The organism is Paenibacillus sp. BIHB 4019 (assembly GCF_002741035.1).
In the GTDB taxonomy this organism is placed as follows: Bacteria; Bacillota; Bacilli; order Paenibacillales; family Paenibacillaceae; genus Pristimantibacillus.
On record NZ_CP016808.1, the window covers coordinates 4,966,617 to 5,079,553 of the forward strand.

Annotated in this window: 128 protein-coding genes, 1 pseudogene and 1 riboswitch (2 of these 130 cut by a window edge); of the genes and pseudogenes, 106 read left to right on the forward strand and 23 right to left on the reverse strand. The window is 46.3% G+C overall.

The window, feature by feature from the left end; translation table 11 throughout:
- Window positions 1-468: the 5' portion of a hypothetical protein gene (locus BBD42_RS21480; protein WP_099519811.1), read on the reverse strand. 276 nt of this gene lie to the left of the window's left edge; the window shows 468 of its 744 coding nt (coding positions 1-468); its start codon is at window positions 466-468; its stop codon lies beyond the left edge, outside the window.
- A gap of 221 nt (window positions 469-689) precedes the next feature.
- Complete coding sequence (locus BBD42_RS21485; RefSeq protein ID WP_099519812.1) at window positions 690-1,604, reverse strand: arginase family protein; 915 nt, start codon at window positions 1,602-1,604, stop codon at window positions 690-692.
- A 105-nt stretch (window positions 1,605-1,709) separates the two neighbouring features.
- On the opposite strand from BBD42_RS21485, the gene BBD42_RS21490 reads away from it, so the two are divergent.
- A complete protein-coding gene (locus BBD42_RS21490) occupies window positions 1,710-2,051 on the forward strand; it encodes a winged helix-turn-helix transcriptional regulator (protein ID WP_099519813.1) in 342 nt (113 codons plus the stop codon).
- Window positions 2,052-2,818: 767 nt separating this feature from the next.
- On the opposite strand, the gene BBD42_RS21495 is transcribed toward BBD42_RS21490, so the two are convergent.
- A complete protein-coding gene (locus BBD42_RS21495; RefSeq protein ID WP_099519814.1) occupies window positions 2,819-4,228 on the reverse strand; it encodes a HAMP domain-containing sensor histidine kinase in 1,410 nt (469 codons plus the stop codon).
- Window positions 4,212-4,898, reverse strand: coding sequence for a response regulator transcription factor (locus tag BBD42_RS21500; protein ID WP_099519815.1), 687 nt, complete (start codon window positions 4,896-4,898; stop codon window positions 4,212-4,214). The genes BBD42_RS21495 and BBD42_RS21500 overlap by 17 nt, the downstream gene beginning before the upstream one ends.
- A 271-nt stretch (window positions 4,899-5,169) precedes the next feature.
- Between BBD42_RS21500 and BBD42_RS21505 the strand changes: the two genes are divergently transcribed.
- Window positions 5,170-5,751 carry a class I SAM-dependent methyltransferase gene (locus tag BBD42_RS21505; RefSeq protein ID WP_481855894.1) on the forward strand — a complete coding sequence of 194 codons (582 nt, stop codon included), beginning with the start codon at window positions 5,170-5,172 and terminating at the stop codon, window positions 5,749-5,751.
- A 33-nt stretch (window positions 5,752-5,784) separates the two neighbouring features.
- Here the strand turns inward: BBD42_RS21505 and BBD42_RS21510 are convergent, their stop codons facing one another.
- Window positions 5,785-6,861 (reverse strand): HAMP domain-containing sensor histidine kinase, encoded by a 1,077-nt coding sequence (locus tag BBD42_RS21510; protein ID WP_237163190.1) that lies wholly within the window; start codon window positions 6,859-6,861, stop codon window positions 5,785-5,787.
- Entirely contained in the window at window positions 6,851-7,546 is a 696-nt protein-coding gene (locus BBD42_RS21515) for a response regulator transcription factor (RefSeq protein WP_099519816.1), read from the reverse strand. Before BBD42_RS21515 ends, BBD42_RS21510 begins: the two co-directional genes overlap by 11 nt.
- A 276-nt stretch (window positions 7,547-7,822) precedes the next feature.
- On the opposite strand from BBD42_RS21515, the gene BBD42_RS21520 reads away from it, so the two are divergent.
- The 9 genes from BBD42_RS21520 (at window position 7,823) to BBD42_RS21565 (ending at window position 15,399) form a co-directional block, all read left to right on the forward strand.
- The gene (locus BBD42_RS21520) at window positions 7,823-8,023 is read left to right on the forward strand and encodes a hypothetical protein (protein ID WP_046231914.1); all 201 of its coding nucleotides are present in this window, start codon (window positions 7,823-7,825) and stop codon (window positions 8,021-8,023) included.
- A gap of 33 nt (window positions 8,024-8,056) precedes the next feature.
- Window positions 8,057-8,281 (forward strand): hypothetical protein, encoded by a 225-nt coding sequence (locus BBD42_RS21525; protein ID WP_099519817.1) that lies wholly within the window; start codon window positions 8,057-8,059, stop codon window positions 8,279-8,281.
- A 90-nt stretch (window positions 8,282-8,371) separates the two neighbouring features.
- On the forward strand, window positions 8,372-8,824 hold the full coding sequence (locus tag BBD42_RS21530; RefSeq protein ID WP_099519818.1) for a Fur family transcriptional regulator: 453 nt from the start codon (window positions 8,372-8,374) through the stop codon (window positions 8,822-8,824).
- Entirely contained in the window at window positions 8,824-9,093 is a 270-nt protein-coding gene (yidD, locus tag BBD42_RS21535; RefSeq protein WP_099519819.1) for a membrane protein insertion efficiency factor YidD, read from the forward strand. Before BBD42_RS21530 ends, yidD begins: the two co-directional genes overlap by 1 nt.
- A 396-nt stretch (window positions 9,094-9,489) precedes the next feature.
- A complete protein-coding gene (metG, locus tag BBD42_RS21540) occupies window positions 9,490-11,505 on the forward strand; it encodes a methionine--tRNA ligase (protein WP_099521744.1) in 2,016 nt (671 codons plus the stop codon).
- Between the two features lie 356 nt (window positions 11,506-11,861).
- A complete protein-coding gene (locus tag BBD42_RS21550) occupies window positions 11,862-12,899 on the forward strand; it encodes a metal ABC transporter solute-binding protein, Zn/Mn family (RefSeq protein ID WP_099519821.1) in 1,038 nt (345 codons plus the stop codon).
- Window positions 12,900-13,019: 120 nt separating this feature from the next.
- Window positions 13,020-13,865 (forward strand): metal ABC transporter ATP-binding protein, encoded by an 846-nt coding sequence (locus BBD42_RS21555; protein ID WP_099519822.1) that lies wholly within the window; start codon window positions 13,020-13,022, stop codon window positions 13,863-13,865.
- On the forward strand, window positions 13,849-14,658 hold the full coding sequence (locus BBD42_RS21560; RefSeq protein WP_099519823.1) for a metal ABC transporter permease: 810 nt from the start codon (window positions 13,849-13,851) through the stop codon (window positions 14,656-14,658). The genes BBD42_RS21555 and BBD42_RS21560 overlap by 17 nt, the downstream gene beginning before the upstream one ends.
- 21 nt (window positions 14,659-14,679) lie before the next feature.
- Entirely contained in the window at window positions 14,680-15,399 is a 720-nt protein-coding gene (locus BBD42_RS21565) for a cytochrome c biogenesis CcdA family protein (RefSeq protein ID WP_099519824.1), read from the forward strand.
- On the opposite strand, the gene splB is transcribed toward BBD42_RS21565, so the two are convergent.
- On the reverse strand, window positions 15,396-16,466 hold the full coding sequence (splB, locus tag BBD42_RS21570) for a spore photoproduct lyase (protein ID WP_099519825.1): 1,071 nt from the start codon (window positions 16,464-16,466) through the stop codon (window positions 15,396-15,398). The genes BBD42_RS21565 and splB overlap by 4 nt on opposite strands.
- A 334-nt stretch (window positions 16,467-16,800) precedes the next feature.
- Between splB and mntR the strand changes: the two genes are divergently transcribed.
- Entirely contained in the window at window positions 16,801-17,223 is a 423-nt protein-coding gene (mntR, locus tag BBD42_RS21575) for a transcriptional regulator MntR (RefSeq protein WP_056029020.1), read from the forward strand.
- A gap of 128 nt (window positions 17,224-17,351) precedes the next feature.
- On the opposite strand, the gene BBD42_RS21580 is transcribed toward mntR, so the two are convergent.
- Window positions 17,352-17,657, reverse strand: coding sequence for a hypothetical protein (locus tag BBD42_RS21580; RefSeq protein WP_099519826.1), 306 nt, complete (start codon window positions 17,655-17,657; stop codon window positions 17,352-17,354).
- Between the two features lie 13 nt (window positions 17,658-17,670).
- Entirely contained in the window at window positions 17,671-18,588 is a 918-nt protein-coding gene (locus BBD42_RS21585; protein ID WP_099521745.1) for a DUF1385 domain-containing protein, read from the reverse strand.
- Between the two features lie 299 nt (window positions 18,589-18,887).
- On the opposite strand from BBD42_RS21585, the gene BBD42_RS21590 reads away from it, so the two are divergent.
- The 8 genes from BBD42_RS21590 (at window position 18,888) to BBD42_RS21625 (ending at window position 26,246) form a co-directional block, all read left to right on the forward strand.
- On the forward strand, window positions 18,888-19,415 hold the full coding sequence (locus BBD42_RS21590) for a YqhR family membrane protein (RefSeq protein WP_099519827.1): 528 nt from the start codon (window positions 18,888-18,890) through the stop codon (window positions 19,413-19,415).
- A 93-nt stretch (window positions 19,416-19,508) separates the two neighbouring features.
- Window positions 19,509-19,949, forward strand: a complete 441-nt coding sequence (gene aroQ, locus BBD42_RS21595; RefSeq protein WP_099519828.1) for a type II 3-dehydroquinate dehydratase — start codon at window positions 19,509-19,511, stop codon at window positions 19,947-19,949.
- Window positions 19,950-19,973: 24 nt separating this feature from the next.
- The gene (locus BBD42_RS21600) at window positions 19,974-21,047 is read left to right on the forward strand and encodes a M24 family metallopeptidase (RefSeq protein ID WP_099519829.1); all 1,074 of its coding nucleotides are present in this window, start codon (window positions 19,974-19,976) and stop codon (window positions 21,045-21,047) included.
- A 69-nt stretch (window positions 21,048-21,116) separates the two neighbouring features.
- The gene (gene efp / locus BBD42_RS21605; protein ID WP_099519830.1) at window positions 21,117-21,674 is read left to right on the forward strand and encodes an elongation factor P; all 558 of its coding nucleotides are present in this window, start codon (window positions 21,117-21,119) and stop codon (window positions 21,672-21,674) included.
- Window positions 21,675-21,820: 146 nt separating this feature from the next.
- Complete coding sequence (locus BBD42_RS21610; RefSeq protein ID WP_099519831.1) at window positions 21,821-22,912, forward strand: DUF2920 family protein; 1,092 nt, start codon at window positions 21,821-21,823, stop codon at window positions 22,910-22,912.
- Between the two features lie 121 nt (window positions 22,913-23,033).
- The gene (locus BBD42_RS21615; RefSeq protein WP_099519832.1) at window positions 23,034-23,867 is read left to right on the forward strand and encodes an amino acid ABC transporter substrate-binding protein; all 834 of its coding nucleotides are present in this window, start codon (window positions 23,034-23,036) and stop codon (window positions 23,865-23,867) included.
- Between the two features lie 116 nt (window positions 23,868-23,983).
- On the forward strand, window positions 23,984-25,237 hold the full coding sequence (locus tag BBD42_RS21620) for an aspartate kinase (protein ID WP_099519833.1): 1,254 nt from the start codon (window positions 23,984-23,986) through the stop codon (window positions 25,235-25,237).
- A 121-nt stretch (window positions 25,238-25,358) separates the two neighbouring features.
- Window positions 25,359-26,246 carry an aminoglycoside phosphotransferase family protein gene (locus BBD42_RS21625; RefSeq protein WP_099519834.1) on the forward strand — a complete coding sequence of 296 codons (888 nt, stop codon included), beginning with the start codon at window positions 25,359-25,361 and terminating at the stop codon, window positions 26,244-26,246.
- A gap of 77 nt (window positions 26,247-26,323) precedes the next feature.
- Here the strand turns inward: BBD42_RS21625 and BBD42_RS21630 are convergent, their stop codons facing one another.
- Window positions 26,324-27,040: a 2-phosphosulfolactate phosphatase gene (locus tag BBD42_RS21630; RefSeq protein ID WP_099519835.1), complete on the reverse strand. Its 717-nt coding sequence runs from the start codon at window positions 27,038-27,040 to the stop codon at window positions 26,324-26,326.
- Between the two features lie 161 nt (window positions 27,041-27,201).
- Here BBD42_RS21630 and BBD42_RS21635 point away from each other — a divergent pair, with 161 nt between their 5' ends.
- The 34 genes from BBD42_RS21635 (at window position 27,202) to BBD42_RS21800 (ending at window position 57,164) form a co-directional block, all read left to right on the forward strand.
- Window positions 27,202-27,468: a YqhV family protein gene (locus BBD42_RS21635; RefSeq protein ID WP_056029004.1), complete on the forward strand. Its 267-nt coding sequence runs from the start codon at window positions 27,202-27,204 to the stop codon at window positions 27,466-27,468.
- 164 nt (window positions 27,469-27,632) lie between these two features.
- Window positions 27,633-28,688: a stage III sporulation protein AA gene (spoIIIAA, locus tag BBD42_RS21640; protein WP_099519836.1), complete on the forward strand. Its 1,056-nt coding sequence runs from the start codon at window positions 27,633-27,635 to the stop codon at window positions 28,686-28,688.
- Window positions 28,682-29,200, forward strand: coding sequence for a stage III sporulation protein SpoIIIAB (gene spoIIIAB, locus BBD42_RS21645; RefSeq protein ID WP_056029000.1), 519 nt, complete (start codon window positions 28,682-28,684; stop codon window positions 29,198-29,200). Before spoIIIAA ends, spoIIIAB begins: the two co-directional genes overlap by 7 nt.
- A gap of 15 nt (window positions 29,201-29,215) precedes the next feature.
- Window positions 29,216-29,419, forward strand: coding sequence for a stage III sporulation protein AC (gene spoIIIAC / locus BBD42_RS21650; RefSeq protein WP_046231940.1), 204 nt, complete (start codon window positions 29,216-29,218; stop codon window positions 29,417-29,419).
- Window positions 29,420-29,455: 36 nt separating this feature from the next.
- Entirely contained in the window at window positions 29,456-29,860 is a 405-nt protein-coding gene (spoIIIAD, locus tag BBD42_RS21655) for a stage III sporulation protein AD (RefSeq protein ID WP_056028998.1), read from the forward strand.
- A complete protein-coding gene (gene spoIIIAE, locus BBD42_RS21660; protein ID WP_237163192.1) occupies window positions 29,857-31,224 on the forward strand; it encodes a stage III sporulation protein AE in 1,368 nt (455 codons plus the stop codon). Before spoIIIAD ends, spoIIIAE begins: the two co-directional genes overlap by 4 nt.
- A 32-nt stretch (window positions 31,225-31,256) precedes the next feature.
- A complete protein-coding gene (gene spoIIIAF / locus BBD42_RS21665) occupies window positions 31,257-32,024 on the forward strand; it encodes a stage III sporulation protein AF (RefSeq protein WP_099519837.1) in 768 nt (255 codons plus the stop codon).
- A gap of 23 nt (window positions 32,025-32,047) precedes the next feature.
- Entirely contained in the window at window positions 32,048-32,686 is a 639-nt protein-coding gene (spoIIIAG, locus tag BBD42_RS21670) for a stage III sporulation protein AG (protein WP_099519838.1), read from the forward strand.
- Between the two features lie 43 nt (window positions 32,687-32,729).
- A complete protein-coding gene (locus tag BBD42_RS21675; RefSeq protein WP_150131580.1) occupies window positions 32,730-33,338 on the forward strand; it encodes a SpoIIIAH-like family protein in 609 nt (202 codons plus the stop codon).
- A gap of 137 nt (window positions 33,339-33,475) precedes the next feature.
- Complete coding sequence (locus BBD42_RS21680; protein ID WP_099519840.1) at window positions 33,476-34,081, forward strand: acetylglutamate kinase; 606 nt, start codon at window positions 33,476-33,478, stop codon at window positions 34,079-34,081.
- 403 nt (window positions 34,082-34,484) lie between these two features.
- Window positions 34,485-34,985: an acetyl-CoA carboxylase biotin carboxyl carrier protein gene (accB, locus tag BBD42_RS21685; protein ID WP_046231943.1), complete on the forward strand. Its 501-nt coding sequence runs from the start codon at window positions 34,485-34,487 to the stop codon at window positions 34,983-34,985.
- A 48-nt stretch (window positions 34,986-35,033) separates the two neighbouring features.
- Entirely contained in the window at window positions 35,034-36,419 is a 1,386-nt protein-coding gene (accC, locus tag BBD42_RS21690) for an acetyl-CoA carboxylase biotin carboxylase subunit (protein WP_099519841.1), read from the forward strand.
- Window positions 36,420-36,528: 109 nt separating this feature from the next.
- A complete protein-coding gene (locus BBD42_RS21695; protein WP_046231945.1) occupies window positions 36,529-36,936 on the forward strand; it encodes an Asp23/Gls24 family envelope stress response protein in 408 nt (135 codons plus the stop codon).
- Between the two features lie 99 nt (window positions 36,937-37,035).
- A complete protein-coding gene (gene amaP / locus BBD42_RS21700) occupies window positions 37,036-37,593 on the forward strand; it encodes an alkaline shock response membrane anchor protein AmaP (RefSeq protein ID WP_099519842.1) in 558 nt (185 codons plus the stop codon).
- A 14-nt stretch (window positions 37,594-37,607) separates the two neighbouring features.
- Window positions 37,608-37,838 (forward strand): DUF2273 domain-containing protein, encoded by a 231-nt coding sequence (locus BBD42_RS21705; RefSeq protein ID WP_099519843.1) that lies wholly within the window; start codon window positions 37,608-37,610, stop codon window positions 37,836-37,838.
- Between the two features lie 221 nt (window positions 37,839-38,059).
- Window positions 38,060-38,524 (forward strand): transcription antitermination factor NusB, encoded by a 465-nt coding sequence (gene nusB, locus BBD42_RS21710; protein WP_046231948.1) that lies wholly within the window; start codon window positions 38,060-38,062, stop codon window positions 38,522-38,524.
- Window positions 38,525-38,573: 49 nt separating this feature from the next.
- Window positions 38,574-39,434, forward strand: coding sequence for a bifunctional methylenetetrahydrofolate dehydrogenase/methenyltetrahydrofolate cyclohydrolase FolD (gene folD, locus BBD42_RS21715; RefSeq protein WP_099519844.1), 861 nt, complete (start codon window positions 38,574-38,576; stop codon window positions 39,432-39,434).
- Window positions 39,435-39,438: 4 nt separating this feature from the next.
- A complete protein-coding gene (gene xseA / locus BBD42_RS21720) occupies window positions 39,439-40,821 on the forward strand; it encodes an exodeoxyribonuclease VII large subunit (RefSeq protein ID WP_099519845.1) in 1,383 nt (460 codons plus the stop codon).
- A gap of 13 nt (window positions 40,822-40,834) precedes the next feature.
- Window positions 40,835-41,047, forward strand: a complete 213-nt coding sequence (xseB, locus tag BBD42_RS21725; RefSeq protein WP_046232112.1) for an exodeoxyribonuclease VII small subunit — start codon at window positions 40,835-40,837, stop codon at window positions 41,045-41,047.
- Between the two features lie 3 nt (window positions 41,048-41,050).
- Complete coding sequence (locus BBD42_RS21730) at window positions 41,051-41,965, forward strand: polyprenyl synthetase family protein (RefSeq protein WP_099519846.1); 915 nt, start codon at window positions 41,051-41,053, stop codon at window positions 41,963-41,965.
- 115 nt (window positions 41,966-42,080) lie between these two features.
- Entirely contained in the window at window positions 42,081-43,979 is a 1,899-nt protein-coding gene (gene dxs / locus BBD42_RS21735) for a 1-deoxy-D-xylulose-5-phosphate synthase (protein WP_099519847.1), read from the forward strand.
- Between the two features lie 16 nt (window positions 43,980-43,995).
- Window positions 43,996-44,826 carry a TlyA family RNA methyltransferase gene (locus BBD42_RS21740; RefSeq protein WP_099519848.1) on the forward strand — a complete coding sequence of 277 codons (831 nt, stop codon included), beginning with the start codon at window positions 43,996-43,998 and terminating at the stop codon, window positions 44,824-44,826.
- Window positions 44,827-45,017: 191 nt separating this feature from the next.
- Window positions 45,018-45,470, forward strand: coding sequence for a hypothetical protein (locus BBD42_RS21745; protein ID WP_056028973.1), 453 nt, complete (start codon window positions 45,018-45,020; stop codon window positions 45,468-45,470).
- A 28-nt stretch (window positions 45,471-45,498) separates the two neighbouring features.
- A complete protein-coding gene (gene ahrC / locus BBD42_RS21750; protein WP_046231955.1) occupies window positions 45,499-45,951 on the forward strand; it encodes a transcriptional regulator AhrC/ArgR in 453 nt (150 codons plus the stop codon).
- Between the two features lie 27 nt (window positions 45,952-45,978).
- Entirely contained in the window at window positions 45,979-47,691 is a 1,713-nt protein-coding gene (recN, locus tag BBD42_RS21755; RefSeq protein WP_099519849.1) for a DNA repair protein RecN, read from the forward strand.
- Window positions 47,692-47,814: 123 nt separating this feature from the next.
- Window positions 47,815-49,146 (forward strand): SpoIVB peptidase, encoded by a 1,332-nt coding sequence (gene spoIVB, locus BBD42_RS21760; protein WP_172455730.1) that lies wholly within the window; start codon window positions 47,815-47,817, stop codon window positions 49,144-49,146.
- 260 nt (window positions 49,147-49,406) lie between these two features.
- Complete coding sequence (gene spo0A / locus BBD42_RS21765) at window positions 49,407-50,219, forward strand: sporulation transcription factor Spo0A (RefSeq protein WP_056028967.1); 813 nt, start codon at window positions 49,407-49,409, stop codon at window positions 50,217-50,219.
- Window positions 50,220-50,380: 161 nt separating this feature from the next.
- The gene (locus BBD42_RS21770) at window positions 50,381-51,355 is read left to right on the forward strand and encodes a tyrosine-type recombinase/integrase (protein WP_099519850.1); all 975 of its coding nucleotides are present in this window, start codon (window positions 50,381-50,383) and stop codon (window positions 51,353-51,355) included.
- 3 nt (window positions 51,356-51,358) lie between these two features.
- Window positions 51,359-51,826, forward strand: a complete 468-nt coding sequence (locus BBD42_RS21775; RefSeq protein WP_099519851.1) for a hypothetical protein — start codon at window positions 51,359-51,361, stop codon at window positions 51,824-51,826.
- 840 nt (window positions 51,827-52,666) lie between these two features.
- Window positions 52,667-53,491, forward strand: a complete 825-nt coding sequence (locus BBD42_RS21785) for a hypothetical protein (protein ID WP_099519853.1) — start codon at window positions 52,667-52,669, stop codon at window positions 53,489-53,491.
- An 8-nt stretch (window positions 53,492-53,499) separates the two neighbouring features.
- Window positions 53,500-54,261: a hypothetical protein gene (locus tag BBD42_RS21790; RefSeq protein WP_150131582.1), complete on the forward strand. Its 762-nt coding sequence runs from the start codon at window positions 53,500-53,502 to the stop codon at window positions 54,259-54,261.
- A gap of 373 nt (window positions 54,262-54,634) precedes the next feature.
- Window positions 54,635-55,717: a hypothetical protein gene (locus BBD42_RS21795; RefSeq protein WP_099519855.1), complete on the forward strand. Its 1,083-nt coding sequence runs from the start codon at window positions 54,635-54,637 to the stop codon at window positions 55,715-55,717.
- On the forward strand, window positions 55,717-55,854 hold the full coding sequence (locus tag BBD42_RS31850; RefSeq protein WP_172455582.1) for a hypothetical protein: 138 nt from the start codon (window positions 55,717-55,719) through the stop codon (window positions 55,852-55,854). The genes BBD42_RS21795 and BBD42_RS31850 overlap by 1 nt, the downstream gene beginning before the upstream one ends.
- Window positions 55,855-56,894: 1,040 nt before the next feature.
- On the forward strand, window positions 56,895-57,164 hold the full coding sequence (locus BBD42_RS21800) for a hypothetical protein (RefSeq protein WP_150131583.1): 270 nt from the start codon (window positions 56,895-56,897) through the stop codon (window positions 57,162-57,164).
- 59 nt (window positions 57,165-57,223) lie between these two features.
- Here the strand turns inward: BBD42_RS21800 and BBD42_RS21805 are convergent, their stop codons facing one another.
- The gene (locus BBD42_RS21805; RefSeq protein ID WP_099519857.1) at window positions 57,224-57,799 is read right to left on the reverse strand and encodes a hypothetical protein; all 576 of its coding nucleotides are present in this window, start codon (window positions 57,797-57,799) and stop codon (window positions 57,224-57,226) included.
- 78 nt (window positions 57,800-57,877) lie between these two features.
- Here BBD42_RS21805 and BBD42_RS21810 point away from each other — a divergent pair, with 78 nt between their 5' ends.
- Window positions 57,878-58,204 (forward strand): hypothetical protein, encoded by a 327-nt coding sequence (locus tag BBD42_RS21810; protein WP_099519858.1) that lies wholly within the window; start codon window positions 57,878-57,880, stop codon window positions 58,202-58,204.
- 440 nt (window positions 58,205-58,644) lie between these two features.
- On the opposite strand, the gene BBD42_RS21815 is transcribed toward BBD42_RS21810, so the two are convergent.
- From BBD42_RS21815 to BBD42_RS32905, 3 genes are read right to left on the reverse strand one after another with little or no spacing between them, the layout of a single operon-like run.
- Window positions 58,645-59,040 carry a hypothetical protein gene (locus BBD42_RS21815; protein WP_099519859.1) on the reverse strand — a complete coding sequence of 132 codons (396 nt, stop codon included), beginning with the start codon at window positions 59,038-59,040 and terminating at the stop codon, window positions 58,645-58,647.
- A 17-nt stretch (window positions 59,041-59,057) separates the two neighbouring features.
- A complete protein-coding gene (locus BBD42_RS21820; protein ID WP_099519860.1) occupies window positions 59,058-59,807 on the reverse strand; it encodes an abortive infection family protein in 750 nt (249 codons plus the stop codon).
- 12 nt (window positions 59,808-59,819) lie between these two features.
- Complete coding sequence (locus BBD42_RS32905; protein WP_099519861.1) at window positions 59,820-60,188, reverse strand: PDDEXK family nuclease; 369 nt, start codon at window positions 60,186-60,188, stop codon at window positions 59,820-59,822.
- Window positions 60,189-60,702: 514 nt separating this feature from the next.
- Here BBD42_RS32905 and BBD42_RS21830 point away from each other — a divergent pair.
- From BBD42_RS21830 to BBD42_RS21855, 6 genes are all read left to right on the forward strand, one after another.
- Window positions 60,703-61,113, forward strand: coding sequence for a DUF6979 family protein (locus BBD42_RS21830; protein ID WP_099519862.1), 411 nt, complete (start codon window positions 60,703-60,705; stop codon window positions 61,111-61,113).
- Window positions 61,114-61,133: 20 nt separating this feature from the next.
- Complete coding sequence (locus BBD42_RS21835; protein WP_099519863.1) at window positions 61,134-61,544, forward strand: hypothetical protein; 411 nt, start codon at window positions 61,134-61,136, stop codon at window positions 61,542-61,544.
- 167 nt (window positions 61,545-61,711) lie between these two features.
- Window positions 61,712-61,768: a hypothetical protein gene (locus BBD42_RS32335; protein ID WP_237163548.1), complete on the forward strand. Its 57-nt coding sequence runs from the start codon at window positions 61,712-61,714 to the stop codon at window positions 61,766-61,768.
- 345 nt (window positions 61,769-62,113) lie between these two features.
- Entirely contained in the window at window positions 62,114-62,266 is a 153-nt protein-coding gene (locus BBD42_RS32340; protein ID WP_237163549.1) for a nucleoside triphosphate pyrophosphohydrolase family protein, read from the forward strand.
- Between the two features lie 43 nt (window positions 62,267-62,309).
- The gene (locus BBD42_RS21850; RefSeq protein WP_099519865.1) at window positions 62,310-63,689 is read left to right on the forward strand and encodes a YecA family protein; all 1,380 of its coding nucleotides are present in this window, start codon (window positions 62,310-62,312) and stop codon (window positions 63,687-63,689) included.
- Window positions 63,690-63,981: 292 nt separating this feature from the next.
- Window positions 63,982-64,614, forward strand: a complete 633-nt coding sequence (locus tag BBD42_RS21855; protein WP_099519866.1) for a hypothetical protein — start codon at window positions 63,982-63,984, stop codon at window positions 64,612-64,614.
- A gap of 622 nt (window positions 64,615-65,236) precedes the next feature.
- On the opposite strand, the gene BBD42_RS21860 is transcribed toward BBD42_RS21855, so the two are convergent.
- The 3 genes from BBD42_RS21860 to BBD42_RS21870 all read right to left on the reverse strand — a co-directional run bounded on the left by BBD42_RS21860 (window position 65,237) and on the right by BBD42_RS21870 (window position 67,055).
- On the reverse strand, window positions 65,237-66,031 hold the full coding sequence (locus BBD42_RS21860; RefSeq protein ID WP_099519867.1) for a hypothetical protein: 795 nt from the start codon (window positions 66,029-66,031) through the stop codon (window positions 65,237-65,239).
- Entirely contained in the window at window positions 66,028-66,222 is a 195-nt protein-coding gene (locus BBD42_RS21865; RefSeq protein ID WP_150131584.1) for a 4-alpha-glucanotransferase, read from the reverse strand. Before BBD42_RS21865 ends, BBD42_RS21860 begins: the two co-directional genes overlap by 4 nt.
- 497 nt (window positions 66,223-66,719) lie before the next feature.
- Window positions 66,720-67,055, reverse strand: coding sequence for a helix-turn-helix domain-containing protein (locus BBD42_RS21870; RefSeq protein ID WP_099519869.1), 336 nt, complete (start codon window positions 67,053-67,055; stop codon window positions 66,720-66,722).
- 156 nt (window positions 67,056-67,211) lie between these two features.
- Here BBD42_RS21870 and BBD42_RS21875 point away from each other — a divergent pair, with 156 nt between their 5' ends.
- The 8 genes and pseudogenes from BBD42_RS21875 to BBD42_RS21910 all read left to right on the forward strand — a co-directional run bounded on the left by BBD42_RS21875 (window position 67,212) and on the right by BBD42_RS21910 (window position 74,235).
- A complete protein-coding gene (locus tag BBD42_RS21875; protein ID WP_099519870.1) occupies window positions 67,212-67,835 on the forward strand; it encodes a DUF4236 domain-containing protein in 624 nt (207 codons plus the stop codon).
- Window positions 67,836-68,016: 181 nt separating this feature from the next.
- On the forward strand, window positions 68,017-68,703 hold the full coding sequence (locus tag BBD42_RS21880; RefSeq protein ID WP_099519871.1) for a zinc ribbon domain-containing protein: 687 nt from the start codon (window positions 68,017-68,019) through the stop codon (window positions 68,701-68,703).
- 70 nt (window positions 68,704-68,773) lie between these two features.
- The gene (locus BBD42_RS21885) at window positions 68,774-69,505 is read left to right on the forward strand and encodes a hypothetical protein (protein ID WP_099519872.1); all 732 of its coding nucleotides are present in this window, start codon (window positions 68,774-68,776) and stop codon (window positions 69,503-69,505) included.
- Window positions 69,506-69,907: 402 nt separating this feature from the next.
- A complete protein-coding gene (locus BBD42_RS21890; protein ID WP_099521748.1) occupies window positions 69,908-70,279 on the forward strand; it encodes a restriction endonuclease in 372 nt (123 codons plus the stop codon).
- 212 nt (window positions 70,280-70,491) lie between these two features.
- On the forward strand, window positions 70,492-71,985 hold the full coding sequence (locus BBD42_RS21895; protein ID WP_099519873.1) for a hypothetical protein: 1,494 nt from the start codon (window positions 70,492-70,494) through the stop codon (window positions 71,983-71,985).
- Between the two features lie 240 nt (window positions 71,986-72,225).
- Window positions 72,226-72,456: pseudogene (locus BBD42_RS21900) on the forward strand (sporulation initiation factor Spo0A C-terminal domain-containing protein); the annotation flags it as partial.
- Window positions 72,457-72,750: 294 nt separating this feature from the next.
- Entirely contained in the window at window positions 72,751-73,413 is a 663-nt protein-coding gene (locus BBD42_RS21905) for a hypothetical protein (protein WP_099519874.1), read from the forward strand.
- Window positions 73,414-73,617: 204 nt separating this feature from the next.
- Window positions 73,618-74,235 (forward strand): immunity protein Imm33 domain-containing protein, encoded by a 618-nt coding sequence (locus tag BBD42_RS21910; RefSeq protein ID WP_099519875.1) that lies wholly within the window; start codon window positions 73,618-73,620, stop codon window positions 74,233-74,235.
- 78 nt (window positions 74,236-74,313) lie between these two features.
- Here the strand turns inward: BBD42_RS21910 and BBD42_RS21915 are convergent, their stop codons facing one another.
- Window positions 74,314-74,982 carry a hypothetical protein gene (locus BBD42_RS21915; protein WP_099519876.1) on the reverse strand — a complete coding sequence of 223 codons (669 nt, stop codon included), beginning with the start codon at window positions 74,980-74,982 and terminating at the stop codon, window positions 74,314-74,316.
- A gap of 176 nt (window positions 74,983-75,158) precedes the next feature.
- Between BBD42_RS21915 and BBD42_RS21920 the strand changes: the two genes are divergently transcribed.
- Window positions 75,159-75,488, forward strand: a complete 330-nt coding sequence (locus BBD42_RS21920) for an ArsR/SmtB family transcription factor (RefSeq protein ID WP_056028951.1) — start codon at window positions 75,159-75,161, stop codon at window positions 75,486-75,488.
- Window positions 75,489-75,663: 175 nt separating this feature from the next.
- Window positions 75,664-77,430: a SulP family inorganic anion transporter gene (locus BBD42_RS21925; RefSeq protein ID WP_099519877.1), complete on the forward strand. Its 1,767-nt coding sequence runs from the start codon at window positions 75,664-75,666 to the stop codon at window positions 77,428-77,430.
- 101 nt (window positions 77,431-77,531) lie between these two features.
- Here BBD42_RS21925 and BBD42_RS21930 read toward each other — a convergent pair whose 3' ends face one another.
- Together BBD42_RS21930 and BBD42_RS21940 are read right to left on the reverse strand one after the other, a co-directional pair.
- Window positions 77,532-78,230 carry a FlxA-like family protein gene (locus BBD42_RS21930; protein WP_099519878.1) on the reverse strand — a complete coding sequence of 233 codons (699 nt, stop codon included), beginning with the start codon at window positions 78,228-78,230 and terminating at the stop codon, window positions 77,532-77,534.
- A gap of 378 nt (window positions 78,231-78,608) precedes the next feature.
- Window positions 78,609-78,902: a DUF2627 domain-containing protein gene (locus tag BBD42_RS21940; protein ID WP_099519880.1), complete on the reverse strand. Its 294-nt coding sequence runs from the start codon at window positions 78,900-78,902 to the stop codon at window positions 78,609-78,611.
- Window positions 78,903-79,128: 226 nt separating this feature from the next.
- On the opposite strand from BBD42_RS21940, the gene lpdA reads away from it, so the two are divergent.
- The 5 genes from lpdA to lipB all read left to right on the forward strand — a co-directional run bounded on the left by lpdA (window position 79,129) and on the right by lipB (window position 84,993).
- The gene (lpdA, locus tag BBD42_RS21945) at window positions 79,129-80,556 is read left to right on the forward strand and encodes a dihydrolipoyl dehydrogenase (protein WP_099519881.1); all 1,428 of its coding nucleotides are present in this window, start codon (window positions 79,129-79,131) and stop codon (window positions 80,554-80,556) included.
- 217 nt (window positions 80,557-80,773) lie between these two features.
- Window positions 80,774-81,808, forward strand: a complete 1,035-nt coding sequence (locus BBD42_RS21950) for a thiamine pyrophosphate-dependent dehydrogenase E1 component subunit alpha (RefSeq protein WP_099519882.1) — start codon at window positions 80,774-80,776, stop codon at window positions 81,806-81,808.
- On the forward strand, window positions 81,808-82,791 hold the full coding sequence (locus tag BBD42_RS21955; RefSeq protein WP_099519883.1) for an alpha-ketoacid dehydrogenase subunit beta: 984 nt from the start codon (window positions 81,808-81,810) through the stop codon (window positions 82,789-82,791). The genes BBD42_RS21950 and BBD42_RS21955 overlap by 1 nt, the downstream gene beginning before the upstream one ends.
- A 91-nt stretch (window positions 82,792-82,882) precedes the next feature.
- Window positions 82,883-84,229, forward strand: coding sequence for a dihydrolipoamide acetyltransferase family protein (locus BBD42_RS21960; protein ID WP_099519884.1), 1,347 nt, complete (start codon window positions 82,883-82,885; stop codon window positions 84,227-84,229).
- Window positions 84,230-84,246: 17 nt separating this feature from the next.
- Window positions 84,247-84,993, forward strand: a complete 747-nt coding sequence (gene lipB, locus BBD42_RS21965; RefSeq protein WP_099519885.1) for a lipoyl(octanoyl) transferase LipB — start codon at window positions 84,247-84,249, stop codon at window positions 84,991-84,993.
- On the opposite strand, the gene prli42 is transcribed toward lipB, so the two are convergent.
- Window positions 84,949-85,074, reverse strand: a complete 126-nt coding sequence (prli42, locus tag BBD42_RS32755; protein WP_150131586.1) for a stressosome-associated protein Prli42 — start codon at window positions 85,072-85,074, stop codon at window positions 84,949-84,951. The genes lipB and prli42 overlap by 45 nt on opposite strands.
- A gap of 48 nt (window positions 85,075-85,122) precedes the next feature.
- Here prli42 and BBD42_RS21970 point away from each other — a divergent pair, with 48 nt between their 5' ends.
- On the forward strand, window positions 85,123-86,250 hold the full coding sequence (locus BBD42_RS21970) for a M20/M25/M40 family metallo-hydrolase (protein WP_099519886.1): 1,128 nt from the start codon (window positions 85,123-85,125) through the stop codon (window positions 86,248-86,250).
- A 136-nt stretch (window positions 86,251-86,386) separates the two neighbouring features.
- On the opposite strand, the gene mciZ is transcribed toward BBD42_RS21970, so the two are convergent.
- Complete coding sequence (gene mciZ / locus BBD42_RS21975) at window positions 86,387-86,530, reverse strand: Z-ring formation inhibitor MciZ (protein WP_082110875.1); 144 nt, start codon at window positions 86,528-86,530, stop codon at window positions 86,387-86,389.
- 111 nt (window positions 86,531-86,641) lie between these two features.
- Between mciZ and BBD42_RS21980 the strand changes: the two genes are divergently transcribed.
- The 3 genes from BBD42_RS21980 (at window position 86,642) to fur (ending at window position 88,513) form a co-directional block, all read left to right on the forward strand.
- Window positions 86,642-87,205 carry an NUDIX domain-containing protein gene (locus BBD42_RS21980; RefSeq protein ID WP_099519887.1) on the forward strand — a complete coding sequence of 188 codons (564 nt, stop codon included), beginning with the start codon at window positions 86,642-86,644 and terminating at the stop codon, window positions 87,203-87,205.
- A gap of 90 nt (window positions 87,206-87,295) precedes the next feature.
- Window positions 87,296-87,940 (forward strand): stage II sporulation protein M, encoded by a 645-nt coding sequence (spoIIM, locus tag BBD42_RS21985; RefSeq protein ID WP_099519888.1) that lies wholly within the window; start codon window positions 87,296-87,298, stop codon window positions 87,938-87,940.
- Between the two features lie 105 nt (window positions 87,941-88,045).
- Window positions 88,046-88,513 (forward strand): ferric iron uptake transcriptional regulator, encoded by a 468-nt coding sequence (gene fur / locus BBD42_RS21990; RefSeq protein ID WP_056028925.1) that lies wholly within the window; start codon window positions 88,046-88,048, stop codon window positions 88,511-88,513.
- Window positions 88,514-88,609: 96 nt separating this feature from the next.
- On the opposite strand, the gene BBD42_RS21995 is transcribed toward fur, so the two are convergent.
- Window positions 88,610-89,770 (reverse strand): S8 family peptidase, encoded by a 1,161-nt coding sequence (locus BBD42_RS21995; protein ID WP_172455583.1) that lies wholly within the window; start codon window positions 89,768-89,770, stop codon window positions 88,610-88,612.
- A gap of 192 nt (window positions 89,771-89,962) precedes the next feature.
- Here BBD42_RS21995 and ald point away from each other — a divergent pair, with 192 nt between their 5' ends.
- The 26 genes from ald to BBD42_RS22125 form a co-directional block, all read left to right on the forward strand.
- On the forward strand, window positions 89,963-91,078 hold the full coding sequence (gene ald / locus BBD42_RS22000) for an alanine dehydrogenase (protein ID WP_099519890.1): 1,116 nt from the start codon (window positions 89,963-89,965) through the stop codon (window positions 91,076-91,078).
- A gap of 80 nt (window positions 91,079-91,158) precedes the next feature.
- Window positions 91,159-91,392 (forward strand): DUF4227 family protein, encoded by a 234-nt coding sequence (locus BBD42_RS22005; protein ID WP_099519891.1) that lies wholly within the window; start codon window positions 91,159-91,161, stop codon window positions 91,390-91,392.
- A 107-nt stretch (window positions 91,393-91,499) separates the two neighbouring features.
- Complete coding sequence (gene xerD / locus BBD42_RS22010) at window positions 91,500-92,390, forward strand: site-specific tyrosine recombinase XerD (RefSeq protein WP_099519892.1); 891 nt, start codon at window positions 91,500-91,502, stop codon at window positions 92,388-92,390.
- A 135-nt stretch (window positions 92,391-92,525) separates the two neighbouring features.
- Window positions 92,526-93,710 carry a phosphopentomutase gene (gene deoB, locus BBD42_RS22015; RefSeq protein WP_099519893.1) on the forward strand — a complete coding sequence of 395 codons (1,185 nt, stop codon included), beginning with the start codon at window positions 92,526-92,528 and terminating at the stop codon, window positions 93,708-93,710.
- Between the two features lie 97 nt (window positions 93,711-93,807).
- Window positions 93,808-94,632, forward strand: a complete 825-nt coding sequence (locus BBD42_RS22020) for a purine-nucleoside phosphorylase (RefSeq protein ID WP_099519894.1) — start codon at window positions 93,808-93,810, stop codon at window positions 94,630-94,632.
- A gap of 165 nt (window positions 94,633-94,797) precedes the next feature.
- Window positions 94,798-94,968, forward strand: a complete 171-nt coding sequence (locus BBD42_RS22025; RefSeq protein WP_081418563.1) for an aspartyl-phosphate phosphatase Spo0E family protein — start codon at window positions 94,798-94,800, stop codon at window positions 94,966-94,968.
- A 421-nt stretch (window positions 94,969-95,389) separates the two neighbouring features.
- The gene (locus BBD42_RS22030; protein ID WP_099519895.1) at window positions 95,390-96,604 is read left to right on the forward strand and encodes a D-alanyl-D-alanine carboxypeptidase family protein; all 1,215 of its coding nucleotides are present in this window, start codon (window positions 95,390-95,392) and stop codon (window positions 96,602-96,604) included.
- Between the two features lie 199 nt (window positions 96,605-96,803).
- Entirely contained in the window at window positions 96,804-97,157 is a 354-nt protein-coding gene (gene spoIIAA, locus BBD42_RS22035) for an anti-sigma F factor antagonist (protein ID WP_056028909.1), read from the forward strand.
- 14 nt (window positions 97,158-97,171) lie between these two features.
- Window positions 97,172-97,600: an anti-sigma F factor gene (spoIIAB, locus tag BBD42_RS22040; RefSeq protein ID WP_056032668.1), complete on the forward strand. Its 429-nt coding sequence runs from the start codon at window positions 97,172-97,174 to the stop codon at window positions 97,598-97,600.
- A gap of 19 nt (window positions 97,601-97,619) precedes the next feature.
- Window positions 97,620-98,375 carry an RNA polymerase sporulation sigma factor SigF gene (sigF, locus tag BBD42_RS22045; protein WP_046231980.1) on the forward strand — a complete coding sequence of 252 codons (756 nt, stop codon included), beginning with the start codon at window positions 97,620-97,622 and terminating at the stop codon, window positions 98,373-98,375.
- A 115-nt stretch (window positions 98,376-98,490) separates the two neighbouring features.
- Complete coding sequence (locus BBD42_RS22050) at window positions 98,491-99,141, forward strand: stage V sporulation protein AA (RefSeq protein WP_099519897.1); 651 nt, start codon at window positions 98,491-98,493, stop codon at window positions 99,139-99,141.
- Window positions 99,134-99,562 carry a stage V sporulation protein AB gene (locus tag BBD42_RS22055; protein WP_056028907.1) on the forward strand — a complete coding sequence of 143 codons (429 nt, stop codon included), beginning with the start codon at window positions 99,134-99,136 and terminating at the stop codon, window positions 99,560-99,562. Before BBD42_RS22050 ends, BBD42_RS22055 begins: the two co-directional genes overlap by 8 nt.
- Window positions 99,563-99,621: 59 nt before the next feature.
- Window positions 99,622-101,433, forward strand: a complete 1,812-nt coding sequence (locus BBD42_RS22060; protein ID WP_237163193.1) for a spore germination protein — start codon at window positions 99,622-99,624, stop codon at window positions 101,431-101,433.
- A 116-nt stretch (window positions 101,434-101,549) separates the two neighbouring features.
- On the forward strand, window positions 101,550-102,881 hold the full coding sequence (lysA, locus tag BBD42_RS22065) for a diaminopimelate decarboxylase (protein ID WP_099519898.1): 1,332 nt from the start codon (window positions 101,550-101,552) through the stop codon (window positions 102,879-102,881).
- Between the two features lie 56 nt (window positions 102,882-102,937).
- Entirely contained in the window at window positions 102,938-103,369 is a 432-nt protein-coding gene (locus tag BBD42_RS22070) for a peptidylprolyl isomerase (RefSeq protein WP_056028903.1), read from the forward strand.
- Between the two features lie 194 nt (window positions 103,370-103,563).
- Window positions 103,564-103,774: riboswitch (FMN riboswitch) on the forward strand.
- Between the two features lie 154 nt (window positions 103,775-103,928).
- The gene (ribD, locus tag BBD42_RS22075; protein WP_099519899.1) at window positions 103,929-105,035 is read left to right on the forward strand and encodes a bifunctional diaminohydroxyphosphoribosylaminopyrimidine deaminase/5-amino-6-(5-phosphoribosylamino)uracil reductase RibD; all 1,107 of its coding nucleotides are present in this window, start codon (window positions 103,929-103,931) and stop codon (window positions 105,033-105,035) included.
- 15 nt (window positions 105,036-105,050) lie between these two features.
- Window positions 105,051-105,740 carry a riboflavin synthase gene (ribE, locus tag BBD42_RS22080; protein WP_099519900.1) on the forward strand — a complete coding sequence of 230 codons (690 nt, stop codon included), beginning with the start codon at window positions 105,051-105,053 and terminating at the stop codon, window positions 105,738-105,740.
- 50 nt (window positions 105,741-105,790) lie between these two features.
- On the forward strand, window positions 105,791-107,041 hold the full coding sequence (locus tag BBD42_RS22085; RefSeq protein ID WP_099519901.1) for a bifunctional 3,4-dihydroxy-2-butanone-4-phosphate synthase/GTP cyclohydrolase II: 1,251 nt from the start codon (window positions 105,791-105,793) through the stop codon (window positions 107,039-107,041).
- A gap of 40 nt (window positions 107,042-107,081) precedes the next feature.
- The gene (ribH, locus tag BBD42_RS22090) at window positions 107,082-107,552 is read left to right on the forward strand and encodes a 6,7-dimethyl-8-ribityllumazine synthase (protein WP_056028895.1); all 471 of its coding nucleotides are present in this window, start codon (window positions 107,082-107,084) and stop codon (window positions 107,550-107,552) included.
- A gap of 258 nt (window positions 107,553-107,810) precedes the next feature.
- Entirely contained in the window at window positions 107,811-108,590 is a 780-nt protein-coding gene (locus tag BBD42_RS22095; RefSeq protein ID WP_099519902.1) for a segregation and condensation protein A, read from the forward strand.
- Window positions 108,559-109,164: an SMC-Scp complex subunit ScpB gene (gene scpB / locus BBD42_RS22100; RefSeq protein ID WP_046231988.1), complete on the forward strand. Its 606-nt coding sequence runs from the start codon at window positions 108,559-108,561 to the stop codon at window positions 109,162-109,164. Before BBD42_RS22095 ends, scpB begins: the two co-directional genes overlap by 32 nt.
- A 77-nt stretch (window positions 109,165-109,241) precedes the next feature.
- Window positions 109,242-109,928, forward strand: coding sequence for a DUF2953 domain-containing protein (locus BBD42_RS22105; protein WP_099519903.1), 687 nt, complete (start codon window positions 109,242-109,244; stop codon window positions 109,926-109,928).
- 158 nt (window positions 109,929-110,086) lie between these two features.
- A complete protein-coding gene (gene ytfJ, locus BBD42_RS22110; RefSeq protein ID WP_099519904.1) occupies window positions 110,087-110,575 on the forward strand; it encodes a GerW family sporulation protein in 489 nt (162 codons plus the stop codon).
- 243 nt (window positions 110,576-110,818) lie between these two features.
- Window positions 110,819-111,997: a D-alanyl-D-alanine carboxypeptidase family protein gene (locus tag BBD42_RS22115; RefSeq protein WP_099519905.1), complete on the forward strand. Its 1,179-nt coding sequence runs from the start codon at window positions 110,819-110,821 to the stop codon at window positions 111,995-111,997.
- Window positions 111,998-112,100: 103 nt separating this feature from the next.
- A complete protein-coding gene (locus BBD42_RS22120) occupies window positions 112,101-112,769 on the forward strand; it encodes a nucleoside recognition domain-containing protein (protein WP_099519906.1) in 669 nt (222 codons plus the stop codon).
- A protein-coding gene (locus BBD42_RS22125; RefSeq protein ID WP_056028883.1) for a spore maturation protein crosses the window boundary here: on the forward strand, window positions 112,762-112,937 show its beginning. 358 nt of this gene lie beyond the right edge of the window; 176 of the gene's 534 nt are visible here — the first part of the coding sequence; its start codon is at window positions 112,762-112,764; its stop codon lies off the right edge, out of view. Before BBD42_RS22120 ends, BBD42_RS22125 begins: the two co-directional genes overlap by 8 nt.

Genomic DNA, 112,937 nt, shown 5'->3' on the forward strand with positions numbered 1-112,937 from the left:
ATAGGGAGCAAGCACCTTGAGCAGAGCGGCTTTATTGGATTGTGCCTGCTCAGAGGTAGGGCCGCCGCTTTCGGTGCCCGCAGGTGTTACACCGCTGAAAGCTTCACGGAATACTTCGGTAGATACGCCAAGCGCGGCAGCTATGAGTACAACGGGTCGGCCATGATCCACAGAATCGGTGTCAAAACCGCCTTCGATCGAGATGGTATAACCGTTCTGATCGGTTGTGCTGATGCCCGTTCCCGATCCAGACCCGGCATGAGCGGATGGCTTAGCTTTTTCAGAAACCGGGGAGGAGGGGGGATGTTTGTCCGGTTTTTTCTGCTTATGGACTTGGGCTGGAGTTGTTGCCTCATTCGTCTTATTGTCGGGGTTGGCATTACTGCCGTTGGCCGTGGTCAATTGAACGGCACCTGCACTCACCGCAAGCAGGATCAGCAGGGTGACGATCGTTTTTTTGGCTTTCATAGGGGGAAGCTCCTCTCAAATGGGGGGATGTTGTTCTGGACTTAGATTAATATAGCTATGTGTCAGGAAGATGTTGAGAGAGAATGGGGGATGGAAACGCCAACCAATCATGATTTTTGCATGTGCGGCCACATAAAAATACACCCTCGCAAACTTAAAGCGCGAAAGTGTATTTTATGATTAAGCAGAATAGTGTTCTATTATAATTACCGATGAAGACTCTACTGATTAAAAATAGGAATCTCTCCGAGCAGATTTTTCAAGTTAATCGCATCCCACGGCAAATGTTCCGTTATGCCTAATCCAACTACATCTGTTTCTTCAGATAGTTGTTTAATTAGCTGTAGAAGTTGAGGCATTTGCATCGTTCCCGCAGGAGAATAAGGATAAGGGGCTTCTGGATTCGCGAACAATAAAGAACGAAATGCTTTGGGATCAAGCACATCTAAATCGAGATGTATCGCTAAGTGCTTAATGCCGCTTTCTTTAATCCACTTCTTTATAGATTCCGTGCTGCTTAATAGCTCAGCGGTGCCTGCGGTTTTAATACCTAGTCTTTGAATCATTTCGGTGTCTGATTCGACAGGGGCTATTCCTAGTCTTTGAAATGCTTCTGAAATTACTTCAAACTCCTGCTCTGTTGGAGCTGCTAATCCCGCAATAAAGACATTTTCAGGCTTTAGAGGGATTTTCACATGTTTGGCGAACTCCTCATCCCCTTCTCCCAACAAATTCCCAAGCGGCAAAGTATGTCCGTTATCATAGCCCACATATCTAACTAGATCACTATGAGCATCGATCCAAATTAAGCCTAATTCCCCGCCGTAGCGTTCGTTCAAATAGGCAAATGGGGCTTGTTCGACTAAGCAGTCGCCACCAAACATGATAATGCGATCTGGCTTATGAGCATTAATGATATGCTGAGCAGCCTCTAATTGTTCAAGCAGCTGTTGTCTCCCTTTTATACCGTTCTCGTTTTCAAGCGGAGTGCCATTATATGCCTGCACGGGCACATGAATAAGGGGTTGATCATTGTCCGGAGCTAGCCAAGCGAGCAGTTCGGCTCCAAAAGAATAGTTAGGGTTGTCGCCGCCTTGCCATTGTGGCATTAACAGGCGTATTGTTTTATTAGTCATGTTTTGTTCTCCTTTACGTCAAAGTAAGGCTAGTATAAACTGAACGTAAATTAAAACGTAGTACGCACTTTATGGATAGGTACTACCCGAAAGGATAGTGTGAATATGAGTATGGCTGAATATAGAGGGAAAGTTAAAAATATTCAAGATACACCTTTTGGTTATACAGTGTCAGTTATTGGTGGTAAATGGAAAATGGTTATCATTTATCTTCTGGCAGAAAACCAGCCGGTTCGCTTTAATGATCTGAAAAGACAGATAGGAACGATTACTTATAAAACATTGAGTTCACACCTTAAAGAATTGGAAGCGGACGGTTTGGTGAATCGGAAAGAGTATCCTCAGGTTCCGCCTAAAGTCGAATACAGTCTTACCGATAAAGCGGAAACGCTATTACCCGTTTTGGAACAGCTATGTGAATGGGGAGAAAAAAACCAAAATAATTAAATCCATTTCAGTTGCCAGATAGGCGTATTTGCAAACCGGAGCCGTGTTGCAGCGCCTTGTGTAGCGCTTATTCGAGGACACTCTCATCTGACTCATCTGACGATTAAAGATTTACGGAAGCGAAGCATGCCATTGTGGTTTAAACATTATTGCGGAGTACACTAATGCTGAAAAACTAATGCTGAAAACACTAAAGTGTAGAAAACGCAGCCTGGGGACGCTCAACTCTTTTCTGAAGGACTGAGGTTCCGCTATTGTGGCTTTTAATCCGGTTTCGGACCTTTTGCGGACAGGAAATCCGCTATTGCCCACATCATCCCCTCAAAATGGCTTCTGGCAGCACATTAGCGTCTCCTGAGTCCGAATCCTGTGCCAAAACCCGTGATTCTATTGAAATAGCCGCCTCTGTGTCCGCCAAGTCGATCATTGTGCAGCGAGGGGGTAAACCCCTGAAAAGCAGCGCATAAGAAATGAAGTACCTAAAGCACATAAAGCTACCTTTCGGTCCTTATGTTTTAATACATATCCATGAGGGATGGCATTTCCCGCAGTAGAGGCAATACGTTTGAGACTAAATTCGGCTTGGATTTAGCTCGTTCATGTTTGCATACACGCCCTAGGCGTGGGCTATTTAATACTTACTTAAGTAGCCATACGATTGCAAAGAAAAGTGCCAGCCAGATGCTGGCTGACCCTAATTAATTGGCAGACGCTAAGATGGCTAGTCTCCTAAATGGCTGGACGCCCCGAAACGGCCTAACGAATGGCTACGGCTGCTTAGGGAGTAGTAGCTGAAACGTCGTTCCCTGCGGTGTGCTGTGCTTCAAATTCAGCTGGCCGCCCATGGCAATGGCAAGCATTCGGCTGTAGGTCAGACCGAGGCCGAGGCCGCCGACAGCAAGCTTTTTACGCTCACCGCGAAAGTATCGCTCGAAAATATTTTTTTGCTCCTCTTCCGATATGCCTGGACCGTTATCCTGCACGATTATTTCATAGCTGCCAGCTGGAAATTGCGAAAGGGAGACATGAATGAAGCCTTGGCCTTGCAGCGCTTGCCTGCTATTGTTCAGCAAATTCACAATAATTTGCTGAATGCGGCTGGCATCTCCGACAGCCAGGAAAGCACCGTTTGGAATATCGGCTGATAGCTCGAGCCCCTCTACAGGATCCAGCAGTCCCCATTGGTATACAATTTCGCCAACTAGCTTGCCGAGATCAAGCGTGTCCTGGCGGACGCTGATTTTGCCGGAAGCGAAGGCATTGAAATCAAGCAGATCAGTGACCATATGCTGAAGCCTGCGTGTCTGCTGCAAGGAAATTTCCAGAAATTCCTCTGCTTCCTCCTCCGCAACCACTTGATCGCGAACGGCATGAATCAGGCCATGAATGGAGGAAATCGGTGTTTTCAGCTCATGGGTCACGCCGGCAAGCAGCTCCGTCCGCAGCTCTTCCAATGTGCCCAGGCGCGCAGCCATCGTCTGGAACGACACCAGCAGGTCGTGTATTTCCTTTTCCTTCACAGGGTTAGGTACGACTACCTGATAATTGCCAGCCTCCATCTGATTCAGCGCTTCAGCAAGCTGCTTAATCGGCCTTCTTAAATTTCGCGACAGAAAGTAGATGATAAGCCAGCCCAGCAAGCCTGAGCCAAGCAGCAGTGAACCGATGAGGCCGTAATTCTGATTAACATGGACTAACTCCTTGTAGTCGTAAGAAATGGCAACCGATCCGATGGGCTCCTCTTTGTTTTTGCCCCATATTGGCGTGGTCAGCGTATATTGATCATCTGATAGGGTGACATTCAACTCACCCGAAAGTGGAGGGAGCGGTGGAGCAGCATCTCTGTCTCTGGGACCCTGTTTAATAAAAATAGCGGTCCCGTTATGATCAAATACGCGCAATGAAAATTGTCCCGGCAGCGAGTAGCGGCGCTGGGTGCGGTCGATCCATTCATAGAAATGGCCCGGAATGACGATTTGTCCACTTTCTTGGCTGACATACTGCGAGGCGACCTGTGCAAAGGCTTTGAGATTTTGCTTCCGCTCATGCAGCGTCTCCTGGCGAATCCAGAAAATCGATACCAAACCAATGATAAGCAGCCCTATGAATAAGGTGAGCACATAGCGAAAAGTCCAGCGGCTGAGCAGCGTTTGGCGGCGATTATTGGGTGTTGGCATACAGCATATACCCCGTCCCCCGCAGGGTGCGGATTTCTCCTTCTTCTGGCGGCCAATGCAGCAGCAGCTTGCGCAAACGCTTGATGGCCAGATCTACCGCACGATCACTGCCCTCATAATCCATGCCCCATACTTTATCGATTAACTGCTCGCGGTAAAAAATCTGGTTCGGATGCTCAGCAAGGAACATGAGCAGCGACAGATCACGGGGAGTAATCGAAAGGCTGGCGCCGTTCAAATAAACGGTGTGTGATTTAAAATCGATGCGAATGCTCCCAAACGTAACCTGCTCCGAGCTGACAAGTGATCGGGGCGGCCGTCTGAGCACCGCATGAATGCGGGCAACAACCTCTTCTGGCTCAAACGGCTTCGTCATATAATCATCCGCCCCTTCGTTAAGCCCAAGAATCCGGTCGCTAACATCGCTTCTAGCTGTCAGCATAATGACGGGACAAGCGCTTTTGTAGCGAATATGGTTCAACACTTCCCAGCCATTCATGCCCGGCAGCATAACATCGAGAATAACGAGCGTAGGAGCTGCCGCATCAAAAGCTTCAATGGCTTCCCGTCCGTTGCGATAGATGCGGCAATCAAATCCCGCCTTGCGTATATAGGCTGCGAGCACCCGGGAGATGGCGTCCTCGTCTTCGACAATCATAATTGTATTCATAAGTCATCCTCCGATGTGGCGGTCTAACATACAGTCACCTCTGAAAAAAAGTATACCGCCTTAGCTAGGGAATGACTATACGCTGCGCTTCATGCTGACACATATTTTAAACGTCCATTGAGTCAGGGGCATGTCGGGGGAGGGATTCCGCCATAATCTTCGCTGCCACCGTATTCATTCAGAATCTTCAGAATTCCTTTAGTTTCCCCCTCACTTTATATTCAGATTTTTTGGATAGCATAAGGACAGTGAAATAAAGGGGGATACGATAGTGATAAATGTAAACAGTTGGAAACAGGAAAAACTGCTTTTTCTAACTAAATTTTTGCGTTCGCCCAGACAAATCGGCAGCGTAACGCCAAGCTCCAAATTTCTCGCGAAAAAAATGCTGGAGTCAGTTCCCTGGAACAAAGCAACGAGTATTGCGGAGTTGGGAGCTGGTACTGGTGCGATAACCAAATACATTCAGGCAGCCAAAAAGAAAGCGACTAAGGTTATCCTTTTTGAAAAAGATCCTTATATGCGTGAACAATTGCAGGAGCATTATCCCGAATTTTCAAGCTATGAAGACAGCAGCTATCTCCAAGCCTCGCTGCATATGGAAGCGGTCAAGCAGTTGGACTGCATTATTAGCGGACTGCCATTTACCAATTTCCCGCAAATGCTGCGAGACAAGCTGATAGAGCAAATTCTCGTATCCCTTAAAGATGACGGTCTATTCATTGCTTTTCAATATTCCTTGCAGATGAGATCGCAGCTTAAAAAGCACTTTGAAATTGAGAAAATTACATTCGTGCCCTTAAACATGCCTCCCGCATTTGTATATGTTTGCCGTAAAAAGGAGGTGCAGTAATAGAAGAGACATCATGAAGAGCAAGCTGGGAGCTTAAAGCTGCTGCTGCGGGTGCTTAAACTCGGCGCAAAACGCATAATGCCCCTGATCATGGTTAAGCCAGATCCGTCCATTGTGCAGCTCGACGATATGTTTAGCAATCGATAGGCCAAGGCCAAAGCCGGCAGGCATCTGGGCATGGTTGCGGGAGGGCTGCATTTTATAAAATCGTTCAAACAACTGCTCCTCCTGCTCCTTCGTTATCGGTTGGCCCATATTTTCAATACTTAAAGTAATTCGTCCTTCTTGAACAAAAAGCTGTACGGTGATTTCTCCGGGCTTCACGGAAAATTTCAAGGCATTCATTAATAAATTGTCGATCGCTCTGACCATTTTTCCAGTATCCATAAGAGCTATGACAGGTACAGCAGGCAACGCTTTTTTTATGATAATGTTCTGTTCCTGAGCTACAGGCTCAAATTCAGTAACAAGCTGCGCCAATAATCTGTTGAAATCGATTTCCTGAAAAGATAAATGGACATCCGGGTCGCTCAGCCGCGTATATTCGAATAAATCGTCAATGAGCTTTTTCAACTGCTGGGTTTTGTTATACGCATTGTCGATATACCTTTCTTGCTCCTGAACATCTTGGAAGGAGTGGGTTTTCAATAAATCCAGATAGCCGATAATGCTGGTCAGCGGTGTTCGCAAATCATGCGAAACGGAGGTGATCAGTTCCATTTTCGATTTTTCCAGCTGTCGCTCCCGCTCCAGCTTGCTTTGCAGTTGTTCCGCCATATCATTGATATTTTGTGCTACATGCCCTAATTCATCTTGGCTGGATAACGGAATCCGGTAGTTTAAATTCCCGAAGGACATTGCTTTGAGGCCATCGGTAATGGTCTTGAAATAACGGATCGTACGGCGGGTCATTAATATGAAGCTGAACCAAAAAGAGAGCACGAAAATGCCTAAAGGCAAAAATTTATAAATAAAACCTGATTGGGGTCGCTGCATGGAATAGATCGTGCTGAATAAAGTAGCTAGTATCAGGCTGAAAATAAAAGCCCAAAGCATCTGGACGCGAATGCTTTTTTTACCGAATAAATAAGCCCATAGCTTATTTTTCAATTTTGTATCCCACTCCCCAGACCGTCTTAATATATTGCGGCTCTCTAGGATTGACCTCGATTTTCTCGCGGATGTTGCGTATATGAACCATCACTGTATTTTCCGAATAAAACGCGGTATGCTCCTTCCAGACGCTTTGATAGATTTTATCGACGTTAAAAACGTGCCCCCGGTGCATCGCTAGCAATTCCAGAATAGAAAATTCAATAGGGGTTAACGATTTTTCATCGCCGCGCACGACAACGCTATGCTGGTCGCGATTAATGACCAAATCATCCATAGCTATTTCAGAGTCATTAATGGCGGGGTTGCTGGAAGAGAAATGCTGCCGCCTGATTTGGGCTTTTACCCGGGCGATCAGCTCAAGAGGGTTAAATGGTTTCGTTACATAATCATCTGCGCCTGTGGAAAGACCCATAATTTTATCTAAATCCTCCCCTTTAGCAGAGAGCATAATGATAGGAACATTCGATATTTCGCGGATTTTGAGGCAAGCCTGAATGCCATCCAAATGAGGCATCATAATATCGAGAATAATCAGATCAATGTTTTCCTGCTGAACCATTTTTAAAGCCTGCGTCCCGTCCGTTGCTTCCCGCACAAGATAGCCTTCGTTCCGCAAATAAATGTGAAGGACGTCGCGAATTTCCTGTTCATCCTCAGCTACTAAAATGGTCATTTTCATGCATCTATCTCCTTTAGCTTTCATATTTGTAGACGCTGCTTCTAGCTTACTTTATAAAGCTTTAGATTTTAATAAGGTAATTCTGAAGTTATTCTGAAGATTAACTGCAGTCAAGTCCCGCCATTTGCAATGGCATTCAGTCAACAAGTTCAAGCAATCGTGACAAATTCGTTACTTATGGCAGGAAAGTGGCGGCACACCTATCGTTAGCACTGGCTTTATGCAGGGCAAATCCCTTATAATGCTAGATAGAAATATTATGGGGGAGTGTATCGCGTGAGTTTAGTAGATGTCAGCAATGTATCGCCAGCGTTATTTATTTTGGGCGTCGTTTTTTTGCTGCTCATTTTCGGATTGCTGAGCTTTGGCATTTTACGTATGTTCGGGCAGCGGTTCCGTTCCGGTTGGATATGCATCGGTGGGGCAGTTGTCAGCTTCGTTGTATTTATGTGGATATTAAATCGATGGTTCCTGTAGCTGAGGGAATTTGCGGTTAGAGGAGGCGTCGATATGTTTTGGACAGCGGTATGGTTTATCATCAATATGTTTTTTGTCACTTCATTAATTTTATTTCTTTTTATGCAGCGCTCTTATACGCTTGCCAAGCTGGAAACAGGCAACGAGGACAAGCTTCGCAAGGCGCACAAAATACGACTGACGTTTGGGATTATCAGCCTGATTTTGTTTGTGGCCATGGTCGCGAGCTTCCTTATTAATATGCGGTTGAACGGTTAAAAAAGCAGCGGCAGGAAGGCTCTCATTGACGAGAGTCTTTTTTTTCGGCATTATGGGAGAAAGAGATTTCAAAGGCAGGAGGTTTGTCGCATGAGTACACATGCACATACGCATACCATTGAAGATATTGTGAGAATCATGTCGAGCCAAGGACTGCGCATTACCGACCAGCGCAAGACGCTGGCCAAGCTATTCGCAGAATCGCCAGGCTACTTGGCCCCTAAGGACGTTTATGAATACATGGGAAAGTCTTATTCCGGGCTTAGCTTTGATACCGTATACCGCAACTTGCGTGTCATGGAGGAGCTGGGCGTGCTGGAGCAGGTAGTGTTCGAGGAGGGCGTCAAGTTCAAGCTGCATTGCCGCGAGCATGACCACCACCACCATATGATTTGTCTGAACTGCGGCAAAACGTACCCGATTTTATGCTGCCCAATGGAACAGACGACTGCGCCCGCTGATTTCCGAATCGTTAAGCACAAGTTTGAAGTGTTCGGTTATTGTAAAGACTGTGATCAGGAAGAAGCAGCAGCGCAAAGCTAATGGAAAAAAGACCTGTTGCCAGACGTGTCGCTCAGGCGCCGATTCATTTTTACCGCAAAGCGATTTCACCGCATTTGCCGCCCTCCTGCCGCTTTGCTCCAACATGCTCCGCCTATGCGCTGGAGGCTATTGAGAAGCACGGCGTGCTCAGGGGCTCATGGCTTGCAGCGCGGCGGATTAGCCGCTGTCACCCGTTTCACGCTGGAGGCTACGATCCGGTTCCTCCCGTAAAGGGCGGGAAGCAGAGCGAGGGCGATCAGCCTACTTGACAGAAGGGCTGGCTGTTCGGTATATTTTGTCATATATGAGTCTGATGAATGGATAAGTACAATGGAAGCTGCGTTGCAGAGAGCCGGGCAATAAGGTGCGAGCCGGTACGGGCAAAGTTGGAAGATGGTCCTGGAGGATCTGCTTTTGAGCAGCGCGCTGCCCTAGGTTTGACTAGGCGGAAGCGGGTAAGAGAGCAGCGTTTGACCGGCGTTAACGGTATTGTCCGCCTTCAATCGGCGGCACACGAAGCCATTGCGCTTTTTTCTGCGAATCAGGAGAAGATGCAAGGGGAATTTGGGTGGTACCACGTGAGTTTTATACTCTCGTCCCATGATGGACGGGAGTTTTTTGCGTTTTTATGTGTTTTTAGAATGAAAATTTGGGAGGCTGCTGAAATGGCGAATGACAACAAAACATTTTATTTGACTACGCCGATTTATTATCCGAGCGACAAGCTGCATATTGGGCATGCGTATACGACGGTGGCGGGCGACGCGATGGCAAGATACAAGCGGCTGCGCGGCTACGACGTCTGGTTCCTGACTGGAACCGATGAGCATGGGCAGAAAATCGAGCGCAAAGCACAGGAGCAAGGCAAGACGCCTCAGCAATTCGTTGATGATATCGTTGTCGGCATAAAAAGCTTGTGGGCGAAGCTGGAAATTTCCAATGATGATTTTATTCGCACGACGGAGGAGCGCCATAAGAAGGTCGTTGAGAAAATTTTTGACCAGCTGCTGAAGCAAGACGATATTTATAAGGGCACATATGAAGGCTGGTACTGTACGCCGTGTGAATCCTTTTTCCTGGAGCGCCAGCTTGAAAACGGCAATTGTCCGGATTGCGGACGCCCGGTCGAGCTCGTAAAGGAAGAGAGCTATTTTTTCCGGATGAGCAAATATGCAGACCGCCTGCTTAAGCTATATGAGGACAACCCTCATTTTATTCAGCCGGAATCACGCAAAAACGAAATGATCAACAATTTCATCAAGCCGGGCTTGGAGGATCTAGCCGTATCGCGTACGACGTTCGATTGGGGCGTTAAAGTGCCAGGCGATGCGAAGCATGTCATCTATGTGTGGATTGATGCATTGTCCAACTATATTACGGCGCTTGGCTATGGCAGCGATGATCCCGAGGCTGCGGCTAAATATGAGCGCTTCTGGCCGGCGGATGTCCATCTCGTGGGCAAGGAAATCGTTCGTTTCCATACGATTTATTGGCCGATTATGCTCATGGCACTCAATCTTCCGATTCCGAAAAAAGTATTTGCCCATGGCTGGCTGCTCATGAAGGACGGCAAAATGTCGAAATCCAAGGGCAATGTTGTGGACCCGGTTATGCTGATCGACCGTTATGGCCTCGATGCTGTCCGCTATTATTTGCTGCGCGAGGTGCCTTTCGGCGCCGATGGCACGTTTACGCCGGAAAACTTCGTCGAGCGCATTAACTTTGATCTTGCCAACGACCTCGGCAATTTGCTTAACCGTACCGTTGCGATGATTGATAAATATTTTGACGGCGAGATTCCAGTTTATGCCGGTCAAATTACGCCATTCGACGCTTCGCTTGAAGCGCTGGCGCAGGATACGATTGCTTCTGTAGAGGCTGCTATGGAAAACATGGAGTTTTCCGTAGCGCTCGCAGCGATCTGGCAGTTCGTCAGCCGGACGAACAAATATATTGATGAGACGCAGCCGTGGACGCTGGCGAAGGATGAAGGCAAGCGCGCGGAGCTGGCTGCGGTCATGCAGCATTTGGCGGAAGCGCTGCGCATCACATCGATTATGCTCCAGCCGTTCCTGACGCATGCGCCGCGCGAGCTGTGGAAGCAGCTCGGCATTGAGCCGGGCGAGCTGACGTCATGGGAGAGCATGCGCACATTCGGGCAGCTGCCGGCAGGCACGCGGGTGCAGAAGGACAGTCCGCTGTTCCCGCGCCTGGAGACGGCGGATGAGGTTGCTTTTATCGCAGCCGAGATGGGCGGCGGCGTTGCCAAAGCGGAAGCTCAGCCGGAAGCCGCGCAGCAAGCGGCTGGCGCTGGAGCGGAAGGAGCCGCAGCAGATGCGGCTCCGGTAGAAAGCAAGGAAGAAATCGGCATCGACGATTTCGCCAAGGTAGAGCTGCGAGTGGCGCAAGTCATTGCTGCCGAGCCTGTGAAGAAAGCCGACAAGCTGCTGAAGCTGCAGCTCGATCTCGGTTATGAGCAGCGCCAGGTCGTTTCGGGCATTGCGAAATTTTATACGCCGGAGTCGATTGTCGGCCGCAAGGTGATTTGCGTGACGAACCTGAAGCCGGTGAAGCTGCGGGGAGAATTGTCGCAGGGGATGATTCTGGCTGCGTCGCACGGCGACCAGCTTACGCTGGCGACGGTGCCGGACGATATGCCAAATGGCGCTGTTGTGAAATAAAAGGAATTGCAGTAAAGCAAGCAGCATAAGAGAGAACCGGGCGGAGCTATTCCGCTTCGGTTCTCTTTTTATCATACGAATGAAGCGGAAGCGGAATAGACACACAACTGCCATACTCGCTTAGCAATCTGCTTAGAAGAGACTGGGAACATGCGAATAGCAGTTGACAGTGATGCCAAGCACTCGTATAATCTGAACGTAATCATAACGATTAGCAAGTTGAAACGGCTGTCGCCGTCCTTTGGCTTAAGAGCGCGTTTCACTACGAGAAATATAAGCCTAATGATAATTGTAAAACTTATAAATTCTTATATTTTAAAAGAAAACGGTTTTCACAGAAATGGAGCATTTGCGAAATGAAAAAGGTATTTTCAAGCAAGAAAATAACGGCTATGGCCGCTTTATTGTTGTCGGTTGTTCTTGTGCTGTCCGCATGCGGCAGCAATTCGAAGTCTTCTATCGTAGAAGGCAAGACGAATGTCGTAACTAGTTTTTATCCTCTCTATTATTTCGCTTCCGAAATTGGCGGTGAATATGTCAATGTCGTCAACCTCATCCCGGCAGGAGTGGAGCCGCATGATTGGACGCCGAAAAGCCAGGATCTCAGCACCGCTTCCAAAGCGCAGCTGTTTCTGTACAATGGTGCAGGGCTGGAAGGCTGGACGGACAGCTTTCTGAAAGGATTGCCTAACGATCAGACGATTATTACGGCCGAAATGAGCAAAGGTATCGAACTGATTCAAGGCAATTCAGAGGAAGAGCATGAGCATGATCACAGCGCAGAAACGGCAGAGGAGCATGCGGATCATGAAGAGCATAGCGACGAGGCAGACGGTGCAGCTGCTGACGAGCATGATCATGAGCACGCTCTCGATGTCGATCCGCATACTTGGGTCAGCCCCAAATCGGCAATCATTATGGCTGAAAATGTGAAAAATAGCCTCATTCAAGTGGACAGTGCCCACAAAACCGAATATGAGGCGAACTACGAAGCGCTGCACAGCAAGCTTGCAGCACTCGATGCGAAGTTCGAGCAGGAGCTGTCCAAAACGACGATGAAGGATATCGTAGTATCCCATCAGGCGTTTGGTTATTTAGCCCGCGACTATGGCTTGACGCAAACGGCAATAATGGGATTATCGGCTGATGCTGAGCCTAGAGCGCAGGATTTGCTGAACATCGCCAAATTTGTGAAGGAACAAGGCATTCGCTATATTTTCTTCGAGGAGCTTGTATCTCCGGCACTTGCGGATACGCTCGCGAGCGAAGCGAAGGTAGACACCTTGATGCTGAACCCAGTAGAAGGACTGACGCCAGAGCAGGAGAAAAATGGCGATACCTACATTACGCTGATGGAAGCGAATTTGCAAAATCTTCTGAAAGCACTGCAATAAGGAGCTGCGAGGAAATTAACGGCATTTTATTTCGTGGCAGCCTCTAGGTAAACGGCGCTTTATAAATGATATAATCAGGGAAGTATAGCAATATAGTAAAAAGCAAGGGAGGTTGACAGGATGCAACAAGTGACAGAGAGGCTGCCAGAAGCGGACTTGCTTTCCAGCCCGGCAGGAGACTGCCATCAGGATATTATATCGCTGGAGGGCGTTACCTTCTCCTACCAGCAGCAGCGCGTCATTACCGGACTTAATTTGAGCGTTCGCGAGCGTGATTTTATCGGGCTGATTGGCTCGAATGGCGCGGGAAAAACAACGCTGCTCAAAATGATTGTCGGCTTGCTAAAGCCGGAGAGCGGCGTCATTCGTTTGTTCGGCGAGCCGGTAGGCCAGTTTAAGGCATGGGAAAAAATCGGTTATGTGCCGCAAAAAAATGCGTTTAATCCCCTTTTTCCAGCGACGGTTCGCGAAGTGGTGCTATCGGGCCTTTACGGCCGCAATAAGCTGTTTCGCCGTATTACGAAGAGCGATCACTTAAAGGCAGATGACGCCCTGCATGCGATGAAAATCGAGGATTTGGCGGATAAGCGGATCGGCCAGCTGTCCGGCGGCCAGCAGCAGCGTGCTTTCTTGGCGCGGGCGCTTATTAACAATCCGTCGCTGCTTATTTTGGATGAGCCTACCGTGGGGATCGATGCTGAGACGCAGGAAAGCTTTTTCCATATGATCAAGCATATGCATCAGCATCACAATATCACCTTCCTCATGGTGTCCCATGATATGGAGATGATCCGTACTTATTTGGGGCTGCATCAGGCAGCGCAAAGCGGCAAGCTGAAGTTTTACAAAAAGCATTCGCATGATTTGCAAAATTGTGCGCAAGATGATCTGACTCACAGCCTGCGCGGGCTTCGTCAGGAAATGGATAGCAGAGAAGAGGTTGTTCAGGTTGGAGATCGTTACTAGCGAATTTTTTCAAAGGGCGCTGATTGGCGGCGTGCTTATCGGAGTGACAGCGCCGCTAATGGGCATTTTTCTCGTGCTGCGCCGTTTGTCCATGATCGGCGATACGCTGTCGCATGTATCCATTGCGGGCGTTGCGCTTGGTTTCTTAATTGGGGTATATCCGGTTGCAGTAGGCCTGCTGTTCGCTGTTGCAGCTTCGTTTGCGATTGAAAAGCTGAGGAAAGCTTATAAATCCTATGCCGAACTGTCCATTGCGATTATTATGTCTGGCGGCGTTGCGCTGGCTTCGATTTTGTTCACGATGGGCAAGGGCTTTAATGTCAATGTTACAGGCTATTTGTTTGGCAGCATTTATACGTTGAGCAACATCGATTTAATTACGATTGCCGTAGTAACGGTTATCGTTCTTGTAGCCATCAGGCTGCAGGTGAAGGAGCTGTTTTTGCTCACTTTTGATGAGGATGCAGCAGCGGTGAGCGGGTTGCCCGTCCGTTTTTATAATGTTATGATTAGCGTGCTAACCGCGCTTGTCATTAGTGCTTCCATCAAAATTGTTGGAGCGCTGCTAGTGTCTGCACTGCTGACGATTCCAGCGGCTTGCAGTCTTATTATTGCGCGCAGCTTTCGGCAGAGCATTATTACCGTCGTCATTATTGGTGAAATTGCCGTTATTTGCGGCTTGATGATTGCAGGGGTTTGGAATTTGGCTCCGGGCGGCACGATCGTGCTTCTGCTCATTGTTATTTTGCTGGGCCTCTTGCTGTTCAAGCGGGGAATAAGAACAGGGAGTTAATCAAAATCGAGGTGCTGTACGGTGAACGATCTTAATATTTGGCTCGCACTCGGGGCTGGCTTTGCCTCCTTCATCTCCCCATGCTGCTTGCCCTTGTATCCATCTTATTTATCTTACATAACCGGCATTTCCGTCAGCGATCTCAAAAATAATGAGCATACGAGCAAGCAAATGCGCTCTCGCACGATGCTGCATACGCTGTTTTTCATTATCGGCTTCTGTACGGTGTATTACACGCTTGGCTACGGCACAAATGTGTTCGCGGAAACGTTCAGCGAATACGAGCCGCTTATCCGCAAATTATCGGCAATATTAATTGTGCTGATGGGGCTGTTTCTGCTCGGCGTTTTTCAGCCGCAATTGCTGATGAAGACGCGCAAGCTGCCGTTTGATCCTTCGAAAAAAACCGGCTATTTAGGCTCCTTTATTTTTGGCATCGGTTTTTCGGCCGGGTGGTCGCCTTGCACAGGACCTGCCTTAACGGCGATTCTGGCTTTGGCGGCATCCGAGCCGAATACCTGGTTTAAGCTGACTACGGCTTATGCTTTAGGCTTTGCCATTCCGTTTTTCGTATTGGCTTTTTTCCTAGGCTCAGCGAGATGGCTGCTGAAATATACGAATACGGTGATGAAGGTCGGCGGAGCGATTATGATTGTGCTCGGCATTATGCTCTTCACCGATCAAATGACGCAAATTACGTCGTGGCTTAACCTCATTACGCCGGATTGGCTGAAGTTTTAAGTGAAATATTCAATTTTTGCTTGTGGAAAATGTTCAAAGATGCGCTCTGATATAAACAATCGGAGCGCATCTGCTTGTTCTGTAGGGTAGACATATTTTCCTTGTCCCCAGCGGCCCCATTTGTATTTGCGCTTCTCAATGTCCATTTCCAGCTTCGTACGCGGATAGCGGCGCTCGATCACGTTTTTCGCTGTTTTCGTAAAACGGTGCTGGATAAGCTCAAAAGTTAGATCGGCTTGCTTGGCCTCTTCAGGCAGCGCCGCTGCAAGCGATGCGAGCAGCTCGGCGTAGCCTTCCTCCCAGCCCTCATGCCAGATAATCGGCGCAATGATAAAGCCGAGCGGATAACCGGCTTTAGCTACTTTGGCTGCTGCTTCAATTCGCTGCTCGAAGCGGGAGGTGGCCGGCTCGAAATTTTTGATCACATATTTGCTGTTGACGCTGAAGCGAATGCGGGTATGGCCATTATGCTTAACATCCAGCAAAGAGTCGACATGATGGAATTTCGTCACGAAGCGCAGTCTGCCTAGCGGCTGCTCCGCCATAAATTCAATCAGCTCGCGCAGGCTGCCCGTAATGGGCTCCAGCCCGACAGGATCGGACGTACAAGCGGCTTCGAAGCGGGTTATTTCCGGTGCCCGCTCGTCGATGTATTGCTTGGCAGCGCCGATAATTTCATCGATGTTGACATAGACGCGAATATAAGGCTTGGCGCCAAGCGTCGTCTGCAAATAGCAATAATGGCAATGTGCCATGCAGCCAGTGGCAATAGGAATGGCATATTCTGCGGATGGCTTGGACGTATCGAAAGTTAGCGTTTTGCGAAGACCTACAACGAGCGTACGTTTGGCAATTCGATATTTCTCAAGCTCGGTTTCACCGGGCAAATTGGTAATCCGGTTATGTGAGCTGGTCATGCGGAAAGGAATGCCTTCCTTTTGCACCCAGTCATAAATGCGCTTGCCTTTCGGATAATTAAGCGCATCCGGTTCAAAATAGACGAGCTCGGGAACGAAGGATAAGCTCTTCAGCGCTGTTTTTGGACGCTCCTCTATAGTGGAAGCCATGAGCGGCACCTCCTGTGCTTTGTTGCTTCAAAGAAGAAGCTTAAGTTATAATGTGCGACAAGTCAGCGGGCTTCAAACTGGGAATTGCAAGGTGAAACGGCCGAAAGCCTTCCTCTGGCGGCGCAGCGCGTTTCAGTCCGAGAAATATAAGCCTAATGATAAATGTGAAACTTATAAATTCTTATATTTCAAGAAATGCCGTTATCGCTAATGCCATTAATTATTGCGCGGCCGGGATTGTCCTTAAGGTTGCAGACAGGTTTCAAAACAGTGTATGATACTAGAGTAACGCCGAGGAAACAAGGTGAAAGAAGTTGGGTTAGGGGGTTCTTCAATGCCGACACCGAGCATGGAAGACTACTTGGAACGAATTTATAAGCTCATAGACGAAAAAGGTTACGCGAGAGTGTCGGATATTGCGGAAGGGCTGGAGGTTCACCCTTCGTCAGTGACGAAGATGATTCAAAAGCTCGATAAAGATAACTATTTAATTTATGAGAAATACCGTGGTCTTGTATTAACGACAAAAGGGAAGAAGATGGGCAAACGGCTTGTGGAGCGCCACCATCTGCTGGAATCATTTCTGGCCATTATCGGCGTCCAAGATGAGAATATTTATCAGGATGTTGAAGGCATTGAGCATCATTTAAGCTGGGATTCGATTACCTGCATCGAGACGCTCGTCGCATTTTTCGAACGTGATCCTTCCCGATTGGACGACCTTAAAGCGGTTCGCGCCGAGCTCGATAATGAGTGATCATGCAAATATGAAGTGAAACGCAGCATGATGTGCAATTACACGCAAAAAGAGCGTGACCTCCAAGAAATCGAGGTCACGCTCTTTTTTTGTGCGGTGGGCCAGCTGTTATCGCGGGCTACAGTGGCTTAATGATACTTCGGCAGATCATCATCTTCCTTGCCGCCTTCGATAACACGGAACGGCGTACGCTGCGATTTCGGGCGTTTGGCAGGCTGTGAGCGGTTGCCAGGGCGCACCTGAGGCGAAGCAGAGCCGGAACGGCCTCTCCAGCGGTCAGGCGGGAACTTGTAAAGCACATAAATGAGGCCGAATACGATTATCGGGATAAGGAATGAACGCATATCGGTCAAAACGCCATAAATAACTCCGATGCCAAGCAAAGACATAATAATAATTGCCGGCACGCTCCATTTTTTAGGCCTGTTTGCCATAATCATTCCGCCCTTACGCTTTAATATTGGTCATTTGTTGATCAAGCTCGCGCATCCGGTTGAAGGAAGCGATGGATACGGCAACCTGGTCGTCCTTCGGTTCTTTCGTTGTCAGCAATTGCAGCCACAGGCCCGGGTAGCCGAGATAGCGCAGCACGGGAATGTCGCGCATGGCATTTGTAATGCGCAGCACCTCATAAGAAATGCCGAGAACGATAGGGAGCAGCAAAATGCGAATGTAAATTCTTTCCCAGATGGAATCCCAAGTGAAGAAAGGCAGCGAATAAATAATAACGCCGACAATGACGGTAAAAATAATAAAGCTGCTGCCGCAGCGATAGTGCAGGCGGCTGTATTTTTGCACATTGCTGATCGTAAGCTTCTCGCCAGCTTCATAGGCGCTAATTACTTTATGCTCGGCGCCATGATATTGAAACAGTCTTTTGATAATCGGCGTAAGCGACATCAAATATAAATAAGCAAGCAATAAAATGATTTTGATAAGTCCTTCTAATAGGTTATGACCGACTTTGCTCTCAAATACATTGCTGAACAATAGTTCTTCCAGCGCAGCGGGAGCTGCGGTGAAAATCAGCTTGCCGAAAATAAACGACAGCACGCCTGCCACGGCAACACCGACAATCATGCTGAGGCTGAAGCCGGATTTTTGCTCCTTCTCAGGCTTCGGCTGTGCTTCGGGATTTTTGGCGGCTTCTTCCTTCGCCTCATCCTCCGCGTAATTTTCCATAGAAAAGTTCAGATGCTGCGAGCCTTTGGCGCTGGAATCTATTATGCCGACAACACCGCGCACAATCGGAATTTTCTTCAGTTGCTGGATCCAGCGCTTCGTCGTCCGCGGAACCTCATAAAAGATGATTTCGTCATTTTTTCGGCGAACAGCTGTAACATTGACATGGCTTCCTGCGAACATGACGCCTTCAATGACAGCTTGTCCTCCATAGATGCTTTTTGGCTTTTGCGACAAGTGTTGGTCACCTTCCTTAAAAGTGTATCGTCCCGATCAGGTGACGAATCATTTTTTTCATTTTCTTGCGAATAGTTCTATTGTACTTGATCGGTGCGGCAATTGCCAACGTTTGAGCTGCTTGGGCAAACCAGAAACAGCTGCCAACAGAGGCGGTTACTTCTATGCTTTTTTTCACATACTAAATCATGGCTTCTTTTATCTAGAAGGCGACAGGTGATCACAAGCTGGAGGCGAAGGAAACGATGGCAGAAAATAAACAAAACAAACGGACCGCCGGAAAAGGCGGCAATCCATATGAAGGCAAGCATCATACGAATATTTGGACGTATTGCTTATCGACGGGCTTTTTTGCCGGCTTGATTTGGGGCATATTGCGCTGGTTTTTTTATGAAATGAAATTTACAATGGAGCTGCCAGGCATAATGGCGGACCCGTTTTTTCGCTCCTCCTTTTTGAAGTCGGGCTGGGGCATAGTAGTAGGCATTGGCTGCTACATTGTTTTTTCAATAATGGCTGCACTGCTATACGGCCTGCTGTTCCGCAAGCTCAAAGGTCCATGGCCTGGTGTGCTCTATGGGCTCGCCTGGTGGGCGATCGTTTTTCTTGCTGTAGGGCCGATGCTGCATGTGACTCGGACGGTGTGGAAAACAGGCTGGAATACGCTTAGCGCCGAACTATGTGTCTTTTTGCTATGGGGTGTTTTTATCGGCTACACCATTGCTTTTGAATTTACAGACGAGGCGTCCCGAGAGCCTGTACAAGCAAGCTGAATAGTTGTCCCTTCTCAAGCGGCGGGCATATGTGGTAAAATGGCAATTGATCTTTGTCTTTAGCATTGATTTGTCCGTTAGGGAGGTGTGCAAATGCTCAAAATTCTGGTGCTTAATGGCCCGAATCTGAATATGCTTGGTGTTCGTGAGCCAGGAATTTATGGATCGGCTACGCTTGCTGATATTGAGGCTAACTTGCTGGAGCAGGCGAAGGGTCTGAATGTACAGCTGGATTTTTTCCAATCCAACCATGAGGGCGCGCTTATTGATCGGATACATAGCGCTTATGGCGCAGAGGATGGCATACTTATTAATCCCGGAGCGCTTACGCATTACAGCTATGCGCTGCGCGATGCTTTAAGTACGGTAGCTCTTCCTGTAGTTGAAGTGCATTTGTCCAACATACATACGCGCGAGGCATTCCGTCACGTGTCGGTTATTGCACCTGTAGCGGTCGGGCAAATTGCCGGCTTCGGTCCACAGAGCTATGAGCTTGGCCTTGCGGCACTTGCTCGTAAGCTGAAGATGACTTAAAAAACGGAAAGGGGATGAACATAAATGTCAAAGGAAAGAGTGAATCGCTTGCGCAGCGCCCTTACGGAGCTGGGTCTGGAAGCTATTCTTATTAACAGCGAATACAATCGCCGTTATATAAGCGGATTTACAGGCTCCTCTGGTATGGTCCTCATTACGTTAAGCGACAGCATTTTGCTGACCGATTTCCGCTATATGACGCAGGCTCCTGAGCAGGCGATCGGCTATGAAATCGTTGAACATGCGCCTAAAGCGATGGAAACGGTGAAAGAGCTGTTGAAAGCGAGAAAAATCAGCAAGCTGGGCTTTGAGCAGGAGCACGTTGTTTACGGCGAATTCGCTGATTGGACAGCTGTGCTTGGCGGCATTGCCCTTCATCCAGTAGCGGGGCTTGTTGAAGGCCTGCGGATGATCAAGGACGAGTCGGAGCTGCAAGTGATGCAGGAGGCTGCTGATCTAGCGGATGCGACATTTACGCATATCCAGAAGCTGCTGCAGCCTGGCGTGAAGGAAAGCGATATCGCGCTGGAGATGGAAATTTTCATGCGCAGCCATGGTGCTCATTCCTCTTCGTTCGAGACGATCGTAGCGTCCGGAGAGCGCTCAGCCTTGCCGCATGGCAAAGCTAGCGAGCGGGTTATCGGCAACAATGAATTCGTGAAGCTGGATTTCGGCGCTTATCTGAAAGGATATTGCTCTGATATTACGCGTACGGTTGTCGTTGGTACGCCAACGGACAAGCATCGCGAAATTTATGACATTGTGCTGGAGGCACAGCTGAATGCGCTTGCTCATATCCGTCCGGGCATGACTGGACGTGAGGCGGATGCTTTGACGCGTGATGTCATCACGAAATATGGCTATGGCGACAAGTTCGGTCACGGCACCGGACACGGACTCGGCATGGAAGTGCACGAGGCTCCGCGTTTGTCCAAGCTTAGCGAAACGATTTTAACCCCCGGTATGACGGTAACGGTTGAGCCTGGCATCTATCTCCCCGGTTTCGGCGGAGTACGGATCGAGGATGACATCGTAATTACGGACACCGGTATTAAAATATTAACCGCATCGACTAAAGCGTTTCTTACTTTAGGCTAAGTTGTGGTAACAGCGGTAAACGAGCACGATCAAGCTTGCTATTTTTCTAATCCCAGGAGGTAATCAGCAGTGATTTCAGTAAATGATTTTAAAACAGGATTGACAATTGAAGTAGACGGAGACATTTTTTCCGTAACCGATTTCCAGCACGTTAAGCCAGGCAAAGGCGCGGCATTCGTGCGCTCCAAGCTGAAAAACCTCCGCAACGGCAACGTTGTTGAGAAAACATTCCGTGCAGGCGAATCGCTAGCTCGTGCGATCATCGAAAACCGTGCTGTACAATACTTGTACAACTCCGGTTCCGAGTACACGTTCATGGACAACGAAACGTATGACCAGTTCGAACTGAACGAATCGCAGCTGGAATGGGAAATCAACTTCCTGATCGAGAACATGACGGTCAACATCTCCAGCTACCAAGGCGAAATTATCGGTATCCAAATGCCGAACAGCGTTGAGCTGAAAGTTATTGAGACGGAGCCAGGCATTAAAGGCAACACGGCAACCGGCGCAACTAAAAATGCAAAGCTTCAAACGGGACACAACGTACAAGTTCCATTGTTCATTAATGAGGACGATGTGCTGTTGATCGATACTCGCGAAGGAAAGTACATCTCCCGCGCATAGGAGATGGCAATGAGCTGCTTCAAGGGTGCAATTGACCCTTGGAGCAGCTTTTTTTTGCTTACAATATTATCAAGCAGTTTTCCTAACTATTTATCACTAGAGCGGCAGCCAAAAATGAAAATCGAGAGCGAAGGAGAAGGGAAAGAATGGCGAAGCATTATGTCGTTGATATCGCGGCACATCGAAATGTATATAATCATAGTTCTAGAAATATGAATTTATATTTTAGTGAACCAGAAAATGGTGTTAATGCGGAGACAGGTTTGCTTCTTTTTATTTCTGGTTATGGGGGGCATGCCAATTCTAATGTGTACAAAAAGATGCGTGATAAATTTCCAGACCAGTACAATTTCGTATGTATACAATGTGATTATTTTGGCTGGGAGTATATGCAATCAGAGCAGAAAGAAGAAACATTAGATTATTTTAATGACATGTCAATCATGCAGGCTCTGGATAATATCACTGCTGTACTTATGGTTATCGCCATATTAAAGGATAACGATCTGTCATTTAACGAAAGAAAAATTGTTGCTTATGGTCATTCGCATGGGGCATATCTAGCCTATTTATGTAACCGATTTGCTCCTCTTTTGTTTTCGGCCATTATCGATAACTCCGCTTATATATATCCTGCCTACTTGGATTACGGGCGCGAGATCAACGGTGTCGAGTTCACCTTTTTGGCCAGAAAAGTAGTTATTTTCCCTGAACTATATGATTTGAGAATCCTTTATAGCAACTTTGAAAACAAAGCAAAAATCATTTCCTATCATGGGGAAGATGATGCTCTTGAGCCAATAGAACGCAAGGAAGCGTTAGTTGGCCATATAGACAATTGTATTTTTAATCGAATTAATAAAAAGGATCTTAATACAGATGGTCCATTCGGTTCAACTGGGCATGGTTTGAAGGCAGACTTTCTTAAAATGTTCGATTACGTAATATCTAATTATGTATTGGAAAAGGAAGCTCCTTACATGCTACAGAATACGCTATTTCAAATTGGAGAAGTCAATCTAGATTTTAATTACGAATTAGGGCTGGTTGCGTTTGAGATGAGCAAGGATTATACAATGCAAACGTTAATGCTTCACTCTATTCAGAATAATATTCAAAGTGCCATAGATCTAGCGATGAAATATGGGTCCGTAAGCAGCTTTTTGGAAGAACAACGATCGATTGCAGAAATTGTTATTAAGCTTGAAGAAATCAAAGGAGCTTTTCAAATGGGTTAAACTTCACACGAACTTCTCATTTTTATCGCAAAAAGCATTGATGTACAAAGGCTTACTATTGTAACATTCAATATAATAGTTAAGCTCATGCAGCTAGCGATGACGTAGAGGAGTAGAGTGAATGGCAAGAAAAAGCTTTGTTTTTCTGCTGGCAGCCTGTTGGTTTTTGCTGGTGGCCTGTGGTACGGGACCTGAGCCGCATGCAACGAATCAGCCAGCTGCAAGTTCGGGGGAAGCGGCAGCTGGTGGGCAAAACTCTCTGAAGGCTGTTCAAGCAAGCGGGAAGCTGCGTATAGGAACGGAAGGAACGTATGCGCCTTTTACTTATCATGACGAAAACGGCAAGCTTGTCGGATTCGATGTAGAGATAGCTGCAGAAATTAGCAAGCGTATTGGCGTGGAGCCTGAATTTATTGAAACGCCATGGGCTGATATATTTGCGGGACTTGATGCGGGGAAGTTTGATGTTGTTTTTAATCAAGTCAGTATTCGGGACGATCGGCTGGAGCAATATTATTTTTCCGATCCTTATATTTACTCCCATATTGTGCTCATTGTGAAACAGGATAACACGGATATTAAGAAGCTTTCTGACTTGAAAGGGAAAAAGGCGGCACAATCGCTGACAAGCAATTTGCTTGATATTGCACAGCGGTATGGTGCGGAAATTGTGCCGTCCAAAGGCTTTGATGAAGCGATTTCTTTGCTGCTGTCCGGTGACGTGGATGCCACGGTTAATGATGGGTTAACGTATTTAGAATTATTGCATCGCGACCCGGAGGCGCCGCTCAAAATTGTCGATGAAATGTCGGAGGCAACGGCAAGCGGCGCTTTGTTTACGAAAGGGCATGATGAGCTTGTTATCGCCGTCAATCGGGCGCTTGCGGATATGAAAAAAGACGGTACATATTTGGAAATTTCAACAAAATATTTTGGCACCGACGTTTCCAAATAGCAGGCTGAAGCTGTGAAGGTTGCTTGTATTTTTGTGATGGGATATACCCAGATGCACGATGGTTGTGCTATAATATTGACTTGCATGTATATGTCAAGGTTGGGAGTGAGTCAGCTTTGTCGTTGATAGTGATGAAGTTTGGCGGAAGCTCGGTGGGAACGCCGGAGCGGATGCAACGGGTAGCAAAACGAATTATTGAAAATAGGCAGGCGGGAAACCGCGTTGTTGTTGTCGTATCTGCAATGGGGGATACAACGGATGATCTGATCGACCAATCGAAGCTGCTTAATCCTAATCCGCCAGCGCGCGAAATGGATATGCTGCTTACGACAGGCGAGCAAATATCGGTAGCGCTTTTGTCGATGACGATTCACCAGCTGGGACACCACGCTGTTTCGTTGACAGGCTGGCAAGCGGGAATCCGTACGGATGCTGTACACAGCAAGGCGAAAATTACAGATATTCGTACTGAGCGCATGATCAAGGAGCTGGATGCGGGCCATATTGTTATCGTAGCCGGTTTTCAAGGGATGTCCGAGGAAGGCGACATTACGACGCTGGGACGTGGCGGCTCCGACACGACAGCAGTAGCACTGGCAGCTGCGGTTAAAGCGGATGTGTGCGAAATTTACACCGATGTGGATGGCATTTATTCGACCGATCCGCGCGTTGTCAAATGCGCTCGCAAGCTTGATGAAATTTCGTATGATGAAATGCTGGAGCTTGCCCATCTGGGAGCTGCTGTGCTTCATCCGCGTGCGGTTGAATACGCAAAGCATTACAATGTAAAGCTGGTCGTTCGTTCAAGCTTTACCTACAACGAAGGTACAAGTGTAAAGGAGGAAGTAACGATGGAACAAGGCGCTGTCGTTCGCGGTATTGCATTCGATAAAAATGTAGCTAGAATTAGCATTCTGGGCGTTCCAGATTTGCCAGGCGTGCTCGCGACAGTATTTGGCGCACTTGCAAATAATGGCGTGGATGTAGACATTATTGTGCAAAGCGGCGTACAGGACGGCACAGCCGACTTCTCCTTCACGCTTTCGCTCGATGATAAAGACAAAGCGGTTGCAGTCATTGAAAATCTGCACGGAGAGCTTCCGTACAACAAAGTGACTTCTGAAGAAAACCTGGTTAAAGTTTCAATCGTCGGTGCTGGCATGGTCAGCAATCCAGGCGTTGCTGCAACGATGTTCGCAGCGATTTCAGGTCTTGGCATCAGCATTAAGATGGTCAGCACTTCTGAAATCAGACTTTCCTGCGTCATTGATGCTGAGCCGCTGCAAGAAGTGGTGCGTGCGCTGCATACGGCATACGGTTTGGATACAGCTGAGCAAGCTTTCGTTGGCGGGCCGCAGGACCGTCGTTAGACGGCTTGTTTTAATGTAAGAAACATGTAAGAGAAATCAAAAAGGCAAAGGAGCAAACGCTCTTTGCCTTTTTTTGCATATATGGAGATGTGCAGAGTGGTAAGATTAAGTACAATTAGATATGATTAATCAAAATGGAAGGGGTTCCAATGTGGCGTTCTTAAATGAAATAGTTTGGGCTGAGAGCACGAGCTTCATGAATGAGTTGCTGAAACAAGAACTCGCCTGCAGCAGCATGCCGGCTGGACTGGAGGCCCATGTGTGGAAATATTCGTCCGTTACGGACAGCTTTGTTTTAAAAATATGGGACAAGGATTCCGATCCAGATGTTCAATTTCAATACGTCCTGCTGCAAGCGCTTTGGAACATAGGCATTTCTGCTTCGGCAGCATATGGATGGGGACACACCGCTTACGGCCATAAGGCGCTGTTAACCAGCTATGATGGCAGCCCGCTCTCCCAAATAACGAATCAGCAAGTTGAGCAGTTGGCTCAATTATTGTTGGACATCCATAAAGTATCCGTCCAGGAATTAGATCCCCTGCTTCATAGGAAATACGATTTTATCCATTATTTTTACCCGCAAATCGAAGAGCATCAAGACATTGAAGCGGAATTAACAGAGCTAATTAATGGTTCAAATATGCAGCAAAATAAGTTTATCCACGGTGACTTTAATTTAGGCAACGTAGTAGAAAATCAAGGGAAATACACGATCATTGACTGGACCAATGGGCAATTAGGGGATGTCAGGTATGATTTTGCCTGGACGAGTTTTTTAATTTATTTATACAAGGGGGAACCATTAGCCGCGGTATTCCAAAATGCATATTTAGCTCAAAGTGATTTTGATAAAGAAGAAGTTCAAAGGTTTGAAGCCATTGCGTGCCTAAGATGGTTATTGCTCTATCGATTCGCACCAGTCCCTAAAGATGAGTCAACGATCGAACGGATCAATCGCAAAATAATGAAAAATAAATTTCTCAATAATGCGCTTGTGCTGGAGTAGCAGCCTAAAGCGAGACTAGCAGCAGGCTAGGGCGTGATTATTCGCCTTAATCTGCTGCTTTTATTTTTATAAGCGATTCAGCGCGTCAACAGCACGAGCTTCTCTCCTTGGAGTACGGGAACGTCTTTATAAATATCGACGGCTGCGCATGCTTCAATATCCCGCTGGAGCCCAAGCTTGAGCAGCCGCTTGCCAGTGGATCCGGAGGCGAGTGTATCGAGCGCAGCAGAACTGCGGCTGCGGTAGAAGCCGAGCATAGCGATTGCGAAGTCGTCCAGTTCCAAAGCGTTTATGCCTGCCTGCATCATACGCTCAAGCAGCAGTCCGGCGCCATAGCCATCCTCGGCAGCGAAAGCATCATTATAGCCTGCGCATAAAATGACGACATCGCGCCGCAGCGCGAGCGCCGCATGGGCGCAGGCAGCGGCGTTCATTAGCGCGGCTGTCAATACGTAATCGGCACGGGCGGATTTTTGCAGCGCGCGCGTTCCGTTCGTTGTGGTCAAAATAATACGTCGGTTGCGAACCGTAGTCGTTTCATATTCATCAGGCGAATTGCCAAGGTCAAAGCCGGATATTTTGCGGCAAAACCGTTCCCCCCCTAGTAAATCCCCCTGCTGCTGCGCTGCTTTGGCCTCCATAACTGTTTCTACCGGAATGATGGCCTCGGCCCCGGCCGCAAGCGCCGTCACAATCGTGCTGCCAGCCCGCAAAACATCGACAACAATGGCTGTTTTATGATGAAAGCGCGCCTGGCTGGCTTCATTCACGCTTGATATGACCTCAACTTGCATGTCGTTATCCGCCTTTCTTTGCCTTAGCTTCTCATAGCCTTATGCCTGCAATATATGCACCTTCTTCTGGGCATGTGTCCCAAGTGCAGCGGTCATGAATGCAGTAGTCTGCTGCATAAGCTAGAAACAGGTCGGCTGGACAAGGGTGGAGGTGGATTTTTATGCTGAATAAAATCGTGCTGGCAATGGCATCCTTGCGCTTTGCCTCGGGAACCATCGAAATTTGCGCAGCTATTATTATGCTTAAACTCAATCAGATCGACAAGGCGCTTCTCGTCAATTCCTCTTTGGCGTTAGTAGGGCCGCTGATTTTGATTGCGACGACGACGATTGGTTTGGTAGGGCTCGCAGATAAGCTGTCCTATAGCAAATTTGCTTGGGTAGCAGCCGGTATTCTATGTCTAATGATTGGTATTTTGAAAAAATAACGAGAATCGGTGCAGTACCCGATAACGAAGGCCTTTAATAAGAAGCGGTCTGCTCCTAGTTAAATAAATTCTAATCTAGCAATTTCGTTCCAGTTGGACATATTTTAACTGGCCAAGCATACATATAAGAGGACTAAGGACAAACATCCGGGAGTGATGAACGCATGCTTAGCCGTATTACGCATTTGCTGCCGCTAGAGCTGAAAGCGATATTGGAACGGCTCCCTGCGCAGGTTCAGGAGCAGCTGGAAGAGATACGGATTCGCGAAGGGCGCCCGCTGGAAATTGGCATGGCAGGCCAATCGCGTTTCGCTGCAAACGATGGCACGCTCTTAACCCAAGCAGGCGGAGCGTACAAGCCTACTGCTGACCTTTGCCGCAAGCTGCTGGAGCGGATGACCAACTACTCCTTGTATGCCATGGAAGAGGAGCTCCGGCGGGGCTTCATTACAGTAGCAGGCGGTCATCGGGTTGGACTTGCAGGGCGTACCGTTCTCGATAACGGCAGCGTCCGCGGCATTCGTGAAATAGGCGCCTTTAATATTCGGATTGCCCGGGAGGTTCCCGGCTCAGCGACCCCGCTCATGCCGAAGCTGCTGGACCGATCACGGAAAACGATCCGCTCCACACTGCTGCTGGCCCCTCCTCAGCAGGGCAAGACGACGCTCGTTCGCGACATTGCAAGATCCGTCAGCTACGGGTTATGGGGAGGCGGGGATGCTGCCAGCTGGCCGGGCAGAAAAGTGGCAATCGTGGACGAGCGCTCGGAAATAGCCGCCTGTGTCCGCGGTATCCCAACCTTTGATATTGGCCCGCGCTCCGACGTCATGGATGCTTGTCCCAAGGCGGAAGGGATGATGATGCTGCTGCGCTCGATGTCGCCCGATGTCATTATTGCTGATGAAATTGGACGGCCCGAGGATGGCGAGGCGATTCGGGAAGCCAGCCATGCCGGAGTCAGCGTCATAGCGACAGCCCATGCGTATGATGCTGAGGATGCGAGAGGGCGGCCTGTATTGCGCTCACTGCTAGAGGAAGGGGCTTTCTCCCTTATTGTCGAGCTGCGCCGAACGCCTTCGGGCATTATGCACCGGGTGCTTACGACAGAAGCTTGCGTAAGAGGCTGGGCGGCGCGCGAGCCAACAGCAGCAGTACCGCGTTTAGCCGAAGATGCTGCGCCGCTATTTTCCGGGCTGATGCGGGGCGATGCCATGTGCTGAAGCTGCTTGGCGCGCTGCTGATTTTGTTCGCCGGAACGATGCTTGGCTTTCAGCAGGCGGCGCGTTTTGCCGCTAGGCCCCGCCAGCTTCGCCACACTGCTCACGCGCTACAAAGGCTTGAAACGGAAATTGGCTACGGGCATACCCCGCTGCCGGAGGCGCTGACTCGAACAGCAGCTTTTGTTCCGGCTCCACTAAACCGGATGCTGATGCTGGCTGCAGAAGGGCTTGCAAGCGATGAAGGGCTTTCGTTTCCAGAAAGCTGGGAGCGGGCGGTGCGCGAGGTTTGGGGAACGACGGCCATGCGGGCGAGCGAGCAGGCGGTGTTGATCCGTCTTGGCTCAACGCTCGGTATTAGCGACCGTGAGGACCAGCTTAAGCATTTGAAACTGGCGCTCATTCAACTGAAGGCGGAGGAAGATTCGGCGCGGGAAGATCAGGCGAGGTATGAGACGATGTGGAAAAGCCTCGGCGTTTTAATCGCCGTGCTGCTCGTTATTTTGATGGTTTAATGGGGTGCCGCAGAAATGAATATGGATGTGAGCGCCATTTTCCAAATAGCCGGTATCGGAATTATCATTGCGATGATTCATACGGTGCTTAAGCAGATGGGGAAGGAAGATATGGCGCATTGGGTGACATTAATCGGCTTTGTTGTAGTGCTGTTTATGGTCGTGCGTATGTTAAACGAGCTGTTTCAAGAAATTAAAACGATTTTTCTGTTCCAGTAGCTAGCTTGAAGAGAAGCCGCAAGTAGGTGAAGCGAAGTGGAAATCATTCAAATCGTCGGTCTTGGGCTGATTGCAACAGTCCTCATCCTTGTCGTTCGAGAGCAAAAGCCGCTGTTCGCTTTCCTGCTTGCGGCATTTACGGGCCTCTTTATTTTTCTGTTCCTGCTTGGCAAAATCGATTCCGTTATCGCGGTGCTTACTGATTTGGCGAATCGCTCCGGCATCCCTTCTATTTATCTGAAGACGGTGCTGAAAATAATCGGCATCGCCTATATCGCTGAATTTGGCGCTCAAATTGTCCGGGATGCCGGACAGGAAAGCATTGCGTCGAAAATCGAATTCGCTGGCAAAATATTAATTCTCGTCATGGCGGTGCCGATCATCAGCGTCATTATCGAAACGGTCATCAACCTGCTCCCGACAGGAGGAGGAGCCAGTTGAGGATAAAGCTTGCGGGCAGCTCCTATCCGTCAAACGCCGTTTGGTTTACGCTGTTAGCCGCTGTCTTGTACTTTTTGCTGCTTGTGCCAAGCTCAGAGGCCGCAGCGCAAGGTGTGTCAGCGTCAGCTTGGCAGTCGGAACAGGCTTATTATCAGCAGCCAGCTTCACAGCCAACGACTTCTCCACAAGCCCATCAGTCGCAGCAGACTCCGCAAAGCCAGCAATCGCAGTCCTTGCAGCAGCAAACACAGCAGGCTCAGGCGCAAGCCGCACTCGGGCAGCTGACCGGCAGCGGTCTGAACGATATGGATACGGATGCGGTGGAGAAATACTGGAACGAGCTCAAAAACGAATATGGCGGATTTTTCCCGGAGCAGAAGCTGCCGAGCTTTGCCCAAATGCTGCTGCCGGGCGGAGAAGGGCTCAAGCTGGAAACGGTGCTGAAAGGGCTGCTGTCTTATTTTCTGCACGAGGTGCTCTACAATGGCAAGCTGCTGGTTACAATCGTCACGCTTACCGTATTCAGCATGATGCTGGAAACGCTGCAAAACGCCTTCGAGCGCAATGCGGTCAGCAAGGTAGCTTATTCCATTACCTTCATGGTCATCCTTATCATCACGGTCAACAGCTTTAATGTAGCAATCGGCTATGCGAAGGAAGCGATAGAAAGCATGATCCAATTCATGCTGGCGATGCTTCCGCTGCTGCTCGCGCTCCTTGCGTCGATGGGCAATGTCATGACGGTGTCGGTGCTGCACCCGCTCATTATTTTTATGATTCATGTTGTAGGCACGCTTGTTTATACGCTTGTTTTTCCGCTGTTGTTTTTCTCGGCCATTTTGCATATCGTCAGCGCCATGACCGAGCGTTTCAAGGTGACCCAGCTTGCCAATCTGCTGCGCAGCATCAGCATTACCATTTTAGGCGCGCTGGTTACGATTTTCCTCGGTGTCGTCTCTGTGCAGGGGGCGACGGGAGCGGTGACCGACGGTGTAACGATGCGAACAGCCAAGTTCGTCACAGGCAATTTTGTTCCTGTCGTCGGGCGCATGTTTTCGGATGCTGCGGATACTGTCATATCGGCTTCCATGCTGGCGAAAAATGCAATCGGGCTCGCTGGCGTCATTATGCTGCTGTTTATCAGTGCTTTTCCCGCAATCAAAATTCTGACGCTAGCGCTAATTTACAATGTATGCGCCGCCGTCATGCAGCCGCTGGGAGATTCACCGATTGTGGCCTGCCTGCAAACGATTGGCAAGACGCTGATCTATGTGTTTGCTGCGCTGGCTGCCGTCAGCTTAATGTTTTTCCTGGCGGTCACGATCGTGCTGACAGCAGGAAATGCAGCAATGATGGTGCGGTAAACGGGATGCTTTGAAAAAAGGGGGCGAATCGCATGGTGGCTTGGCTGGGCGAGTGGCTGCGTGACATTATCGCTGTCATAATGCTCGCTGTATGCACCGAGCTGCTGCTGCCCAACAAGGCGATGCTGCGCTACGCCAGGCTTGTTATCGGCCTTCTTGTACTGCTTACGCTGCTGTCTCCATTGCTTCGCCTGCTGCAAGGCGACGTAACGGCGGGACTGAGCGCGGGCATCCAGCAATGGGAGATGAGCACGGCGCAGCGGCAGGTGAAAATGCCAACGCTTGCCGACATTCAGCGTCAGGCGGAGGAGCTTAAACGCAAGCAGCAGCAGCAGGCGGCTAGCCTGACCGGCAGTACGCTTTCCAAAGCGATGGAAACCGCAATCGTTCGCTATACGGGCCAGGCGGCAAGCTCGGTTGAAGTCAAACTAAAATGGATCAAGGAAGGGGATGTTGAGATGGTCGATATGGATACGGTGACAGTGACGTTTCCCCAGATGCTTCCTCAAGAAGAGGCAGCCTCGCCGAGAGGATCTCCTGCAAATGCGGATGCGAATTCAACACAGGATGTACAGGTCGAAGCAGTGGAACCAGTGAGCGTTGAGGTTATGGTGCCTGAGCTGCTGGAGACTGGGCCGAATCCTTCATCAGAAGCGCAGAGTGCTGCGGATGAACCGTTATGGCAGCCTGTGAATGCAGAGCTTGACAAGCAGACGAGAGCTGTGCTCGCCGAGGGCTGGGGTTTATCTCCCGAGGCCATCATTATTCGCCAGCCGGCAAGCATTCGCGGAGAAAAGTGAGGCGAAAGGAGCGATAATGACAGGTGGCGAAGTGGCTGGAGAAGCTGGAAGCGATGGCGGGCGGAGGCCCTGGGGGACCGAAGCGAGTAAAAATGCTGCGCCTCCTGCTCATTATCGGCTGTGTTGGAGCGCTGCTGATGCTGATTAATTCTTTTCTCACCTATAACGAGGTTGAGCCTTCCGTACAGGGGCAGGGGCAAAATCTGCAGTCAGTAGATGACACAGCCTGGACCAGCCCAGGCTCGCATGAAGGGGCCTCATTCGAAGCGGTGGAGCAGCCGCTGGAGGCGAGGCTGAAGGAAATTTTGGAGAAAATCGTCGGTGTTGGCGAGGTGGATGTTCTGGTCACCATTGATTCAACAGAGGAAATCGTCGTTGAACGCAACGAGAAGGAGACGCAGTCGGTTACAGACGAGAATGACAAAAACGGGGGCAAACGGCATATTACGGCGATTAACAAGGATGGCGAGGTCGTGCTCGTCGAGGTGTCTGGCGATCAGAAGCCGATTATTAAAAAGACGATCAATCCGCGCATTCGCGGTGTCCTTATCGTAGCCAAAGGTGCGGAAAACGTAACCGTCAGGCGTTTAATTATAGATGCGGTCGAAAAAGGCGTGAATGTCGCAGCATCCCGTATTTCTGTAGCACCAAGGAAGCAGTAGATTAGCTTTTATGCTTTTATACCATTTTGAGGAGGGTGTTCACATGAACACGAAAAGACAAACGATTTGGCTCGTATCGATGCTCAGCTTGATGGTGGTGCTGTCCGCCTATTACTTGTTTACGCAGGATGCAAGCTCGCCAGATTTGCTGACAGACAACACGCAGCTAGAGCAGACGGTGGGTCAGGGAGCGACTGAGGCTGCGGGCAGCGGCATCGTTGTGGATGAGGTCCAGCAAGGAGCGGGCAATGGAGTGAGCAAAACGGACAAAGAGGTGCTGGAGCAGTATGAGCAAGGGGGGGCCGCAACGAGCGTATTCGCCGATATTCAGGAGAAGCGGACGCAGGAAAACAATGAGGAGCTTGATAAGCTGATGGCAGATATCGCAAATACGCAGGTAGATAAAGAAAAATCCACTGAAGCGGCAAAACAGCTGTCCATGCTTGAAGAAAAAAATGTAAAGCTGACAGAGCTTGAAGAGCAGCTGATGCAAAACTATGAATCCGCCATCGTAGATGAAGAAAACAACGTTTATAAAGTCGTCGTAGCGAGCGAGAAGCTGGAGAAAAATCAAGCAGCTGATATTGTGGATCTCGTTATGAAAAAAATGGAAATCAATGCAGATCAGGTATCGGTGCAATTTGTACCTTAATTAATCGTTGCCAGAGCAGAAAATCCCGGACGTCAGTTAAGCTGGCACTTCCGGGATTTTTCTTATGCCCCATCATGCACGGCACTCGCCCTGCGCCTATATAATGTAAAAAAGTAAAAAGGAGCTAACGACACATTATGTATCGCTATTATCCTGCCCATCCCCATCAAATGGCCAAATCGCTTCATCCTGTATGCTGGACATCATCCAGCATGGAATTGAACCGCAAACTGCGGACATTGTGGGTACAGCATGTGTACTGGACAAGATTGACGGTGAACAGCATCGTTGATCGTCTTGGTGATGAACAAGCAACGACCGCTAGGCTGCTAAGGAACCCTACAGACTTTGCAGCGGCGCTTGAACCTTTGTATGGCAAGGTGATTGCGGCAAGGTTTGCCGAACTGCTGAGGGAGCATCTTGTCATTGCAGCTGAACTCGTCAAGGCTCTCCAGGCTGGCGATAACGCAGCGGCAGCGGATGCACAAAAACGCTGGTATATGAATGCAGAAGCCATTGCCGACTTCCTTGGCCAAATTAATCCTTATTGGTCCAAAGAGGAATGGAAGAGGATGCTCGATGAGCATCTTAGGCTGCTTACCGGCGAAGTAGCGGCACGACTTGCTAAAAACTATGAGCAAAACGTCGCCCTGGGCGATCCCATCGAAGCGCAGGCAATGGGAATGGCAGATGTCATGACGAACGGAATTATCCGGCAGTTTCCTTCTTTATTTTCCAATTGATCAAAATGATCAAAAAAGAGCGCAGTTCAGGCATTGTTTTTATGGCCTGGACTGCGTTTTTTAATGATGCGCGGTTCAATTTTTGCCTGTTTCGTCCATTATGTTCAATGCAGCGACTGAAGCTATAGAGTGCTTAGAACGATTTTCACGAAGGGAACAGGCAGCTGTTTAAGGGTTATTTTATGCATTTGTAAAAAATAATTCGTGTTCCTCAGCGTTTATGATATAATGTTAAACGTTATTGTGCCCATTAATAAAAGTGAACAATGCAAGCTAAGCTACTATGCGGTTTTGCTGCCGCAAAACTAGGCGAAAGCTTACGAAGCGGTTTTGCTACCGCAAAACTAAGTGGATGCTTACGAAGCGGTTTTGCTACCGCAAAACTTTAAGGAGTGAAACATTCATGTTCAAATTGAGCGAGATTAAAGAATTGATCAAGCTGGTCGATCAAACCTCCGTTCATGAGCTGGAAATCGAAAACGAAGGGACTCGCCTGCTAATTCGCAAGCCCGGGAAAACGGAAGTCGTCAATGTGCAAGCAGCCCCGCTAACGCATACATATTCACAGCAGCCTGCTCCCGTTTACACACAGGCGCCTGCTATTGAGCCAGCTTCGCAGTCTACAGCGTCTGAGACGCCTGCAGCGCGCGCTGCAAGTGAGAATTTGCACCAAATCACTTCCCCGATGGTTGGTACGTTTTACAGCTCGCCAAGCCCTGATGCTGCGGTATTCGTCAAGCCAGGGGATCGCGTATCCGAGAAAAGCGTCGTTTGCATATTGGAAGCGATGAAGCTAATGAACGAGCTGGAAGCGGAAGTGCGCGGCGAAATCGTCGAAGTGCTTGTAACGAATGGCCAATTGGTGGAATACGGGCAGCCGCTATTTCTGGTGAAGCCGGAATAACAGCATTGCTCCTTCTGGGAGAACTAGCCATTTGAAAGGAGTAACAATGTGAATTTCCAAAAAATTCTTATTGCCAACCGCGGCGAAATCGCCGTGCGTATTATTCGCGCATGTCGCGAACTGGGCATTACAAGCGTAGCCGTTTATTCGGAGGCGGATCGCGATTCGCTCCATGTGCGCCTTGCAGATGAAGCTTATTGCATCGGGCCTACTTTGTCGAAGGACAGCTATTTGAATTTAACGAACCTGATGAGCGTTGCTACCATAACGGAATGCGATGCGATTCACCCAGGCTATGGCTTCCTTGCTGAAAATGCGAATTTCGCGGAGCTTTGCGAATCGTGCAACATTACGTTTATCGGGCCTTCGCCTGAGGCGATTAGCAAAATGGGCGACAAGGCGGTAGCCAAGCAAACGATGCAGCAGGCGAACGTTCCCGTTATTCCAGGCTCTGAAGGCATCATTGATACCATGGAAGAAGCGGTTGAAGTTGCACGTCAAATCGGCTATCCCGTTATTATTAAAGCGACAGCAGGCGGCGGCGGCAAAGGCATCCGTATTGCTGACAGCGAGGAAATGCTCGTTTCGCAAATTACGACAGCGCAGCAGGAAGCACAGAAATCTTTCGGCAATGCAGGCGTCTATTTAGAAAAATATTTGACAGGCATGAAGCACGTCGAAGTTCAAATTATGGCGGACAAGCATGGCAACGCTGTGCATCTTTTTGAACGCGATTGCTCGGTTCAGCGTCGTCGCCAAAAATTGGTCGAAGAAGCGCCTTGTCCGGTTTTGTCTCCTGAGCTTCGTGAAGCGATGGGACAAGCGGCTGTTCGCGCAGCGCTTTCCGTTCAATATTCAGGCGCAGGTACGCTTGAATTTTTGCTTGGTCCAGACGGCCAGTTTTATTTTATGGAAATGAATACTCGGATTCAGGTTGAACATCCCGTTACAGAGATGATAACGAATGTCGATCTGATAAAAGAGATGATTTCCGTAGCGGAAGGCAATCCTCTTTCCTTTAAGCAGGAAGATCTTGCGATTAATGGATGGTCGATAGAATGCCGGATTAACGCCGAGGATTCCGAGCGCAATTTTATGCCGTCTCCTGGACACATTCCGTTCTATCTGGCGCCAGGCGGTACAGGCGTGCGGGTCGACAGCGCGGTTTATCCGGGTTATACGATTTCGCCGCATTACGACTCCATGATTGCCAAGCTGATCGTTTGGGGAAGAACGCGTGAGGAAGCGATTGCCCGCATGAAGCGAGCTTTGTCTGAATTCGCGATTGAAGGCATAAAAACAACGATTCCTTTCCATCAAAAACTGTTGGAGCATCCAAAGTTTATTGAAGGAAATTTTGATATCAAGTTCCTCGAGGAATATGATGTTTTCCATCCAGAGCAGGCTGCGGCAAAAGCTGGGGACAATCTGTAATGGTTTGTCATATTTCATGGCGAATGATATAGTATAGAAATAAGATGCGGAAGCTTTACCCGTCCGATGCAGGGCGGGACGCGCAACTTTAGGGAGGTGTAAAGCTATCATGAGTACAACAGCAACGGAGTATGAGAAAACGGACATTGGCGTTATTCAAATCGCACCCGAGGTTATTGAAGTCATTGCTGGACTGGCTACAGTTGAGGTGCCTGGTGTAGCTGGCATGAGCGGCGGTTTCGCAGGCGGAATCGCAGAGATGCTTGGCCGTAAAAATTTGTCTAAAGGCGTTAAAGTTGATGTTGGACAGCGTGAGGCGGCGATTGATGTATCCATTATTGTGGAATATGGCAACCGCATTCCAGAAATCGCTTCGGAAATTCAGCGTAATGTGAAACGTTCGATTGAAACGATGACAGGTCTTCATGTTATTGAAGTGAACGTACATATTCACGATGTTCATTTCAAAGCTGCTGAGAAGCCGGTAGAGGAAGACCAACTGCTGCGCGTCAAGTAATAACTGCATGGAAGAGAATTGACTATAACCCCCTCGTGATCGGCATGCCGCTCGGCGCAAGGGGGTTTTCATTCGGTCTGCCCGGAGGAGGCATTTGCATTGTTTAGAATTGTGGACAAGCTGCTATTGTTTATTTATAGCATCGTAATCGGTGCCGCTTCCATTATGATCGCATGTATTGGCTTTAATTGGATTTCGAAGCGTGCGCTTCTTACGGCTTTAGACCGTATGTTTGAGCAGCCATCGATCCAGATTTCCGTTATGATTGCTGGGATCGTATTATTTTTGCTCAGCTTGAGATTTTTTATTGTTTCCTTGCATCGAGGTTCTGCAGCTCCGCCTTCAATTGATCAACGGACAGATTTTGGCGACATTCGCATTTCCATTGAAACGATTGAAAATCTAGCCCTCAAAGCAGCTTCCAAGCGTCGCGGGGTTAAAGATTTGCGTGCGCGCATTCGTACTTCCGACTCTGGCCTTGACATTGTGCTTCGCGTGTTTGTTGATGGAGAAAGCTCAATCCCAACGCTCACGGAAGAGATTCAGCTTGCTGTCAAAAGCCATATTGAGGATATTACAGGGATACCAGTTTCAAATGTGACGGTATTTGTGGCGAATGTCATTCAGACAGGCATGTACAAGAGTCGCGTGGAATAGAGGTGGGCTAGCGGATGTGGAGGGAATTTTGGGTTCATTACGGAAAGCGGACAATTGGCGCAGCAGCAGGACTCTTTTTTGGCTTCGTGTATTTGTTTGCAGGTTTTTGGGATATGCTGGTTTTTATGCTGCTCATCTCAATTGGATATTGGATAGGCAAGAAGAAAGACTTGCGGCAGGATCCGGCCGCTCGATGGCAGCAAGTGTGGAGCGTATTAATGGAAAGATTTCGCCCGTTTAGATAATCCTGTGGTCTCCTCCGTTCTCCGGAAGCCGGATTGCCGGTTGTTCGAGGCAGGGAGGAGATCATAGGTTTTTTTGAAGTTCTAAGACTTTATAAGTGAAATGCTTATAATGGGCTTCTATTTTACCGCGAAACGGAAGCTTTGCCGCTAAAGGACGGCTTCAGCCGTTTACGCTAGCAATAATAAATTTCAGTAAGCAGTGCAACTGCTTTGGAGGTCCCATGAAACGTAGATTAGCGAGAGAAATTGCAGTATCAAGTTTGTACCAGATGGAAATGAATGAAGTTACGGCTGATGAAGCGGTAGACATGCTTCTTGAAGAGGCGCATTCTGCCAATGAGATCGGCGCGGAGCCAGGGGATATTGGCAACACGGATGATGATTTTGTAAGACAGCTTGTGATGGGCGTCGCGGAGCGCAAAGCGGCGATTGACGACATGCTGCAGGATCATTTGACCGGCTGGCAGGTAGACCGTCTGTCTCGGGTAGACCGCCAGGTTTTGCGTCTGGCTTGTTTTGAGATGGTATTCAGCAACGATGTACCGCCGAAAGCGGTTATAAATGAAGCAATTGAACTCGCTAAGCATTTTGGCACGGAAGAGTCTGGCAAGTTCGTAAATGGCGTGTTAGGCAAGCTGATTAGCGGACTTGAGCAACTGAAAGCCGAGCCTGATCATACAAACTAGGAAACCGCCGGCACAGAAGGCCGGTCGGCAAGAAGGGGAGCGACACATTATGAGCGCACATATCATTTTAGGCAAACAGATTTCGGATCTTATTCGTGAGGAAATTGGGGCAGATACGGCTTCGCTTAAAGAAAAGGGTGTTGTTCCGGGTCTTGCAGTTGTATTGGTTGGAGATGATCCTGCTTCTAAAGTATACGTCGGTTCCAAGGAAAAAGCCTGCCAGCAGCTGGGGTTATATTCCGAGGTTCACCGTTTGGCCGAATCGGCATCGGAAGAGGAAGTTTTGGCGCTGATCGCCAAGCTAAATGTTCAGGATAATATTAACGGTATTTTGGTGCAGCTGCCGCTGCCTAAACATATTAACGAGAAAGCCGTTATCGACGCGATTCGCGTGGAAAAGGATGTAGACGGCTTCCATCCGGAAAGTGTGGGTAATCTGGTAATAGGCGATGACAGCTTGCTGCCATGTACGCCAGCGGGCGTTATTGAACTGATTAAACGCAGCGGCGTTAATATTGCAGGCAAGCATGCCGTTGTCATTGGAAGAAGCAATATTGTCGGAAAGCCTGTCGCAATGCTGCTGCTTAGAGAGCATGCTACGGTGACGATTTGCCATTCCAAAACAGCCAACATGGAAGAGATCGCAAAGCAGGCGGACATTCTTGTCGTAGCGATTGGCAAAGCGAAAGCGATTGACAGCAGGTTTGTGAAGCCAGGAGCAGTCGTTATTGATGTTGGCATTAACCGTCTGCCTGATGGCAAGCTGGCGGGCGATGTGGATTACGAGGATTGCCTGGAAACAGCTGGTTATATTACGCCAGTACCTGGCGGCGTTGGCCCGATGACGATTACGATGCTGATCCAGAACACAATTAAGGCAGCCAAACGCGCAAACGGAATCGGAGAGTAAGGCGATGAAAGAACAGCCGCGGGTTTATTCGATAAAGGACATTAACCGATATATCCGGATGAAAATGGACTCGGACGCTGTGCTTGGCGATGTATGGCTGCGCGGAGAGATTTCTAATTTTACGCATCATTCCAGCGGCCATATGTATTTTACACTTAAGGATAAAGACAGTCGGTTGAAATGCGTCATGTTTGCCTCGCATAACCAGCGGCTGCCTTTTATTCCTCGTGAAGGTGCTAAAGTGATGGCGCGCGGAAACATTTCTGTCTATGAGCGGGATGGCAACTATCAATTTTATGTTTCTGCAATGCAGCCAGATGGTATTGGGAGCTTGTACCTCGCTTTCGAGCAGCTCAAGAGCAAGCTGGAGGAAGAAGGGCTGTTTGCCGCTGAGCGCAAACGCCCGATCCCACGCTTTCCTGGGGCGATCGGACTCATTACTTCGCCAACAGGGGCAGCAGTCCGCGATATGATGATTACACTGCAGCGCCGCTATCCTGCTGCGCGTATTTATGTTTATCCGGTATTAGTGCAAGGGGCGCAAGCAGCACCTTCCATTTCACATGCGATAGAAGCAATGAACCGTTTTGGAGAAATCGACGTATTAATTGTAGGGCGCGGCGGCGGCTCGCTTGAGGAGCTTTGGGCGTTTAATGAAGAGCAGGTAGCACGCAGCATAGCGGCATCCGCTATTCCAATCATTAGCGCCGTCGGCCATGAGACCGATTACACGATTGCTGATTTCGTTGCAGACTTGCGGGCGGCGACGCCTACGGCAGCGGCTGAGCTGGCTGTACCGCATGCAGCCGAGCTGGAGAAGCATTTAAGCAGGCAGCGCCAGCAATTGGAGCAGTCGCTGCGCCAGCTCATTCGCAGCCGCAAGGAGCAGCTCGCCCGTGTGCGCCGTTCGCCATTTTTCCTTTATCCTCGCAAATATTTGCTGGAGCAGGCGCAGCGTCTTGATCTGCTGGAGGAGCGCTTGCGCCAGCGGACGCAAAATGCAGCACACCGCGGGCGAAGCAGGCTGGAGCGTTTGCAAGCGACGCTTGCCGGGCATCATCCAGGGCAGCGCGTGCAGTTTGCGGCAAGCAGGCTCAGAGGAACTTCGAAACGGCTGGAACAGATTATCCAGCAAACGCTGCAGGAGAAGCAGCTTAAGCTTCATAGCTCCATACGCCAGCTTGATGCGCTTAGTCCGCTGAAGGTAATGGCGAGAGGATACGGGTTAGTTTATGAAGAGTCGGAGCAGCGCTTGGTCAAGTCAGTAGCAGATGTGAAGGCAGGGGATACCGTAAAGGTTAAACTAGCCGATGGGCAGATGACCTGCGAAGTATCGTCGTTGGAAGGAGAGAGCAGCAGTGGCAAAAAAGGAAGCAGCCGAGCTTAGTTTTGAACAGGCAATGGAGCAGCTTGACACGATTGTAGAAAAGCTGGAAAACGGCGATGTTCCGCTGGAAACAGCGATTGATTTATTTCAAGAGGGCATGCGTCTGTCGAAGCTGTGCAGTGGAAAGCTGGAGCAGGTGGAGCAGAAGATCGAGACACTTATTGAGACAGAACAGGGCTTTCAGAAAAAAACGTTTGCTCCACCGAGCGAAGACAAAGGAGAATAACGCTTGAGCGATACGGTTTTGGTAAAATCCTATTTGGCGCAATGCGCCGCCATCGTAGAGCAAGCACTGACCGAAGTGCTGCCTGCGCAGTGGCAGGTTCCGGATAAGCTCCGTGAATCCATGATGTATTCCCTTGAAGCAGGTGGAAAACGCTTGCGGCCCGCTCTTGTGCTTGCAGTGGCTGAGGCAATTAGCGGCAATGAAGATACGGTTAGCAAAGCTTTGCCTGTTGCATGCGCAATTGAATGCATACATACGTACTCCTTAATCCATGATGATTTGCCAGCGATGGATGATGATGATTATCGGCGCGGCAAGCTCACGAATCATAAGGTGTACGGAGAGGCGATGGCGATTTTGGCTGGTGACGCGCTGCTGACCCATGCGTTTCATTTAATTCCTAAAGCGGCAAAAGCTGGCGGTGTCAGTGCACAGGTTGCACTCGATATCGTGGAGGATTTGGCAATGCTCGCTGGAGCCAGAGGCATGGTAGGCGGGCAAGTAGCAGATATGCTGGGTGAGCAGGGCATCACGTCGCTTGCAGAGCTTGAATATATTCATTTGCACAAAACCGGAGATTTGGTTGTGTTCTCTGTTACAGCTGGCGCACGTATTGGCGGTGCTACAGAAGAGCAAATCAAGCTGCTCGAGCAATATGGCCGCAATATTGGGCTGGCTTTTCAAATTCAAGATGACATTCTAGATTTGATTGGCGATGAGAGCAAGCTTGGCAAGAAGACGAACAGCGATGTCGAGCAACAAAAAGTAACCTATCCCTTTCTGATGGGACTTGAGGAGAGCAAGGCTCAAGTAGAGCGTTTGACGCAGGACGCGAAGTCGGCTGTGCTTGAAGCAGGACTTGCAGCACCGGACAGACTGCTGCAAATCGCCGATTATCTGGTGCAGAGGGATCATTAATTCGCTCTAATGCCTTGGGGATTGGGAAAAAAACAATGCCTATGTTATAATAGTTTAAATATTTTGACGTCTATTGAACAGTGAAGGCTGCTGTTCGCGAAAGCGAGGAAGTACTGTGCTGCTTGAACATATAAACGGGCCTCAGGATTTAAAAGGGTTATCCAAGAAAGAGCTGGAGCAGCTTGCAAGCGAAGTGCGCCAGTTTCTCATTGAGAAGCTTTCCGTTACGGGTGGTCACCTTGCTTCCAATCTGGGAGTTGTGGAGCTAACGCTCGTTCTGCATTATTTATTTGACAGCCCGAATGACAAATTTGTATTTGATGTAGGCCATCAATCTTATGTCCATAAAATTTTAACAGGGCGCATGGATCGCTTTGATTCGTTGCGTCAATATAAAGGCATGTGCGGGTTTGTGAAACGCGACGAAAGCGAGCACGATGTGTGGGAAGCCGGACATAGCAGCACATCGCTGTCTGCAGCAATCGGCATGGCGATGGCGCGAGATTTTAAAGGCGAAGACAATCGCGTCGTAGCTGTCATTGGCGACGGAGCCTTGACTGGCGGAATGGCCTTCGAGGCGCTTAATCACATCGGCCATGAAAAGAAGAAAATGATTGTCGTGCTGAACGACAATGAGATGTCTATTGCGCCAAATGTCGGCGCGATGCATCAATATTTGGGCAAAATTCGCTCCGACCGCCATTACCAGAAAGCGAAGGAAGAGCTGCAGCATTTCTTGAACAAAATTCCTGCTGTCGGCGGCAAGCTGGCCAAGACGGCAGAAAAGTTTAAAGACAGCCTGAAATATTTGCTCGTAACGGGCATTCTTTTCGAACAATTCGGTCTTACTTATTTAGGACCGGTTGACGGGCATGATATGGAGCAGCTGCTTGATATTTTCCGTCAGGCTGATTCCGTTCCAGGTCCTGTTCTTGTGCATGTCGTGACGGTGAAAGGGAAAGGCTACTCTCCTGCTGAAGCAGATTCCCATAAATGGCATGGCATCTCCCCCTACAAAATCGAATCGGGCCAGGTCGTTAAGGCCGTAGGCTCGCCTATGTATACGCAAGTGTTTGGCGATGTGCTAATTGAGCTCGCAGAGAAGGATAAACGTATCATTGCGGTTACACCTGCTATGCCGGGTGGATCGGGATTAATGGAATTCGCAGCGCGTTTTCCCGGCCGCATGATCGATGTAGGTATTGCCGAGCAGCATGCGGCGACGATGTCTGCGGCACTTGCAATCGAAGGAATGAAGCCGGTATTTGCCGTTTATTCCACCTTCCTGCAAAGGGCTTATGACCAGGTTGTGCATGATATTTGCCGGCAGAACCTGAACGTTATTTTTGCTATCGACCGTGCAGGCTTTGTAGGTCCCGATGGAGAAACCCATCATGGCGTGTATGATATTCCCTTCCTGCGCCATGTGCCGAATCTGGTCTTAATGATGCCTAAGGATGAAAATGAGCTTCGCCGGATGATGAAGACGGCGGTTGATTATAATGATGGCCCGATTGCAGTCCGTTATCCGCGGATCAATGGACTCGGCGTAACGATTGATGCTGAACTTCTGCCGCTGCCTATAGGCTCATGGGAGACGGTTCGCGAAGGCGATTCAGCCGTTATTATTGCTATTGGCCCGATGCTTCAAGTAGCGGAAGAAGCAGCGGATCTGCTGAAGCGCGACGGCATGAATGTCCGCATTGTAAACGCCCGTTTTATTAAGCCGATGGATGAGAAAATGCTTCTGTCACTTGCTAATGAAGGTAAAAACATCATCGTCCTGGAAGAAGGCGCGGAGCTTGGCGGCTTGGGCAGTGCGATTCTTGAATTTTATTCGCTGCGCGGCATTTATGGTTTGCCGATTCGTATCGTTGGTATTCCGGACCAGTTTATCGAACATGGTTCCATTAAAGAACAGCGCGCTGAAGTTGGCCTGACAGGCGAACGGATAGCAGCTGAGCTTAAAAACATGCATCCTCGCAGTAAAATGCGTGTAACCGGACAGCATTAGAAGGCTAGGTAAAAGAATGACGACACCTAAAGAACGAATAGATGTGCTGCTCGTCGAGCGCGGTTTTTATGAAAGCAGGGAAAAGGCGAAGAAAGCGCTAATGGCAGGCCTTGTTCTGGTGGATAACGAACCGATAGACAAGAGCGGAATGAAAGTTGCCCGCACGGCGGATATTAAAGTAAAAGGGGCTATTCATGCCTATGTCAGTCGTGGGGGCTTAAAGCTGGAGAAGGCAATTCGCGCCTTTGAGCTGGATCTCGTTGGGCGTACGATGCTGGACATTGGTGCTTCAACAGGCGGCTTTACAGATTGTGCTTTGCAAAATGGAGCTCAATACGTCTATGCCATTGACGTCGGCTATAATCAGCTGGACTGGTCGCTTCGCCAAGACCCACGCGTGAACGTTATGGAGCGTGTTAACTTCCGTTATATGAAGCCTGAGGAGCTGCTGGGGCCCAAGCCTACTTTTGCTACCATTGATGTTTCGTTCATCTCATTGAAGCTCATTTTGCCTGCATTAGCAGGATTGATTGATCCGGGCTCAGGCGTGATGGCGTTGATCAAGCCGCAATTTGAGGCAGGGCGCGATAAAGTAGGGAAATCAGGTGTTATAAGAGATTCGAAGGTGCATGCAGAGGTGCTGAGCCATGTAACGCTGGCGGCTGCTGAGATGGGTTATACGCTGCGTGATCTTTCCTTTTCTCCTATTACAGGCGGAGAAGGCAATATTGAGTTTTTGGCTTACTGGATTTGGGACAACCAGCCTAATCAGCAGGTTCCCGATGATGCGGCAATTATGGAGCTCGTCAAGCAGGCGAGCAGCACCTTTTCCGCTGAAAAACAGTAGCAAGCTGCGAGGGGAATGCCTGCATCGCTAAGGCGATCGGGTGTTCCCCTATTTTTTGCTTTACAGAGTTGGGTCTTTTTTGATACACTGGACTCAACCAAACATGCGTTCGCTTTATAAACATTGACAGGAATATGCACCTTCCATCTCGAACCATTACATATATGGATGTTTTGGATGGAGGGTTGCATATGGACAAATACGGTGACTGGTTAATTATGCTAGTTGCCTCAGCCTTGTTAATCCTGTGGTTGTTTCGATTGTTTCATCGCTGGCTTCATGAGCCAGCCTCCTTCAACCGCTTGAAGCTTGGTAAAGGTGTCCCGCTCGATCCGAATGATGAGAACATTTTGTTTCTTGAACAGAGTGGCTATCATGTCGTCTCAGGCAAACACCGAATTCCCATTCAGATTGATCTGGATGGCCAAGAACTGGACAGCCGCTTGTATATTGATTATATTGCAGAACTTGACGGAGAGTTATACATCGTGAAGACTGCAAGGGATCGTATGCCGATGGATTGGACGGGAAGCGGAATAAGAGACAGGCTGCTTGTATACGCGTTGTTGCTGCCGAAATGCCAGGGCATCCTGTTTATTAATGTGAAGGAACGCTCCATTAGAAAAGTTGTTTTTCAGTTGTAGAATAGCATGTTTGGGAGGCGCTTTATTTATGAAAGGGATACGTCAATTTAAAATCAAGGAAATAATTACGAATCAGGTTGTGGAGACGCAGGAGGAGTTAGTTGAAGCGCTTCGCAATACCGGATTGCAGGTAACGCAAGCTACAGTATCACGTGATATTAAAGAGCTAATGCTCATTAAAGTTCCAGCAGAGGATGGCCGATACAGATATTCGTTGCCGCAGGAGAAACAACGGATCAATCCGATTCACAAGCTCAAGCGGGCACTGCTCGATCACTTCGTGAACATCGATTTCACAGACAATCTTGTCGTAATGAAGTGTTTGCCGGGCACAGCCAATACGATCTGCGCGCTGCTGGACAATATGGAGTGGCAGGAAGTAATGGGAACCATTTGCGGAGATGATACGATTTTGATCATTTGCCGCACGAAGGCTCAAAGCAATGAGGTTGTAGAAAGGTTGCTGGAGCTGTTGAACTAACACACCAATTTTAGGAGGCATCAGTTTATGTTGCGAGAGCTGTCCATTCGAAATTTAGCTGTAGTTGAGCAGGTGACGGTTTCGTTCCACCATGGCTTTCATGTTTTGACGGGGGAGACGGGAGCGGGTAAATCCATCATTATTGACGCGCTTAGCTTAATTGTTGGAGGACGGGGCTCCGCAGATATGGTCAGGTATGGCTGTCAGAAGGCGGAAATGGATGCGATGTTTGATTTGCCGCGGATGCATCCCGTATGGCATGTGCTGGAGAGACTAGGGGTAGAGGCATCACATGACGAGATGCTCGTCATTCGTCGTGAGCTCACTTCCCAAGGCAAAAGCAGCAGCCGAGTGAATGGACAGCTGGTTACTATGACGATGCTTCGTGAAATTGGAGAATGCTTAGTTAATATTCATGGTCAGCATGAGCATCAATCTTTACTGCGTACAGAGAGGCATTTGGAATGGCTTGACATGTTCGCAGGTGACCTGCTCATTGAGCGCAAGCAGACTTATAAAGCGGTATATAAGGAGCTGCAGCAGGCAAGAGCGGCGCTGCGCGAGCTTGAAGATTCAGCACGGCATAATGTGCAAATGCTGGACTTGTACCGTTTTCAAATCGAAGAAATTTCAAATGCCCAGCTGAAGGTTGGAGAAGATGAAAGCTTGGCTGAAGAGAAACGCAAGCTGCAATTCGCCAGCAAACGGATGGACAATGTAACCGAAGCCTATTCTTCATTGTATGGCGATGCTGGCTTGGATGCTTTAAACAAAGCGATTATTAAGCTTTCGGATATTCAGACGTATGATCCCGCTATTGTCGGGCCATTGCTGGAACAGCTCCAATCGGCCTATTATCAAGCCGAGGATGCCGCTTTTCAACTTAGAGATTACAGAGATACCATTGAATCAGATCCGGAGCAGCTTGCGACTATCGAAGATCGTCTCGATCTCATTCATGGTTTGAAACGCAAATATGGCGAGAGCATTGAGGATATTCTCGTTTATTATAAAAGCATTGTCGTGGAACGCGACAAGATCGAAAACCGCGACGACTATTTAGAAAAACTGCGTAATAGCGAAGCAACATTGTATAAATCAGCACTTGAACTTGCTGAGGAGCTTTCGAAGCTGCGCAATCATGCATCTACACGTTTGGCTGAGTCCATTGAGCGCGAGCTTCGTCAACTGCAAATGCCTAACACGATTTTTTCTGTACAAATGGACAGAATCAAGCAGCACGATCAAAAGGAAGCCGCTGTTGTGCTTAATAGCAATGGCTGTGACGAAGCGGTGTTTATGCTGGCTCCGAACCCTGGGGAGCCGCTTAAGCCATTGAATAAAATCGCATCAGGCGGCGAGATGTCGCGCGTTATGCTGGCTCTGAAAGCGATATTTGCTGAGCATGACCAAATTCCAGTACTCGTATTTGACGAGGTGGATACAGGGGTTAGCGGACGTGCAGCTCAATCGATTGCGGAGAAGCTTTCCCAACTATCGCGTCGCTGCCAAATTTTTTCGATCACGCATTTACCGCAAGTTGCTTGTATGGCTGATCACCATTATGAAATTCGCAAGCAAGTCGTTAATCAACGTACAGCGACCTCCATTAAAGAAATTATGAGCAATACCCGAATTGAGGAGCTAGCCCGCATGTTGGGCGGGGTTGAAGTGACCGAGAAGACGAGACATCATGCACAAGAAATGCTTGATTTGGCATTGCGGCAGAAAGGAGCCTAATGGAGGGCATTAAGGGAAGTTTTTTGTGGTCATAAAACGGTGGGGGCGGGGTAACTTAAAGGTACGCCAATGGCGATTAATCCTTTATCGTCATGCGATGGAATTACAGGGAGCGTGAAATCATTGAACTCCAGCAAGAGGAAGAGATGGTTCGGTCTGGTTCTCGTGATTTTGATTTGCATGGTAGGCTTCTCCACACCGTTTCAGCACTTAGCCTCAATCCCGAATGAACTGCGTTTGTTCACTGGCCAATCGAAACGATTACAATATGGAGTTCCTGTTCATGCTCAAGTTACGGTGGACCCGCGTATGCTTCAAGTGAATGGCTCATCGACCCGGTCTTTATCAGTCAATTTGAACGAACCGCTATCCTTACATTCGCAGCAAAGCGGCGAGACGAGGATGAAAGTGAAATTATTCGGTAAAATTCCTTTCAAGACGGTGAAAGTCAACGTTGTTCCTGATTTAAAGGTCATTCCCGGTGGTCAAACCATTGGGGTCAAGGTGAAGTCAGCCGGAATTTTAGTCGTCGGTCATCATCAAGTGACTAGTCAGAATGGCAGTAAGCAATCTCCAGGTGAACTCGCAGGATTGCGTCTAGGCGATTTAATCGTCAAGATTAATGGCCAGAAGGTTTCCGAAGTTAGGAAAGTTGCAGAGCTCGTTGATCATGCAGGCAACAATAGGAAAGCGCTTGATATTGTATATAAGCGTGGCGGCCATTTAGGTAAAACCGTTTTGAATCCTTCTTATGATGCTGAGGATCGAACGTGGCGGCTAGGGCTTTATATTCGCGACTCTGCTGCCGGTGTAGGCACGCTGACGTTTTATGCCCCTGATCAGGGCGTTTACGGCGCGCTTGGACATGTCATAACAGATATGGACACGCAAACAGCTATTGAAGTTGGTGATGGCCAAATTCTTCAATCCAGCGTAACGTCAATTAATAAAAGCCAAAATGGCGAGCCAGGCGAAAAAAGGGCCCATTTTGTGAAGGAAAGTAAAGTGCTGGGCAATGTGGAACGAAACACTCCATTTGGTATTTTTGGCAAAATGAATGAAAATCCTACCCACAGCTATAACAGCAGTGCTATGCCGGTTGCTTTTGCTGAGGAGGTAGCTGAAGGCCCTGCTCAAATTTATACCGTAGTAAATGGTCAAAAGGTTGAGAAATTTGATATTGAAATTGCTCATGTTATGAAGCAGAACAGTCCGGCAACTAAAGGAATGGTTATCAAAATAACGGACAAGCGCCTGCTTGATAAAACAGGTGGCATTGTACAAGGTATGTCGGGCAGCCCCATCATTCAAAATGGCAAGCTGGTTGGAGCGGTGACCCATGTGTTCGTAAATGACCCTACATCGGGTTATGGATGTTTCATTGAATGGATGCTTCAAGATGCAGGGGTGTTATTAAAATCTACATTGCAGCAAGGCAGTCAAACAGCAGCATAAAAACAACCGCCAGCGGCAGGGAGCGAATACGCTGCAGGCGGTTGTTTTACTTTTGTCGGACACCTTCTTTTGTCGAAACTCAGCGAAACAAAGCGCTAATTGTAAATAAATAATCAGTATAACGGTATTGAGAAAAAAAATAAAGAAAAATAATTTTCGACAGAAGGAATTTATATCAGCGTGTCGAAAATGTTACTCAAGACAACTAGGGGAAGGTTCAAGAGTGAAAATTGGATTATCATTTGAGGGAGGATAATATCTTGCAAAAAATTGATGTATTGTTGGCAGATGACAACAGAGAATTTACTAATTTGTTATCGGAATACATATCCGATCAAAGTGATATGAATGTGAGCGGTGTAGCGTATAACGGTGAAGAAGTGCTGAGGCACTTGGAAGAATCCCGTAAAATACCGGATGTACTCATTCTTGATATTATTATGCCTCATTTGGACGGACTAGGCGTTTTGGAGCGTTTGCGGGAAATGAACATCTCGCCAATGCCTAAAATCATTATGTTGACCGCCTTCGGTCAAGAAAATATTACACAAAAAGCAGTTCAATTGGGTGCTTCTTATTATATTCTTAAGCCATTTGATATGGATATTTTGGCTAACCGGATTCGCCAGCTGTTCGGGAATTCTTCGTACTCGGCATCATCTTCTTACAATTCGAGTTCATCAACAGTAAAATCGAATGTTGTTCCGCTTGCCAAGGGCAAAAATCTAGATGCCAATATTACAAGCATCATTCATGAAATTGGTGTGCCTGCTCATATTAAAGGCTACCAGTATTTGCGCGAAGCCATCACAATGGTGTATAACAATATCGAAATTTTGGGTGCGATTACAAAAACGTTATATCCAGCAATCGCCGAAAAATTCAAAACGACACCATCCCGCGTCGAACGGGCAATTCGCCATGCTATTGAAGTCGCCTGGACGCGTGGCAACATCGACAGCATCAGCCACCTATTTGGCTATACCATCAATATCAGCAAGTCCAAGCCGACCAATAGCGAATTTATCGCGATGGTTGCAGACAAGCTGCGGATTGAGCATAAGGTTAGCTGAACGTAGGCTGGGAGCGGGGTAGAGCGTGTCAAGAGCTATTGCAATTATGGCTATAAATATCCGAAATAGGGTATTTTGAGCCGATAAATATCGAAAGTAAGCTAACTAATACCACTTGTTTATTGGGTTTCCAACAACCCTATAAAGGAGTGGTATTTCTTATGACAAACATGGAATTTCACATCGACAATTTTATGCTTTATTGCAGTTCGAAGAATCTTTCCCGTAAAACGTTGGCATCTTATGAACAAACCCTTAAGCTGTTTACGTTGTTCTTGAAGCAGAGCTTTGATATTGAAGATGTGAAGAAAGTTCAATCAGGACATATTCGCCAATACATCAAGTATTTGCGGGAGCGGGGAAAATACACAGTTGTCAATAAAGAAGAAAGCAAGAACATCAACCATCCTGACAACAGGAGCGATTATAAGAAAGACATATCGACGACAACCATTGCTAACTACGTCCGAAACATAAAAGTGTTCTTCAACTATCTATATCATGCTGAGAGGGAAATTCCCAAAAATCCCGTAGACAGCATTAAAAACCTGAAGCCTGAAAGGAAGATGAAGAAGATTCTGACTCCTGATGAAATCAAGCGGGTATTGAAACAGTTTGATTCATCAACCTTCCACGGTTACAGGAACTACATTATTACGAAGCTGTTGCTGGATACGGGAATGCGTATTGGTGAATGCCTTTCACTATTCCCAGAACATTTCGATTTCGCTCATAAGAGCATATTAATCACGAACCCAAAGAATAAGCAGGAACGGTATGTATATTTCTCATTCAAACTGGCTAATGACATGAAGCAATGGATGAAGTACAAAGATAGATATTCAGAAAGCCCATTCTTGTTTCCAACGACCAGAGGAACGCAGCTTGAAGTCCGCAATTATGAGAGAGCATTGCGTCAGGCAGGAGAACAGGTAGGGGTGTCCATCCATCCTCACCAACTGAGGAATAACTTCGCTAAGTACTACATTCTGAATAACGGTGATTGGTTTAGTCTGTGCCGCATTCTCGGACATTCATCAGTTGAGGTAACTCAGAAGGCTTATTTGGACTTTACAGATGAAGAAATCGGGCGAAAGTATCAGAAACATAGTCCACTTGCATTCTTGGAGGTCTAAGCCATGACAACAAAGAAGAGTGTTTGGACGGCTATTGAAGATGATGTTACTGCTCAAAGGCTCGTAGAACTCGCTAGGGCGCACTTTAGGCTTGCTTTGGAACACATAGGAAAAGCTTGTCCAGAACGTAGGCAAGCTATACAAGCCGAAATTGAGTGTCTGAGAGCAGAAAGAGAATTGTTGTTGACCTCCTTTGAGCAGGGAGGGCGTAAAATGAGCGAAGACTTCGAGAAATACGAACAACTCGTATGCCGCGAGGATGAATTGTGTTTTGAACTAAAGACATATCAAGAAATAATTTCAGAATTGTTGATGCTAGTTCATAAACGAGGTACTAGCGTTCTGAATTTGGAGACTGTTGAGGAAGTTATGACAACGCTATATATGGCAGAAATTGATTGTCGCACCGAACTGTTAGATACACAGCTTGAGAAAAGCATTTTATCTTACAATCTAGGTCGGGAATCATAGGGTGATCGATCGATTTTGAACGTCTCCAGTAGCTCGTCCATCTTGTGATTTTGAACTTGCTGCCGTAGTCTGTTTGTTAAATGCCCATAGGCTTTATGGATTATCGTTCAGTACATGGACTAACATCAAAAGAGCCTTATCAGTTGTTTCACCTGATAGGCTCTTTTATACGATTTATAGCACCATATATTGTAATAATCTTCTTTTGAACTCTGCTACTGTAGCTTGGTTAATGTTAGTGGTACATCTTCTATAATAAACGGCATTAAAACTTCTTTGTTGCCCATATGAGCTACAGGTGCTAGCTCTATGCCTAATGAGAATGAAGATGGATTGTTTGCTCAAGTCCTTTTGAACTGGAGGATTCATTTATAATATGAAGTAATACTAGCGATGTCAGGTTTTCGGTATATTTTTCGAAAAAAATTTTCTATAAAAAACTCAATTTTAAGCGTATATCATTAACAAACCCAATAAAAATAAGGGAAAATCAAATATTTTACAATATAAAATAAGTATGCTATACTAATTTTAGTGAAGAAGATGTTCCGTCGAATAATTTATTTGAATAGGAAGTTAAAGCGGGGAGGAAACTCCTCGCTCCTTTTTTTGCATTTTTATGAAAATAATATTGGAGGTTTACAGAATGGAAAGAGAGTCAAGAGAGGATTACAGAATTAAACGCATTATGAAGTACATCAGATTAAGGGAATTATCAGACCTTTTAGATTGCCATCTTGCTACGGTTAGCCACTATGAGAATGGCAGATATAATTTGTCTAAAGAGAACGAAGAGAAATACAAAAATTATATTGATTCACATCAGGGGAGAAAACAGTCATGAGTGCATGCTTAGTTATACAAACAGGACGAACCATTATTATGGGTTCTGATTCAGCTATTTCAACAACAATTAATGGGCAGATTTATCGCATAGATGAATCAGGTGCGAAACTTTGGGAAGTGGATGATATGATCATCTTTTGTTCAGGTAACATGAAATATGCTTATCAAATCATGGACATTTTCCTTAGCCAAAAAGATAAAAGCGTATCAAATTTAAGTCTAATTGTAAAAGAAGTTTGCTTAGACGATACAGCTATTTCACTAGAAGTATTGGTAGGCGTGGTTCAAGAGGGTTGTTCTCATTTGTATAGCATTTCTTCATCAGATAACTTCAGAATTGAAGATCGTAAGATGGAACATACGAATGGTACTGCTATTTGGGCAGCAGGAATCAAAACGGAGGAGAGCGCTGACAAAGCTGAACAATATCTTTTACAAGGACAAAGTATCGAAGAGGTATATCAAAATGTATATAATGATATTTCCTTTGAAGGGGTTGGTGGTAAACTGGTTATTTATCAGTTAACCAAAAGCGAATGCAAGAAATTATTACAGTCAACGATATTGGAAAAACAGGATATAAAGATTTTGACAGCGCAACTCTATCTTGATCTTTGTACTAAAAATATGATCATCGGTGAAAGAGTATTCGGAAAACTTCTTGCTGGTACGAACCTTGAAATCGATGCATCAGACGTAAATGGTCAGAGAACATTTACGGTGGATGGCAATGGTGTAACCATCCAAGGTGATAAGCTAACCGTCACAGGAGGGATTCCAGCGAATCAGCTTGATCCTGCTTATAAAAAAGTGAGCTAGTGCAGCTAATGAAGCCTTACAACGGCGTTACAATCGACTCAGAGAATGGTCTGTATGTTATGAAGTCGGATTCCACAATCAGAACAATGTTGAATGCTACAGAGGGTTTCAAGTTCCAAAAGAATGCTGGAACATTATCAGCGCCAACATGGACTGACATGCTGTTTTACGATGTAAATACAGGGAACCTATTTATTGATGGTGTTGTTAACGCTAGAGATTTAAAGGTCAATGGAGCAAGCGTACTTACAGGGGATGGAAAGTTTAAATCTTCATCGCTGGAAACACTGTATGTTGGCAAAAACGTATTTATGGCTCCTGAAGCAAGGATTTCGTGGACTCAGGTAACAGAACAGCCTAATGCAGCTCAGTTGGGTGGAGTGATGACTAATTCGCCTAAGATGACGTATATTGATGCGAATGGTGTTTATACAGGCACTGTGTCAGCTAATCAGATTAATGCAGGTAAAATTAGATCGCAATATATTGATGTAGAGGATCTGAAGGTAAATCGAATTTATAGAGAATATAATGACAGTTCAGGATATTTGCAACTATCGGAAGTTGGGGCTGCTGGGCAATCTTTTGGAGATTTGGAACTATGGTTTAGTAATGAACGATGGTTTAGAGTCTATAACGGTGGAGGTGGAAAGGTGTACTTAGACGTACATGACACATCATTTTTAGAATCGGATGGAACAACTACGACAGCACTAGGAAATTGGGAGTTTAAAGGAAAGGTTACAGGAGTAACAGCTACATTCGCGTAAAAATTGCTGTTACTACTTAGTTGCCACTTTCAATTTAATCTTCAAAGGGTAAGATATTTTTTAGGTATTAATTGTACTCAGTGACAGGTATAGGCCAAAGATTATAGAATGGGACTTCTGCATAAACAGTGTGAGGAGAAAAGATGCCTGGCTAAAACAGATCCAAGCGAAGGCACAATCCCATTCTGGAAAATGTCACTTATGACGTTCTAAAGGACAGTAGCATTCAAAAGTCTAAATCACCTGTTTTTGAAAAGTGAAATAGGTTACCAATAAATTATAGGTAGCCTATTTCGTTTGTAGATTATTGAAAGAATTGATAATCATCAAGGTTTAAGGATTCAGTGTTAAATTAATAGGAGAAGTGGAAGTTATGTATAAAGAGCCAGAGAAAAAGCAGGAAAAATATGTTGGGTTCCCAATGAAAATGAATGCATACGGGCACAAAGAGTTATTTATTGTGCAAAAAGATGAAAATGCTTTCATTTTATATTTTATTTTAGGTAAAATGACGCAAAATTATTGGACGTGGGGAAGTTTTGAGACGACTGTTGTCACTCTTAGTAAGCAATTCTCTATCAAGAAGAAGGAAAGTGATAACAGAAAAGAAATCAAGCGTCTATTATTAGTATTGCATGAAAAAGGATGGTTCAAGATTATGTTTGATGAACAATCATTTGAGTATGATACGTTGCTTAATATTTCAATGGTAGACTTGGATAGTCCGCAAGTAATGTCTGTTGTAGAAAGCGAAAATTTTAAGCACACAGGTTATCTCAAAGTTACACAAGAGATGTTTGACTCATGTAAATGGAATGCTAGACATTTTAGAGGGTTAATTTACGCCGAATGGCGCATGATGCGTGGTCAAGAGAATGAGGGCAAATACCGTATTTCAGGTAGTGAGTGGCAAAAGGCAATGGGGATATCTAAACTGACTCAGATTAATCTAGTCAAGGAACTTGATGAATTGAATTTAGTTGATAAACAACGCGGTGAAATGTACATAGACGCTTGTGGCAAACCAAAACGTGAAACAAATCTATATTCTGTGGTGTGTGACGAAGAACGCCAAGAACGTAAGCAAGAAGAGAAGCAAAATGAATATTCCTTGATAAAGCAGCACAATTTTGACGTTCATGCGGAGGTTGCTCAATTGGATGCTATAGATCCAAGATGTGAAAACACAAATGTATATAAAACAGGTAAGAAAGATTACCTTGGCAATAAAGAATATTGGATTTGGAATACGACGAAATACAAAAGCACAAAAATGCACTTGGATGCACGTTTCAATAGCTTTAAGAATGCAAGACCTGATTTATACGCTACTGTCGTAATGGAAGGCGAGAAGTACATGAAGAAAATAAATGCTAATAAAGATTGGCAAGAAAAACAACATCAAATGAGCAGCCATCGTAATAAAGGCTATGATCCAAGGTTTTATCTGAGTTAATGAAATTAAAAAGTTCACAAATGGAAAAAGATGAGATAGCAGGGAGACAAGCAAAAAGAGAACAGGCAGATGACTTTGCTGATATATTAGATGAAGTAATAGAATACAAAAGAGCTAAGCTAGAAGATGATCATTAGCCGTTCTAGTTGTTAAATAATAGTTGAAGGTAGCTTAATGCTAGCTTTCCAATTACTGATTCGAAGGACTGATGTTATGAATTTACTCTAAAATTCACAATAGAAAGATACTGTTTATTTCAGGGGCAAGCTTAAGAGTGTACGTTGCGACAAATCTAATCAGGAGAAAAAATGTTGGTAAATGAACGACTATATAACCAGTGAAGCGATTATCTTCATCTTGCGAAGACAGCTAATTCGGTAGGTAGTAGATCAAATATATAAGTATAGATTCAGAGCAAATCTGACGAAATTTTATTTTGTAAAGTATAATTCCTAGTCATATTTGACGTTGTTTTATAACTGTTGAAGTTTAATATTTGATCAAAATTGATGCTATTCTATACAGTATAAACCAAAGAACTTAAGAAAGAAGAAAACTTACCTATAAACCCAGCGGGGCTAGTGGGTAGGTTTTTCGCTTACGCTCCCCTCTAAGACCCTGTCGCTTCGCTCCTATCGTGCCACAAGTGGCACTCTTGTTTTGACACTAATTTTCTATTATCGTTTGTAGTATGGTGATTTCGCTTGATATATTGTGTTGCTGTGTTTCAGTAATTATTCTATATTAGATTATCTACAAGGGAGAACATCTCCTTTGACTTTGAATACAAAACTTACTTCAGATGAATTTAGATCACTTCTCACAAAATAACAAAAATCTGAAACGTTCCATTTTAATCGAATTTTTTCTTGTTGTAAGTAATGCTGTCCCATAAAAGGACTAACTAACACCCAAATACAAATAATTTTAGTTGTTACTGCTTCTCATAAGCGTTTCGAATTGCATTAAATGAATATGAAATCAAGTTTGTTGAAAGTTTGCCAGATGAGCTATTTTTTCAAGACAAAGAATAAGATGACTCTAGTAACCTTCATTGACATTTATATTAATTAATGATATATTTATAGGCTAACATAAATCATATTTCGGAGGTTTTGCCAATGAAAACGATTAATGAAATTTTAGAGCAGTTTTTGACACAATGGATTTAAGGTCTATGGCGTTTGTAGTAAGAATGAAACATCATAATGCGGAAGATTTTGACTTAATACATTACGCAGGAAATAGCAAAGATACTCTAACGTGTTCAGAGAGTTACAACACTGGCGAAAATGACGAAGACACTGCTGAAAGAATGGGCAAAATCGATGCCATGAGCGAATCAGAGTGTCAGCTGCTGGAACAATACCTTCTCAATAATCTTAGTGACTATTTGCATGAAAGCGACGAATATTACGATAACGATTATGATGAAGATACCTTATAGGATTAATTAGATAACAAAAAATAAAGCACCTGCTCCTACAAAGACAGGTGCTTTTCTGTTTAGTTAGCATACTCTTCTAACAATTCCTTGAAGGAGCTATAGCTTTTCCTGTTTGCAACTGTCCAATACACAGGTTTTAAATGAGGAAGGTTACTTTCGCGTAGCTTAAATCTTTCTAAGCTGTCTTTTTCACGTTGCAATAAAACCTTTAGTTTTCCGATCTCATCTTGTGGTTCAGAACGTGACGAAAAGTTATCTCGTTTTTCGTTTACATCAATACTTATTGCAATTTTTTTCCCATTACTAAGCATCAAATCCATCATTCCTGATGCTGCACCCATAAATGGCGCATTTTCATCAATAATTTCAAGTTTGTATTCTAGCGTCATATATACCGCCGTAAGCGTGTCGGCAGAATATGGAACCTTTGATTGCTCTTGAATTTTATCTTCCTTGCTTTCAACTACATTAAATCCAGCTTTTTCAAAAAATGCTTTAAACTCAGTGGATGCACTTGAACGCAAATCTCTTATCATTTGACTTATTGTTTCACTTACACGTATTGATATTTCAGAAATCTGCTTCTTTAACTCCTCTGTTTCTTTTACTAACGACATCTTCTCTGCTAACGACATACTAATTTCCCCTTTGCTAAATATTGATAATTTCATATTAATTATAACATGTATAATATTGAAAAGGTGGTCAGTCGGATGGGAATAAAAACACATCAGTATACTGGAATAAATAATCAAGATGCAGAATGCGGCATAGACATCATCAACAGCTCTGATAAAATAGTAATTGTGATATCGCAGCTTGTTAATGAAGCAAGCGTGACAAACAATATTGAAAATATAATAAATAGCCTTGTAACACGTTATAAGCCTGACCTTGAACGAACTTCCTTCGTTGAACATTATCCTACAAAGAAATCTTATGATCTTGTGGGATTCACTGTGAAGAATGGTAAGGTGGTTGACGTTACATGGGATACGCTTAGAGAAATTGATCTAGTTTCGTTAGGCATTAAGAAATAGTGCGCTTATTGACTTGTGATTAAAACCAGCCCTTACATTAAAATGTACCCCTTTGTAAAGGACATTTTGAAAAAATCTAGGCAACTTGATGAAGCTGCTGTCTGTATTTTACAGGCGACAGCTTTTTATAATTTTATTGCCCTCGATAATGATTGTAGTTAATGTTTCGCATTCTTTTATATTCATTTCATCCGTAATATCCCCTATAAGATGGACTTTTTTCAAAGTATCTATTTTATAGAGGATATTTTAAAAATACTTCAAACTCTTCAGCAGACGGTTTGTTATTAAATATACCGTCAGATTTACTGATTGTTATCGTTTTGGTTGTGCTAAACACAAACAAAATAAGCACATTCCCATCAAATCCTTAACGGAGGATGTGAATGTACTATCTATAAAATCTGAGTTTTATGTAAGGACATGATAGCTAGTTTTCCTTACTCTTCTTCTAAAACGAAAAAACGATTCTTCTCATTGTTGAAATCACTGCTTTCATAGCAACTTTCACAGCATGCTATGGAATCAGCATCCATATCTTCAAGAGATAAAATGAAACTAGTTGTGGTCGATTGACAGAGAATACATGGGATTCCGTCAATATGCTTGAATTCAGCCTGACGGAGTTTTATACTTACTAAAATATCAAACATTTCTTCCTCAGAAAGAATCCTCGTCTCATATCCATTATCTGCTCGAATCGTATTTACATATTGATTGCAACTTGGACAATTTATGTCCTCGTTATCCTTAAAACCAGGTAAAATGAATGCCTTAACCTCAAAATTACACCCACAGTCGCACGTCAGTAAGCTGTACTCTACTTCGGAATTCATAGTTGTTCCACCTTTCCTTATTTAATGTGTTTTTCACTTTTTTCTTCCCATGTAGCAAACAAAAAATCAGCCATCGCACCTGCAAGGTTTACCGTAAGTTGTGCATGACGCTTGGATGGTTTTATTGTCTTCGGCTTACGTCCATGAGCATCACCCAATTTATTACGAACAGAGCCTAAACCATGAATGACAGTAGAGCAGCCACCTAGAATTTGCTTGAAAATTTCCTCAGTATGGTTATCTGGAGCGAGATTTAGGGCTGACTGAACACCTTTGTATAACTGTGGCATCTCCCACTTTTCTTCATATTTGATTTCTTCTTTAACCATAATGAATTTGCACGTACTTTCTAGTAGGGTGCGAGCCATTGTAATTGCACCCTCAGGGTCAGTTTCACGTCTTTCGAGTGCCTTTGACCATGCTTCCTGAATGTAGGTGGCATCAAGCTTGCCATTCAATGAATCAGTAATGATACTATCTGCTGGTGAAGATTCATCGACCTCTAGATATTCAAGTAACGATTCAAACTGTTTTGCAAGATATTCTTTACGTCCTTTGTAAGTAGGTGAGACGTCAGTTATATGCCCCCAAAATTCAGTCAGACCCCTACAGGTTATAATAAAGCGTGGTAGAAGGGTTCTAATTCGCTCGGTTTTAATTAGTTTATCTCTGAGATCACGATACTCCAGATTGTCGAAGGGTCCGTTGGTAGCCCTAGCAATAAGTATATTCTTGATCTGTTCGACATCTAGGAGAAGAGAATCCATACAAAACCTCCTTTAATTCTTCAAGCGTTGATGATCATAGCAGTATATGCGACCACTAAATCGTCTTGGATTCGATAGACAGAAGTCCTTAATTTTGTTCGTTACGGGCTTCCCGCATCTTGCACAAACGAATAAGTCATCGTCTTGTGTACGTGTAGTAGGAAGCGGTGCAGTAGCATTTTCATCAGCCTGTTCTGGTTCCTTAACAGAGATAGTCTGTGCTGCATTAACATTCGCCATCTGCTCGATCAGAACATCTCTGTCCCACAGTTTAACGTCACGTGCTTGCTCAGTGTAGCCACTGCTTGTGATTACCCATACCTCTTGGTAACCATATACATCCTTACTCGTGTATGCTTTCTGAATAGCTTCATATCCCATGCTCTTCTTCCAATGTTTTTTTCTGAATGACTACCTTCTTCGTTACTCATGACAGAATATTGTTTGCATTATAATCACTCTTACCTCCTGTAAACATCACGTTCTATCCCTAAAGTTTGAAATACTGCTATAGGTAACGCTCGAACATCGCCCCGCTCATATTGATCTCGTGGTTGATGGCTTTCTTTAGCTTCTCTTGCAATTTAGTAAATGCGAAAGCCGAAACTAGCCACAAACACAACGATTATGAATATTAGGAGGATATTTAGCCATGTCCCACCGATTAATTTGCCATACTTGCTGAAGGTGATGTTGAAGGCAAGCAAAAAGGCAAAGCCAAAAACAAGTTGCAATATAATATCTACGAATGTTGGCGATTTTTCAGGTCTTCTTGCCCATACATCTACCTCTACTCAATTGGTATATGTTAGGATGTATATGAGTAATTATAACTACTTCTTTAAGTTGGTGGAAGGTGCTTGCGAATATTAATAAATTTAGGAGATAAATGTCGATGAATAGATATGGTGTGGTGGCAGTTAATGCAGTCCACTCTATGTTGAGTGGAGAAGAGGTACATCCTCTGATTGCATGGAAAAAAGCAGCAGCGGAAGCATTTGGTGAAGGGACTTGGGCTCAACGTAAAGGGTGTCCGAAAAATGCTTTTCTCGGATTATGTGAAGAAGGATTGGTACAAGGTATTAAACCAGGAAGTTATGCAGAGAGAAGTACGTCACAGAAGAACAAGAATTACGCTGTTAAGGCTGTGCAGATTCTGAGAGACAAGCCTGAGTTGGTAGATGATAAGCTTGGACTATGGAGAGAGGTTATGAATGGAGTAGAAAAGTCCCATAACTACCAAATGGATGTCGTACTTTCCCTCTGGAACAACAATTTGATTGTGGGGAATTATACTTGTAAGTAACAACATCGGGGGTATGATTTATGAAAATAGAAAGAGTGCTTGGATGGGTTTACTATCTTGGTGATGATGAAGCTCGACTTGATACGGACAAGTGTGGAAAATGGATGTATTTTTTTATAGATAAAAAGTTTGTTGCGAAAATGTGTGAGGATGCTGTTAAAGCGAATATTGTTAGTGTATCTAAACATAGCGATGATGAAAAAGGTGTTGCTTGTTTTTATTTAAACTATGATAATATCGACACGCATAAAAAAATTATAATGTACTTTATAGAAAATGATCTTATTAGGAGAAAGAAGAACGGAAGCTTATACAATATATCATTTAAATTGGATAACCAAACCAGAGCAGGTGAATATGGAAATGAATTTAAATCTGATATAACACTATCGAAATTTGTTAATTTAAATACAGGGGAATGGTTACTATAAAATGCGTCTTTATGACGTAATGTCGAAAATAGGACGAATAGTAGATAATGATCAGGTACCCCGAAAACCGCTTGGAAAGTTCTCAACGTACTTAGATGCCGAAAACTTAGAACAGGTTTGTTTCTGGAGAAAAGATTGGGAACGAAACTTCTGCAATCGATCATGTTATCCCATGGTCGTATCTCTATTCGGATGACGTGTGGAACCTAGTATTGGCACACTAGTCATGTAACAGCAGTAAGTCTAATGTCATACCGAATGAGGGAATGATTCAGCGACTTGAAGATATGAGTAGGGCAATGCTTCAACTTATGAAGGAACAAGGCGAGCTTGACAAACATGTTTCAGAACTCGAATTGGCTATCGAGAGTAACCTTTTCCGAAAGTTTTAGATTGCGTGTCAAGTCTAAAAATATGGTATGAGTGGTTATAGTTTAAAGAACTACAATAATCTGGTACGTGATAAGATTCCGCAGATCATCGAAGCAAGCGGCAAGCAATGCACTTTGAGGGTACTTAATGATGCTGAGTATGGGATTTCATTAAAGACAAAGATGCAAGAAGAACTTATGGAATTCCTCGAAGCAACGGACGTTAACCAGCAGTTGGAGGAACTTGCTGATCTGCTTGAAGTAGTCTACAGCTTCACAAGGTATAAAGGCTTTACTGTGGATGAACGTGGAGGATTCTATGACAAAATCCAACTTGTGTCAGTCCACTAGCTATTAAAATGATATTTAGATTTTTAGTGAGGAGATATATACATTGAATTCAAGTCAAATTTTTGAAATTCTGAAAGACAAAATTCCAGAATCCCATCCACTTAAGTTTCAAGTGCATGAATATCATCTAGTGGAAAATAGATACCTTCCAGCGATAAATCCATTTGTCAGCATGCTTTGCGACACACTTGCCGCCATTGAAAAAGTAGTGCCTGACTATTCCTTAAAAATGATTAATAGGATCGGAGAAACTGAATCTTGGTCACAGATTTATTCAAATTTAGCTGAGATTTTGGTCTTTTCTCAAGCGGTAAAAATAGCTGATAAACAAAACGGAAATAAATACATTGAGTCAGAGCCACATTCAATAAAAAATGGAAAAAATCCAGAGTTTAGGTCAAAGGCGTTTGGCCGTAATTACGCAATAGAAGTGAAAGCAACAGATATTATGACATATATGCATGACCGTAAAAGTAGGTATCAACTAACTTCCCACTTGCAAGAGAGAGAACTTTTGTCAAAGGAAAATCCTCTGAAGTCGAAAGTATTGACTGTCAAGGATTTCTTGGTAAGCGCAGAGGACAAATACAAAGTATATACTAGGTCGGAAGCATATCAAGATGATTTCCGTTTTCTTTTTATAGTATGGGATGATCACGCTAATGAGGTTATTGCAGCATTATTAAACCCAGCTAATGGATTATTAACTGAAAATACGTTTTGGGACAAGTCTAGCTTCGAACTAATAGATGGTGTATTTATTGTGAGACATTTACATCAGTTCAGACGATCAATTCATGGCAGAGAATTTTTAAATGATGTGACACATGCATTTCAGATGTTAACTAGACAAGTTCCCGTAGCTTTTGTACAGAATCCAAACGGTCGTAAAATACCTAAGGAACTCATACAAGGCTTTGGTGCAGAAGAATTTGATGCATCTTCTTCTGTAGTATCAGAGTATAAGGCTACTGATTGGGTAGATTGGGGTTCTGGGCTTGCAGTGGCAGGTTTAAGTTGTGTTCCTATGGAGTACCACAAAGAAGTATTGGATGTGATGAAAGATGTGTCGGATCATCAAGGAGAAAGAAAAGAAATAGATTGTGCAAATTTTACTGTTATTAATTTAGATAGGATAGCAATTGAACATATGAAAGATAATGTTTTTGATAAAGATCAATTCCTTATACATTTGAATGAGGTAGCAGCAATATCAGTAAGAATGCAAAAAAGTGCAAGACTCATGGAACAGAAACAAATAGATGATACGGAAAAGAAAAAAAGAGAATATTTAGGAGGACTTATCGCTGATGCCAGAAAAGTTCCTAGAGAAAATGTACTAGTAAGTACCAGAAAAAAGGGTAGAAATGAACTTTGTTTTTGTGGTAGCGGATTGAAGTATAAACGTTGTTGCTTAAAATAAATCAGCAGCTCATCATATTCTAGCAATTGCGCATGAAGAAAAAGTTTCAGATGGGTAATTTTGCAAAAAGCGTGGGAAAAATATGAACTAATTCAACCCTAATATATATTTTATAAAATACCTAATTTAATATATTTTTAACAGATCAAATAAAATGTACATCGTTATTTCTTTGGAATCCATATTGAAAGAATAGAAATATTTAATACAGCTCTGATAAAGAGCTGTATTATTCGGAGTAATAACTTTAGTTCTGAACTTAAAAGATAAACTGAAAAATAAGGGGTGCGTAATGGAAGAAGGAACTAATGATTATAAAATAAGTTTTAAAAATATTGCGATTAATACAACCACAGTAATAGCGCTATTTACTATATTCTTCTATGTTGTGGCATATCGTTATGAAGCTGGTTACAAGTCTTATTTTCATATTCCAGACAAGTTAATTGAACTTAATATACTCACACTTATCAGACCCAATATACCGATTACTACGATTCTCGTTTTAGTAGCAACTGCATTTATTATTTATATTGGGATTGTCTTTTTACTTTTTGTTCTAATAGATAAATTCATAATTAAGAAGATATTTTCAAAAAGATTAATTGAATCAAAAGACCTTCCAACTATATTGAAGTTTATGTCTTTGATTATTTTTCTTGGCGTTATTTTATCTTCATATAATACAGCCTATAACTTTGGGAAAGATAGTGTGTTAAATATGAAAGAATATTGGGTGTATGAAGCAGGTGATATTACTTATGCAATTATTGATACATATAATGGGGGTTTTATAAGTATTCCAATTAATATTAATGAATTTACTTTCAAAGCAGAATATAAATTTATTGATCCCGAAAGTCTTAGCAATGGTGTGTTTAAAAATGTGAAATTACAAGAAGCATTACGTGAAAAGATACAGTAGTCTTGTGTAAAATAAATTATTATAAAGCGATTATTTATGGTGATATAGATTCTAAAGATATAACACATAATAAAGAGCTTACTGAAAACGCGACAATTTTAGTTATCCGTAAGAATCAAGGGGATATCGACACAATAAACCCGCGAAACGGATAGTGTTTTTTATTGCATAATGATGCACTACTAATTTGTGGAATATAGCAAAATTTATTGTCGCAAAATTCGGGTTTTCCGACATAGGCTGCTTAGAGCGAGTATTTAATCAATTTGTCCTGTATAATTAATCCTTTGAGTGGATTTATATGCATGTTGAATTGAAGAGTAAATTGAATTTCAAAAGCATGCACAACAGATGAATTATAAACCTTTACAAGTGTTCAGTATGTACAGGAGCTGCGCTGGGGTTTGTAGGTCATATTTGCCAAGCAACAAGAGAGCGTATCATGATAACGCATCTAAGATTGTAAAGAAATACAATACACGTCAAAAGCCCTCCAGAGAGAGGGTTTTTGTTTGGGAATATAGACATAGATAGTAGGGGGTGGTTTTCGGCAATAGAATCTAATTGGAACTCTGTGTAGGGGGAAGCACAACAGCAGCACGAATCAACGTGAAATTATTTTTCAATCTAATTTTTGGCGCTCATCAAGGAGTGATTTTAGTTCTTCAGGCAATGGAGTACCATCTACTAAGCTGCTAATAAGCTTTTGAGCTTCCCATTTAGCTAATTGATTTATATCTACCCTTAAATGAATTGTGGATTTTTTTAGTAAATAGGATAGATATGACATTTGATAAAGAGTTATTTTTTCGGGAAAGACTCTACTTTCTGATGTTTTTAGTTTATTTTTATTTATGTTAATGAAGCTATTGATAACCTCTTCGTATGTATGTGTATAGTCGTTTATCGTGACTTTATCTGTTGTTTCCAATAAAGCCATGCGGAAATCTTTGCGAGTCAATAATTTATTGAAATAAAAATGAATGGTTTTGTTGGCTTGTTCATCAGTAAGTGAAAATTTTAATTTTACCTTCGTAATAAGATGCAGAAGAAATTTTGGAACACTTTCTGGAAAACTTCTGCCTAGAAAAGCTAAGGAAGAATCGTTTTTAATAAAAGAATTATACTCTGTTTTGTTATACCGTTCTGAGAGGTGTTGTGGTACATCGAGTAAAATATCCTTCAAGTTTTTATCCATACTTTCCTTAAGCTTTATTAATAATAGTTTGCCGTCTATATCAAAAACTTCAGGTTCTTCAAGACACTCACATACAAAAGCAGAATCGACTTTATATATTTCTGCAAGTTGCTTTAAATCTTCGAACCTTGTAGCATCAATTTTAAACATCTCAACATACTGTCTTCTAGGTGATTTCACTGGAAATCGCTTTAGAATTTCAAAATAGTCTATACTCACGATTCATTAGCCCCTTTTTTTAGCTTTTTGTACATCTCGTCCCACTCATGCTCTCCAGCCCACTCATCGTCTTGCTTGAAAGTTTTAGATTGTGAATCAGCGTGTTCTCTGATTGCATCTTTGTGTTCCTCTATAAAATTTTCGAAGTTAGCATTTCTTGTATCTTTGCTTTGCTGCGAATCAGTCATCATATCACCTCAATATTCCCAAGGGAATTAATTTCGACTTGTTGCAAATCAATAATAATATTTTTATTCACAAAAACCAATAGCTATTTTCAATTATTTTTTCTAAGTAATCCATAATTATATTTATTTTATTTAATGTCTGTTAAATATAGCATGTTTTATAGTCAGTTATTATTTCTATTTAGAAGAAATGAAGTCATACACTAGTTAGACTATCAACTGAAGCATCATAGTAGACTATTTAAGTTCATCTGAAATAACTTAGTTATTTATCGAAGTTTTCTAACTCAATTTCTATCAATTTAATCAAATCAGAAGCTTTAATATAAGAAAAATATTTAAGAAACTTTTTTGATCTCATCACGGCGAATTCATGAACCAATATTTGTTTGTATCTACTTAAATGCTTCTTCATGAATTTGCCGTGGTGGATTTAGTGAATTTGTTGAATCAAATAACACATAAAAAAATCGCTTTGGATGCTACTCCAAAGCGATTTTTTAAGGCTTAAATATTGTGTTAAGTATAATAATAGACTTTTTTAGCTGTTTATCATCAAGTGTTAATAGTAATTCTATGATATCTTTTAAATTTTCTCTATTATTAACCAATTTTTTTGTATCCCTATGGTCTAAAAAAAATTCATATAATTCGACGTCCAGTGCATCAGCAATTTTTTCTAAGCTCTTTATAGAGATATTATTCTCAGCACGTTCAATGCCACCAATATATGAAAATGCAAAACCACATTTTTCGCCAAGGGACGTTTGGGAATATCCTTTTGCTTTACGTATTTCCCTGACTCTTTTTCCTATCTTAATTAAAGAATCCTCCATTAGCCACACCTCTTAAGTAAAGTGTAGACAAAAATTTGATAGGAGGACATAAGTCTAAAATGGTTAAAATTGATTTTAAATGATATTTATATTAGTCATTATGTTGTATAATTATTGACATGTTAATCATCTATTACATATTAGGGGGAATTTAAAATGGGATTTTTTCGTTTCAGGAAAAGCATAAACCTTGGTGGAGGAGTTAAATTAAATGCTGGTAAAAAAGGGCTAGGGATTAGTGCTGGAGTCAAAGGATTGCGTGTTAGTCATGGAGCTGACGGCAAAACAAGAGTCACTGCAAGCATGCCAGGAACAGGTATCAGCTATCAGGAAACTTTGAATAAGAAAAAGACAACTTCTAACGAACTATCCCAGAGTAATGTGAGTAATGAATACAAATTTGAACAACAGTCATACTCAGATAAAGGAAATCTTCTTTATAAGGTGTATGGAGAATATTTAGGGCTATATGACGATAGGGAATTTGATCCTCCTAATCGTGACTTAAAGTATAAGACTTGTGAGATTTTATTTTATGAAGGTGAAGTATCAGTTAATTTAAATAATGTAGCCTATGTTAGAGAATACTGCTCAATTGCAGAAATCGACTTTTCTGTGAAAGTTGAAAAGAAAGGGATTTTCTCAAGTAAGATGAAATATATTCTGCATATTATTATAAATAGAGAACCATTTGGAGATACCGTTTTGCAAGTTAGGATTCCAAATATGATGTTTGCAGAAGATATCAAAAGAGCTATTCAAAGAAAAGTTTTCAGGTAGTAATTGAAGAATGCTATATATTGTGTTACAAGCCCTACGAACTCGTAAACAACACATAGTTATGGTATGGCGTTGCAAGATTGAAATCAATATAAAGTAGCTCAGATGTCGATTTCTCTCAAAATGTTCTATATAGGTACCTAAGTAGTAACAAACATTTTCTATTACTTGGAGGTTGGAAATGAAGCATTGTGTTAGTTGTGATAAGCGATATGAACAGGAAGTGATTTATTGCGGTTTATGTGGAAAAGAGTTAGAAGAGGTAGTAGACAACAAACAAGACTTGGCTGTAAATCCATTAAAGACATCTAATGCAATTCAAAGAAACAAGTCATCAAAAACTCTAAAATCAATAATTGCTGTTGCTACAGTCTTGTTTTTTATAGCGATTGTATATTTCATCTTCAACAATTTCATTTCCATTGATGGACAGGCTAAAGTTGCTGTAAACAAATATCTTTCCGCAATTAAAAATGGGGATTCTACATCAGATTTTAAAGAATATGACGTTGATGATTTTATAAATGTACTTGATTACAAATTCTTACGTGTGATTTACACGTCGAAAGCACCTGAACAATTAATTATCAATGAGGGTACTTATGATAAGTTCCACAAAGATGATTATCAGTCATTTGATGAGTGGAAAGAGAGTATGAAGAAAGATTTTAAAAGTTTTGAAGTAATATCAGAGGATGATCAAGAGATGATAATGCAATCCCTGACTGAAACCTACGATAAAGTTACGTTACTTTATGATGTGACTGTAACAAACGGTTTAGGGGAATCTGTTTATAAAAAAGCTAATTTTATTGTTAAAAATGATGAATATGACGGTAAGTTTAGAGTCAATATGATTGATTACTAAACTGTATGTTTGCAAGAAAGATTGTGAAAGCTATTTGATGTTATTCTAAATAACGATGGAGATCAGAGACATGGAAAACAAGAAAAGTCTACTTAGTGTAGATGAAAATGCAATTCTATCAGAAGAGTTTTCGAAAGCTCCTTTAGTTCAAAAATTATCATTATTCACATGTTGGATACCACTACTCTTAACGATTTATCTGTGGTACAAGCTTCAATTTTGGTGGGGAGTTTTAGCGCTATTAGTTTTCATTATTATGGCAGGGTCAGGATTAGTAATAGATACAAAAGCTAAAGATAGAGTCAAGAAACAAAAAGATAAAGCTCTAGATGAAATAATAACTGCTAACGGAATAACCAACATGCAGAAATATGTAGCTGAATACGATGATTTTGCTGTTGTAGTGGATGAATTGAAAGAACGTCTCTATTTTATAGATTATGAAATCAGAGAGTTTTCGCTTTCAGATGTCCTAGAGGTGGAAATGATTGAAGATGAAGTGCAAATCACTAAGACCTCTAGAGGTAGTCAATTAGGTGGTGCAGTAATCGGAGGGCTGATAGCTGGTGGTGTTGGTGCAGTAATTGGTGGGGTTTCAGGAACGAAGACAACTTCCAGCGACAGCGTAAAGAGAATATATATGAAATTAATAGTTGATGATACCAAAAGACCATATGTTACTGTTAATTTTCTAAATGAAAAGAAAGAAATATCTAAAAAAGATAAAAAAGCTGAGAAGGCAATAGAGGATGCTAATCACTGGTATGGATTAATCAGCGTTTTGATTAATAGGGCTGTATAGGTATTTATCCAAATTGAGATTTTTATTTTAACAGACTATTGCTGACATGAAAGCTTGGATGGTACTGTCTAGGAAATAATATTTTTACGCGAAAGCATCGCTAATTCTTGGGCAAGAACTGTCCTTGATTTAGTGGTGCTTTTTGTTTTTCGGAGAGGGTCAAGGATTATGAAGGGAAATTAATTGTTACTGATGCTGATTTCCAGAACAGTGTTTACTTTCAACAGAAGGTAGAAGTATGGGGTAATGAAGAGTTGGATGATGCTTGTATGATTATAGATTTCAATGACTCTATTTTAGAATAAATGATGGATTTCACTATATCAAGTAAAATTGCGTATTCTGTGTTATTAAGTAAATGGGGTATATAGAATCTGATTGTATTATAATGATAGAATTAATATGGAAACATCAGGGGCTAGAGATTTTGGAGCAGATATTGTTGTTACTGATCGTGAGGGAATAAGGAATGTGGTACAGGCGATACGATATATTGATCCAGTGGGTATCAGCGCGATTCAAGAGGTTTTCTCTTGCATGAGGTACTACAGAGCCAAAAAAGCGATAGTCATAGCATTTGCCAAGTTTACTGAGCCATGTGAAACGTTAGCTGGAATTAAACATGTGAAGTTGTTAGACAGAAGTGACTTGGTAGCCAAGATTGACGATTTCAAACGAGATGATATTCAGGGAGTAAGGGACAGAACTGAAACAGAGTCGCGCATTATTTTTGAATCATGGAATGAGACAAATAGTGAAATGATTATTCAATGAGTATTTTATACGAAACGTGCATACAGAAAGTTATATGAGAAATTCAACAAGGCTTAAGCTAAAGCAGACTACTATAAAACAGGTATTAATCTCTACAAAAATGAGGTGATTCAAAGCTAATTTGATTTAGAGTTAATGTTCTGTTTTTCTGAGAACAACGTAATTTAAAATAATTAGAGAATGGTGTGATTACATTGGAAGTTGACTTTAGTATGAAACATAAAGCTGATCGATTCCGTGAAATACTTGAATCATTACTCAAAAACTATCAGCCTCATGATTATGCAGTATTCGTATCCAATATTCTTAATGATGTTTTTAATAAGAGTGAACAATTTGGACGGTATCCACCTCATTTTTTGTTACACTCAATTCAGTCAAACTGTATTTATCATCGTACCAATCGAAACCAGGAACTTAGCAAAAACAAACTTCAAAAGATACTAAATCATTATCGCCAATATTTTGATCCAGTTGCTATGTACTTCTTGGAAAAGGATGATGGTGTAACACCATTCTTAATAAATATGTTTAGGCAACAATTTTTTTTGCAGTGGGGTCATGGTTCTAACTCGTTGGGTCGCATGATAACATTGTTTAATTTAGGTAATTACCCTAAAAGCGAGACTTTTTTTAAAGAGAAATATGGAATGTCTTTCGATGAATGGTTACTTGCAGGAGTTGCGGTGCAGGCTTATATTTCTGTGCATAAACCACAAATTATTTCTCCACTTTACTATTTTAGCTTGGAGACGAAGATTGTTCCTGATAGTGTTATTGATTATTTTTTTAAAATTAATTCTATATCACCTATAGAAGTTAAAAACTATAATGAACAAGTTGAAAAGAAGGTTGGGCAATCAAACTCAGAGTTATATGATACGTATCTTCAAGGGGTATTTGTTGAAAAGCCAATGCTTCAACTGAATGATATAGAGTACCTTGTTATACATAAAGAACTATTTATGAGAAAGATTACTGAAGGTATTTTCGACATTTGTAAGAAGGAACTTCCTAGTGACTTTGGAGTTGAATTTGGAGAAAGTTTTGAGAGATACATTGAAAAATTGTTATTGAATTTTATTCCTAAATCAAAAGTTTTTAGAGAGAGCCAACTCCGCCAACACACTAGTAAAAAAGTATGTGATTTTATGATTGTATTTGAAGATTATATATATCTTATAGAATCTAAAGGAGTGGAGTTTAGCGCTTATATTTCATCAGAGAACGCTATGAAGCAAGATAACTCTACAAGGAAAATAAGTACTGGATTTGAGCAGTTGTATTCAGTTGTAGAAATGATTAATAACGGTACTTTCACAAGCTTGATAGGGGAGAGTAAGCACAAGAAAATTATTGCATCAGTGATAACCTATAAACAAATCATTTCTGCTAATTCGGATTGGTACTATGAAAATAATATTTCTCCGAATTTAAAGAAAAATAATTCAAAAGATATTGAATTTTTTCAATATAGACCGCAAATTTTATCAATTATTGAGTTGGAACTATTACTGAAGTATTGTAAAGATTCAAATAAAAGCTATCTTGATGTTTTTGAGGAAAGGTTGGGAAATGAAAATTATGTTTTGATGGGTGAGTGGTATAGTTTTTTGGATTTAGAAAACGATATAATACCCTTTCTAGCGGATACGCATAGAGATTATCTTGATAGATTGCTACCCGACATAAGACTGAAAAATTAACACACACTTGCTTAACTGAAAACAATGGTTGAGTTGACGGAAGAGAGTTTGGGAAAAGAGCTATAGTAGTTCAGTTCATAATTCAGCTGTAAATAGTAAGAACAGATATTTATCGGGTTGACACTATCTGAGTCTTGAAGTAAGGTTTGAGTAGGGATAAATGGGCTATAAATTTTCCCTAGAAAACCCGATAAACATTTGGATTTGTACTACTCATTCGAACATTTTGACAGCTCAATAGCGATTACAAAAACGTTATATCCAGCAATCGCCGAAAAATTCAAAACGACACCATCCCGCGTCGAACGGGCAATTCGCCATGCTATTGAAGTCGCCTGGACGCGCGGCAACATCGACAGCATCAGCCACCTATTTGGCTATACCATCAATATCAGCAAGTCGAAACCAACGAATAGCGAATTTATTGCGATGGTTGCAGACAAGCTGCGGATTGAGCATAAGGTGTCTTAAAAGCGCGTCGTTACTGGATTTACGCTCTTTAATTGTTTGCAAAACGGTGAATTTGCGGCTGGACCCGCTTCATCGTTCCGATAAACTTTTACGCATAGGTTGCGGTAAACCCGATTAATTCCGGATAGTACACGTAGACATATATTTCACAATAAAACACAATAATAGCTACACAGCATCGCGGTCACTTACGGAGCTTATTCCGTAATGTGGCCGTTTTATATTCAAGATCCCGTTACATATACCGATAGTATACGTATTAGCTAAAAAAGGAAATCGCTGGGGGATTAAGCAATGAAAAAGAGTAACGTAGCAATGTTCGGGATTCTCATCGGTACCGCGCTTTTAACGGCATGCACGAAAGAAACGGCCCTTCCGAAGGCGAGCGAAAGTCCATCACCTAAATCTATCATGATTACCTCGCCCAATCCGTCATTAGAGCCGACACCTTCACCTAGTCCAACAGCTACTCCTTTCGACTGGGCAACCGCTGAAGTAACAGAGGATAATGTAAGACAGGCACTAGAGGGCAATGTAGGGGCTCCATTCGCAATTCCGGTTAAGGACGAGACTTTCCGCAAATTCGTGTCTAGTTATGATGAGAAAGGTGAATACATAGAAATCACTGTTAATCCTGGAATATTTACGGATGAAAAGGACTTCGTAAAGAAAGCTGGCGGGTCATTAATCGAATACTCTAAGTTTCTCTTTGAGAATCCAGAGGTATACGAGATAACCGTAAACGCGCTCATCAATGATGTGGCTGGCGGAGAAAATGAAGGCGTATCTATTTCGTGGAGAAGAGACGAAGCGGAACGCATTGATTATGACATAGTATTGGAGAGCATGTTTGGGGATTACACGATACCGTATGGCCTTGCGCGTAAGTATTCGCTTCAGAAAGAGTTATACGAAGGATTAGCAGATTTTGAGCTTCCTCAATATAACAATCTATAAAGCGTACCCAATAGAGTGGTCATCGATATAATTTCAGACAAAGTGTATTTTAAGCATAAGGTTAGTTAGAGCTAGATGACTCAAGAGATTAAAGCCAAATGCATTTGACTCATTAGGGCTTGTTATTGGAATGCATCCTGGCAGCTTATCGCTTCCAATCTAAAGGCTGCTAAATACTACGAATGAACCAAAGGAGATGTAATTATGACTTGGACGCTGGACAGCGTGTATGCTCGTAACACAGAAGCGCCGTATACTTTTTATTTGCCTAGCCCTCAAGTGTTAAAGGGATTAGAGGTCGGGGAGTTAGTGAAATTGATCTTTTTGTCCGATGAGGAGCACGAGCAATTTATTGGCGAAAGAATGTGGGTTGAAATTGTGGAGCGAAATGAGGACAACTTTAAGGGCTTGCTCAGAAATATACCGTCTTACATAACTGAACTAAGCTATGGACAAGAAATTCAATTTACTTATGAGCATATATGCGATACGAAACTGGAAGATCCAGAAGCGAGCAAATGGAATTATTATATGGATACAAAAATTGTAATGACCCGAGATGCTCTAGAAAAGAGAAGCTTCAATCTCATGCTGAAAGATGAGCCGAATGAAGAAAATCATTTAGGCTGGATCTTTTTTAGCGGCCATGAACCTGAAGGATACAATGGGAATCTGGAAAATTACCAAATTGTATCACTTGGAGCGGCGCTTAATATCGACGATTCTTTTTTAGCATTTGTAGATGACGAACCGTTTTCTGCTTATGAACGAGATTCTGAGACGGGCAAATTTAATAAATTGATCGATTATGATTGGGGTTGATTGACAAGCTGGATAGTTAAAATCGAACATTATTAATTAGAGAATCTGGGATTCTGATTGACCGTCTCTCTTTCAAAGTTAGATTTTCTCACTTAGCACAGATAAGTTATCTTGTCCATCAGGCCAATCGCTGCACCGCTCCATAAAATCAGGCAAGGCGAGGTGGAAGCGTTCAAACGGGAGAGATAGAAATTCGATTCTTTTTCTAATACGTGCTTGTTTGGCCGGTTCATCATGATAAAACATGAATTGATCTATATTTTTATCCAGCTTCTCTCTAAGTGTTAAAATAAAACCGATCGCGATATGGGTTTGGGCCAATTCCTGCAAATCGGCAGCAAGCGCTTCGCTTAAGCTTCGCATGTTTGGAAGCTTTAAACAATGATGAATGGAAAATGAGTCTGGCGTGTAATCTACGCGGAAGTCCTGTCCAGGCACTTGCTCCCAAAAATCGTTCCACTGCTGCAAATAGCCCGTTTCATAAAGGACATATTTAATAAACCCACATAACCATGCGGTACAGCTTGTATTGCGGCGCTGGCATCCAACCCGATCTGAAAGATGTCGGCAGCCGCTGCAGCAGGAACCGCTATTTGAAATGCAAACTTTGCAAATATGGTCAGAACCTATCGCTTGCAGGGAGGCCATTCCAAGGTCAATGACCACTTGCTTGCTTATTTTTTGTAGTCCTTCATCAAGGATTAGCGAATTTTCTCTAGATGGTTGTTGAATGGTAAAGCCGGGCATTCGAATCCTTTCCTCTCCTGTGAATCATTTTAAAATCAAATATTCAAAAGTATGAATATATTAAGTATTATACGCGTCATGAAAATAATCAACAAGCCTACAGTTCATTATCAATCATTTCTGGATGTATGCTATGATATTCATATATTCAAAAGTTTACGATTAAGGAGCAGTTTATGAATCAGCACATTCAACAGTTTAAAGCCGATTTTTATAAAGCTTTGGCTCATCCGATGAGAATTCGCATCCTTGAAGTGTTAAGCGAAGGGGAAAAGAACGTAAATGAGCTGCAAAGCATTTTAGGATCAGAAGGTTCCGCCGTATCGCAGCAACTGGCTGTATTACGCAACAAAAACGTTGTCCACAGCGTGAAAGAAGGCACCTCGGTCATTTACTCCTTGCGTGATCCATTAATTAAGGATTTATTGTCGGTAACGAAACAGATTTTTGACAATCATCTTGTCGACGCTATTTCCTTGCTGGAAAATATTCGTAAAGAACCATAATTTAAAAAACAAGGGAATCCGTGAGCATCAATTAGGAAAACCTTGTTTTTTTGCTTTTTATAACGACTTATTCGCCTCCTTGACTGATTCGTGCGTTTGACATAAAGGGAGTACAGGAGTATCTTTTCTTTATATTCAAATAATCAAATATATGAAGAAAAGAAGGTTATGAGAAATGAAGGGGAGAGGTAGATTTGATGGATATCATTTATCTGCGCTTCGCAAGGATATGGTCTCGGGTCTCATTGTCGGTATTATCGCCATTCCACTCGGAATGGCGTTTGCTATTGCTTCAGGCGTCAGGCCTGAATATGGACTATATACGACCGTAATAGCGGGCATTCTTATCTCGACTTTCGGAGGTTCAAAATTTCAGATTGGTGGACCTACGGGTGCTTTTATTCCTATTCTGTTCGCTATTGTGCTGCAATATGGGTACGAAAATTTATTGATTGCCGGTTTCCTGGCCGGCATTATGCTTGTTGCTATGGGCCTTTTTAAGCTAGGCTCATTGATTGCCTTCATACCTCGGCCTGTTACAATTGGGTTTACCGCCGGCATTGCCGTCATCATCTTCAGTGGACAATTGGCTAGCTTTTTGGGTTTGAAGGGGATCGAAAAGCATGAGGATTTTTTGTCCAATATGAAAGAAATCGGGTATCATGCTTCGACTGTAAATAGCTACAGTCTGCTGACGGCCGGAATTTGTTTAATAATTATTTTGCTGGCTCCGAGATTTATGCCTAAGTTGCCTGGGTCATTGCTGGGGCTCGTTGTTTCGAGTGTCGTTGCAGCTTTGTTTTTCAACGGGGAGGTGGCAACGATAGGTTCTGCTTATGGAACGATTCCGAGCACGCTGCCTGCTTTTCATATACCTGACATGACGTGGGAGCGAATAGTGAATTTGCTTAAGCCTGCTTTTATTATTGCTATGTTGGGAGGGATTGAATCGCTGCTGTCCGCTGTAGTAGCCGACGGCATGACTGGCAATCGGCACAACAGCAATCGCGAGCTTATTGGGCAGGGAATTGCCAATATGATAACACCGTTTTTTGGGGGCATACCGGCAACGGGAGCCATTGCACGCACAGCTGCTAATATTAAAAGCGGAGCAGTTTCACCGATTTCGGGCATCGTTCATGGCTTCGTCGTTTTGCTGGTGCTAATACTGTTTGCGCCCTATGCGTCCGATATCCCGCTTGCTAGCATGGCTCCAATCTTAATGGTAGTTGCGTGGAACATGAGTGAACGAAGCGCTTTTATGCATATTTTAAAAACGAAAACGAGTGATTCCCTTTTGCTTGCCATCACTTTTATTCTCACCGTATTTACGAATCTGACAACGGCAGTTGAAGTGGGGTTGCTGATGGCTCTGCTTTTCTTTGTGAAACGTATGAGCCAATCCTTAACGGTCGAGAAGGTGCTGCCAGATCCTAACCATAAACATAAAAAAGTCAGAGCAAATATGGTATACGAAGGTCATGATTGTCCTCAAATCAGTATATATACGATTGACGGACCTTTGTTTTTTGGGGCGGTGAATAAGTTTGAACAGGATATAAGGGATACGGTTCAACAGAGGTGTACCATTTTGCTGCTGCGTTTTGGGAAAGTGCCCATTATGGATACGACAGGAGCAGCCAATCTGATTACTATAGTCAATTCGTTCCAGAAGCTTGGAGGAATCGTACTGCTGACAGGGGTCCAGCCGCAGCCGTTGCAAGTGCTGAAAAAAACAGGTTTATATGAGCGGATCGGGGCTCATCACTTTTTTAATCATACTGGTGAAGCGATCGGCTGTGCCTTAATCCACCTGGATTCGAATCAATGTTTGGGATGTAGGCACTTTGTATTCCGGGAATGTACCGCGCTATCCAATGTGGAAAAGCAAAGCGCAACAAATCGAAGTCTAGAACATAGTGGACATCATCCTTCTTTCTAAGGAAGTGCTACAATAAAAAACCGCTCCTCTATTGGTTGCAGCGAACCAGTAAAGGAGCGGGATTATCCATTAACCTCATGGACGTAAAAGCTGTTCAATCGTTATACCCGAATATCGATGGATTGCGCAGCTGCAGATGGCGGTACGTTTGCTTTGTGAGCGGAAGCTTGGGTTTCTTCCTCTGTTTGCCTATTGTTGCGTTCCCGTACCTTGTCATGATTTGCGGCCGAGCTTGCGATCACTTTGCCGCCAACCGTTTCCGTCTCATTGACTGAAGAGCTGTCATCCGTTGTTCCCAAATCGTCAACCAGCTCTTTCATTTTTTGATCCACGGCATGGATTTGGCGAGTGGTTTTGGCCATCATTTCCCGTTTCAGCTTGAATACGGTTTGCTCGGCGTTTTCCAGCATAGCGGATTTTCCAGCGTCGTTGTGCGGATTCGATTCAATGACCATGCGGTCAAAACGAATGCCGCTTTCCATTGTGACGTTGGAGCCTTGCAGTTTTTCGCGAACGCCGGCGAGCTTGCCGAGATGATCATAGGTCATGCTGTTTTTAACAGCCTGGTCCATATTTTTCTCAGGATTGTCCGAAGTGCTTTTTTTAGGCTGGTCGTCCTTAGAGGCGCCAATTTTAGTTTTTTCCTGAATTTCCTCCGCACGAATCTGTGAAATTTGTGCGTCAATTTGGGAAATAGAAGCGGTTAATGCTTTAACGCGTTCCATTTTCAGCTTCGTGTCTAGCTTATCATTCGTTTTGACGGATTGCATTTCTTCGTTTAATCTTGCTTTTTGCTTCATGAGTGCCTGAACTTCTTTTTCGCGAGGCGAAGCGGATGTGGTTTCTCGCGATGAAGCAGTTGAAGCGGATTTTGACCGTGATGCTGATGAGGCAGACGATATTGCAGAAATGGAAAGCACCCCCTTTTATTGATTATGATGATTGCCTAATGGTTATATCGGAAATAATGGAAACGAAAATAATATATATGATGGAAAAACGAAAATTTATTATAGATTTTTACAATACAGCTATAAGCTCGTCAAGGTTTAAACAGTATAGGGTGGATGATCGCTATACTCTGCAAAAAAAGCTCCCACGGGCCACTAGATGAAATGTGGCGTTCCGGCAGGAGCTTGATTTGATGCAAGGGAGCAATGATTGCAGCGTTTATGCGACTAAGCGGTTGGCTTTGGCGGCTTTGGACGCTTTGGACGGAAACGGGAAGCGACATAGTTGCGCTTGCGGTCGCGAAAAAAAGTCCAGCCGCCGATAAAGCCGACACCAATGGCGAACATCAGCAGGCCCAGCAGGAAGGGCAGCCATTCAAAGTTAGGCTGAATGTCATCGTAGCCGAAGGATACAAAATAGTCGTAGACAGCATTTTTCATTTTCAAAAATCCAATGCAGGCAAGTATGCCAGGAATGACGAGCAGCAAAATAGCAATCAGCCTTGCTGTAACTAGCTTCATAATCGAATAACTCCTTAATAATAGTGAGATAGGCTTGTGCTATTATGATACCCTTTTCAGGGAAAAGTGTCTATTTCCGAAAAGTTTACGATGAAAACCGCTGCTAAAAAGGTTACAATACTAATGATGCAAACAACGACGCTCTTAAATATAGCGGAAATGGTGAACTAATCAAGGACATCATTTGATAGCATACATATGGAAATACAGGTGGAGGTTAAAATAGATGGCGATAGAAGTAGATGTAGCTGTGCTGGGCGGCGGCCCGGGAGGTTATACGGCGGCAATCCGCGCGGCCCAAATGGGGAAAAGCGTAGCGATCGTCGAAGCGGACAACCTTGGCGGAACTTGCCTGCATAAAGGTTGTATTCCTAGCAAATCGCTGCTTAGAAGCGCAGAAGTATACGCCACCTTGCTGGAGTCTGATGCCTATGGCATTGAAATAGCTGACGGAGCGATCTCGCTGCAATTCGATAAAGTGCAAAGCCGCAAGGAGCAGACGGTGGAACAGCTTCATAAAGGGCTGCAGTATTTAATGAAAAAACATAGCATTCAAGTCATTAAAGGCAGAGGCCGCGTCATCGGGCCTTCGATTTTCTCGCCTCGCAGCGGATCGCTTGCTGTTGAGCTGGCAGATGGAGAAATGGAGCAGGTCGTTTCCAAAAACCTGATTATTGCAACAGGCTCCAGACCGCGTTCTTTGCCTGGCCTAACGCCAGATAGCGAATATATTCTCACAAGCGATGACGCGCTTGCACTAGAAGAGCTTCCGGCTTCGATTCTGATCGTTGGCGGCGGTGTAATTGGCGTGGAATGGGCATCGATGATGCAGGACTTTGGCGTGCAGGTGACGCTCGTTGAAGCGGGAGCAAGGCTGCTTCCTGGCGAGGATGCCGAGGTGTCGGCTGAGCTTACGCGATTGCTCAAGCGCCGCGGCGTTCGTGTACTTACAAGCGTGCAGCTCAGCACGACTGAGCTAAGTGTGGGAGACGGGGAGGTCTCAATTCCGGCTACGACTGCGGATGGCGATGTGCTGCTAAGTGCAAGCAAGCTGCTGCTGGCCGTAGGCCGTCAAGCAAATGTGGAAGGAATCGGGCTTGAAAATACCGATATTCGCACGAAGGACGGCTTTATTCAAATCAATGAATTTGGCCAGACGAATGAGCCGCATATTTATGCGATCGGCGATTGCATCGGCGGAGTCCAGCTTGCGCACGCAGCAGCGCATGAAGGAATTGCGGCTGTGGAGCATATGGGCGGACAGGGTCATGCGGCGATAGAGCCTCATCTCATAACCCGCTGTGTATACTCGCGTCCGGAAATTGCCTCCTACGGATTGACGGAGGATGGGGCGAGAACGAAAGGCCATGACATTAAGACGAGTAAAATCCCGTTTCAAGCGATTGCTAAAGCACTCGTGCTTGGAGATGCCGATGGCTTCGTGAAAGTGATAGCCGACCGTACAACGGGCGACATTTTGGGCGTCCATATGATAGGCCCGCATGCGACCGATCTTATTTCGGAAGCTGCGCTTGCTGGATTTCTCAATGCAACGCCTTGGGAGGTCGGGCAATTGATTCACCCGCATCCAACGCTGTCTGAAGCGCTGGGCGAGGCGATGCTGGCGATAGACGGAAAGGCGACTGCGATGTAGCAGCTGCCCATGCTTGCTAAAAGCATGGGTTTTCTTTTTCCGCAAAAAGAGGTTATAATGGGTAATATCAAGTATTAGTACCTGGTTTTAATTGTAGTCAGGCGTAGACGGTTGCCCTCGTACTTTGGCGGCAAAAGCACGTTTCGCGGTTAAATAGAAGCCGAGTATAAGCGCGTAGCTTAAACACTCTTGCATTTTTAAAGGAGGCCGAATTCTCATGGGGAAATCCGGTTCAATTGAGCAGCAATCCCGTCATGCCGCAGTTGGCTTAACGGATGAGCAGGCTGTCGAAATGTATGCCATGATGCAGCTGGCGCGCAAGTTTGATGAGCGCAATTTGCTGCTGCAGCGGGCAGGAAAAATCAACTTCCACGTATCGGGTGTGGGTCAAGAGGTGGCACAGGTTGCTGCGGCATTTGCTCTTGATCGCACAGTCGATTATTACTTGCCTTATTATCGGGATTACGGTTTTGTATTGTCCGTCGGAATGACGGTGAAAGAGCTGATGCTGTCCGTGTTTGCGAAAGCGGAAGATCCCAATAGCGGCGGCAGGCAGATGCCAGGGCATTTTGGCAGCAAAAGACTGCGTATTGTCACAGGCTCAAGTCCTGTAACGACCCAGGTTCCGCATGCTGTAGGCATTGCGCTCGCTGCAAAGATGAAGAAGCAGAAGCTCGTAAGCTTCGTAACCTTTGGAGAAGGTTCGAGCAATCAGGGCGATTTCCATGAAGGCTGCAATTTTGCAGGCGTTCATAAGCTTCCGGTCATTTTTATGTGTGAAAATAATCAATATGCAATCTCTGTTCCCGTTCACAAGCAGCTTGCAGGCCGCGTTGCGGATCGGGCGCTTGGTTATGGCTTCCCTGGCGTGCAAGTGGATGGCAATGATGCGCTGGAAGTGTTCCGCACCGTGAAGGAGGCGCGCGAGCGCGCGATTGCTGGCGAGGGGCCGACGCTTATTGAGGCGATGGTCTATCGTTTGTCTCCGCATTCGACTTCGGATAATGATCTTGCTTATCGGACGAAGGAAGAGGTCGATGAGAACCGGGCTAAGGATGGACTGCCGAAATATAGACAGTATTTGATCGACTGTGGACTCCTTACCGAGGAGAAGGATGCCGAGCTGCTTGCGGGCATTAAGAAGCAAATCGACGAAGCGACTGAATACGGCGACAAGGCAGCATTCCCAACGCCAGAATCGGTGCTTGACCATGTGTATGCAGGAGATGCTGGGCAAGGAGGCGACATTTAGTGGCTGTTATTGAATATATTGAAGCGATTAGGCTTGGCATGAAGGAAGAGCTGGAGCGCGATGAAGACGTGTTCGTGCTTGGCGAGGATGTTGGCGTCAAGGGCGGCGTTTTTACAACGACGAAAGGTTTAATTGACCAGTTCGGAGAGCAGCGCGTAATGGATACACCCCTAGCGGAATCGGCAATTGCCGGTGTAGCTATTGGTGCAGCTATGTACGGGATGAAGCCCATTGCAGAAATGCAGTATTCGGATTTCATGTTTCCCGCAACGAATCAAATCATAAGCGAGGCGGCTAAAATCCGTTACCGCTCGAACAATGACTGGAGCTGTCCGATCGTTATTCGCGCCCCAATTGGCGGCGGGGTTTTTGGCGGGCTGTATCATTCCCAGTGTCCGGAATCGGTATTTTTCGGGACGCCCGGCTTGAAAATTGTAGCGCCCTACCGGGCTTACGATGCGAAAGGGCTGTTAAAGGCCGCTGTACGCGACCCGGACCCGGTTCTCTTTTTTGAAAATAAAAAATGCTACAAGCTGATTACCGGCGAAGTACCGGAAGACGATTATATTGTGCCGATTGGCAAAGCTAATGTATTGCGTGAAGGCGACGATATTACCGTCATCAGCTACAGCATGCCGCTGCTGTTCGTTGAACAGGCAGCGCAGGAGCTTGCCCAGGAAGGCATCAGCACTCATATACTTGATTTGCGCACGCTGCAGCCGCTTGATCAAGAGGCTATTTTGGAGTCTGTTCGCAAGACAGGCAAGGTGTTAATCATTCACGAGGATAATAAGACGGGCGGCGTTGGCGCCGAAGTGTCGGCTATTATTGCGGAGCAGCTGTTGTATGAGCTGGACGCTCCTATTATGCGTTTATGCGGGCCGGACGCTCCAGCGATGCCTATTAATCCGCCTGGCGAGAAGTTTTTCCTGCTGAATAAAGAAAAAGTGAAAGAGGCTATGCGCAATTTGGCTTTGTATTAAAGCTTGCACGAAGCAGTCATTTCGCTGCAATGCATTAATTTGGACGAAAGCCAGTCCACGCAGCACAAGCCTTTAGGGAGATGGATAATTGATGAAATCGGTGACGGAGATTGTTATTCCGCAGCTGGCGGAATCGCTCGTATCGGCAACGATCGATAAGTGGCTTAAGCAGCCTGGCGACCACATTGACATGTATGAGCCCATTTGTGAGCTCATTACGGACAAGGTTAGCGCGGAGCTGCCTTCTACGGTATCGGGTACGATGGTTAAAATTTTGGTTGGCAACGGTGAAACGGTTCCAGTTGGGACGCCGGTATGCCTAATCGAAACGGAAGGCGCAGCAGAAATGCAGGCTACTGGCGGGGCGCCATCGGTTTATAGTGAAGCAGCGCAAGGCGCGGGCTTGTCTACAGCTCAGCAAGGCGGTGCTCAGGAGGCGGAAGGAGACATGTCGATGCGCAATCGCTTCTCTCCAGCTGTTCAGAGGCTGGCAGCCGAGCATAATATTCGTTTGAGCGATGTTCCGGGGACTGGTCTTGGCGGTCGTATTACCCGTAAAGACGTGCTTACCTTCGTCGAATCGGGCGGAGCAGCAGGCAGCTCTGCGAGCAAAGCGAGCCCGCAAGTCGGCCGGGAGCCAAGTGTTGAGCAAGTTCGTTCAACTGGCTTGCATTTGACCGAAACGCCGCGCCTGCCAACGATTCAGCAATATGATTCTCCTGTTTCAGGGGTGCCTGGACGAGGCGAAGATTATATTGAGGTTACGCCGATTCGCGGCGCAATCGCACGTAATATGAAACAGAGCGTCACCGAAATTCCGCATGGATGGATGATGATTGAGGTTGATGTTACGAATCTCGTCGTGCTGCGCAACAAGGTGAAAGATGAATTTATGAAGCGCGAGGGCATTAATTTGACCTATCTCGCTTTCGTATTGAAAGCAGTCGTAAATGCGATCAAGGAATTCCCGATTATGAACTCCATGTGGGCGGTCGATAAAATCATCGTGAAGCGCGACATTAATATTTCGCTTGCGGTAGGTACCGAGGAATCGGTTGCGACTCCCGTCATTAAAAACGCTGATCACAAAACAATCGCGGGACTTGCGAAAGAAATCGACGACTTGGCTCGCCGTGGGCGCGAAGGGCGCTTAACGCTGGCTGACATGCAGGGCGGTACGTTTACCGTGAACAATACGGGCTCCTTCGGCTCAATCATTACACATCCGATCATTAACTATCCACAAGCAGCCATTATGACGTTTGAATCGATTGTGAAGCGTCCGGTTGTCATTAATGACATGCTCGCGATTCGCTCGATGGCAAACCTCTGCTTGTCGCTGGATCACCGCATTTTGGACGGCATTATTTGCGGTCGTTTTATGCAGAAGGTGAAGGAAAATCTGGAGAGCTTCAACAACGATACGAAATTGTATTAGAAATGAGGGACGCCGCTATGACTGACTCTGCTCATGTACCTTATGGGAAGAAACCGCTTGAAGCCCGTTATATTTCCATGCTTGGCTATGCGGAGGCATGGGAGCTGCAAAAATCGATGGTGAAGCAAGTTGATCAGGAGGAGCGTCCGGAGACGCTTCTCCTTCTTCAACATCCGCCGACCTATACGCTTGGCTCAGACCGCCATCCCGAGCATTTGCTGCTGGATGAGGAGGAGCTTGCGGAGCGGGGCATTTCTGTATTTGAAATCGACCGCGGTGGGGATATTACTTATCATGGGCCTGGCCAGCTTGTCGGATATCCGCTGCTGTATTTGGATGCGGTAGGTCTCGATCTGCATGCTTATTTGCGCAACGTCGAGCAGGTCATCATTAATTGGCTGAAAGATTATGGCATTGAATCAGGCAGGAAGCCCGAGTACACCGGCGTGTGGGTAGGGGATGAGAAAATTGCGGCAATCGGTGTGAAATTTAATCGGGCGCGAAAGCGCGGCGGATTTGTGACGAGTCATGGATTTGCGCTGAATATAGAGGCGGGCATTGCGGAGAGTGGCTTTAGCGGCATTGTGCCGTGCGGCATCGAACAGTTCGGCGTCACTTCATTTAATACGCTGACGGGCCGCGAGCTGTCGGTAAGTGAAGCGGCGCAGCAGCTGCTGCCGCATTTCTGCGAAGTATTTGGTTTTGCGCAGGATGCTGTTCTAATAAGAGAACAGCATGCCGATGCCGGCAACCAAGCTGGATAACAGCATGGCAGCAATAACCACGATGGCTACAATTCGAACATACTTGGAAGGATTCACAAGGCAGATCTCCTTTCTAAACATTTCTATAAGCCCTATTATAGTCGAAAATGACGAACGGAGGAAACGTTAATGATTAATGAGCAGCGGTTAGTAGATGAATTTGTACAATTGGTGAAAATTGATAGTGAAACGAAGCATGAGCAGCTTATAAGCGTTGAGCTTAAGAAGAAATTCGGAGAGCTGGGACTATCGCTGGAAGAGGATGATGCGGCAGCCAAAACAGGTCATGGCGCAGGTAATCTATTTGCGTTTCTGGAAGCTTCCGGTGTAGAAAATGCTCCGACTATCTTTTTTACTTCCCATATGGATACGGTAACGCCTGGTGTAGGCATTAAACCGCAAATTGATGCAGATGGGTACATACGCAGCGATGGCACTACCATTCTTGGAGCGGACGATAAAGCGGGTCTTGCCGCGATGTTTGAGGCAATCCGTGTGCTTAAGGAACAATCGATTCCGCATGGCCCTATCCAGTTTGTCATTACCGTAGGCGAGGAGTCGGGACTGCTCGGAGCTCGCGCGCTGGATGCGTCCAAGCTAAAGGCGAAATTCGGCTACGCGCTCGATTCAAATGGCTCAGTAGGCGAAATTGCGGTTGCTGCGCCAACACAGGCGAGAGTCACGATTGAGTTTCACGGCAAGTCGGCTCATGCTGGCGTTAACCCGGAAGCGGGAATCAGTGCGATCCAAGTGGCGGGAAAAGCGATTGCAAGAATGCCGCTCGGCCGCATCGATAAGGAAACGACAGCGAATATTGGCTCTTTTGAAGGCGGAGGCGCAACGAATATCGTCGTTGATTATGTGAAGCTGAATGCGGAAGCGCGCAGTATTGTGCAGCATAAGCTGGATGCCCAGCTGGATGCTATGCGCGAAGCGGTAGAAAGTGCAGCAGCAGAGTTTGGCGCTAAAGGCGTGTTCAGCAGCGAGGTCATTTACCCGTCTTATTCGTACGATGAGAGCGATGCTGTTGTGCAGCTTGCCCAAACGGCGATTAAAGCGATCGGATTGACGCCAAAAACCTTCCACTCCGGCGGCGGCAGCGATGCCAATGTGTTTAATGGCCTCGGCGTGCCGACGGTTAACCTGGCTGTTGGCTACGAGCATATTCATACGACGCAGGAACAAATTAAAGTAGCCGATCTAGTCAAAACGACGGAATTGGTCGTTGAGATTATGAAGCAGGCAGCTAAAGCTTAATAGGCCCTGCAGCATAGCAGTAGAGAAACCAAACAAGCGATAGGTCAGGAAAAGAGCATTTTCCCGGACGTATCGCTTGTTTTCCATGTATTACGGCGGCAGTCTGCTGGCGCTTTTATGATTTATGGCCCACTATTTAAGAGCTAGTTCGCGTCAAAAAGCTTGCTAACGGCTCAGAAGCTCCGCTTGCTGCCTTGCAGGACATGAGGCGCAGTTGATGGCGAATTTCCCATGCTTTGCCGACAAGGCGAAGATGGCTGACGCTTGTATAGGTTTTCATCGTTATCCAGCTCCTTCACTATCAAAAATATTTGGATAAGGATAGGTATGCGGATATCGGACAAGTTATGCACGTTACTTTATTCTTACACGCAAAGGGGAATATTCATTCATGAATGAGGGAATTAATCGCTGGAAAGAAGAAACAACCCATACCGAACCGATTTTTTCTGGCAGAATCATTTCGCTGCAGGTAGATACGGTCGCCTTGCCGGACGGCAGTACGGCGACAAGGGAAATCGTCAAGCATCCGGGAGCAGCGGCTGTCATCGCTCTACTAAATGGCAAGCTGCTCGTCGTTGAGCAGTACCGCAAGCCGCTGGAGAAATTTCAGATTGAGCTGCCGGCAGGCAAGCTGGATGCTGGCGAGGATCCGCTCGAGGCGGCGAGGCGCGAGTTGGAAGAGGAGACAGGCTACAAAGCGGATACGCTGCAGCTTGTGAGCGCTTTTTATACGTCGCCAGGCTTTGCGGATGAGAAGCTGTATGTTTATTTCACGGATCAGGTCGTTTCTGGCAAGCAGCAGACGGATGAGGATGAGTTTCTGGAAGTGATGGCGATTACGCTAGAGGAAGCAGAAGCTTATATCTCCGAAGGCCGCATCAGTGATGCCAAGACGATTATGGCCGTCTACGTGTGGAAGCTGTATTTGCTGACAGGCAAGCTGCCCATTTAGAAAGAGGAAGCGTATAAGCTCCTTCCCTCCCGTCATAGGTGTGCTTAAAGGAACATACACTTTATCACATGGGACAAGAGGGGGAAGGCTATGCGTTCGCGAATGGGGAAGGGGCCCGCAGGGAGCCAGCTGACGCTGTATGTGTTTGTGGGCGTGCTGTTTGTCGTGGGCGTCATTTTTGGCGGGTTGATGGTAAATGCGCTCACCTTTGAGCAGCAGCAGGATTTGGCTTCGGATATGAGCCAGTATGTACAGCTTATGCATGGCGGGGCGGCTGCGGATAGCGCGGCGACATTTTGGGAGCGCGTTTTTTTTCATGGAAAATGGCTGCTGGTGCTGTGGTTCCTCGGCATTACCGTAGTCGGCATACCGCTGGTGCTAGCTATGGATTTTCTAAAAGGCGTGCTTGTCGGCTTTGCGCTCGGTACGCTCATTACACAATATTCATGGAAGGGCGTGCTGTTTTCGCTCGTCTCGATTGCGCCGCCTAATTTAATTATTGTGCCGGCCATTTTGATGGCGAGCGCTTCGGCGCTGTCTTTTTCGATGTATGTGGTGAAAAATAGGCTGATGCGGCAAAACGGCACACTTGCCCCGCAAATGCTGAGCTTTACGACGACAGCGATGATGATGCTGATGGTTTTAATCGGTGCCGCTTTGCTTGAAGCTTACGTCTCTCCGCTGTTAATGAGCTGGGCAGCACCGATTTTAGACGCTTCCGCCGCGGCAATCTGATGCCCAATCCACGCCAAAATGTTTGACTTTCACAAGGGTTTGACTCTATAATGAAAGCAAACGTTTTCTGATGTTGGCGCAGACATGTGTGGTAGGGGGGAAATCATGGAAGCCCGGATTGATAAGATTAAACAACAGTTGCAGTCGCAGGGCTACAAATTAACCCCGCAGCGTGAAGCAACAGTACGTGTATTGCTTGAGAATGAGGAAGATCACTTGAGCGCCGAAGATGTGTTCATGCTTGTGAAGGACAAGGCGCCAGAAATTGGCCTTGCAACGGTGTATCGGACACTTGAGCTATTAAGCGAAATGCATGTAGTGGAGAAGCTTAATTTTGGCGACGGGGTTGCCAGATACGATCTGAGAACGGACAGCAGCAAGCATCATCATCATCATCTTATTTGCGTGCAATGCGGATCGATGGATGAGATCAAGGACGATTGGCTGCTGCCACTTGAGGAACGATTGGAAGAGGAATATGGTTTTTCGGTTCTCGACCATCGATTGGACTTCCAGGGCATTTGTCGTAAATGCAATGAGAAGAATGCGAATGCGAAAAAAGACGAATCATAAACGGCTTTGCTGCCCAGTGTTTCTGGACGGCGAAGCCGTTTTGGCGTTACATATGAGGAAAGACGTTGGGGTTCGAGTATAGTGCGGCTCTCTGGATTAGGAGCTCACATTGCGAATGCGTCCGAGCCGCAGCAGGCCGGAGCCTTGCACAGTGGGCAAATAGCCTTTTAACGGTACAGACCACTTGCGAAGAATAGTCGATACACGGGCAGAGCCTAGCTTTGGCCTTACGGACAGCAATAAAGCAGCACCGCCAGCCACATGGGGAGACGACATGCTCGTTCCTGACATGATGGCATATTTGCCATTCAGCCAAGTAGAGACGATTTCTGTTCCCGGCGCGGCAACATCAATGCCCATTCCCCGATTGCTGTAGTCGGCGATCTGGTTGAGCCGATTGGAAGCGGCGACTGCAATCGTCTCCGGAAAGGAAGCTGGCTCGTCGATCGTCGTCGTATTTGGCCCCTCATTGCCAGCTGAGGCAGTAATGACGATGCCCTGCTTCGCTGCACGCTTGATCGCTTGGCGCAGCAAATCGCTATGCTGGCCGCTGACGATGCCAAAGCTCATATTAATGACATTCATTTTGTTGCGAATGCACCATTCAATGGCATCTACAATGTCGGACACGTAGCCCGAGCCGTAAAGGTCCAATGCCTTCACGGCATACAGCTTTATATTGGGAGCTACGCCATACAGTCCTGTTAAGCCTCTGCCTGCCGCAATGCCGGCAACATGAGTGCCATGGCCATTATCATCGTAATAGCTTGTGCCGCCCATCGTATTGACACCGCCCGATATGCGCAGATCGGGATGCTTGGCAATGCCGGTATCAATAATGGCAAGCTTGACAGGTTTGCCAAGTGTGCGCTTCCAAGCAAGCGGCGCCTGTACTCTTTTAATATTCCAAGGCACCTTATTGGCGTCTACGGTCGTTTTTATAATGGGGAGATTTGGTTTTATGGTGCGGGTTGCCATTTGGGGAGCGGTATCATGCTTGCGGATTTTTACATCCCGCTCCATTAGCTTAACCTCAGGATGGCGGATAATATGTTTCCACGAGCTGCGCCGGTCAAGCAGAAAACCGATCATTTTGCAGCCTGGCATCGTTTTGAATGGATGAATGCCGCGCGATTCTAGCAGGCGCAAGCAGCGTTTATAGGAGCTGTGCGTGGTAAAGCTGATGAGCTGGCGTTCTGTATGTTTAGAAGGTTTATAGGCAGAACAGGAAGCGATCAGGTTATCTAATCGAGGCATGATGGGCTCCTCCTCCATGTATTAGGCAGACATGAGACTACTTGTGTAGTGTATGGAGGAGGGGGAGGTGTGGACTGGGTATTCGTCCCCAAGTACATATTTTTTGCAGCAGTTGGAAATTGTATCGCTTAGGACAAGCCTTTGACGTACAATATGGCTATATCCCCATTATTTTCTTTAGGAGGTTTTTTCATGATCATTGGCGTTCCCAAAGAAATAAAAACGAGTGAATACCGGGTAGCATTGACGCCAGCAGGCGTCACCATGCTTAGAGCAGCGGGACATCAAGTGCTAGTGCAGACAGGGGCAGGAGATGGCAGCGGCTTTCAGGACGGCGATTATGCAAGCGAGGGTGCCGTAATCGTAGACTCGGCTGCTGGAGTATGGGAACGCGCAGAAATGATTATGAAAGTAAAGGAGCCTCTCCCAGAGGAATATGGATTTTTCCGCAAAGGGCAGCTTTTGTTCACCTATTTGCATCTTGCGGCTGCGCCGGAGCTGGCGAAAGCTTTAATGGACAGCGAGGTTACTGCAATAGCTTATGAAACGATTCAGCTTCAAAATGGCAGTCTGCCGCTGCTGACGCCAATGAGCGAGGTTGCAGGACGTATGGCAGTGCAAGTTGGCGCCCAGTTTCTGGAGGCGTTTAACGGCGGCAGAGGCGTTCTCCTGGGCGGTGTGCCTGGGGTAGCACCGGGGGAGGTCGTCATTATCGGGGGCGGCATCGTCGGTACGAATGCCGCGAAGGTTGCGCTTGGCATGGGAGCAACTGTCGTGCTGCTTGAGCGCAGTCTTGATCGAATGCGTTACTTGGATGATATTTTTGGCGGCCGCATTCAGACCGTAATGTCGAGCACGTATCATATTGCCGAGGCGGTGGCGAAGGCGGATTTGCTCATTGGCGCTGTGCTGATTCCGGGTGCGAAGGCGCCGCATCTGGTGACGGAGGAAATGGTCAAAACGATGAAAAAAGGAGCAGTCATCGTCGATGTCGCCGTTGACCAGGGCGGCTCCATTGCAACGGTTGACCGGGCTACTACGCATAAGGACCCCGTTTACGTCAAACATGGCGTTATCCATTATGCGGTAGCGAACATTCCGGGTGCTGTGCCGCGCACCTCGACCTTTGCGCTGACGAATGTCACCATGCCTTACGCGCTGCTGCTCGCAAATGACGGGCTGGCGGCGATAAAGCTCAGCGAGCCTCTGCAGAAAGGCGTCAATACGCATAGCGGCAAATTAACCTATGAGCAGGTAGCGGCGGCACTGGATTTGCCATTTACACCGATTCAAACCCTGCTGGCATGAGCATATAAGCCCCTCTCTCGTCATATGGTAAAATGGGCGGGACAATCCTGCTCGCATATATAGAGAGGGGCGAGAGGCAAATGGTATTGTCTGCGCGCAAATGGTTCAGCCGCTTCGTATTTATGCTGCTGTTCATCGGTTTGTTTATCATCGCCACTGGCGGCTATGATTGGCTCGTTGATGTCGTGTCGCCAAGCAATCCTTATGAAGTTCCGCAAGGCGAGGCCGTTAAGGCCATTTGGCATAGTACATATGAGTGGGATAATGGTAATATAGCGGATAGGCTGCGCTTTTTCTATTGGTACGGCGAATAGCTGGGCAGGATAAAAAGCTCGCCAAGCAGGATTTATGATCCTTGGTGTGGAAATACCGAAGTACGCTTTAATAGCGTGCAAAGGCTGGAAGCATGAAAGGAAACAGGATGAAATCTTTGGTGAACTCATTTATTCGTTTTTTAAGCGTGGAACGCTCCTTGTCGAAAAATACATTGGAGTCGTACGGGCGGGATTTGCTGTTTCTACTGGATTATATGGAAAGCCAGAATATCGAGTCAGCATCGGCTGTACAAAAGCATCATTTGGCGCATTATTTGCTGCAATTAAAGGAGGATGGGCGCAAGGCATCTACTTTATCGCGGCACATCGTGTCGATACGCGCTTTCTTTCATTATTTGCTGGTTGAAGGTTTCATTGATCGCGATCCATCCATCTATATTGAATCGCCGAAACAGGAAACGAAGCCGCCGCAAATTTTATCGATGGAGCATACAAGTCTGCTGCTGGATACGCCGCAATGCGTGACGACTGCAGGAAAGCGGGACAAGGCGATGCTGGAGCTGCTGTATGCGACAGGCATGCGCGTGTCGGAGCTGATTTCGCTGGATGTGCCAAGCGTCAACCGGCAGCTCGGCTTTATTCAGTGTGTAGGCAGCAACCGGAAGGAGCGTATTGTTCCATTTGGAAGAAAAGCTGCGGAAGCGCTGGAAGATTATTTGGAGCATGGGCGAGTCGGGCTGCAGCGGCACGGCAAGCAGGAGGACGCGCTCTTTTTGAACCATTTGGGGACGCGGATGACGCGGCAGGGCTTCTGGAAGACAGTCAAAAAGTATGCAAAAGAGGCCGGCATTGAAGCGGATATTACGCCGCATACGCTGCGCCATTCGTTCGCTGCCCATTTGCTGGAGAACGGTGCTGATGTGCGTACCGTACAAGCGCTGCTAGGCCACGCCGACGTTGCTACAACCCAGAAATATTCCAAGCTGACAAAGGTGAAAATGAAAGACGTATACAACAGCGCGCATCCACGCGCTTGAAAAATAGCGAAGTCAGCGGCTGCTTAAGACTAGGTCAGGCAGTGCGGATGCGCACCGAATGTTGGTGGAAAGTCAAACCTTTCACATATACACCTTGTTTTTCACCAGATATCATATCAGAAAGGTTGGGACTACATGAGTAAATTTGATCGTATTGCCGTTATTGTGCTTGATAGCGTTGGAATTGGCGAACAGCCGGATGCGGAGGCTTTCGGCGACGTTGGCTCGCATACGCTTGGGCATATCGTAGAAAGAGTAAAGGGGACAAGCCTGCCAAATTTGCGCCAGCTTGGTCTTGACCGTATTGCGCCGCTCGGCGATTGGAAGCCGGCAGATGGACAGTCTGGCGCTTACTATGGGAAAATGCAGGAGGTATCAGTTGGCAAAGATACGATGACCGGGCATTGGGAGCTGATGGGGCTGAAGCTGACGGTCCCTTTTCAGACGTTTCCAGACGGGTTTCCGGATGAGCTGATCGCTATATTCGAGGAGCGCACAGGACGCAAGGTCATCGGCAATAAGCCGGCAAGCGGTACGGAAATTTTGGACGAGCTGGGCGCTGAGCAAATGGAGACGGGAGCATGGATCGTCTACACTTCTGCTGACAGCGTTTTTCAAATTGCAGCGCATGAAGGCATCATCCCGCTAGACGAACTATACCGCGCGTGCGAAATTGCGCGTGAGCTGACGATGGATGAGCGTTATACGGTAGGCCGCGTTATCGCCAGACCCTATGAAGGGGAGCCGGGCGCGTTCAAGCGTACGCCTAACCGCCATGATTATGCAGTCAAGCCGCCGGAGCCTACGGTGCTTAATGCCCTGCAGGATGGCGGACTCGACACGATTTCCATCGGGAAAATCAATGATATTTTTGATGGAGAGGGCATTAATGCTTCTACGCCCACGAAGAGCAACGCGGATGGCATTGCCCGTACGATAGCTGCTTTGAAGGAGCCTTTTAAGGGATTGCTGTTTACGAATCTCGTTGATTTCGATTCCTTGTACGGACATCGCAGAGACCCAGAAGGCTACGCCGCCGCACTAGAAGAGTTTGACCGCGCTTTGCCTGAGCTTACGCAAACGATTGGACCGCGCGATTTGCTGGTCATTACCGCAGATCACGGCAATGATCCCGTTCATCCGGGTACGGACCATACGCGGGAATATGTGCCGCTGCTGCTTTATAGCCCAGCATTCAAGCAGCCTGGACAGCTAGCGTCGCGAGCAACCTTCTCCGATTTAGGAGCGACGATTGCGGACAACTTCAACGTAAAGGCTCCGCCGAACGGCACAAGCTTTCTCGAATTGCTTGAAGCTTAATTGATTCAACTAAAGCAACTGATCAACGAATGAACGAATGAACGAATGAACGAATGAACGAACGAATGAATGAACTAACGACTTGGAGGCTATCCCTATGAACGTAATTACAGCAGCACAAATTAAAGAAGCGGCATCCTACATTGCCGGGCGTACGGACTTGAAACCAGAGGTTGGCCTGATTATGGGCTCCGGTCTTGGAGTTTTAGGCGATCATTTGGAAAATCCAGTGACGATTGCGTACCACGATATTCCGCATTTCCCGGTATCCACAGTGGAAGGACATGCAGGAGAGCTGCTTATGGGCACCTTGTCCGGCCGTCCGGTACTATTGATGCGAGGCCGCTTTCATATGTATGAAGGCTACGGCCCAGAGCTGACGGCATTTCCGGTGCGCGTAATGAAGGCGCTTGGCGTATCAACGCTGCTTGTGACGAATGCGGCTGGCGGCGTCAACCTTGCGTTTGAATCGGGCAACCTGATGCTGATTTCTGACCACCTGAACATGACAGGCAAAAACCCGCTCATTGGCCCTAATGATAACGAGCTGGGCGTTCGTTTCCCTGATATGTCGGAGGCTTACAGCAAACGTCTGCGCGGTATTGCCCGTGAACTTGCGGCAAGCCAAGGGCTTGCACTAGCTGAGGGAGTTTACGCTGGACTGCTCGGACCGACGTATGAAACGCCTGCGGAAATTCGCATGCTGCGCGTTTTGGGGGCAGATGCTGTCGGAATGTCGACCGTTGCGGAAGTGATTACCGCAAGACATGCGGGAATTGAAGTTCTTGGCATTTCTTGTATTACGAATATGGCTGCGGGGATTTTGGATCAACCGCTTAACCACGAAGAGGTTATGGAGACGGCAGAGCGCGTGAAATCTCAATTTTTAGACCTTGTAAAAGGTTTGGTTCCGCTCATTTAAAGAACAGTTTACTGCTTAAGCAGTTTAAATAAGCTAGAAATTGGTGTTATTTTGTCCGCAAACTTGTAACACAATTGTAACAATTGGCTCGACTCATTGTGACAGTATTTTAAAACGCCATCGTCGTATAATGTCCGTAATTATAGAAAAATGGAGTGGAGTTAAATGGACAAGCAATTGCTCTTGGAGATGGAGAAGTTGCGCGATAAAATGGTTGAGACGGCGCTTATCAAACAAACTTTTCTTCACCGAGAGGTACTGCGGCTAAGCCAATCGCTAGACGTTTTAATCGTGCGTGCGCAGGAAGAGCGACGGACCGTTTCCAGCCATAAATAAACAGAGCAAGTGGCATGAAACATAGGTTGAGATCTGCCATATGATGCTTAGCGAAGGCGACTGTCGCAATAAAAAGGGGTAATTAGATTTAATTAACAGGTAATAGGTAATGACGTGAAAAAATTCAAAAACCGTTCTTGCAGGAAGCGAAAGCTTTTGCGAGGGCGGTTTTTTTTGCGAATATAAGCGTTTTGGAATAATTTACATAAAAACAGGCGAAACTGTGGAAGACAAGCGTAAACGGCTGAAGCCGTCCTTTGGCGGCAAAGCTTCCGTTTCGCGGGTGAAATATAAGCCCATTTATAAGTGTAAAACTTATAAATTCTTATATTTAAATATAGCCGAATTGCGGCGAATTCCCGTGAACCGAACATTTTGCGGAGTACGGGCATGCCGCAGCTTCATAGGAGGGAATCTGTTCTTGAAAAAACTACGGAATAAACTATGCTTATGCATCCTTGCGCTAGCTGTCTCTTTGCCAACCGCTGTATTCGCGGCAGAAGCGGCTGAGACACCGCTCATCCCATCGCTGCCGGTAGCGGAGCAGTCCGGAAGCGCGGAGCCTCATTTGGCGCCATCGGCCCGTTCTGCCATTCTTATGGATGCGGACAGTGGAACGATTATTTACGAGAAAAACAGCCATGATCAGCTGCCTCCGGCAAGCATCACCAAAATTATGACGATGCTGCTTATTATGGAGGCGCTGGCTGACGGCAAGCTCAAGCTGACCGACAAGGTGCAGACGAGCGAATATGCGTCTTCCATGGGCGGCTCGCAAATTTTTCTGGAGCCCGGCGAGGAAATGAGCGTTGACGACATGATTAAAGGAATTGCTCTAGCCTCTGGCAATGATGCTTCTGTTGCGATGGCTGAGAAGCTTGGCGGCACCGAGGAGCAATTCGTGGCGATGATGAATGAGAAAGCGAAGCAGCTCGGGCTGAAGGAAACCCATTTTGCCAATTGCAACGGCCTGCCTTCAAAGGATCATTATTCGTCGGCACATGACATTGCGGTTATGTCGCGCGAGCTGCTCAAGCATACGAATATTACGAAATACACAGGAATGTATCAGGATTATTTGCGTAAAACGTCAGAGAAGCCATTTTGGCTCGTCAACACGAATAAGCTTGTGCGGTTCTATAGCGGTGCAGACGGCTTAAAAACCGGATTTACGAATGAAGCCAAGTTTTGCTTGTCGGCGACGGCAAGACGGGATGGGCTTCGCATCATTGCAGTCGTAATGGGCGAGCCGAATACGAAGACACGCAATACGGAAGTGTCGCAAATGTTTGATTATGCGTTTGCCCAATATATGACGCATCCGATTTTTAAAGAGGGCGATGCCATGGGCAGGGTGCATGTGGAGAAGGGCGTGGTGTCCGAGCTTGAGCTGGTCGCTCCCCATGCATACAGCGTGCTGCTCAAAAAAGGGGCAAACACGAGCGATATCCGCTATGAGCTGAAAATCGACGGCTCGCTTAAAGCGCCTGTTGCGATCGGCGCGCCAATCGGCAAGCTTCTCGTCTATCAGGGAGACAAGCTGCTGAAGGAATTCCCCGTTGATGCGCCGCAGACGATTGAACGGGCTGGCTGGTGGAAAATGCTGAAGCGTTCGTTTGGCGGATTGTTCGCTTAATCCGGGTTAAACCGGATTGAACAGCGTTTATCTGGATTCATTCCGTGCGTTTTGCCAGAAAATAGCGAGCCAAAGCTGAATATTTTGTCACCTCTTAGGGCTCTGCTTCTAGTTTTGTCGCCGTGCAGGAAACGCATGCCCCGCTGGAGAAATGCTAGTTCTATCCAAATGCACAGCTTAAAGGAGATGAACAGCAATTATGAATTTGCAAGCTGAACTGGAGCATTATCGCAATGTGCTTATTGTACGTCTGCGCGGAGAGCTGGATCATCATACAGCCGACGTCGTCAAGGTCAAGATGGAGGATGCGATTTTACGAGGAAGCAGCGACCACATCATTCTCAGCTTGAAGGATTTGCAATTCATGGACAGCTCGGGGCTAGGCGTCATTCTGGGCAGGTATAAGCAGGTGAAGGCAAGAGGCGGGAAAATGGTTGTCTGCGCCGTTAGTCCAAGCGTTCACCGGCTTTTTGAAATGTCGGGCTTGTTTAAAATTTTGGAGATTCATGATAATGAACGGATGGCGATTTCAAGTCTGGAGGTGGTATCGTGAACGGACGTAATGAAATGACATTAACCTTCAGCGCCCGCTCAGAGAACGAGGCTTTTGCCCGCGTAGCGGTGTCAGCCTTCGTCTCCCAGCTCGATCCGACGCTTGGGGAGCTGAATGATTTAAAGACAGCAATCTCGGAAGCGGTAACCAATGCGATTATACACGGCTATGATAGCGACGCAGCCGGTAAAGTGACGATAGAGGGTTATATTGAAGGAGAAACGATCTCCTTGACGGTTATTGACCACGGACGCGGTATTGAAGATTTGGACTTGGCTCGCCAGCCGCTTTACACTTCCAAGCCGGAGCTTGAGCGCTCTGGCATGGGTTTTACGATCATGGAAAATTTTATGGACCGATTCGAGGTTGTCAGCGAGCTTGGCGGCGGTACCCGCGTCAGCATGCTGAAACGAATTGAATCGAAAAAAGCGCTATACAACTAGCGCATAGGGGTTGAACCTCATGGATTCCGGGTTGAAACAAACGGCTCAGCCGTATTTGGATGATGCGGAAGTAAAGCGGCTTATTGCGTTAAGCCAGTCTGGCGACACGTTGGCAAGGGACACGCTTGTAGGATGCAATATTCGTTTAGTATGGTCAGTAGTTCAGCGGTTCATCAACCGGGGCTATGAGCCTGACGATCTGTTTCAGATCGGCTGTATTGGCCTGCTCAAGTCGGTTGACAAATTCGACCTTTCCTATGATGTTAAATTTTCCACCTATGCCGTGCCGATGATTATCGGTGAAATCCAGCGGTTTTTGCGAGATGACGGTACGCTTAAAGTTAGCCGCTCGCTCAAGGAAACGGCGAATAAGGTGCGCAAAATGAAAGATGAGCTTTCCAAGGTGCTGGGACGGCTGCCGACTATTAGCGAAGTAGCGGAACGGCTCGGCATTACGCCGGAGGATGTCGTATTTGCGCAGGAAGCGAATAAGCCGCCAACCTCGATTCATGAGACGGTATTTGAAAATGACGGCGATCCCATTACGCTGATGGATCAAATTGCCGATGATTCGCAGGAGCGCTGGTTCGACAAGCTTGCGCTTACCGAAGCTATCGAAGGCCTTAGCGAGCGGGAACGGCTTATCGTGTATTTGCGTTATTACCGGGACAAGACGCAATCAGAAGTCGCGAGTCGTCTAGGCATATCACAAGTACAGGTGTCGCGTCTGGAGAAAAAAATATTGCAGTCCATCAAAGATCAAATCGCCTTGTAGGCGGTTTGATCTTTTTTTTCTTGTTTTTACCTGCTGCAGCGTGACTATCTGATTCCTGTTTTTCTCATACTAAAAGGGAAACGAACCCAAAGTACAGATAAAGGACTGATGACGGATGGATACGATGCAGCGGCAGCCTCTCTATTTGCGTTTGCGAAAGCGGATTGGGATACGTCCTGAGAAGGAAGTGACGCTCGGGCAGGCGGCGAGGCTGCTTGGCGAGTCCGAAGAGCAGGAACGCCGATTGGGCCAGCTCGTTCTATATCGTCACAGCAAGCCAGACGGCAACCGCGTCGTCATCGATTTGCTGCAAATCGTCAGCCGGCTGCGCGAGCTTGAGCCAGGCTTGTCTATTGAAGCCTACGGCGATCCGCAGGTGCTGGTCATGATTGCGGACAAGCCGCCCAAGCCGCGAATTCCGCTGCTTATTTTTTCGTGGCTGCTGTTGTTTTTCGGCGCGGGTCTGGCAATTATGAACTTCCATACCGACGTCAGCATGAAGGAGGTCCATATTCGGATCGTCGAGCTGATTACCGGAGAGCATAACGAGCATCCGCTGTGGTTTCAAATTCCATATTCCTTCGGCATCGGGCTGGGCATGGTGCTGTTTTTCAACCATCTGTTCCGAAAAAGGTTCAATGAAGAGCCGAACCCACTTGAGGTAGAGCTGTTCACCTACCAGGAAAATGTGAACGCCTACGTCATCGCCGACGAGATGCGCAAAAAAAATGATCGCCAAACCGCTCGGAGTGAGGACGATGCTTGATTGGCCGATTCATGCATTTATTGTCATGCTGGGCTTATCGGGAGGGCTTGCAGTAGGCAGCGGACTGGTGGCGCTGCTAACGGTGCTGGATCTTATTCCGCGGCTTGCACAAATCGCTTATGCCTACAGCCTCTCCATTTGGTTTGAGACGGCCGTTATAAGCGGGGCGGTCTATTGGACATTCGCAGATTTTTTCGATTGGAAGCTTTCGCTTGCAGGCATTACATCACAAATGGCTGCCGGGCTGCTGAACGGCATTTTCGTCGGCTTGCTTGCGGCGGCGCTTACGGAGGTGCTGAACGTCTTCCCCATCCTCGCCAAACGCATCCATTTGTCGGACTATTTAGTTGGCCTTGTGATGGCGATGGTGCTTGGCAAAACATTGGGATCGCTGCTGGACTGGCTTTGGTATCAATGGTAGGAAAATGGCTGGGAACTAGGATGGCTATGCTGGAGAACTGAGTGAGGTGAAGGAAGAAGATGGACAAGGATCAGGAGCAGCATAATGACCAGGGGCAAGATTACAAGCACGCTAGTATTCCTGACATGATGAAGCTGGGAAATGAGCGGAGCACCGATACAGATGTGGACATCCATTCATCCGGGAAAAGAAAACGAGGCTGGCGGCAGGTGAAGGAGTACATTCACGCCAAGCAGCTTGTTGGAGGGGAGCATCAGGAGCGGCGCGAGGAGAGTAGATACGACCAGCAGCAAAATAAGGAGGAAGGGCAGCATGGCGACGGCCAGCCGCTGCATGCCCGTTCTAAAACGCAGGGACGAGGGAAGTCGCATGGCAAAGGGCAGAGCAGCAAGCAAGGGCAGGATGGCCGCGAGGAACGAATACCTTCTGATTTGGATGATGTGCTGGAGCGGCTGAAAAATGAGCTTGGCTACGGCACCAGCTTCGATGTTGTCGTTCGGGAAATGACCTTCGGCGAGCGGCGGGTCGCCTTCGTGTTTATGAACGGTTTGGCGAAGGATACGCTGCAAACAGAGGTGCTTAAGCGGCTGACCTATTTGCAGCCGGATGATTTGTCCTCCGATGCGCTGCACGCCTTTCTCGATATGTATGTGCCAGCATCCCAGGTTAAGTCTGAGCAGGATTGGAACAAGCTGCTGACCGGCATTCTCTCGGGGGGAACGGCGCTGTTCATCGACAAGGAAGCGACGGCGCTGCTCATCGACGCCAAAAACTTCCCTGCCCGCTCGCCAGACGAGCCGAGCCTGGAGCGGGTTGTCAGAGGCAGCCGCGACGGTTTCGTCGAAACGTTGATGATGAATATATCGCTTGTCAGACGGAGGCTGCGTGATCCGCAGCTCAGATATGAGCTGGTGCAGATCGGCGAGCGGACGCAGACGGATGTATGTATCGCCTATATTGATGATTTGGTAGATAAGGAATTGCTTAAATCCATTAAGGAAAAAATTTCGATGGTCAAGGTTGACGGCATTCCGCTTGCCGACAAGCAGCTGGAGGAGGCAACCGTTAAACGGGGCTGGAGCCCGTTCCCGCTTGTTCGTTACTCTGAGCGTCCAGACGTAGTTGCTTCTCATTTGCTAGAAGGAGCCGTTGTCGTCTTCGTGGATACGTCGCCGAGCGTCATGATTTTGCCGACAACGTATTTCGATCTTATGCAGCATGCCGAGGAAAATCGCCAGACGCCGTTTATCGGTACCTATTTGCGCTGGGTACGGTTTATCGGCATATTCGCCTCGCTGTTCCTGCTGCCGCTCTGGCTGCTGTTCGTTATCCATCCTGAGCTTAAGCCGCAGGCGCTGGAATTTCTCGGGCCTTCGAAAACCGGCAAGCTGCCGCTGCTCGTGCAGTTTTTGCTGGCGGAGGTCGGCGTTGATCTGCTGCGCCTTGCCTCCGTGCATACGCCGACTTCGCTGGCAACGGCAATGTCGCTCGTATCGGCTATCCTCATTGGCGATATTGCGGTCCAGACAGGCATTTTCGTCAATGAGGTTATTTTGTACATGTCGGTTGCGGCTATTGGCATGTTTGCGACGCCAAGCTATGAGCTGGGCTTGGCGAACCGCATTGTCAGACTTGTGCTCATTACGCTGGTAGCTTCCTTGCAGGTGCCGGGCTTCATCGTTGGAACGACGGTCATCTTGCTGTTTTTGTGCATGGAGCGTTCATTCAACCGCCCTTACATGTGGCCGTTCATCCCGTTCGACTTCAGGGCGATGATGAATATTATTTTCCGGACGCCCGTGCTGCAAAATCGCAAGCGGCCCAATCTGCTGCGGCCGCAGCAGCTCGATAAAATGCCTGAAACGGAGTGAAATCGGAAAAAATGCAAATGACATGTTAAATTATCCATTACGCTTGCGGATAGATTGCGATATACTGTTGCTATTGGTGCAAATCGAATCTATTCACGTATGGAGGAATAATAACAATGTACTTGCATGGAACGAGCAAAGTTAATGCCCAGGGGCATTTGGAAATCGGCGGCTGCGATGTAACGGAGCTGGCGAAAGAATATGGTACGCCGCTATATATTGTCGATGAGGCGCTTGTGCGTAAGCGTGCGAATGAATATGTGACTGCTTTTCAAAAATCCGGCCTGCAATTCCAAGTGGCCTATGCAAGCAAAGCATTCAGCACAATGGCTATGTGTGCGCTTGCCGAGCAGGAAAACCTGTCGCTTGACGTCGTTTCCGACGGTGAGCTTCATACGGCGCTGAAAGCGGGCTTCCCGGCAGCGCGCATCCACTTTCACGGCAACAATAAATCGCCGGATGAAATCAACATGGCGCTTGATGCAGGCATCGGCTGCTTCGTAGTAGACAATTCTATTGAGCTTAAAGTGCTTAATGCGCTGGCGAAGGACAAAGGCTTGACAGTTAAAATTTTGCTGCGGATTACGCCGGGTGTTGAGGCGCATACGCATGACTATATTTCCACAGGCCAACAGGATTCCAAGTTCGGCTTCGACTTGACGAATGGCGCGGCTAAGCAGGCGATTAAAGAAGCGATGGAGCTGTCCAATCTGGATGTGCTTGGCGTTCATTCCCACATCGGCTCGCAAATTTTTGAAGTAGACGGCTTCAAGATGGCTGTTGAGAAAATGTCGGCGTTTGCGATTGAAATTCGCCAAGACCTTGGCTTGACGTTCCAAGTTATCAACCTTGGCGGCGGCTTCGGCATCCGTTATGTTGACGGAGATTCCCCGCTTCCAGTTGCTCAATACGTGGCAGCGATTACGGATACGCTTATTTCCAGCTTTACAGCAGCGGATTTCCCGCTACCTGAAATTTGGGTTGAGCCAGGCCGCAGCATGGTTGGCGACGCAGGCACAACGCTTTATACCGTTGGAACGAGCAAAGAAATTCCAGGCGTGCGCAAATATATCGCTGTAGACGGCGGCATGATGGATAACCCGCGTCCGGCGCTTTATCAATCCGTTTATGAAGCGGTGCTTGCAAATCGTGCGAACGAAGCGAATGAAGAGACTGTGACCGTAGCGGGCAAAGCTTGCGAAAGCGGCGACAAGCTCATTATTGATCTGGAATTGCCGAAAGCAAACAGCGGCGATCTGCTTGCAGTATTTTGCACAGGCGCTTATAATTATTCGATGGCGAGCAACTACAACCGTTTCCGCCGTCCAGCTGTCGTATTTGTCAAAGATGGCGCGTCTGATCTCGTCGTTCAGCGTGAATCTTTGGACAATATTGTCGGCAATGACTTGCTTCCGGCAAGACTTCGCAAAACAGCCCTTGCGAAATAAGGGTTAAATTTGGTAACGTAGTCTTATTCGGATATAGAAAGGTAGATGTTTAATAGATGGCAAAACAAGCGAAAATTACAATGGCAAACGGAGCAGAGGTTATTATTGACCTTTTTGATCAAGATGCGCCTAACACAGTTGCAAACTTCGAGAAGCTTGCAAACGATGGTTTTTATAATGGTTTGACTTTCCACCGTGTAATCCCGGGCTTCGTTGCTCAAGGCGGCTGCCCTACAGGCAACGGCACTGGCGGACCTGGCTACACCATCAACTGTGAGATCAACCCGAACAAGCATGAGCGCGGTACGCTTGCAATGGCGCATGCTGGACGCAACACAGGCGGAAGCCAATTCTACATCGGCTATGCTCCACAGCCGCATTTGGATGGCGGACACACTGTATTTGGCAAAGTCGCTAAAGGCATGGAGCATGTTGACACGTTCCGCCAAGGCGAAAAAATGGAAAAAGTTGAAATCGTAACGGTTTAATCGTTGCGGAAAGGCCGCTTGTTTTTTCGATTCGTCGGAAAACAAGCGGTTTTTTTATAAAAAAGGGACAGCCTGGCTGTTAAGCTGAGAATCAGTATCGAAATTTCTTGCTTTTTCAATTTTGCGGTGGTAACATTTCATCAGAGTTACATTTTAAAAGTAAGTAACGAGTATTTAATAAAAATAATACAGTGGCTTTCCTTCGGGGTCGGGTGAAATTCCCAACCGGCGGTGATCAGGAGGCTGTCTAAGCGCTTTGAACGTTGAAGCGACAGATATGCTGCCTGTCAGTCCGTGACCCGTGTACATTCCATTCAGAGCGTGTGAACGCATGAGCGGTTTATATACGGCTGACCTGGTGCAATTCCGGGACCGACAGTACAGTCTGGATGGGAGAAGGAGACACTTTCAAGGCGTGATTTCATGCTTATTTGCTTGCACTTTTTTTTGCTGGGCAATTAGGTCTGTTAAAATCGATTATTTGTGTACTTGAAAGCGGGTCTCTAAGATATACTCTCATCTCCGTTGGCTATGTTGCTAATGGAGGTTTTTTGCGTTCATGGATATTTTGAATGACAGTTATTATATGAGCTTGGCACTGGATATGGCAGAGAAAGCGGCTGGGCAGACGGATATTAATCCCGTCGTCGGCTGCGTCGTAGTAAAGGATGGCCGGATTATCGGCCTCGGCACGCATCTCAAGCGGGGAACCGGGCATGCCGAGGTGCATGCGCTGCAAATGGCGGGAGAGGAAGCGGAAGGCGCCACCGCTTATGTGACGCTGGAGCCTTGCAGCCATTTTGGCAAGACGCCTCCTTGCTGCGAAAGGCTCATTGATGCCAAGGTCGCACGGGTAGTCGTGGCTACAACCGATCCGAATCCGCAGGTAGCTGGGCGTGGCCTTGAACGGCTGAAGGAATGCGGCATTGAGGTTGAAGTGGGCCTACTAGGAGAACGCTCCAACCAAATGAATGAGAAATTCAACAAATACATTACGACGAAGCTGCCGTTTGTCACCCTTAAGACAGCGAGCACGCTCGACGGCAAAATCGCTTCCCGCACCGGAGACAGCAGATGGGTAACGGGCAGTGCGGCAAGGGAGCAGGTGCACACGCTGCGCCATCAGCATATGGGCATCATGGTCGGTATCGGCACCGTGCTTGCCGATGATCCCCAGCTGACGACGAGAGCGGACGTACCGGCGCTGCATCCGGTGCGTATAGTCATCGACAGCAGCCTCAAGCTGCCGCTCACCGCGCGTGTAGTGACGGATCGGACAGCAAGGACGATCGTCATTGCAACTGAGCAGGCGGATGAAGCCAAGGCGCAGGAGCTGCTGGCAGCCGGCGTTGAGCTCATTCGGGCAGGCACTGGCAAGCAGGTAGATTTGCCGCAAGCAATGAGAAAGCTTGGCGAGCTGGAAATCGGTTCGATTTTGCTGGAAGGCGGCGGCAAGCTTAATGGCGCGATGCTGACAGCCGGACTCATCGACAAAATCATGCTTTATATGGCGCCTAAAATTATCGGCGGGGCAGCCGCTCCCGGCACCTTTGATTTTGAAGGTTTTGAGAAAATGGCACAGGCGATTGAGCTGGAGCGTATGCAGGTGGAACAAGCGGGGGCTGATATTTGCATTAGCGGCTACCCTGCCTACCGCGATGTTTAGAGAGGAGGGCTGGCCGTGTTTACAGGTCTGATTGAAGAAGTCGGCAAGCTGAAGCGGGTGGTCAAGCAGGGCGAGGCGATGGTAGTAACGATTGGTGCTTCCCGCGTCCTAGAAGGCGTAGCACTTGGTGACAGCATTGCGGTAAACGGCGTATGTCTGACAGTCATCTCCTTTACGGGCAGCACCTTTGATGCCGATGTGATGCCAGAAACGTACCGGCGCTCCAATCTTCACCAGCTGAAGCCCGGCGAGCAGGTCAATCTGGAGCGGGCGATGCTGGCAGGAGGGCGCTTCGGCGGTCATATGGTTCAGGGGCATATTGACGGTACAGGAACCATTGCCAAAAGGGAAACCGATGCCAATGCTGTCATATTCAGCATAAAGCTCCATGATGCGGCAACGCTTAAATATGTCATTCCTAAAGGTTCGATCGCCATTGATGGCATCAGCTTGACGGTTGTCGGGACGAATGATTCAGGCTTCTCAGTATCGGTCATCCCGCATACGCTGGGAGAAACGGCATTACTGGATAAGCGCATAGGCGATTCGGTTAATATCGAATGCGATATGATTGGCAAATATGTGGAGCATTTGCTGCATTTCAAGCCAGCACGCGAGGCTGGAGCGGCGTCCGGCAGCAAAGCCGGCAAGGCTGGCGGAGCAAAGCTGAGTGCTGCTTTTCTTAGTGAAAATGGATTTATGTAATAACGGATAAATGCTAGTTGAAGTGGTGAATGATCAGGGAGGGAAGCTTTATGGGACAGCAGGATCAGCCTTTAGAGAAATCTTTGTTCAATACGATTGAGGAAGCGCTTGAGGATTTGCTGCTTGGCAAGCCCGTTATCGTTGTAGATGATGAGGATCGGGAAAATGAGGGCGACCTCATTGCGCTGGCCTCCATGGCGACGCCTGAAGTCATCAATTTTATGATTACAAAGGCGCGGGGGCTTGTGTGCGTTCCGATTACCGCAGAGCGGGCGGAGCAATTGGAGCTGCCGCCGATGGTAGCGCGTAACACGGATTTTCATGGAACGGCGTTTACCGTTTCCGTTGACCATATTTCCACAACGACCGGCATCTCCGCGCATGAGCGCTCCGAGACGGTCAAGTCGCTTATTGACCCGAATACGAAGGCGGCTGATTTCCGCAAGCCGGGCCACATTTTTCCGCTAATTGCGAAAGATGGCGGCGTGCTAAGACGGGCAGGCCACACAGAGGCGGGTATCGATCTGGCCCTGATGTGCGGCTCGGAGCCGGCAGCGGTCATCTGCGAGGTCATTAATGAAGATGGCACGATGGCAAGATTGCCGGATCTCGTGGCGTTTAAGCATGAGCATGATCTCAAGCTTATTACAATCCAAGAGCTGATTATATACCGCAATGCGAAGGAGAAGCTCGTCGAGCGTGTCGTTGAGGTTAATATGCCAACGGATTTCGGCGATTTCAAAGCCATTGGTTTTACGAATGAAGTAGATGGCAAGGAGCATGTCGCTTTTGTCAAAGGCGAGATTGATCCAGAAACTCCGCTGCTTGTGCGCGTGCACTCGGAATGCTTGACGGGCGATGTGTTCCATTCGCATCGTTGTGATTGCGGGCCGCAGCTTGCGGCAGCGCTGACGCAGATTGAGGAAGCGGGCAATGGCGTGCTGCTCTATATGCGCCAGGAAGGACGCGGAATCGGTCTGATCAACAAGCTGAAAGCTTATGTGCTTCAGGAGCAAGGGCTGGATACGGTCGATGCCAACTTGCAGCTTGGGTTTGCGCCGGACTTGCGGGACTACGGTATTGGAGCACAAATTTTGCGCGATCTCGGCATTCGCAAAATGCGCTTGCTCACCAACAACCCGCGCAAGATTAAAGGGCTGGAAGGCTATGGCCTTGAAGTTACCGAGCGTGTGCCGATTCAAATGGAAGCGAATAAGGACAATGACCGTTATTTGCGGACGAAGCAGGCGAAGCTGGGCCATCTGTTTGATTTTCAGGATCAAAACCAGGAACAACAGTAATATAAAAAAATTATAAAAACCATTTGGGAGGAATTTATTTATGCCGCATGTATATGAGGGACATTTAGTATCGGAAGGTTTGCGTTACGGAATCGTTGTTGGAAGGTTTAACGAATTTATTGCCGGCAAGCTGCTGAGCGGAGCGCTTGATGCATTTAAACGCCATGGCGCTTTGGATAATGAGGTTGAGGTTGCTTGGGTGCCAGGAGCTTTTGAAATTCCGCTTATCGCGCAAAAAATGGCAGAGAGCGGCAAATACGATGCGGTTATTACGCTTGGCGCTGTTATTCGAGGATCAACGCCGCATTTTGATTATGTGTGCAATGAGGCGGCCAAAGGGGTAGCGGCTGTTGGCTTGAAAACGGGCGTACCGACGATTTTTGGCGTATTGACGGTTGATTCCATCGAGCAAGCGATTGAACGCGCAGGAACAAAAGCTGGAAATAAAGGGTATGAAGCAGCTGCTAGTGCAATAGAGATGGCTAATTTGACAAAATTGCTGCATAATTAAGCTTAAGGCTTGCAGCTCGCGAGATGGGCCTCTGAGAAGAGGCCTTTCTATTTTTAAAGCGTAACGAGTGGATGCCGCTAGTGTGTGCTGGCAGCAGCTGTTTACGCTTACGGGTGGCGCAGCGATTTTATCGAAATATAAGAAATTATAAGTTTCACGCTTATAATAGGCTTATATTCCATTGCGAAACGGTAGCTTTGCCGCCAGAGGACGGCTTAGGTCGTTTACGCTTGGTAGATTAGTCGGGAGGAAATGGCAGTGTCAGTGCTTTACAAGCTGGAATCTTTCGAAGGGCCTCTGGATTTGCTGCTGCATTTGATTGATAAAGCAGAAATTGATATTCATGAGGTATCGATCAATGAGATTACAGATCAGTATATGGACTATTTGAATGCAATGACGGAGATGGAGCTTGAGGTAACCAGCGAGTTTTTGGTGATGGCAGCTACGCTGCTGGCCATCAAGAGCAGGCAGCTGCTGCCGAAGCCGCCCGTGTTTGAGGAAGAATATGAGGACTGGCCGGATGATGGCCTTGATCCTCGTGATGAGCTCATTCAGAAGCTCGTGGAATACCGCAAATTCAAGCAAATTGCCGAGCAGCTGCGCGAGAAGGAAACGCAGCGGAGCCTCGTTTTTTCGCGTGAGCCCGAGGACATGACCCCTTTTTTGCAGGAGCAGGACATTAACCCGCTTGAGGGCCTGCATGTGTCTGATCTGGTAGCGGCTTTTCAGCGTGCGCTCAAAAAGGCAGCGAGGCGCCAATTTGTGGCGACCGTGCAGCGGGACGAAATTTCCGTAAAGGATCGGATTCGCGACATAGTTGAGGTGCTGCGGCAGTATGAAACGGTGCAGTTTTCAAAGCTGATTCGTGAAAATATGGATAAGCATGAAATCGTCGTAACCTTTTTGGCGATTTTGGAGTTGATGAAGATGAAGCATATTCGTTGTTTTCAGCATCAGCTGTTTGATGATATTGTCATTCATTGGAGAGGGGATGCAGAAGGCAGTGGATTATCAGAAGTTGAAGTCGATTATTGAGGGCCTGCTGTTCATGGCGGGAGATGAAGGACTGACGAAGCGGCAAATTGCGGATATTATGCAGTTTGATGCCGAGCTTGCTGCCGATTTGGTGTATGAGCTGCACCGGGATTTGGCGCGTGAGGAGCGGGGCGTTCAGGTAACGGAGGTTGCTGGTGCTTATCGGTTGACAACGCATCCTGATCACGCAGCTTATTTTGAGCGGATGGCCTATACGCCAACACGTTCGCAGCTGTCTCAAGCAGCGCTGGAGACGTTATCGATCGTTGCTTACCGCCAGCCGATTACCCGAATTGATATTGAGGAAATTCGCGGTGTCAAAACCGATAGAGCGATTCAGTCGCTCGTTTCTAAAGATTTAATTGAAGAGGTGGGCCGTGCGGAAGCAATAGGACGTCCTATTTTGTACGGCACGACCAAAGCGTTTCTCGATTATTTTGGCTTGTCGAGCATTAAAGCTTTGCCAGAGCCGAAGCACATCGATGTAGAAGACGCCCTTGAAGAACAGACGCAAATGCTGTTTGAACGCATCGGCGAGCGGCAAATGACGATTGACGAGATTCCGCCGAATTAATCAGGCTTGCAGAGAATGAGATTTGACCGCCGGGTCATACTATATTCAATCCATAATAGGAAAACGGAGGAAGCAAAATGCCCGGAAACCTTTACGGCTTGATGACGGCGGCAGGTCTCTTTTTTTTGTTCTTATTGCTGCTGGCCCTTGCTTCGCCGGTGCGTGTATATGGAAAGCTAACTAGGAAAGGCGAGCTTGACCATATCGATGTGCGAATCGTAGGACTGTACGGGCTGCTGCACTATAAGGTGAAGATCCCGCAGATGAAATTGCAGGGGGCGACGATTCGGCTGCATGAGCAAATTAGTACCAACCGTGCGGGCGTCCAGCATTCCAAAGAGCATCAGGGGAAAATTGACGCCGAAAATGTACAGCGGTTTATAGAAAAACTGAAGCACGCGCTGGAAGTAACCGATAATTTGCGAGGCTGGGTCAAGCAACTGCTAAAAAAGGTGCAATTGACCGAATGGAAATGGTCGACAACGGTTGGGGTTGGAGACGCGATGTGGACGGCCATGACGACAGGGGCAGTATGGTCGATTAAAACGACGATGCTGGGCGTCATCTCACAATTCGTGCTGCTTAAAGCCGATCCGGTGCTCCAGGTGCAGCCAGTGTACCAAGGAACTTATTTTCAAACGGAATGGCATTGTACGGCTAAGCTCAGCATGTTCCATGCGGTGAGATCGTGGCTGGCTTTGCTGCTGAGACTCAAAAAAGGCTCGCACGGCATTCACGTGTGGCACCATATATTGTTTAAATAATGGATGAGCGATTTAAAATATTTCATGGGCAAGCAAAACCATCTCCTTCAAAAGGGGCATGGTTTTGCTTTTTTTTAATTACATACAATGCACGGCCGCGGGAAACATTATTAGCGTAGCCTGCGTTAAATTGATTTGGACAATTAGGAGGAGATGTTGTGCAAGAGCATCCAATACAAGGCCTTATGCAGACAGCAATGGAAAATATTAAAGAAATGGTCGACGTCAATACGATTGTTGGCGACCCTGTGCAAACGCCAGATGGCAGCATTATTATGCCGATCAGCAAGGTCGGATTTGGATTTGTTGCAGGCGGCAGCGATATGCGGTTCAGCGGCGACAGCTCGGATTCGTCCAGCAGCTCCGATGACAGTCACAAAGCTACTGTAGCAACTCCTTTTGGCGGGGGAAGCGGCGGCGGCGTATCCATCACGCCAATTGCCTTCCTCGTTGTCGGCACCCAAGGCGTCAAAATCGTGCCGCTCGACAACAACACGCATCTGCTGGAGCGGATTATTGATTCGACACCGTATGTATTTGACAAGGTGCAATCGATGATACGAAGCTCGTCCAGCGGCGCAAGCCAATTAACTGGCACCAATATGAATTCAGGCTATATGAGCACAACCGACTCAACCATTATTTAAGGCCAGAGCTGCCCGCAAGGGCAGTTTTTCGTTTAAAGTATAAAATTTAAAAGTTAAGCCTATATAGATATTGTAATATTGCTTCGCTCATTAGGTACTGGAGCGTTAGCTAGGGCGTAAGCCGGCTGCACTTTACAGTCTTATTTTTCCGAGACAAGCATATAGTGTACAAGGCGTTTAAAAGTCTGTGGGAAAGTCCTTCCTTGTTTATCAGACTTACACACAGGAAAGGGGCCGCGAAGAATGATTAGCATTGTGAAAATAGCTCGGATATTGCTTTTGTTAGGTTTGGCGTTCTGCTTGACAGGGACAAGCCTGCCAGCGCCAGGCTACGCGGCTGAACCAGAACCGCTGAGCACACATGCATCAGCGTCGGCGCTGATTGATGTCACCTCGGGCAGATTGCTCTACAGCGAGGACGGAGACAAGCCGATGCTTATAGCCAGCTTAACCAAAATTATGACCGCAATCGTAGCGATAGAGCATGGCAACCTGTCAGGCACCGTCAAGACGGGCAAGCGTGCGGTAGGCAAGGAAGGGTCCTCGATTTATTTGCAGCTTAATGAAGAAATGAAATTGCAGGACATGCTCTATGGCCTCATGCTGCGCTCGGGAAATGATGCAGCAACCGCAATTGCCGAGCATGTCGGCGGTTCAGAGGAGGGCTTCGTCGTGCTGATGAATGAAAAAGCTGCTTTTCTGGGAATGAATAACTCCCAATTTAAAAACCCGCATGGCCTTGATGAGGAAGGACATTATTCCTCCGCTAACGATCTTGCCAAGCTGGCAGCTTATGCGCTGCGCAATCCCGTGTTTGCCAAAATTGTCAGCACACCGGTCAAGCAGGTTCCAAACCCGCATGAGCAGTGGCAGTACAAATGGGTGAACAAAAATAAAATGCTCCAAATGTATGAGGGAGCAGACGGTGTTAAAACCGGCTACACCAAGCAGGCGCTGCGCTGCCTTGTCAGCTCTGCTACCCGTGATGGTCAGCAGCTGGCAGCTGTCACTCTTAGCGATGGAGACGATTGGGCTGATCATCGCCATATGCTTGATTGGGGCTTCGAGCATTATCCGCTAGCCCAAATCGCGGGTAGAGGGCAGGCGCTTGCCGGCTATCCTTACGCTGTAGGGCAAAGCTTCAGCTACCCCTTAACGGAGGAGGAAAAAGGCCAGCTGACTTCGCGGCTTGTCGTAGTAAATGCGGCAACGACGCGTTATGCATTAGGCGAAAGAGGAACGCTGGAGTGGTATATGAACGGGGCGAAAATAGGAGCTGTACCAATCTATAATACGGGCAGCAGCAGACTGGCGCTTCCGGAGCGCAAAAAGGCCGAAGCGGATGCTTTTTTCAACGATGGGCTAAGGAAAGAAAGTTATTTGGCGGCGGCTGGCGAAGCCATTCGGGCGTTGTTTAGTTGATATACGTCTGCGGTATACCACTTTAAATTGAATCTGAAACGGCTGCTTCGTGATTGAGATGAAAGCCGCCGTTTACGCTTGACTGCTTGGGGAGGCGGGAAGCATGGTTAATTTTATTTGGCTGTTTTTAATTGTCATCAGCGTCGTCGTCGGTGCTTTTAATGGCAAAATCGATGCAGTAGCCGGAGCCGCGTTCACAGGAGCGCAGGCCGGCGTGACGATCAGCTTTGGGTTGATCAGCATTATGGTGTTTTGGTTAGGCATGATGCGAATAGCGGAGGATGCCGGGCTGTTGAAAAAAATGGCACAGCTGCTCGGTCCCGTCGTCCGCTTTCTATTTCCCGATGTGCCCAAAAACCATCCGGCACTGGGCTATATTATGAGCAACCTCAGTGCCAATCTCTTCGGACTAGGCAACGCAGCAACGCCTATGGGCATTAAGGCCATGCAGGAGCTGCAGAAGCTGAGCCCGGATCCGGCCGTAGCCACTCCGGCCATGTGCACGCTGCTCGCGCTAAATACGTCCAGCATTACGCTTATTCCTACGACATTAATTGCGATACGCATGAATTACGGCTCCGCGAATCCGGCGGAAATCGTCGGCACGACGCTCGCCGCAACGTTTATTGCCACCACCGCAGCGATTGCAGCTGATCGCTGGTACCGCAGCAGGCAAAAGCCGCCTATAATTAAAGGCCCATCCCAGCATATTGCTCCTTCATCCAAGCCAGGAGCTGCGGCAGCTTCGGGGGGAGGTGGCGGCGTTGCTTGACGCTTTTACAAGAGCATCGGCATGGTTGATACCCGCTATTATCGTATTTATTCCGCTTTATGCGGCTTTTCGCAAAGTGCCCGTCTATGAGACCTTTACAGAAGGAGCTAAGGACGGCTTCGGTACGGCCATTGCAATTATTCCCCATCTCGTCGGGATGATGGTCGC

What these genes read in the sequence shown, in the direction of transcription:
- ald (WP_099519890.1), top strand. Translation starts at nt 89,963, where the DNA reads ATGATCATTGGCGTTCCCAAAGAAATAAAAACGAGTGAATACCGGGTA.
- BBD42_RS21885 (WP_099519872.1), top strand. Translation starts at nt 68,774, where the DNA reads ATGGAAAACAAGAAAAGTCTACTTAGTGTAGATGAAAATGCAATTCTA.
- spoIIIAA (WP_099519836.1), top strand. Translation starts at nt 27,633, where the DNA reads ATGCTTAGCCGTATTACGCATTTGCTGCCGCTAGAGCTGAAAGCGATA.
- xseA (WP_099519845.1), top strand. Translation starts at nt 39,439, where the DNA reads ATGAAAGAACAGCCGCGGGTTTATTCGATAAAGGACATTAACCGATAT.
- BBD42_RS21615 (WP_099519832.1), top strand. Translation starts at nt 23,034, where the DNA reads ATGGCAAGAAAAAGCTTTGTTTTTCTGCTGGCAGCCTGTTGGTTTTTG.
- BBD42_RS21680 (WP_099519840.1), top strand. Translation starts at nt 33,476, where the DNA reads ATGTATCGCTATTATCCTGCCCATCCCCATCAAATGGCCAAATCGCTT.
- BBD42_RS22105 (WP_099519903.1), top strand. Translation starts at nt 109,242, where the DNA reads ATGCCCGGAAACCTTTACGGCTTGATGACGGCGGCAGGTCTCTTTTTT.
- spoIIIAF (WP_099519837.1), top strand. Translation starts at nt 31,257, where the DNA reads ATGGTGGCTTGGCTGGGCGAGTGGCTGCGTGACATTATCGCTGTCATA.
- BBD42_RS21805 (WP_099519857.1), bottom strand. Translation starts at nt 57,799, where the DNA reads ATGTCGTTAGCAGAGAAGATGTCGTTAGTAAAAGAAACAGAGGAGTTA.
- folD (WP_099519844.1), top strand. Translation starts at nt 38,574, where the DNA reads ATGAGCGCACATATCATTTTAGGCAAACAGATTTCGGATCTTATTCGT.
- BBD42_RS21795 (WP_099519855.1), top strand. Translation starts at nt 54,635, where the DNA reads ATGTATAAAGAGCCAGAGAAAAAGCAGGAAAAATATGTTGGGTTCCCA.
- BBD42_RS21820 (WP_099519860.1), bottom strand. Translation starts at nt 59,807, where the DNA reads ATGGATTCTCTTCTCCTAGATGTCGAACAGATCAAGAATATACTTATT.
- ribD (WP_099519899.1), top strand. Translation starts at nt 103,929, where the DNA reads ATGGATATTTTGAATGACAGTTATTATATGAGCTTGGCACTGGATATG.
- BBD42_RS21970 (WP_099519886.1), top strand. Translation starts at nt 85,123, where the DNA reads ATGATTAATGAGCAGCGGTTAGTAGATGAATTTGTACAATTGGTGAAA.
- BBD42_RS21695 (WP_046231945.1), top strand. Translation starts at nt 36,529, where the DNA reads ATGAGTACAACAGCAACGGAGTATGAGAAAACGGACATTGGCGTTATT.
- BBD42_RS21915 (WP_099519876.1), bottom strand. Translation starts at nt 74,982, where the DNA reads ATGCCCGGCTTTACCATTCAACAACCATCTAGAGAAAATTCGCTAATC.
- mciZ (WP_082110875.1), bottom strand. Translation starts at nt 86,530, where the DNA reads ATGAAAACCTATACAAGCGTCAGCCATCTTCGCCTTGTCGGCAAAGCA.
- BBD42_RS21675 (WP_150131580.1), top strand. Translation starts at nt 32,730, where the DNA reads ATGAACACGAAAAGACAAACGATTTGGCTCGTATCGATGCTCAGCTTG.
- BBD42_RS21925 (WP_099519877.1), top strand. Translation starts at nt 75,664, where the DNA reads ATGAAGGGGAGAGGTAGATTTGATGGATATCATTTATCTGCGCTTCGC.
- BBD42_RS21600 (WP_099519829.1), top strand. Translation starts at nt 19,974, where the DNA reads ATGTCAAAGGAAAGAGTGAATCGCTTGCGCAGCGCCCTTACGGAGCTG.
- BBD42_RS21485 (WP_099519812.1), bottom strand. Translation starts at nt 1,604, where the DNA reads ATGACTAATAAAACAATACGCCTGTTAATGCCACAATGGCAAGGCGGC.
- BBD42_RS21810 (WP_099519858.1), top strand. Translation starts at nt 57,878, where the DNA reads ATGGGAATAAAAACACATCAGTATACTGGAATAAATAATCAAGATGCA.
- lipB (WP_099519885.1), top strand. Translation starts at nt 84,247, where the DNA reads ATGACTGACTCTGCTCATGTACCTTATGGGAAGAAACCGCTTGAAGCC.
- BBD42_RS21905 (WP_099519874.1), top strand. Translation starts at nt 72,751, where the DNA reads ATGAAAAAGAGTAACGTAGCAATGTTCGGGATTCTCATCGGTACCGCG.
- BBD42_RS21995 (WP_172455583.1), bottom strand. Translation starts at nt 89,770, where the DNA reads ATGCCTCGATTAGATAACCTGATCGCTTCCTGTTCTGCCTATAAACCT.
- BBD42_RS21880 (WP_099519871.1), top strand. Translation starts at nt 68,017, where the DNA reads ATGAAGCATTGTGTTAGTTGTGATAAGCGATATGAACAGGAAGTGATT.
- yidD (WP_099519819.1), top strand. Translation starts at nt 8,824, where the DNA reads ATGGAAAAAAGACCTGTTGCCAGACGTGTCGCTCAGGCGCCGATTCAT.
- nusB (WP_046231948.1), top strand. Translation starts at nt 38,060, where the DNA reads ATGAAACGTAGATTAGCGAGAGAAATTGCAGTATCAAGTTTGTACCAG.
- prli42 (WP_150131586.1), bottom strand. Translation starts at nt 85,074, where the DNA reads ATGTTTAGAAAGGAGATCTGCCTTGTGAATCCTTCCAAGTATGTTCGA.
- spoIIAB (WP_056032668.1), top strand. Translation starts at nt 97,172, where the DNA reads ATGACATTAACCTTCAGCGCCCGCTCAGAGAACGAGGCTTTTGCCCGC.
- BBD42_RS21495 (WP_099519814.1), bottom strand. Translation starts at nt 4,228, where the DNA reads ATGCCAACACCCAATAATCGCCGCCAAACGCTGCTCAGCCGCTGGACT.
- BBD42_RS32905 (WP_099519861.1), bottom strand. Translation starts at nt 60,188, where the DNA reads ATGGGATATGAAGCTATTCAGAAAGCATACACGAGTAAGGATGTATAT.
- accB (WP_046231943.1), top strand. Translation starts at nt 34,485, where the DNA reads ATGTTCAAATTGAGCGAGATTAAAGAATTGATCAAGCTGGTCGATCAA.
- lysA (WP_099519898.1), top strand. Translation starts at nt 101,550, where the DNA reads ATGTACTTGCATGGAACGAGCAAAGTTAATGCCCAGGGGCATTTGGAA.
- BBD42_RS21740 (WP_099519848.1), top strand. Translation starts at nt 43,996, where the DNA reads ATGACGACACCTAAAGAACGAATAGATGTGCTGCTCGTCGAGCGCGGT.
- BBD42_RS31850 (WP_172455582.1), top strand. Translation starts at nt 55,717, where the DNA reads ATGAAATTAAAAAGTTCACAAATGGAAAAAGATGAGATAGCAGGGAGA.
- BBD42_RS22060 (WP_237163193.1), top strand. Translation starts at nt 99,622, where the DNA reads ATGGACAAGGATCAGGAGCAGCATAATGACCAGGGGCAAGATTACAAG.
- BBD42_RS21835 (WP_099519863.1), top strand. Translation starts at nt 61,134, where the DNA reads ATGAAAATAGAAAGAGTGCTTGGATGGGTTTACTATCTTGGTGATGAT.
- ribH (WP_056028895.1), top strand. Translation starts at nt 107,082, where the DNA reads ATGCCGCATGTATATGAGGGACATTTAGTATCGGAAGGTTTGCGTTAC.
- deoB (WP_099519893.1), top strand. Translation starts at nt 92,526, where the DNA reads ATGAGTAAATTTGATCGTATTGCCGTTATTGTGCTTGATAGCGTTGGA.
- aroQ (WP_099519828.1), top strand. Translation starts at nt 19,509, where the DNA reads ATGCTCAAAATTCTGGTGCTTAATGGCCCGAATCTGAATATGCTTGGT.
- BBD42_RS21785 (WP_099519853.1), top strand. Translation starts at nt 52,667, where the DNA reads ATGAGTGCATGCTTAGTTATACAAACAGGACGAACCATTATTATGGGT.
- BBD42_RS21585 (WP_099521745.1), bottom strand. Translation starts at nt 18,588, where the DNA reads ATGTTCGCAGGAAGCCATGTCAATGTTACAGCTGTTCGCCGAAAAAAT.
- BBD42_RS21630 (WP_099519835.1), bottom strand. Translation starts at nt 27,040, where the DNA reads ATGCAAGTTGAGGTCATATCAAGCGTGAATGAAGCCAGCCAGGCGCGC.
- BBD42_RS21875 (WP_099519870.1), top strand. Translation starts at nt 67,212, where the DNA reads ATGGGATTTTTTCGTTTCAGGAAAAGCATAAACCTTGGTGGAGGAGTT.
- spoIIM (WP_099519888.1), top strand. Translation starts at nt 87,296, where the DNA reads ATGCGTTCGCGAATGGGGAAGGGGCCCGCAGGGAGCCAGCTGACGCTG.
- ahrC (WP_046231955.1), top strand. Translation starts at nt 45,499, where the DNA reads ATGAAAGGGATACGTCAATTTAAAATCAAGGAAATAATTACGAATCAG.
- BBD42_RS21775 (WP_099519851.1), top strand. Translation starts at nt 51,359, where the DNA reads ATGACAACAAAGAAGAGTGTTTGGACGGCTATTGAAGATGATGTTACT.
- BBD42_RS21705 (WP_099519843.1), top strand. Translation starts at nt 37,608, where the DNA reads ATGTGGAGGGAATTTTGGGTTCATTACGGAAAGCGGACAATTGGCGCA.
- BBD42_RS22115 (WP_099519905.1), top strand. Translation starts at nt 110,819, where the DNA reads ATGATTAGCATTGTGAAAATAGCTCGGATATTGCTTTTGTTAGGTTTG.
- BBD42_RS22050 (WP_099519897.1), top strand. Translation starts at nt 98,491, where the DNA reads ATGGATACGATGCAGCGGCAGCCTCTCTATTTGCGTTTGCGAAAGCGG.
- BBD42_RS32340 (WP_237163549.1), top strand. Translation starts at nt 62,114, where the DNA reads ATGGAATTCCTCGAAGCAACGGACGTTAACCAGCAGTTGGAGGAACTT.
- BBD42_RS21550 (WP_099519821.1), top strand. Translation starts at nt 11,862, where the DNA reads ATGAAAAAGGTATTTTCAAGCAAGAAAATAACGGCTATGGCCGCTTTA.
- BBD42_RS21580 (WP_099519826.1), bottom strand. Translation starts at nt 17,657, where the DNA reads ATGGCAAACAGGCCTAAAAAATGGAGCGTGCCGGCAATTATTATTATG.
- BBD42_RS21950 (WP_099519882.1), top strand. Translation starts at nt 80,774, where the DNA reads ATGGGGAAATCCGGTTCAATTGAGCAGCAATCCCGTCATGCCGCAGTT.
- BBD42_RS21855 (WP_099519866.1), top strand. Translation starts at nt 63,982, where the DNA reads ATGGAAGAAGGAACTAATGATTATAAAATAAGTTTTAAAAATATTGCG.
- BBD42_RS22055 (WP_056028907.1), top strand. Translation starts at nt 99,134, where the DNA reads ATGCTTGATTGGCCGATTCATGCATTTATTGTCATGCTGGGCTTATCG.
- BBD42_RS22025 (WP_081418563.1), top strand. Translation starts at nt 94,798, where the DNA reads ATGGACAAGCAATTGCTCTTGGAGATGGAGAAGTTGCGCGATAAAATG.
- BBD42_RS22085 (WP_099519901.1), top strand. Translation starts at nt 105,791, where the DNA reads ATGGGACAGCAGGATCAGCCTTTAGAGAAATCTTTGTTCAATACGATT.
- xerD (WP_099519892.1), top strand. Translation starts at nt 91,500, where the DNA reads ATGAAATCTTTGGTGAACTCATTTATTCGTTTTTTAAGCGTGGAACGC.
- BBD42_RS21635 (WP_056029004.1), top strand. Translation starts at nt 27,202, where the DNA reads ATGCTGAATAAAATCGTGCTGGCAATGGCATCCTTGCGCTTTGCCTCG.
- splB (WP_099519825.1), bottom strand. Translation starts at nt 16,466, where the DNA reads ATGGCTTCCACTATAGAGGAGCGTCCAAAAACAGCGCTGAAGAGCTTA.
- fur (WP_056028925.1), top strand. Translation starts at nt 88,046, where the DNA reads ATGGAAGCCCGGATTGATAAGATTAAACAACAGTTGCAGTCGCAGGGC.
- BBD42_RS21625 (WP_099519834.1), top strand. Translation starts at nt 25,359, where the DNA reads ATGATTAATCAAAATGGAAGGGGTTCCAATGTGGCGTTCTTAAATGAA.
- BBD42_RS21745 (WP_056028973.1), top strand. Translation starts at nt 45,018, where the DNA reads ATGGACAAATACGGTGACTGGTTAATTATGCTAGTTGCCTCAGCCTTG.
- BBD42_RS21910 (WP_099519875.1), top strand. Translation starts at nt 73,618, where the DNA reads ATGACTTGGACGCTGGACAGCGTGTATGCTCGTAACACAGAAGCGCCG.
- BBD42_RS21895 (WP_099519873.1), top strand. Translation starts at nt 70,492, where the DNA reads ATGAAACATAAAGCTGATCGATTCCGTGAAATACTTGAATCATTACTC.
- BBD42_RS21865 (WP_150131584.1), bottom strand. Translation starts at nt 66,222, where the DNA reads ATGATGACTGATTCGCAGCAAAGCAAAGATACAAGAAATGCTAACTTC.
- BBD42_RS22020 (WP_099519894.1), top strand. Translation starts at nt 93,808, where the DNA reads ATGAACGTAATTACAGCAGCACAAATTAAAGAAGCGGCATCCTACATT.
- BBD42_RS21800 (WP_150131583.1), top strand. Translation starts at nt 56,895, where the DNA reads ATGGCGTTTGTAGTAAGAATGAAACATCATAATGCGGAAGATTTTGAC.
- BBD42_RS21525 (WP_099519817.1), top strand. Translation starts at nt 8,057, where the DNA reads ATGTTTTGGACAGCGGTATGGTTTATCATCAATATGTTTTTTGTCACT.
- BBD42_RS21870 (WP_099519869.1), bottom strand. Translation starts at nt 67,055, where the DNA reads ATGGAGGATTCTTTAATTAAGATAGGAAAAAGAGTCAGGGAAATACGT.
- BBD42_RS21890 (WP_099521748.1), top strand. Translation starts at nt 69,908, where the DNA reads ATGGAAACATCAGGGGCTAGAGATTTTGGAGCAGATATTGTTGTTACT.
- xseB (WP_046232112.1), top strand. Translation starts at nt 40,835, where the DNA reads ATGGAGCAGCTTGACACGATTGTAGAAAAGCTGGAAAACGGCGATGTT.
- spoIIAA (WP_056028909.1), top strand. Translation starts at nt 96,804, where the DNA reads ATGAATTTGCAAGCTGAACTGGAGCATTATCGCAATGTGCTTATTGTA.
- BBD42_RS21930 (WP_099519878.1), bottom strand. Translation starts at nt 78,230, where the DNA reads ATGAAGCAAAAAGCAAGATTAAACGAAGAAATGCAATCCGTCAAAACG.
- BBD42_RS21960 (WP_099519884.1), top strand. Translation starts at nt 82,883, where the DNA reads ATGAAATCGGTGACGGAGATTGTTATTCCGCAGCTGGCGGAATCGCTC.
- sigF (WP_046231980.1), top strand. Translation starts at nt 97,620, where the DNA reads ATGGATTCCGGGTTGAAACAAACGGCTCAGCCGTATTTGGATGATGCG.
- BBD42_RS21980 (WP_099519887.1), top strand. Translation starts at nt 86,642, where the DNA reads ATGAATGAGGGAATTAATCGCTGGAAAGAAGAAACAACCCATACCGAA.
- BBD42_RS21610 (WP_099519831.1), top strand. Translation starts at nt 21,821, where the DNA reads ATGGCGAAGCATTATGTCGTTGATATCGCGGCACATCGAAATGTATAT.
- BBD42_RS21940 (WP_099519880.1), bottom strand. Translation starts at nt 78,902, where the DNA reads ATGAAGCTAGTTACAGCAAGGCTGATTGCTATTTTGCTGCTCGTCATT.
- BBD42_RS22070 (WP_056028903.1), top strand. Translation starts at nt 102,938, where the DNA reads ATGGCAAAACAAGCGAAAATTACAATGGCAAACGGAGCAGAGGTTATT.
- BBD42_RS22005 (WP_099519891.1), top strand. Translation starts at nt 91,159, where the DNA reads ATGGTATTGTCTGCGCGCAAATGGTTCAGCCGCTTCGTATTTATGCTG.
- BBD42_RS21555 (WP_099519822.1), top strand. Translation starts at nt 13,020, where the DNA reads ATGCAACAAGTGACAGAGAGGCTGCCAGAAGCGGACTTGCTTTCCAGC.
- BBD42_RS21490 (WP_099519813.1), top strand. Translation starts at nt 1,710, where the DNA reads ATGAGTATGGCTGAATATAGAGGGAAAGTTAAAAATATTCAAGATACA.
- mntR (WP_056029020.1), top strand. Translation starts at nt 16,801, where the DNA reads ATGCCGACACCGAGCATGGAAGACTACTTGGAACGAATTTATAAGCTC.
- BBD42_RS21590 (WP_099519827.1), top strand. Translation starts at nt 18,888, where the DNA reads ATGGCAGAAAATAAACAAAACAAACGGACCGCCGGAAAAGGCGGCAAT.
- BBD42_RS21790 (WP_150131582.1), top strand. Translation starts at nt 53,500, where the DNA reads ATGAAGCCTTACAACGGCGTTACAATCGACTCAGAGAATGGTCTGTAT.
- BBD42_RS21500 (WP_099519815.1), bottom strand. Translation starts at nt 4,898, where the DNA reads ATGAATACAATTATGATTGTCGAAGACGAGGACGCCATCTCCCGGGTG.
- metG (WP_099521744.1), top strand. Translation starts at nt 9,490, where the DNA reads ATGGCGAATGACAACAAAACATTTTATTTGACTACGCCGATTTATTAT.
- BBD42_RS21530 (WP_099519818.1), top strand. Translation starts at nt 8,372, where the DNA reads ATGAGTACACATGCACATACGCATACCATTGAAGATATTGTGAGAATC.
- BBD42_RS21920 (WP_056028951.1), top strand. Translation starts at nt 75,159, where the DNA reads ATGAATCAGCACATTCAACAGTTTAAAGCCGATTTTTATAAAGCTTTG.
- recN (WP_099519849.1), top strand. Translation starts at nt 45,979, where the DNA reads ATGTTGCGAGAGCTGTCCATTCGAAATTTAGCTGTAGTTGAGCAGGTG.
- BBD42_RS22120 (WP_099519906.1), top strand. Translation starts at nt 112,101, where the DNA reads ATGGTTAATTTTATTTGGCTGTTTTTAATTGTCATCAGCGTCGTCGTC.
- BBD42_RS21515 (WP_099519816.1), bottom strand. Translation starts at nt 7,546, where the DNA reads ATGAAAATGACCATTTTAGTAGCTGAGGATGAACAGGAAATTCGCGAC.
- spoIIIAC (WP_046231940.1), top strand. Translation starts at nt 29,216, where the DNA reads ATGAATATGGATGTGAGCGCCATTTTCCAAATAGCCGGTATCGGAATT.
- BBD42_RS21830 (WP_099519862.1), top strand. Translation starts at nt 60,703, where the DNA reads ATGAATAGATATGGTGTGGTGGCAGTTAATGCAGTCCACTCTATGTTG.
- BBD42_RS21770 (WP_099519850.1), top strand. Translation starts at nt 50,381, where the DNA reads ATGACAAACATGGAATTTCACATCGACAATTTTATGCTTTATTGCAGT.
- lpdA (WP_099519881.1), top strand. Translation starts at nt 79,129, where the DNA reads ATGGCGATAGAAGTAGATGTAGCTGTGCTGGGCGGCGGCCCGGGAGGT.
- BBD42_RS21815 (WP_099519859.1), bottom strand. Translation starts at nt 59,040, where the DNA reads ATGAATTCCGAAGTAGAGTACAGCTTACTGACGTGCGACTGTGGGTGT.